119 protein-coding genes, 3 tRNA genes, 2 pseudogenes and 1 riboswitch (2 of these 125 running past the window's edge) are annotated in these 115,343 nt (G+C 34.2%); of the genes and pseudogenes, 79 read left to right on the top strand and 45 right to left on the bottom strand.

Translation table 11 applies throughout. From position 1 onward, the window contains the following. The 25 genes from rpsC to AB3210_RS05030 form a co-directional block, all read left to right on the top strand. On the top strand, positions 1-407 hold the 3' portion of the coding sequence (rpsC, locus tag AB3210_RS05150; protein ID WP_019236921.1) for a 30S ribosomal protein S3. It extends 214 nt beyond the left edge of the window; the window shows 407 of its 621 coding nt (coding positions 215-621); its start codon lies beyond the left edge, outside the window; it ends in the stop codon at positions 405-407. Positions 408-418: 11 nt separating this feature from the next. Beyond that, entirely contained in the window at positions 419-832 is a 414-nt protein-coding gene (gene rplP / locus AB3210_RS05145) for a 50S ribosomal protein L16 (protein ID WP_019236922.1), read from the top strand. Positions 833-843: 11 nt separating this feature from the next. Continuing rightward, entirely contained in the window at positions 844-1,047 is a 204-nt protein-coding gene (gene rpmC / locus AB3210_RS05140; protein WP_038198186.1) for a 50S ribosomal protein L29, read from the top strand. Next, positions 1,040-1,270 (top strand): 30S ribosomal protein S17, encoded by a 231-nt coding sequence (gene rpsQ / locus AB3210_RS05135; RefSeq protein WP_010404696.1) that lies wholly within the window; start codon positions 1,040-1,042, stop codon positions 1,268-1,270. Before rpmC ends, rpsQ begins: the two co-directional genes overlap by 8 nt. An 18-nt stretch (positions 1,271-1,288) precedes the next feature. Further along, positions 1,289-1,648 carry a 50S ribosomal protein L14 gene (rplN, locus tag AB3210_RS05130; protein ID WP_007302542.1) on the top strand — a complete coding sequence of 120 codons (360 nt, stop codon included), beginning with the start codon at positions 1,289-1,291 and terminating at the stop codon, positions 1,646-1,648. Then, positions 1,648-1,965: a 50S ribosomal protein L24 gene (gene rplX, locus AB3210_RS05125; RefSeq protein WP_010404700.1), complete on the top strand. Its 318-nt coding sequence runs from the start codon at positions 1,648-1,650 to the stop codon at positions 1,963-1,965. The genes rplN and rplX overlap by 1 nt, the downstream gene beginning before the upstream one ends. 6 nt (positions 1,966-1,971) lie before the next feature. After that, complete coding sequence (gene rplE / locus AB3210_RS05120) at positions 1,972-2,508, top strand: 50S ribosomal protein L5 (protein ID WP_052265060.1); 537 nt, start codon at positions 1,972-1,974, stop codon at positions 2,506-2,508. 12 nt (positions 2,509-2,520) lie between these two features. Continuing rightward, positions 2,521-2,829 (top strand): 30S ribosomal protein S14, encoded by a 309-nt coding sequence (gene rpsN, locus AB3210_RS05115; protein WP_007302545.1) that lies wholly within the window; start codon positions 2,521-2,523, stop codon positions 2,827-2,829. A 22-nt stretch (positions 2,830-2,851) separates the two neighbouring features. Further along, positions 2,852-3,247 carry a 30S ribosomal protein S8 gene (rpsH, locus tag AB3210_RS05110; RefSeq protein WP_007302546.1) on the top strand — a complete coding sequence of 132 codons (396 nt, stop codon included), beginning with the start codon at positions 2,852-2,854 and terminating at the stop codon, positions 3,245-3,247. Between the two features lie 16 nt (positions 3,248-3,263). Further along, positions 3,264-3,809, top strand: a complete 546-nt coding sequence (rplF, locus tag AB3210_RS05105) for a 50S ribosomal protein L6 (protein WP_010404706.1) — start codon at positions 3,264-3,266, stop codon at positions 3,807-3,809. A 5-nt stretch (positions 3,810-3,814) separates the two neighbouring features. Continuing rightward, positions 3,815-4,186, top strand: coding sequence for a 50S ribosomal protein L18 (gene rplR / locus AB3210_RS05100; RefSeq protein WP_052265059.1), 372 nt, complete (start codon positions 3,815-3,817; stop codon positions 4,184-4,186). Between the two features lie 12 nt (positions 4,187-4,198). After that, entirely contained in the window at positions 4,199-4,711 is a 513-nt protein-coding gene (gene rpsE, locus AB3210_RS05095) for a 30S ribosomal protein S5 (protein ID WP_010404712.1), read from the top strand. Between the two features lie 3 nt (positions 4,712-4,714). After that, on the top strand, positions 4,715-5,185 hold the full coding sequence (rplO, locus tag AB3210_RS05090; protein ID WP_052265058.1) for a 50S ribosomal protein L15: 471 nt from the start codon (positions 4,715-4,717) through the stop codon (positions 5,183-5,185). A 3-nt stretch (positions 5,186-5,188) separates the two neighbouring features. Continuing rightward, positions 5,189-6,517, top strand: a complete 1,329-nt coding sequence (gene secY / locus AB3210_RS05085) for a preprotein translocase subunit SecY (RefSeq protein ID WP_052265057.1) — start codon at positions 5,189-5,191, stop codon at positions 6,515-6,517. Next, a complete protein-coding gene (locus tag AB3210_RS05080; RefSeq protein ID WP_052265056.1) occupies positions 6,514-7,155 on the top strand; it encodes an adenylate kinase family protein in 642 nt (213 codons plus the stop codon). Before secY ends, AB3210_RS05080 begins: the two co-directional genes overlap by 4 nt. A gap of 59 nt (positions 7,156-7,214) precedes the next feature. Further along, entirely contained in the window at positions 7,215-7,583 is a 369-nt protein-coding gene (rpsM, locus tag AB3210_RS05075; protein ID WP_007302553.1) for a 30S ribosomal protein S13, read from the top strand. Positions 7,584-7,607: 24 nt separating this feature from the next. After that, on the top strand, positions 7,608-7,994 hold the full coding sequence (gene rpsK, locus AB3210_RS05070; protein WP_006012273.1) for a 30S ribosomal protein S11: 387 nt from the start codon (positions 7,608-7,610) through the stop codon (positions 7,992-7,994). 20 nt (positions 7,995-8,014) lie between these two features. Further along, positions 8,015-9,082: a DNA-directed RNA polymerase subunit alpha gene (locus tag AB3210_RS05065; protein WP_353272215.1), complete on the top strand. Its 1,068-nt coding sequence runs from the start codon at positions 8,015-8,017 to the stop codon at positions 9,080-9,082. Positions 9,083-9,089: 7 nt separating this feature from the next. Next, complete coding sequence (rplQ, locus tag AB3210_RS05060) at positions 9,090-9,518, top strand: 50S ribosomal protein L17 (protein WP_010404731.1); 429 nt, start codon at positions 9,090-9,092, stop codon at positions 9,516-9,518. An 11-nt stretch (positions 9,519-9,529) separates the two neighbouring features. Then, positions 9,530-9,883, top strand: coding sequence for a YraN family protein (locus AB3210_RS05055; RefSeq protein WP_010404733.1), 354 nt, complete (start codon positions 9,530-9,532; stop codon positions 9,881-9,883). Positions 9,884-9,921: 38 nt separating this feature from the next. After that, positions 9,922-10,470 carry an ATP synthase F1 subunit delta gene (gene atpH / locus AB3210_RS05050; protein ID WP_007302557.1) on the top strand — a complete coding sequence of 183 codons (549 nt, stop codon included), beginning with the start codon at positions 9,922-9,924 and terminating at the stop codon, positions 10,468-10,470. Continuing rightward, entirely contained in the window at positions 10,467-12,008 is a 1,542-nt protein-coding gene (gene atpA / locus AB3210_RS05045) for a F0F1 ATP synthase subunit alpha (protein WP_007302558.1), read from the top strand. The genes atpH and atpA overlap by 4 nt, the downstream gene beginning before the upstream one ends. A gap of 9 nt (positions 12,009-12,017) precedes the next feature. Beyond that, entirely contained in the window at positions 12,018-12,512 is a 495-nt protein-coding gene (gene greA / locus AB3210_RS05040; RefSeq protein ID WP_007302559.1) for a transcription elongation factor GreA, read from the top strand. 3 nt (positions 12,513-12,515) lie between these two features. Continuing rightward, positions 12,516-13,160 (top strand): 3,4-dihydroxy-2-butanone-4-phosphate synthase, encoded by a 645-nt coding sequence (ribB, locus tag AB3210_RS05035; protein WP_007302560.1) that lies wholly within the window; start codon positions 12,516-12,518, stop codon positions 13,158-13,160. A gap of 71 nt (positions 13,161-13,231) precedes the next feature. Next, positions 13,232-14,521 (top strand): M48 family metalloprotease, encoded by a 1,290-nt coding sequence (locus AB3210_RS05030; protein WP_007302561.1) that lies wholly within the window; start codon positions 13,232-13,234, stop codon positions 14,519-14,521. Position 14,522: 1 nt separating this feature from the next. Here the strand turns inward: AB3210_RS05030 and AB3210_RS05025 are convergent, their stop codons facing one another. The 5 genes from AB3210_RS05025 to AB3210_RS05005 all read right to left on the bottom strand — a co-directional run bounded on the left by AB3210_RS05025 (position 14,523) and on the right by AB3210_RS05005 (position 17,102). Next, complete coding sequence (locus AB3210_RS05025; protein WP_007302562.1) at positions 14,523-14,858, bottom strand: TrbC/VirB2 family protein; 336 nt, start codon at positions 14,856-14,858, stop codon at positions 14,523-14,525. Positions 14,859-14,953: 95 nt separating this feature from the next. Continuing rightward, on the bottom strand, positions 14,954-15,688 hold the full coding sequence (gene fabG, locus AB3210_RS05020) for a 3-oxoacyl-[acyl-carrier-protein] reductase (RefSeq protein ID WP_007302563.1): 735 nt from the start codon (positions 15,686-15,688) through the stop codon (positions 14,954-14,956). A gap of 473 nt (positions 15,689-16,161) precedes the next feature. After that, positions 16,162-16,518, bottom strand: a complete 357-nt coding sequence (locus tag AB3210_RS05015) for a transposase (protein WP_007301972.1) — start codon at positions 16,516-16,518, stop codon at positions 16,162-16,164. Next, positions 16,478-16,660 carry a hypothetical protein gene (locus AB3210_RS05010; RefSeq protein WP_038227351.1) on the bottom strand — a complete coding sequence of 61 codons (183 nt, stop codon included), beginning with the start codon at positions 16,658-16,660 and terminating at the stop codon, positions 16,478-16,480. Before AB3210_RS05010 ends, AB3210_RS05015 begins: the two co-directional genes overlap by 41 nt. Next, positions 16,626-17,102 carry a transposase gene (locus tag AB3210_RS05005; protein ID WP_019236989.1) on the bottom strand — a complete coding sequence of 159 codons (477 nt, stop codon included), beginning with the start codon at positions 17,100-17,102 and terminating at the stop codon, positions 16,626-16,628. The genes AB3210_RS05010 and AB3210_RS05005 overlap by 35 nt, the downstream gene beginning before the upstream one ends. 137 nt (positions 17,103-17,239) lie before the next feature. On the opposite strand from AB3210_RS05005, the gene AB3210_RS05000 reads away from it, so the two are divergent. The 5 genes from AB3210_RS05000 to AB3210_RS04980 all read left to right on the top strand — a co-directional run bounded on the left by AB3210_RS05000 (position 17,240) and on the right by AB3210_RS04980 (position 23,998). Next, positions 17,240-17,371: a hypothetical protein gene (locus tag AB3210_RS05000; RefSeq protein WP_007302564.1), complete on the top strand. Its 132-nt coding sequence runs from the start codon at positions 17,240-17,242 to the stop codon at positions 17,369-17,371. Between the two features lie 65 nt (positions 17,372-17,436). Further along, the gene (ppdK, locus tag AB3210_RS04995; protein ID WP_052265055.1) at positions 17,437-20,091 is read left to right on the top strand and encodes a pyruvate, phosphate dikinase; all 2,655 of its coding nucleotides are present in this window, start codon (positions 17,437-17,439) and stop codon (positions 20,089-20,091) included. Between the two features lie 184 nt (positions 20,092-20,275). Further along, entirely contained in the window at positions 20,276-21,646 is a 1,371-nt protein-coding gene (locus AB3210_RS04990; RefSeq protein WP_019236931.1) for a hypothetical protein, read from the top strand. A 257-nt stretch (positions 21,647-21,903) separates the two neighbouring features. Beyond that, entirely contained in the window at positions 21,904-22,938 is a 1,035-nt protein-coding gene (locus AB3210_RS04985; RefSeq protein ID WP_230609147.1) for an efflux RND transporter periplasmic adaptor subunit, read from the top strand. 148 nt (positions 22,939-23,086) lie between these two features. Further along, a complete protein-coding gene (locus AB3210_RS04980; protein ID WP_230609146.1) occupies positions 23,087-23,998 on the top strand; it encodes a hypothetical protein in 912 nt (303 codons plus the stop codon). A gap of 57 nt (positions 23,999-24,055) precedes the next feature. Here AB3210_RS04980 and grxD read toward each other — a convergent pair whose 3' ends face one another. After that, positions 24,056-24,373, bottom strand: a complete 318-nt coding sequence (gene grxD, locus AB3210_RS04975; protein ID WP_007302570.1) for a Grx4 family monothiol glutaredoxin — start codon at positions 24,371-24,373, stop codon at positions 24,056-24,058. 16 nt (positions 24,374-24,389) lie between these two features. Further along, a complete protein-coding gene (locus AB3210_RS04970) occupies positions 24,390-24,608 on the bottom strand; it encodes a BolA/IbaG family iron-sulfur metabolism protein (RefSeq protein WP_007302571.1) in 219 nt (72 codons plus the stop codon). A 119-nt stretch (positions 24,609-24,727) separates the two neighbouring features. Between AB3210_RS04970 and AB3210_RS04965 the strand changes: the two genes are divergently transcribed. Continuing rightward, the gene (locus AB3210_RS04965) at positions 24,728-25,642 is read left to right on the top strand and encodes a P44/Msp2 family outer membrane protein (RefSeq protein WP_019236934.1); all 915 of its coding nucleotides are present in this window, start codon (positions 24,728-24,730) and stop codon (positions 25,640-25,642) included. A 10-nt stretch (positions 25,643-25,652) separates the two neighbouring features. On the opposite strand, the gene AB3210_RS04960 is transcribed toward AB3210_RS04965, so the two are convergent. Next, positions 25,653-26,975 carry a malic enzyme-like NAD(P)-binding protein gene (locus AB3210_RS04960; protein ID WP_082241867.1) on the bottom strand — a complete coding sequence of 441 codons (1,323 nt, stop codon included), beginning with the start codon at positions 26,973-26,975 and terminating at the stop codon, positions 25,653-25,655. A gap of 121 nt (positions 26,976-27,096) precedes the next feature. Between AB3210_RS04960 and pgsA the strand changes: the two genes are divergently transcribed. The 8 genes from pgsA to AB3210_RS04920 all read left to right on the top strand — a co-directional run bounded on the left by pgsA (position 27,097) and on the right by AB3210_RS04920 (position 33,192). Continuing rightward, positions 27,097-27,639: a CDP-diacylglycerol--glycerol-3-phosphate 3-phosphatidyltransferase gene (gene pgsA / locus AB3210_RS04955; RefSeq protein ID WP_006012406.1), complete on the top strand. Its 543-nt coding sequence runs from the start codon at positions 27,097-27,099 to the stop codon at positions 27,637-27,639. A gap of 99 nt (positions 27,640-27,738) precedes the next feature. Continuing rightward, on the top strand, positions 27,739-28,695 hold the full coding sequence (locus AB3210_RS04950) for a hypothetical protein (protein ID WP_007302576.1): 957 nt from the start codon (positions 27,739-27,741) through the stop codon (positions 28,693-28,695). A gap of 67 nt (positions 28,696-28,762) precedes the next feature. Then, positions 28,763-29,449 carry an outer membrane protein assembly factor BamD gene (gene bamD / locus AB3210_RS04945; RefSeq protein ID WP_019236936.1) on the top strand — a complete coding sequence of 229 codons (687 nt, stop codon included), beginning with the start codon at positions 28,763-28,765 and terminating at the stop codon, positions 29,447-29,449. Positions 29,450-29,456: 7 nt separating this feature from the next. Then, the gene (locus AB3210_RS04940; protein WP_019236937.1) at positions 29,457-30,197 is read left to right on the top strand and encodes a YebC/PmpR family DNA-binding transcriptional regulator; all 741 of its coding nucleotides are present in this window, start codon (positions 29,457-29,459) and stop codon (positions 30,195-30,197) included. Further along, positions 30,194-31,234 carry a M23 family metallopeptidase gene (locus tag AB3210_RS04935; RefSeq protein WP_052265051.1) on the top strand — a complete coding sequence of 347 codons (1,041 nt, stop codon included), beginning with the start codon at positions 30,194-30,196 and terminating at the stop codon, positions 31,232-31,234. The genes AB3210_RS04940 and AB3210_RS04935 overlap by 4 nt, the downstream gene beginning before the upstream one ends. After that, positions 31,218-32,087 (top strand): SPFH domain-containing protein, encoded by an 870-nt coding sequence (locus tag AB3210_RS04930; protein WP_010404803.1) that lies wholly within the window; start codon positions 31,218-31,220, stop codon positions 32,085-32,087. The genes AB3210_RS04935 and AB3210_RS04930 overlap by 17 nt, the downstream gene beginning before the upstream one ends. A gap of 76 nt (positions 32,088-32,163) precedes the next feature. After that, a riboswitch (TPP riboswitch) is annotated at positions 32,164-32,267 on the top strand. Continuing rightward, complete coding sequence (locus AB3210_RS04925; protein WP_052265050.1) at positions 32,256-32,540, top strand: SemiSWEET family sugar transporter; 285 nt, start codon at positions 32,256-32,258, stop codon at positions 32,538-32,540. (Overlaps the previous riboswitch by 12 nt.) After that, the gene (locus tag AB3210_RS04920; RefSeq protein WP_052265049.1) at positions 32,512-33,192 is read left to right on the top strand and encodes a thiamine diphosphokinase; all 681 of its coding nucleotides are present in this window, start codon (positions 32,512-32,514) and stop codon (positions 33,190-33,192) included. The genes AB3210_RS04925 and AB3210_RS04920 overlap by 29 nt, the downstream gene beginning before the upstream one ends. Positions 33,193-33,728: 536 nt before the next feature. On the opposite strand, the gene AB3210_RS04915 is transcribed toward AB3210_RS04920, so the two are convergent. Next, entirely contained in the window at positions 33,729-35,705 is a 1,977-nt protein-coding gene (locus AB3210_RS04915; protein WP_007302582.1) for an ankyrin repeat domain-containing protein, read from the bottom strand. Positions 35,706-35,783: 78 nt separating this feature from the next. Beyond that, on the bottom strand, positions 35,784-36,932 hold the full coding sequence (locus AB3210_RS04910) for a Bcr/CflA family efflux MFS transporter (protein ID WP_052265048.1): 1,149 nt from the start codon (positions 36,930-36,932) through the stop codon (positions 35,784-35,786). Positions 36,933-37,081: 149 nt separating this feature from the next. Here AB3210_RS04910 and ubiE point away from each other — a divergent pair, with 149 nt between their 5' ends. Next, complete coding sequence (ubiE, locus tag AB3210_RS04905) at positions 37,082-37,780, top strand: bifunctional demethylmenaquinone methyltransferase/2-methoxy-6-polyprenyl-1,4-benzoquinol methylase UbiE (protein WP_052265047.1); 699 nt, start codon at positions 37,082-37,084, stop codon at positions 37,778-37,780. 159 nt (positions 37,781-37,939) lie between these two features. Then, entirely contained in the window at positions 37,940-39,637 is a 1,698-nt protein-coding gene (locus AB3210_RS04900) for an ABC transporter ATP-binding protein (RefSeq protein WP_052265046.1), read from the top strand. Between the two features lie 82 nt (positions 39,638-39,719). Here the strand turns inward: AB3210_RS04900 and AB3210_RS04895 are convergent, their stop codons facing one another. Further along, positions 39,720-39,884 (bottom strand): hypothetical protein, encoded by a 165-nt coding sequence (locus AB3210_RS04895; RefSeq protein WP_167470124.1) that lies wholly within the window; start codon positions 39,882-39,884, stop codon positions 39,720-39,722. 25 nt (positions 39,885-39,909) lie between these two features. Between AB3210_RS04895 and AB3210_RS04890 the strand changes: the two genes are divergently transcribed. The 3 genes from AB3210_RS04890 (at position 39,910) to argS (ending at position 42,591) form a co-directional block, all read left to right on the top strand. Beyond that, the gene (locus AB3210_RS04890) at positions 39,910-40,107 is read left to right on the top strand and encodes a hypothetical protein (RefSeq protein WP_230609140.1); all 198 of its coding nucleotides are present in this window, start codon (positions 39,910-39,912) and stop codon (positions 40,105-40,107) included. Between the two features lie 85 nt (positions 40,108-40,192). Further along, positions 40,193-40,756, top strand: a complete 564-nt coding sequence (locus AB3210_RS04885) for a hypothetical protein (protein WP_006012452.1) — start codon at positions 40,193-40,195, stop codon at positions 40,754-40,756. 134 nt (positions 40,757-40,890) lie between these two features. Next, positions 40,891-42,591, top strand: coding sequence for an arginine--tRNA ligase (gene argS, locus AB3210_RS04880; protein ID WP_096097177.1), 1,701 nt, complete (start codon positions 40,891-40,893; stop codon positions 42,589-42,591). Positions 42,592-42,653: 62 nt separating this feature from the next. Here argS and ccmA read toward each other — a convergent pair whose 3' ends face one another. Next, on the bottom strand, positions 42,654-43,277 hold the full coding sequence (gene ccmA, locus AB3210_RS04875) for a heme ABC exporter ATP-binding protein CcmA (protein ID WP_007302587.1): 624 nt from the start codon (positions 43,275-43,277) through the stop codon (positions 42,654-42,656). 3 nt (positions 43,278-43,280) lie between these two features. Next, positions 43,281-43,712 (bottom strand): hypothetical protein, encoded by a 432-nt coding sequence (locus AB3210_RS04870; RefSeq protein WP_052265043.1) that lies wholly within the window; start codon positions 43,710-43,712, stop codon positions 43,281-43,283. A 429-nt stretch (positions 43,713-44,141) separates the two neighbouring features. On the opposite strand from AB3210_RS04870, the gene AB3210_RS04865 reads away from it, so the two are divergent. Then, positions 44,142-46,139 (top strand): hypothetical protein, encoded by a 1,998-nt coding sequence (locus tag AB3210_RS04865; RefSeq protein WP_052265042.1) that lies wholly within the window; start codon positions 44,142-44,144, stop codon positions 46,137-46,139. Positions 46,140-46,637: 498 nt separating this feature from the next. On the opposite strand, the gene AB3210_RS04860 is transcribed toward AB3210_RS04865, so the two are convergent. From AB3210_RS04860 to secG, 4 genes are read right to left on the bottom strand one after another with little or no spacing between them, the layout of a single operon-like run. Continuing rightward, the gene (locus AB3210_RS04860; RefSeq protein ID WP_010404879.1) at positions 46,638-47,045 is read right to left on the bottom strand and encodes a nucleoside deaminase; all 408 of its coding nucleotides are present in this window, start codon (positions 47,043-47,045) and stop codon (positions 46,638-46,640) included. A gap of 17 nt (positions 47,046-47,062) precedes the next feature. After that, positions 47,063-47,356, bottom strand: coding sequence for a hypothetical protein (locus tag AB3210_RS04855; protein ID WP_007302591.1), 294 nt, complete (start codon positions 47,354-47,356; stop codon positions 47,063-47,065). A gap of 38 nt (positions 47,357-47,394) precedes the next feature. Further along, the gene (locus AB3210_RS04850) at positions 47,395-49,002 is read right to left on the bottom strand and encodes a CTP synthase (RefSeq protein WP_052265041.1); all 1,608 of its coding nucleotides are present in this window, start codon (positions 49,000-49,002) and stop codon (positions 47,395-47,397) included. Beyond that, positions 49,002-49,322, bottom strand: coding sequence for a preprotein translocase subunit SecG (secG, locus tag AB3210_RS04845; RefSeq protein ID WP_007302593.1), 321 nt, complete (start codon positions 49,320-49,322; stop codon positions 49,002-49,004). The genes AB3210_RS04850 and secG overlap by 1 nt, the downstream gene beginning before the upstream one ends. Positions 49,323-49,438: 116 nt before the next feature. Here secG and AB3210_RS04840 point away from each other — a divergent pair, with 116 nt between their 5' ends. Then, complete coding sequence (locus AB3210_RS04840) at positions 49,439-49,963, top strand: gamma carbonic anhydrase family protein (protein WP_007302594.1); 525 nt, start codon at positions 49,439-49,441, stop codon at positions 49,961-49,963. Here the strand turns inward: AB3210_RS04840 and AB3210_RS04835 are convergent. Both AB3210_RS04835 and AB3210_RS04830 read right to left on the bottom strand, forming a co-directional pair. Further along, a complete protein-coding gene (locus tag AB3210_RS04835) occupies positions 49,953-50,987 on the bottom strand; it encodes a hypothetical protein (protein WP_007302595.1) in 1,035 nt (344 codons plus the stop codon). The two genes, AB3210_RS04840 and AB3210_RS04835, sit on opposite strands and share 11 nt — an antisense overlap. A gap of 227 nt (positions 50,988-51,214) precedes the next feature. Then, positions 51,215-51,964: a hypothetical protein gene (locus AB3210_RS04830; RefSeq protein ID WP_007302596.1), complete on the bottom strand. Its 750-nt coding sequence runs from the start codon at positions 51,962-51,964 to the stop codon at positions 51,215-51,217. A 213-nt stretch (positions 51,965-52,177) separates the two neighbouring features. Here AB3210_RS04830 and AB3210_RS06805 point away from each other — a divergent pair. Further along, positions 52,178-52,291, top strand: a pseudogene (locus AB3210_RS06805) (IS481 family transposase); the annotation flags it as partial. A 298-nt stretch (positions 52,292-52,589) separates the two neighbouring features. Here the strand turns inward: AB3210_RS06805 and glmS are convergent. The 3 genes from glmS to AB3210_RS04815 all read right to left on the bottom strand — a co-directional run bounded on the left by glmS (position 52,590) and on the right by AB3210_RS04815 (position 55,030). Further along, positions 52,590-54,401 carry a glutamine--fructose-6-phosphate transaminase (isomerizing) gene (gene glmS, locus AB3210_RS04825; RefSeq protein ID WP_007302597.1) on the bottom strand — a complete coding sequence of 604 codons (1,812 nt, stop codon included), beginning with the start codon at positions 54,399-54,401 and terminating at the stop codon, positions 52,590-52,592. Positions 54,402-54,409: 8 nt separating this feature from the next. Beyond that, entirely contained in the window at positions 54,410-54,823 is a 414-nt protein-coding gene (gene yajC, locus AB3210_RS04820; protein ID WP_006012489.1) for a preprotein translocase subunit YajC, read from the bottom strand. 130 nt (positions 54,824-54,953) lie between these two features. Further along, positions 54,954-55,030: transfer RNA gene (locus AB3210_RS04815), tRNA-Asp, on the bottom strand. A 181-nt stretch (positions 55,031-55,211) separates the two neighbouring features. On the opposite strand from AB3210_RS04815, the gene rpsB reads away from it, so the two are divergent. The 5 genes from rpsB (at position 55,212) to AB3210_RS04790 (ending at position 59,371) form a co-directional block, all read left to right on the top strand. Then, a complete protein-coding gene (gene rpsB / locus AB3210_RS04810; RefSeq protein ID WP_012482019.1) occupies positions 55,212-56,027 on the top strand; it encodes a 30S ribosomal protein S2 in 816 nt (271 codons plus the stop codon). Continuing rightward, positions 56,024-56,869, top strand: a complete 846-nt coding sequence (tsf, locus tag AB3210_RS04805) for a translation elongation factor Ts (RefSeq protein WP_052265040.1) — start codon at positions 56,024-56,026, stop codon at positions 56,867-56,869. Before rpsB ends, tsf begins: the two co-directional genes overlap by 4 nt. Beyond that, positions 56,853-57,596 (top strand): UMP kinase, encoded by a 744-nt coding sequence (gene pyrH / locus AB3210_RS04800; RefSeq protein ID WP_010407219.1) that lies wholly within the window; start codon positions 56,853-56,855, stop codon positions 57,594-57,596. The genes tsf and pyrH overlap by 17 nt, the downstream gene beginning before the upstream one ends. 7 nt (positions 57,597-57,603) lie before the next feature. Continuing rightward, complete coding sequence (gene frr / locus AB3210_RS04795) at positions 57,604-58,161, top strand: ribosome recycling factor (RefSeq protein ID WP_007302601.1); 558 nt, start codon at positions 57,604-57,606, stop codon at positions 58,159-58,161. A 193-nt stretch (positions 58,162-58,354) separates the two neighbouring features. Then, complete coding sequence (locus AB3210_RS04790; protein WP_012482020.1) at positions 58,355-59,371, top strand: substrate-binding domain-containing protein; 1,017 nt, start codon at positions 58,355-58,357, stop codon at positions 59,369-59,371. A 102-nt stretch (positions 59,372-59,473) separates the two neighbouring features. Here the strand turns inward: AB3210_RS04790 and AB3210_RS04785 are convergent, their stop codons facing one another. Further along, complete coding sequence (locus tag AB3210_RS04785) at positions 59,474-60,442, bottom strand: hypothetical protein (RefSeq protein WP_007302603.1); 969 nt, start codon at positions 60,440-60,442, stop codon at positions 59,474-59,476. A gap of 124 nt (positions 60,443-60,566) precedes the next feature. Between AB3210_RS04785 and AB3210_RS04780 the strand changes: the two genes are divergently transcribed. Together AB3210_RS04780 and dcd are read left to right on the top strand one after the other, a co-directional pair. After that, positions 60,567-62,024: a TrkH family potassium uptake protein gene (locus tag AB3210_RS04780; RefSeq protein WP_052265039.1), complete on the top strand. Its 1,458-nt coding sequence runs from the start codon at positions 60,567-60,569 to the stop codon at positions 62,022-62,024. A 71-nt stretch (positions 62,025-62,095) separates the two neighbouring features. After that, positions 62,096-62,653 (top strand): dCTP deaminase, encoded by a 558-nt coding sequence (gene dcd / locus AB3210_RS04775; RefSeq protein ID WP_006012513.1) that lies wholly within the window; start codon positions 62,096-62,098, stop codon positions 62,651-62,653. Here the strand turns inward: dcd and AB3210_RS04770 are convergent, their stop codons facing one another. Continuing rightward, entirely contained in the window at positions 62,654-63,679 is a 1,026-nt protein-coding gene (locus AB3210_RS04770) for a hypothetical protein (protein WP_052265038.1), read from the bottom strand. A gap of 126 nt (positions 63,680-63,805) precedes the next feature. Further along, positions 63,806-65,041: a metallophosphoesterase family protein gene (locus tag AB3210_RS04765; RefSeq protein ID WP_052265037.1), complete on the bottom strand. Its 1,236-nt coding sequence runs from the start codon at positions 65,039-65,041 to the stop codon at positions 63,806-63,808. A 190-nt stretch (positions 65,042-65,231) separates the two neighbouring features. Between AB3210_RS04765 and AB3210_RS04760 the strand changes: the two genes are divergently transcribed. From AB3210_RS04760 to AB3210_RS04725, 8 genes are all read left to right on the top strand, one after another. Further along, a tRNA-Leu gene (locus AB3210_RS04760) sits at positions 65,232-65,319 on the top strand. Between the two features lie 20 nt (positions 65,320-65,339). Next, positions 65,340-66,425, top strand: a complete 1,086-nt coding sequence (locus AB3210_RS04755) for a GTP cyclohydrolase II (protein WP_052265064.1) — start codon at positions 65,340-65,342, stop codon at positions 66,423-66,425. A gap of 72 nt (positions 66,426-66,497) precedes the next feature. Continuing rightward, positions 66,498-67,178 carry a virB8 family protein gene (locus tag AB3210_RS04750; RefSeq protein ID WP_007302609.1) on the top strand — a complete coding sequence of 227 codons (681 nt, stop codon included), beginning with the start codon at positions 66,498-66,500 and terminating at the stop codon, positions 67,176-67,178. Beyond that, positions 67,165-67,956 (top strand): P-type conjugative transfer protein VirB9, encoded by a 792-nt coding sequence (gene virB9, locus AB3210_RS04745; RefSeq protein ID WP_019236950.1) that lies wholly within the window; start codon positions 67,165-67,167, stop codon positions 67,954-67,956. Before AB3210_RS04750 ends, virB9 begins: the two co-directional genes overlap by 14 nt. A gap of 16 nt (positions 67,957-67,972) precedes the next feature. After that, positions 67,973-69,484 (top strand): TrbI/VirB10 family protein, encoded by a 1,512-nt coding sequence (locus AB3210_RS04740; RefSeq protein ID WP_007302611.1) that lies wholly within the window; start codon positions 67,973-67,975, stop codon positions 69,482-69,484. A 1-nt stretch (position 69,485) separates the two neighbouring features. After that, positions 69,486-70,478, top strand: coding sequence for a P-type DNA transfer ATPase VirB11 (virB11, locus tag AB3210_RS04735; protein WP_007302612.1), 993 nt, complete (start codon positions 69,486-69,488; stop codon positions 70,476-70,478). A gap of 30 nt (positions 70,479-70,508) precedes the next feature. Beyond that, entirely contained in the window at positions 70,509-72,527 is a 2,019-nt protein-coding gene (locus AB3210_RS04730) for a type IV secretory system conjugative DNA transfer family protein (protein ID WP_052265036.1), read from the top strand. A 100-nt stretch (positions 72,528-72,627) separates the two neighbouring features. Beyond that, on the top strand, positions 72,628-73,512 hold the full coding sequence (locus AB3210_RS04725) for a P44/Msp2 family outer membrane protein (protein WP_213863946.1): 885 nt from the start codon (positions 72,628-72,630) through the stop codon (positions 73,510-73,512). A 174-nt stretch (positions 73,513-73,686) separates the two neighbouring features. Here the strand turns inward: AB3210_RS04725 and topA are convergent, their stop codons facing one another. Further along, positions 73,687-76,137 carry a type I DNA topoisomerase gene (gene topA, locus AB3210_RS04720; RefSeq protein ID WP_096097247.1) on the bottom strand — a complete coding sequence of 817 codons (2,451 nt, stop codon included), beginning with the start codon at positions 76,135-76,137 and terminating at the stop codon, positions 73,687-73,689. A gap of 648 nt (positions 76,138-76,785) precedes the next feature. Between topA and AB3210_RS04715 the strand changes: the two genes are divergently transcribed. The 5 genes from AB3210_RS04715 to AB3210_RS04695 all read left to right on the top strand — a co-directional run bounded on the left by AB3210_RS04715 (position 76,786) and on the right by AB3210_RS04695 (position 80,725). Further along, a complete protein-coding gene (locus AB3210_RS04715) occupies positions 76,786-78,057 on the top strand; it encodes an MFS transporter (RefSeq protein ID WP_052264750.1) in 1,272 nt (423 codons plus the stop codon). Positions 78,058-78,123: 66 nt separating this feature from the next. Beyond that, positions 78,124-79,467 (top strand): DNA repair protein RadA, encoded by a 1,344-nt coding sequence (radA, locus tag AB3210_RS04710; RefSeq protein WP_052264751.1) that lies wholly within the window; start codon positions 78,124-78,126, stop codon positions 79,465-79,467. A 317-nt stretch (positions 79,468-79,784) separates the two neighbouring features. Next, complete coding sequence (locus AB3210_RS04705) at positions 79,785-80,261, top strand: transposase (RefSeq protein ID WP_019236989.1); 477 nt, start codon at positions 79,785-79,787, stop codon at positions 80,259-80,261. After that, complete coding sequence (locus tag AB3210_RS04700) at positions 80,227-80,409, top strand: hypothetical protein (protein ID WP_038227351.1); 183 nt, start codon at positions 80,227-80,229, stop codon at positions 80,407-80,409. Before AB3210_RS04705 ends, AB3210_RS04700 begins: the two co-directional genes overlap by 35 nt. Beyond that, positions 80,369-80,725 (top strand): transposase, encoded by a 357-nt coding sequence (locus AB3210_RS04695; RefSeq protein ID WP_007301972.1) that lies wholly within the window; start codon positions 80,369-80,371, stop codon positions 80,723-80,725. Before AB3210_RS04700 ends, AB3210_RS04695 begins: the two co-directional genes overlap by 41 nt. A 356-nt stretch (positions 80,726-81,081) precedes the next feature. Here the strand turns inward: AB3210_RS04695 and AB3210_RS04690 are convergent, their stop codons facing one another. Next, positions 81,082-82,419 carry an AAA family ATPase gene (locus AB3210_RS04690; protein WP_367363633.1) on the bottom strand — a complete coding sequence of 446 codons (1,338 nt, stop codon included), beginning with the start codon at positions 82,417-82,419 and terminating at the stop codon, positions 81,082-81,084. Between the two features lie 317 nt (positions 82,420-82,736). Continuing rightward, the gene (locus AB3210_RS04685; protein ID WP_052264780.1) at positions 82,737-83,894 is read right to left on the bottom strand and encodes an ankyrin repeat domain-containing protein; all 1,158 of its coding nucleotides are present in this window, start codon (positions 83,892-83,894) and stop codon (positions 82,737-82,739) included. A gap of 482 nt (positions 83,895-84,376) precedes the next feature. Here AB3210_RS04685 and AB3210_RS04680 point away from each other — a divergent pair. Next, positions 84,377-84,658: pseudogene (locus AB3210_RS04680) on the top strand (transposase); the annotation flags it as partial. A 115-nt stretch (positions 84,659-84,773) separates the two neighbouring features. Here the strand turns inward: AB3210_RS04680 and AB3210_RS04675 are convergent. After that, positions 84,774-85,478 (bottom strand): ComF family protein, encoded by a 705-nt coding sequence (locus AB3210_RS04675; RefSeq protein WP_010405036.1) that lies wholly within the window; start codon positions 85,476-85,478, stop codon positions 84,774-84,776. Between the two features lie 524 nt (positions 85,479-86,002). Here AB3210_RS04675 and ltrA point away from each other — a divergent pair. Further along, entirely contained in the window at positions 86,003-87,472 is a 1,470-nt protein-coding gene (gene ltrA / locus AB3210_RS04670) for a group II intron reverse transcriptase/maturase (RefSeq protein WP_230609206.1), read from the top strand. Between the two features lie 36 nt (positions 87,473-87,508). On the opposite strand, the gene uvrA is transcribed toward ltrA, so the two are convergent. Beyond that, the gene (gene uvrA / locus AB3210_RS04665) at positions 87,509-90,328 is read right to left on the bottom strand and encodes an excinuclease ABC subunit UvrA (protein WP_230609134.1); all 2,820 of its coding nucleotides are present in this window, start codon (positions 90,326-90,328) and stop codon (positions 87,509-87,511) included. A 325-nt stretch (positions 90,329-90,653) separates the two neighbouring features. Here uvrA and AB3210_RS04660 point away from each other — a divergent pair, with 325 nt between their 5' ends. Together AB3210_RS04660 and AB3210_RS04655 are read left to right on the top strand one after the other, a co-directional pair. Beyond that, positions 90,654-91,955 (top strand): ankyrin repeat domain-containing protein, encoded by a 1,302-nt coding sequence (locus AB3210_RS04660; RefSeq protein ID WP_007302626.1) that lies wholly within the window; start codon positions 90,654-90,656, stop codon positions 91,953-91,955. A 60-nt stretch (positions 91,956-92,015) separates the two neighbouring features. Beyond that, positions 92,016-93,014 (top strand): pyruvate dehydrogenase complex E1 component subunit beta, encoded by a 999-nt coding sequence (locus AB3210_RS04655; protein WP_052264819.1) that lies wholly within the window; start codon positions 92,016-92,018, stop codon positions 93,012-93,014. A 2-nt stretch (positions 93,015-93,016) separates the two neighbouring features. On the opposite strand, the gene AB3210_RS04650 is transcribed toward AB3210_RS04655, so the two are convergent. Then, positions 93,017-93,373, bottom strand: a complete 357-nt coding sequence (locus AB3210_RS04650; RefSeq protein ID WP_007302624.1) for a TrbC/VirB2 family protein — start codon at positions 93,371-93,373, stop codon at positions 93,017-93,019. 199 nt (positions 93,374-93,572) lie between these two features. Between AB3210_RS04650 and lepB the strand changes: the two genes are divergently transcribed. Then, complete coding sequence (lepB, locus tag AB3210_RS04645; RefSeq protein WP_007302623.1) at positions 93,573-94,358, top strand: signal peptidase I; 786 nt, start codon at positions 93,573-93,575, stop codon at positions 94,356-94,358. Between the two features lie 3 nt (positions 94,359-94,361). Here the strand turns inward: lepB and AB3210_RS04640 are convergent, their stop codons facing one another. From AB3210_RS04640 to iscU, 4 genes are read right to left on the bottom strand one after another with little or no spacing between them, the layout of a single operon-like run. After that, a complete protein-coding gene (locus AB3210_RS04640; protein WP_019236960.1) occupies positions 94,362-96,257 on the bottom strand; it encodes an Hsp70 family protein in 1,896 nt (631 codons plus the stop codon). Next, positions 96,235-96,693, bottom strand: coding sequence for an iron-sulfur cluster co-chaperone HscB C-terminal domain-containing protein (locus tag AB3210_RS04635; RefSeq protein WP_007302621.1), 459 nt, complete (start codon positions 96,691-96,693; stop codon positions 96,235-96,237). Before AB3210_RS04635 ends, AB3210_RS04640 begins: the two co-directional genes overlap by 23 nt. Beyond that, a complete protein-coding gene (locus AB3210_RS04630; protein WP_006012614.1) occupies positions 96,686-97,072 on the bottom strand; it encodes a HesB/IscA family protein in 387 nt (128 codons plus the stop codon). The genes AB3210_RS04635 and AB3210_RS04630 overlap by 8 nt, the downstream gene beginning before the upstream one ends. A gap of 5 nt (positions 97,073-97,077) precedes the next feature. Next, a complete protein-coding gene (gene iscU, locus AB3210_RS04625; protein WP_007302620.1) occupies positions 97,078-97,461 on the bottom strand; it encodes a Fe-S cluster assembly scaffold IscU in 384 nt (127 codons plus the stop codon). Positions 97,462-97,637: 176 nt separating this feature from the next. Here iscU and ftsY point away from each other — a divergent pair, with 176 nt between their 5' ends. Further along, positions 97,638-98,549 carry a signal recognition particle-docking protein FtsY gene (gene ftsY, locus AB3210_RS04620; protein ID WP_096097201.1) on the top strand — a complete coding sequence of 304 codons (912 nt, stop codon included), beginning with the start codon at positions 97,638-97,640 and terminating at the stop codon, positions 98,547-98,549. A gap of 832 nt (positions 98,550-99,381) precedes the next feature. Here the strand turns inward: ftsY and AB3210_RS04615 are convergent. Genes AB3210_RS04615 through AB3210_RS04605 form a run of 3 tightly spaced genes read right to left on the bottom strand, consistent with a single transcriptional unit; the run spans position 99,382 to position 100,322 of the window. Then, complete coding sequence (locus AB3210_RS04615) at positions 99,382-99,738, bottom strand: transposase (protein ID WP_007301972.1); 357 nt, start codon at positions 99,736-99,738, stop codon at positions 99,382-99,384. Next, a complete protein-coding gene (locus AB3210_RS04610) occupies positions 99,698-99,880 on the bottom strand; it encodes a hypothetical protein (RefSeq protein ID WP_038227351.1) in 183 nt (60 codons plus the stop codon). The genes AB3210_RS04615 and AB3210_RS04610 overlap by 41 nt, the downstream gene beginning before the upstream one ends. Then, entirely contained in the window at positions 99,846-100,322 is a 477-nt protein-coding gene (locus AB3210_RS04605) for a transposase (RefSeq protein WP_019236989.1), read from the bottom strand. The genes AB3210_RS04610 and AB3210_RS04605 overlap by 35 nt, the downstream gene beginning before the upstream one ends. A gap of 281 nt (positions 100,323-100,603) precedes the next feature. Between AB3210_RS04605 and AB3210_RS04600 the strand changes: the two genes are divergently transcribed. From AB3210_RS04600 to AB3210_RS04580, 5 genes are all read left to right on the top strand, one after another. Further along, positions 100,604-103,807, top strand: coding sequence for a glycoside hydrolase TIM-barrel-like domain-containing protein (locus AB3210_RS04600; protein ID WP_096097210.1), 3,204 nt, complete (start codon positions 100,604-100,606; stop codon positions 103,805-103,807). An 88-nt stretch (positions 103,808-103,895) separates the two neighbouring features. Next, positions 103,896-105,041 (top strand): hypothetical protein, encoded by a 1,146-nt coding sequence (locus tag AB3210_RS04595; protein WP_230609131.1) that lies wholly within the window; start codon positions 103,896-103,898, stop codon positions 105,039-105,041. Positions 105,042-105,244: 203 nt separating this feature from the next. Next, the gene (locus tag AB3210_RS04590; protein ID WP_096097220.1) at positions 105,245-106,393 is read left to right on the top strand and encodes a hypothetical protein; all 1,149 of its coding nucleotides are present in this window, start codon (positions 105,245-105,247) and stop codon (positions 106,391-106,393) included. A gap of 105 nt (positions 106,394-106,498) precedes the next feature. Beyond that, positions 106,499-107,323 carry a hypothetical protein gene (locus AB3210_RS04585; protein ID WP_052264919.1) on the top strand — a complete coding sequence of 275 codons (825 nt, stop codon included), beginning with the start codon at positions 106,499-106,501 and terminating at the stop codon, positions 107,321-107,323. A gap of 120 nt (positions 107,324-107,443) precedes the next feature. Beyond that, positions 107,444-108,271 carry a hypothetical protein gene (locus tag AB3210_RS04580; RefSeq protein ID WP_052264918.1) on the top strand — a complete coding sequence of 276 codons (828 nt, stop codon included), beginning with the start codon at positions 107,444-107,446 and terminating at the stop codon, positions 108,269-108,271. 369 nt (positions 108,272-108,640) lie between these two features. Here the strand turns inward: AB3210_RS04580 and lipA are convergent, their stop codons facing one another. The 6 genes from lipA to rpsD all read right to left on the bottom strand — a co-directional run bounded on the left by lipA (position 108,641) and on the right by rpsD (position 111,392). After that, positions 108,641-109,513: a lipoyl synthase gene (lipA, locus tag AB3210_RS04575; protein WP_007302639.1), complete on the bottom strand. Its 873-nt coding sequence runs from the start codon at positions 109,511-109,513 to the stop codon at positions 108,641-108,643. Further along, positions 109,506-109,820, bottom strand: coding sequence for a 50S ribosomal protein L28 (gene rpmB / locus AB3210_RS04570; RefSeq protein WP_007302640.1), 315 nt, complete (start codon positions 109,818-109,820; stop codon positions 109,506-109,508). Before rpmB ends, lipA begins: the two co-directional genes overlap by 8 nt. 54 nt (positions 109,821-109,874) lie before the next feature. After that, positions 109,875-110,135: a DUF721 domain-containing protein gene (locus tag AB3210_RS04565; RefSeq protein WP_254229807.1), complete on the bottom strand. Its 261-nt coding sequence runs from the start codon at positions 110,133-110,135 to the stop codon at positions 109,875-109,877. 330 nt (positions 110,136-110,465) lie between these two features. Next, on the bottom strand, positions 110,466-110,660 hold the full coding sequence (gene iscX, locus AB3210_RS04560; protein ID WP_007302643.1) for a Fe-S cluster assembly protein IscX: 195 nt from the start codon (positions 110,658-110,660) through the stop codon (positions 110,466-110,468). A 20-nt stretch (positions 110,661-110,680) separates the two neighbouring features. Then, positions 110,681-110,767 (bottom strand) — tRNA-Leu (locus tag AB3210_RS04555). Positions 110,768-110,777: 10 nt separating this feature from the next. Then, the gene (gene rpsD, locus AB3210_RS04550; protein WP_006012690.1) at positions 110,778-111,392 is read right to left on the bottom strand and encodes a 30S ribosomal protein S4; all 615 of its coding nucleotides are present in this window, start codon (positions 111,390-111,392) and stop codon (positions 110,778-110,780) included. Between the two features lie 113 nt (positions 111,393-111,505). On the opposite strand from rpsD, the gene tkt reads away from it, so the two are divergent. Beyond that, positions 111,506-113,434: a transketolase gene (tkt, locus tag AB3210_RS04545; RefSeq protein WP_052264739.1), complete on the top strand. Its 1,929-nt coding sequence runs from the start codon at positions 111,506-111,508 to the stop codon at positions 113,432-113,434. 383 nt (positions 113,435-113,817) lie between these two features. Here tkt and AB3210_RS04540 read toward each other — a convergent pair whose 3' ends face one another. Then, positions 113,818-115,343 carry the 3' portion of an AAA family ATPase gene (locus AB3210_RS04540; protein WP_052264738.1) on the bottom strand. Its footprint extends 553 nt past the window's final position, so 1,526 of the gene's 2,079 nt are visible here — the last part of the coding sequence; its start codon lies beyond the right edge, outside the window — the gene reads right to left on this strand; it ends in the stop codon at positions 113,818-113,820.

Raw genomic sequence — 115,343 nt, 5'->3', positions numbered from 1 at the left:
AGCCTGGAGTTATAATAGGTAAGAAAGGTTTGGATGTTGAGAAGATAAAGCAAAAAATAGCTAAAAAAGTAGAAAGTAGTGTCGAAGTGAATGTAGTAGGAGTTAAAAAGTCTGAAATAGATGCAGTTTTAATATCAAGGAATATTACACATCAGCTAGAAAAAAGGATTTCATGTAGAAGAGCGATGAAAAAAGCTATTCAAAATTGTTTGAAGATGGGTGCTGAGGGTATTAAAGTAAGTTGCTCTGGGCGTCTTGGCGGAGCTGAAATAGCTCGTACTGAATGGTACAAAGAAGGTCGTTTGCCTTTACACACTTTGCGTGCTAATATAGATTATGCTTTTTGTGAAGCGAAGACTATATGTGGTATTATAGGAGTTAAAGTTTGGGTTTATGTTGGTAGTTAAGGTATATTGAGATGTTTGTTCCCAAAAAGAGTAAATATAAAAAGGTATTTAAGGGGAGAATAAAGGGTAATGCTAAGGGTGGTAGCACGCTGTCTTTTGGAGATTATGGATTAAAAGCTATGGAAGTAGGTAAGGTTCAGTCCAAGCATATTGAAACTGCAAGGCGCGTAATATCTAGAACGTTAAAACGCTCTGGTAAAGTATGGATAAGAATTTTTCCTGATACTCCGGTTAGTAAAAAGCCAGCAGATGTACGTATGGGTAAAGGGAAAGGTAGTGTTGAATTTTGGGTATTTAAAGCTAAGCCCGGTAGGATTTTGTTTGAAATTAGTAGTGATGTTCCCATGCATTTAGCAAGATTGGCGCTTGAAAAAGCGACTGCTAAGCTTCCTATGAAGTGTAAATTTATATCTAATCATAATTGAATGGAGTTGCAATGGATATAGTTAAATTTGAATCAGAATCTTCACAAGGATTACATGAACTTCTTGTGAGTTTGAGGAAAGAATTTGTTAATTTGGCTTTTCAAAAAAAGCTGGGCCAGTGCAACAATTTTTCGCGTTTTAGCTTAATAAGAAAGAGCATAGCTCGTAGTCTAACTGTATTAAATAGAAGAAAGAGAGAGGGAAAAAATGCCTAAGAAGGTTTTTTGTGGTGTCGTAACTAATGCTGAGTCTGATAAGACTGTAAAGGTTTCGGTGTTACAAGTGTATAAGGATAGGCTGTATAAAAAAGTTATTAAAAAATACAAGAAGTATACAGCACATGATGAGAATAATAGTTGCAAAAAGGGAGATAGGGTTTTAATACAGGAACATAAGCCTATTTCTGTTACTAAAAAATGGGTTGTCATCAATAGCTAAAAAGGAATAGGTATTTATATGATTCAAAAAAATACATTGTTAGAAGTAGCTGATAATTCTGGTGCGCGTGCAGTGCTTTGTATTGGCTTGTTAGGTGGTAGGAAATCTGCATCTGTAGGTGATACGATTATTATATCTACTAAGTCTATTAATCCAAAAGGTAAAGTTGAAAAAGGAAAAGTATATAAAGCAGTTGTTGTTAGAGTAAAAAATAGTGTTAAGAAATCTGATGGTTCTGTAATTCGTTTTTCTAGCAATGCTGTGGTTTTAATTAATGATCAAGGTGAACCACTTGGCACTCGGGTGTTTGGTCCAGTAAAAAAGTTGTTATCTGGTTCTTTTATGAAAATAATGTCATTAGCTGATGAGGTTTTATAATGAGTGCTAAAATAAAAAGTGGTGATGATATTATAGTTTTAACTGGTAAAGATAAGAGAAAAATTGGTAAGGTAATCAAAGTTATAATACGTGATGCTAAAAAGAAAGTAGTTGTTTCTGGCGTAAATGTGTGTAAGAGACATACTAAACCAAGAGCTGGTAGTGGTGGTGGTATATTGAATAAAGAGTTAGCTATTGATGTATCCAATGTTGCAATATTGGATCCTAAGTGTAAAACTCCAACTAAAGTAGGATTTAAGATTATAGATGGTAGAAAAGTGCGTTTTGCAAAAGTTTCTGGAGAAGTGATAGATTAGGTTGATATGTTTAAACAATTGTATAAAGATAATATAGTAAAATCCTTAAAGGATAAGTTTAATTACGGCAATGTAATGCAAGTGCCTAAACTTGTCAAGGTGTGTATCAATATGGGCGTTGGAGATGCTGCTACGGACAATAAAGCGATAAATGAGCCATTTGATAATCTACATTTGATTACTGGGCAAAAGCCTGTGTTAACCTTTGCAAAAAAATCTATTTCTGGTTTCAAAATTAGAAAAGGTGCAACTGTAGGTTGTAAAGTGACTTTGCGTAGAAATAAAATGTATGAATTCTTAGAAAGATTAATATATATTGCTTTGCCAAGGGAAAAAGATTTTAGAGGGTTTAGTGTGAAGCAATTTGATGGTCATGGTAATTTTTCCCTTGGTATCAAGGAGCATATATCATTTTTAGAAATAGACTATGATAAAATAAGTAAAATTAGAGGTATGGATATTAATATTATAACAAGTGCAGTTAGTGATAAGGAAGCAAAGGAATTATTACTGGCTCTTAAATTCCCTTTTTTTGATAATTGAGAGAAAATATATATGGCAAAAAAATCCATGATACAGAAGAATCTTCGTAGAATAAAGTTATGCGATCAGTATAGGGAGAGAAGGGAAGAATTAAAATCTATAATGAATAATAAGGATTTATCTATTGCAAAAAGGTTTGCAGCTCAAAGTAAGCTGATTAAAAAATTGCCTAGAGATTCTTCTAAAATCAGAATTAGGAATAGATGCGCTTTAACTGGTAGGCCGAGAGGAGTATATAGAAAATTTGGTTTATGTAGGATTGTTTTACGTGATTTGTGTTCTTTTGGACAAGTTCCAGGGGTTACAAAATCTAGTTGGTAAATGTGATATAAGGAGTGTAATAGTGTCGTTATCTGATGGTATTGGTGATTTTTTAACAAGAATACGTAATGCTCAATTGGCAATGCATAGGGAAACAAGAGTCCTATTCTCTAAAGTGAATTCTTCTATATTGAAGATCTTAAAAGAGGAAGGGTATATTCTTAATTATGAAAAGCAAGAGAGTGATAGTATCCCTTCGCTTGTTGTGCAGTTGAAGTATTATGATAAATCACCTGTGATTAATGATATAGCTAGGGTATCAAAGCCCGGTTGTCGTTATTATTCTAAGTGTAAGGACATTTCTAAAGCATATAATGGTCTTGGAATTTTTATTATATCTACACCGAAAGGAGTGATGACCGATTATAATGCACGTAGATTAAAAGTTGGTGGAGAAGTTTTGTGTCGTGTATTTTAAATGATAGGAGAAATGTATGTCTCGTATAGGTGCCGCACCTATCAATATTCCTGCTGATCTTTCAGTTGAATATAATGATGGTAGGGTATTAATAAGAAGTGTTAGGGCAGAAAAAGAGCTGAACTTGTGTAGTGGCATTCTGTGTCAGATAGTTGATAATCAATTGTTACTTTCTGTTGATCAAGGCAGGGATGATTATGATAAAATAAAATCTATATGGGGCACTTATAGAAGTAATATTAATAACATGATTAACGGTATGGTTAATGATTTTTCTGTTGATCTTGAGATTAATGGTGTGGGGTATAAAGCAGAATGTGATGATAAGTATTTGACTTTATATCTTGGTTATAGTCATAATATTAAGTATAAAGTGCCTAAAGACGTTGAGATTAAGTGTATAAAGCCAACTCATTTAGTGATTCGCGGTATGGATAAGCAAAAAGTCTATATGGTGGCTTCTGATATATGCAAAATTAGAAAATATGATCCTTATAAAGGTAAGGGTATTGTAATAAAAGGCAAATTTATGCTGCGTAAGGTTGTAAATAAAAAGAAGTAATTAAAATGAAAAGATTGTATAATTTTTTAAGTAGCTATGAAAAAAGGAAACTTCGTAATAGAGCGAAGCTCGATAAGAGCGCTGGACGTTTACGTATATCCGTATTTAAGTCTAATAAACATTTTTACGTTCAGTTGATTAACGATGCAAAAGGAATAACCCTAGCTTCTGCTTCTACTTTGGATGATAAAATTAGGAATGTATGTAAAGGTAGGGTCAATGCTGAAACTATAAAACAGGTTTCTTCTTTATTGATTGAGCGTCTGCCTAGTACAAAATTGCAGCAGCGGTTCGTCTTTGATCGGGGAGCATATAAGTATACAGGATTGATTTCTCAATTTGCTGAGGCTTTAAGAAGCTCTGGATTTAAATTTTAGAAGGTTTTAAATATGGCTGTAAAGAATTTACAAAATAATAATGATTTATCAGAACTTTTGGTTTCAGTGCGAAGGGTAACAACGGTTACTAAAGGTGGTAGAAGATTTTCATTTTCAACTTTGGTTGTTGTTGGTGATGGTAAGGGTAGGGTAGGATGTGGAATAGGTAAACACGCAGAGGTTGCTGAAGCAAGAGTGAAAGCTGTAAATGCTGCAAAGAAGTCGATGATTAGGGTGTACTTACGTGAAGGTAGAACTTTACATCATGATATTAAAGCTAAATTTTGTTCTGGTGAGATAGTTTTAAGAGCTGCAAGAACTGGAACAGGTATTATTGCTGGTGGAGCAATGAGGTCGGTTTTTGAGGTATTAGGTATAAAGGATGTGGTAGCTAAGTCTACTAGATCAAATGATCCCCATAATATTATATGTGCAGTATTTAAGGCTTTTGATGTTATGTTATCTCCTCGCCAAGTGGCAGGTAAGAGGGGTAAAAAGATTAGTGAGATAGTTGGAAATAGGTAAACTATGAATGATGCTGTAAAATTAAATTCTATATTTACCAAATTATCTAAGAAAAAGAAGCCTAAATTATTAGGTAGAGGTATTGGTTGTGGTAAAGGTAAAACATCTGGTAGGGGGCATAAAGGGCAAAAAGCGAGAAGTGGCGTTTCTATAAATGGTTTTGAAGGTGGACAGCAGTCTATATATACTCGTTTACCTAAAAGAGGTTTTAAGCCTATACGCAAAAACTTATACTCTATATTTAATGTTGGGGATGTACAGCGCTTAATGGAAGCTAAAAAAATAGTCAAGGATTCTATCATAGATAAGGAGCTACTGCATAAGTTAGGTTTTATCAGATCTGTTAAAAGTAAAATCAAACTTCTTAATAAGGGTAAATTAAGCGAAAAATTTGTGTTTCATGTTGATTTTGCATCAGAAGCTGCAAAAAGATCTGTAGCTTCAGTTGGTGGTAGTGTAGAAATACTATCGTAAATCATGAACAGTAAATTTGCATTTAATAGTTTGGATTCTACGCTGTTATATAAAAGTGATTTACTAAAGCGTATATTTTTTACTCTAATGGCTTTAGTTTGTTATCGTTTAGGCACTTATGTTCCTATTCCTGGAATTAATCTTGATATAATCAATGATATATTTCCAAAAGAGAGTTCTGGTGTTTTTGGAGTATTTAATTTATTTTCTGGTGGCGCTTTAGCTAGAATGACGATCTTGGCGTTAAACGTTATGCCATACATAGTTGCATCCATAGTTATGCAATTATTATCTTCTGCCGTTAAAGGAATCAATGAAATTAAAAATGACGGAGAGTTGGGACGTCGAAAGATGAACTCTTATATACGCTATATGACTATAGTGTTTTGTATCTTTCAATCAATTACGATCTTAATAGGGTTAGAAAGAATGAATAGGGAAGGGGTATTAGTTGTAGTTGAACCTGGTATTATGTTTCGTACTATAGGTGTCTTTAGCCTTTTAGGTGGAACTATATTTTTAATATGGCTTGGTGAGCGGATCAGTGTGAGCGGTATAGGCAATGGTATCTCATTAATCATTTTTACTGGCATAACATCTGAATTACATAATGCTTTATCATCTCTGCTAACATTAAATAAAAATGGTAGTATGTCGTTTTTCATTACCCTTTTTGTTATAGCATTGTTTTTTTTACTGCTCCTTTTAGTCATTTTTACAGAATCTTCTTATAGAAAGGTAATTGTTCAATATCCCAAAAAACAGTTTAAAAAATTACATAATGATGATTTTACTTACATTCCATTGAAGATCAATTTATCTGGTGTAATACCAACTATTTTTGCTAACGCAATTTTATTAACGCCTATTTCAATTGCAAATTTCTATAAGGGTCATGCCATTGCTGATTTTATTTTAAACTACTTTATGGAAAATAAAGTGATGTACATTATAACTTACTTAATACTCATAGTACTTTTTAATTTTTTCTATACCAATTTTATATTTAATCCAGAGGAAAATGCTGATTTTCTTAGGAAAAATGGTGGTTTTATTCCTGGTAGAGGGCCTGGAAAACATACTTCTGATTATCTTCAAGATATAGTTTTTAAATTAACATTTATTGGGTCTGCGTATTTGGTGGTAATATGTACTATACCTGAAATTATGAGGTATCATTATGATATACCATTTATTTTTGGTGGGACGAGCTTGCTGATTATAGTTAACGTTATTACTGATACTATTATGCAAGTACAATCTTATGTTTTTTCAAATAGGTACGATAGTTGGATAAAGAAATATGAGTCTAAAACAAGGAAGCTAAAGTGATTATTACAATTTTTGGTCCTCCTGGCTCTGGTAAGGGTACTCAGTCCAGTTTGTTAATAGCAAAGTATAATTTTAAATTAGTTTCAGTAGGAGATTTATTAAGGAATATTATATCTAGTGGGAGTAAATTAGGTAAAGGAATAAAGGATACTGTTGAATCTGGTAATTTAATTCAAGATGAAGTTATATGTAAATTATTGTGTGACCAGCTTGCATTAATAGATGGTGATTTTTTGTTAGATGGTTTTCCAAGAAATTTAAATCAAGCTCATTTTTTAACTCAAGTTTTGCAAAAAAGATGCAATAGGGATGTTGATCTTGTAATTGAGTTGCAGCTTGACGATAATATTGCAATTGATAGATTAAAAGATCGTCTTACTTGTTTGGATTGTAAAAGTATATATAGTATATCTTCTTTTAAGAATACTACTTGTGCTAAATGTAAAAGTACGAGATTGGAGAAGAGAATTGATGATGCTAATATGCTTGCAATTAATAAGAGGATAAGAGAATATCATTCTCAGATAGAGGGTTTGCGCGAGTATTATAAGGACAAGTTGTTAACAATTAACGCTAATTTGAGTGTTGATAGAGTAATGCAAGAGATTGAAAGTAAAATTTCTTGTAATTTGATTTGACTATAAGTTGTTTTATGGTATAAATTAAGAGTTATTATTAATAAAGTATCGAGGTATCAGTGGCACGTATTGCAGGCATAAATGTTCCAGTGAAGAAGTGTGTTCCTTTTGCATTAACTTATATACATGGTATAGGTATTACTACTGCGAATATAATTTGTCGTAGCTGTAAAATTGATGAGCGTAAGCGTGTTTTAGAATTACAAGATGAAGATATAGAGAAAATTAGTAGTTTTATTAGGCAAAAATATGTCATAGAGGGTGAGCTCAGAAAAAAAGTAGCTATGGATATAAAATCTTTAATGGAAATCGGTTGCTATAGAGGATTAAGGCATAGAAAAGGTTTGCCTGTGAGGGGACAAAGAACCCATACTAATGCTAAAACTCGTAAAGGCAGATCTAAATTGCCTATTGCTGGAAAAAAATAAAATTTGTTATTATCGTGAGTTTTTATGAAAAAAGTTAAAACGGTTGGTAAGAATACAAAAAGGTTTATTACTGGTATTGTCCATATTCGTGCAACTTTTAATAATACTTTTGTAAATGTGACTGATGTTTGTGGTAATACGCTTTACCAGACTTCTGTTGGTGCATGTGGTTTTTCTGGTTCGAGAAAATCCACACCTTATGCTGCAGGTAAGGTTGCCGATTCTGCTGCGAAGAAAGTAATAGAGAGATTTGGTATGAAGGTTGTTTCTGTAATAATTCGTGGTCCTGGTTTTGGTGCAGAAGCTGCAGTTAAAGCACTTCGGAATTGTGGATTGACTGTCACTTCAATTGCAGATAAAACGGCGATACCTCATAATGGGTGTAGACTAAGGAAAAAAAGAAGAGTATAGGATATTTGGAAGGTTTTTGTATGTATTATAGTGATAATGTCTCTTTCTGTGGAAATTTAGATAGATTAACTAAGCCTAATGCGATTAAGGTAATATCAGGTGATTCAAGTAAAAAAAGTGATATAGTTCTAGAACCTTTGGAAAGTGGTTTTGCTTTAACGTTGGGTCATGCATTAAGGCGTGTAATGTTGTCTTCTCTTCGCGGTAGTGCTGTTTATGGAATAAAAATTGAAGGCGTGAATCATGAATTTACTTCGATCCAAGGAGTTAGGGAAGACATAACTGATATAGCATTAAATATGGGCATGTTGAGATGTAAGTTAAATAACACGTCTAATAAGTGCTTAAATTTGAGCGCTAAAGGGCCTTGTCAAGTATTAGCTGGAATGATAGAAACTGATGACCAATGCTCTATTGTTAATAAAGATTTGGTGATATGTACACTAGGTCAAGATGTGGAGCTTAACATTACTATATATATTGCTAGTGGAAAAGGTTATCTTTCTGTAAATAAATATAAAGAAAATGAATTTTTAAAGTCTATGAATGAACAAGATTTAATTGGTTTTATTCCAGTTAATGCTTTATATAGTTCTGTTGAGAGGGTTTCGTATAGAGTAGAGAATAGTCGTGTTGGTCAAGTTACTGATAAAGATAAGCTGATATTGTCAATTGAAACTGATGGTACAATCTCTCCAAGTCAAGCTGTTGACTATGCTGCAAGAATATTACAGGAGCAATTTCAGCCTTTTATTAGTTCTGATATGAGTTATAAAAAATCGCAAGTTTCTTTGTCTAGTGGTGCTAAAGATTTGGGCTATGATCCTGTTCTATTGCGTAAAGTAGATGAAATGGAATTATCTGTTAGATCTCATAACTGTCTGAAAAATGAAAATATCACTTATATAGGTGATCTTGTGCAAAAGACGGAAGTTGAAATGTTAAGAACTGCTAATTTTGGCCGAAAGTCTTTGAATGAAATCAAGGCAATTTTAAATAATTCAGGTTTGTCTTTGGGTATGAATATACCAAATTGGCCGCCTAAGGATATAGATGAACTGGCTAAACAACATACTGATGAGGATTAGGTAGTATATGAAACATGGAATAAAGAAAAATAAACTGTCTCGTTGTACCGAGCATAGGTTATCAATGTTAAAGAATCTATCTATCTCGTTAATTAATCATGAGCAGATTGTAACTACTTTACCAAAGGCTAAAGCACTTCGTCCATATGTGGAAAAGTTTATTACAATTGCTAAGAATAACGATTCTTTACATGGTAGAAGGCTTTTGCTTTCACGTCTTCATAATAGTAAGTTAGTAGTTGATAAATTATTAAGCGTTCTAGCTAATCGTTATCAAGACCGTAAAGGTGGATATTCTAGAATAATAAAATTTGGTACTCGAAAGGGTGATTGCGCTCCAATGGCAGTGATAGAGCTAGTTGATAGAGATATTTCAGCAAAAGGTGAGATTTATAGTAAAAATAAAAAAGGAAGCAAAGTAGTTACACAAAGCTAATTATTCTTTTTATGGTAAGTAGGTTACGCTATTTTGTAGGTTACTTTGGAGAATTGTTAGTTTCGATATATTTAAAGCTGAAATTCTATAATGTTATAAAACGTCGCTTCCGTTGTAAGTTGGGTGAAATTGACTTAATTGTATCTAAAAAAAGGGAGCTGATTTTTATAGAAGTTAAAACAAGTTTATTTGGAAAAGAAGTACCGATATCTCATTTTCAGTGTCAGTCTATTATAAATTCTTCTAAATATTTCTTAAGTAAAAATCTTGATTTTTTAGATTATTCAGTCAGATATGATTTATGTTTTCTTTCCTTAAGGAGAAGACCTATTTATATAAAAAATGCTTGGATTGAACAATGGTAGCTAAAATAATTTAGATTTACTAGAACAGGTAATTGAATATGAAAAACAATAATTTAGTTTCATCTTATGCTAGAGCACTGTTTCATGTCTCAGGAAGCAGATTAGGTATTATAAGAAAAGAAGTAGAATTTTTGTTAGCTTTTTTTAAAGATCAAGATGTTTTTGTGTATCTATCTCATCCTATGGTTTCTCTTTTGCACAAAAAAGAAGCGATACTTTCTATAAAGGAGAACTTGAGTGAAAACTTAGTCAAATTTATTATGGTTACACTTGCAAACAAGCGCTCCCGTTTATTAATCCTTATATTAGAAAAATTCTTAAATCTTGTAAGGGAAAGTGAAAATGAATTGGAAATTACTATAAAATCAGCAGAGATTTTAAAGAAACCTGATATAAAAATAATTACTGAATCTTTGAACTTTCTTGGTAAAATAATAAAAGTCAGTCATGTGGTTGATCCTTCTATACTAGGTGGCTTTGTAGTTAGGTATGGTTTTAACGTGATTGATGCTTCGCTTAAGAGTTATTTGGATAGATTGGTTGATTTGAGTAAAATGGAAATGTTGAAAATAAGGAATTGTATATGAAGAATAGCATAAATGCCTCTGAAGTAGTAAACATAATAAAAGAGAAGGTTGAGACATTTGATAATCCTATAAAACGAGAAAATATAGGTGAAGTAATTTCAGTAACGGATGGTATCACATTGGTCTATGGGCTGGAAAAAGCAAAGTTTGGTGAAAAGGTATCTTTTGCAAGCGGTGTAGAAGGAATAGTTCTTGATTTAGATCATGATACAGCTGGAATAGTTGTGCTTGGCAATGACCGTGATGTAAAAGAAGGGGACGTTGTAAAATGTAGTGGTGATGTTGTACAGGTGCCTGTAGGTCATGAATTATTAGGGAGAGTTGTAAATGCATTAGGCGATCCTATAGACGATGGCGGAGAAATTAGAGCCAAGAACAAAATGTATATAGAATCTAAAGCGCCAGGTATTATTGACCGTAAATCTGTGCATGAACCTCTGCAGACAGGAATTAAAATTATAGATTTGTTGATTCCTATAGGTAGAGGGCAACGTGAATTAATTATTGGCGATAGACAAATTGGTAAAACCACTATTGCGATTGATACTATTATCAATCAGAAGAAGATTAATGATGAGGTAAACGAAAATCAAAAAATTTACTGTGTTTATGTTGCTATTGGACAAAAAATTTCGACAGTAGCAAAAGTGGTGAATAAGCTAAAAGAAAGTGGAGCATTAGAGTATACAACCGTAGTTGTGGCTAGCGCATCTGACTGCGCGCCTATGCAATTTTTAGCACCTTATACCGGTTGCACTATTGGAGAATTTTTCCGTGATAATGGAATGCATTGCTTGGTGGTATATGATGATTTATCTAAGCATGCTGTGGCATATAGGCAGATGTCCTTATTGCTTAGACGTCCTCCTGGTCGTGAAGCTTATCCTGGAGATATATTCTATGTACACTCTCGCTTGCTTGAAAGAGCTGCCAAAATGTCTGATGAAAAAGGACAGGGATCTTTGACTGCTTTGCCGATTATTGAGACTCAGGCTGGCGATGTATCTGCATATGTTCCAACTAATGTGATTTCAATTACCGATGGACAAATTTTTCTTGAGTCTGAATTGTTTCACAAAGGATTTCGCCCTGCAGTGAATATAGGTTTATCGGTTTCTCGGGTTGGCTCTGCTGCACAATTGAAATCTGTGAAAAAAGTTGCTGGTTCTATAAAGCTGAGTTTGGCCCAATATAGAGAACTGGAAGACTTTGCTAAATTTGGTTCTGATCTTGATGCTACTGTTCAATTGTCCTTAAACAAAGGTAAATACCTTATTGAATTATTAAAGCAAAAACAGTATTCACCTATGCAAATAGAAGAGCAAGTATTGCTTATGTATATCTTTTCTAATCTGTATGGTCAATTAAATAAGGTACAGGTGAGCAACATCAATAGGTTCGAGTGTGATCTTATCAATTATTTTCAAACTGTTCACCCTGGAGTTTTAAAAAAGTTGTCGGGTGACATGAATGATGATATAAAAGATGATATTCTTGGTATTGTGAGTGATTTTGTCACTCAATTTAATTGCGTTTAGGCGGTGATTATGACTTCATCCATTGTTAACAAGTTTCCTATTACAAGGGAAGGTTTTGAGAGTATGCAAGTCGAACTTGAGAAATTAAAGGAAGAAAAACCTTCTATCATACAGGCTATTTCTGATGCTCGTGATCAAGGCGATTTATCAGAAAATGCAGAATATCATGCAGCACGGGAGAGATTAAGTTTTATTGAAGGCCGTATAATTGAGGTAGAAAGTAAACTTTCACATGCAGAAGTGATAGAAGTAAAAAATTTGTCTGGTGATACAGTAATGTTTGGTGCAACTGTTACGGTAAGCATGCTCGGTGATGATAACAGTGAAATTGAATATGTTTATAAGATTGTAGGTGGATATGAAGCTGATGCTTCAAAGCAGTTGATCTCTACGGATTCACCACTCGGTAGTGCTTTAATTGGCAAAAAAGTTGGTGAGTATGTGGAAGTGATAGTGCCAAATGGAGAGAAATTGTATAAAATAGTTAAGATTGAGTTTAAGTAAATCATGGTACAAGTAACTTATCCTTCAATTAGTCTACCTGGTATTTCTTCTGTGGAAGATGTATTGAGGGATGCTAGTTCTGGTAAATTATTCATTTTAGTTGACGATGAAAACAGAGAGAATGAAGGTGATCTGATTGTATTAGCTGAGAAATTAGAGCCAGAACATGTGGCTTTTATGGTTAGATACGGTACAGGGATTGTTTGTTTAGCAATGACTAAAGTTCACATGAAAAGGTTAGGCCTTAGTTTCATGGAAAAAAAAAATGTTGGTGAAAATCATACTGCTTTTACTACATCAATTGATGCACGTTATGGTATTACTACGGGTGTTTCAGCTGAGGATAGAACAAAAACTATACATGTTGCTATTGATAAAAATAGAACTCAGGATGACATTATAACTCCCGGTCATATTTTTCCTGTGATTGCACATGAGGGTGGAGTAGAGCAACGTGCTGGTCATACTGAAGCAAGTGTTGAGATAGCTAAGTTAGTGGGATGTAATCATTCTGCAGTTATTTGTGAATTAGTGAATGATGATGGCTCTATGATGCGCTTACCCCAGTTGCTTGAATTTGCTGAACAACATAATATTAAGTTAACTACCATTGATAAACTTATCAGTTACGTTCAAAATTTAAACTAGCGTTTATAGATTCGTATAGTTTAAGTGTTAAAATACAAAATTCCTCAAAGTTATACAAACAAGGAATTTCCATGTCTAAGCTTTTTGTTTTACTATTTTTTTTCGTATACTGTAATAGCGCTTACTCTGTTAGTATTATTAGAGATAGTGAAGTGGAAGCGGTAGTTAAGGATCTAGCGCAACCTTTATTTTCTGCTGCGGGTATTGATAATGATAAAATAAAAGTTTTTATAGTTGATGATAGATCGATTAATGCTTTTGTAATTAACAATAATAGCATTTTCATTCATTTAGGGCTTTTACAATATTCGACTGAACCTTATGTCTTACTTGGTATATTAGCACATGAAATTGCTCATATATCTGCTGGTCATGTATTACAAATGAGTAGTGCTGTAGGTTATTTTCAATCAATAGCAATGATTAGTTATATGGTAGGATTAGTTTCTAGTATTGTCATTAACCCTCAGGTTGCGAGTGCAATCTTGCTTAGTGGTGTAACGCTTAGTTCAAGGTTGTTTTTTAACTATTCTCAAGAGCAAGAGAGTGTAGCAGATAGCTATGCTTTAAGATACCTAGATGAATCTGGCTATGATAATTTGGGTATGAAAGAGATTTTTGACTATTTTAAGAGTATTGAGCATGAAAACACTGAAGAGTATTTCCGCACTCACCCACTTAGTGATAAGCGTATATTTGCTGTACAGAATTATAAGGTTAAAAACAATATAAAACCAATCCTTGCAGATAAATTGCTGAAGTTTGAGCGTATGGTTGCAAAGCTAGACTCTTTTTTTGCTCCTATTCATGTGTTATCTAATAAATATGAAGGTAGTTCTAAGTATGTAAATGCTGTAATTCACTATAGGCAAGGAAAGATAGAAGAGGCTATTACTAAAGTTAATTCATTGATTCAAGAGTCACGCAATGATCCTTATTTATATGAATTAAAAGCGGAGATGTTATACAAAGCTGGAAATTTAAGTGAAGCAATAAAAATGTATGAAGAATCACTTAGATATTTATCTGAGAAGAATAACTATTTAGTGAAACTTGCGTTATCTCATACTTTATTATTACACGGTGAAATAGAGAAGGCAATTTTTTACCTAGAGCAGGTTGCAAACGTAGAAACAAATAACGCCTTTGTCTGGAAGTATTTAAGTATTGCATATAAACGTAGCGCTGATATGGCAATGTATTATTTTGCTTTGACGAAAAAGGCTTGTATTGAAGGTAATTTAGAGAAATTTATGAAGTACGCTGAGTTAGCTATTAAAACTTTACCGAAAGACAGTCATTATTTGTTACAGATTGAAGACATGAAGGAACAATACACACAAAAACATCCTGATTTTTAAGTTATTTTTCCCCACACTTGCTCAACATACTATCTTGTTTAATGCTATCGGGTATAATTTTCATTATAATCGCTTTGGCACCAAAAAATACACCACAAAACATACCTAGGGCAAAGAGAGCTGGCCATGGCATTCTACCAAATATTGCAAGCAAAGCTGCACCTATTATGACTACAGTCATAAGTGGCCCACCTATTCCCCAAATATAACCAATAATATTGCATATTACTTGGGCAGTTGTATCATCTATATCAGTAGCAGCATTTGCGTAATCTGAAAAAGAGAGAAACAGCACTATACACAAAGCATTAAAAAATTTTTTTATTATATAGCTCATTCTTTTGCCTCCAAGTAATAAACTAACGCGAAAATAAATTTATATATATGCTTATTGTAAAGTAAAACTTATAATTTGTCCATAAATAAGTGTTGCTACATAAATAGCCCACCATTGATGTTAAGCACATGTCCCGTTATATATTTTGCCTCATCGCTTGCTAAAAACAATACTCCTGCTGCTATTTCTTTTCCTGTTCCCATTCTTTTCATTGGGATGTTATCTAATATTTTTTCCTTTTGTCCTTCATTTAAAACTTCAGTCATTTTAGTATCTATAAATCCAGGAGCAATGCAATTTACTGTTACACCGCGACTTGCAACTTCTTTTGCTATAGATTTGCTCATAGCTATTATTCCAGCTTTTGATGCTGCATAATTTACTTGCCCGGCATTTCCTGTCAATCCTACTATTGAAGAAATATTTATGATTCTTCCCCAATTATTTTTAATTAATTTCTTGCATGCTTCTCTATTTAGCTTAAATGTGGAGGTCAAATTAATATCAATCACCTTTTGCCATGCTTCATCTGTCATTCTCAACAATAAGCTGTCTTGTGTAATTCCTGCATTGCATATGAGTCCATCAAAGCCTTTCATCAACTCACTTGCTTTATTTATTAGTTGATTTACCTCTTCAGGATTTGATAAGTTGCAAGGAAGTACGTGAATGTTTTTTTCATATTTTTTAGCAACTTCTTCGAGTATTTCTTTTTTTGTACTAGAAATACATAAAGTTGCTCTGGCCTTATGCATAATTTCTACAATTGCCTGGCCTATTCCGCCTGATGCACCAGTAATCAGAAATTTCTTATTCTCTAATCCAAACATAATAATTTTTATTTGTTCCAGCTCTTAACAGAATATTAAAAGACTTGCAATAGATTTTTTGCATAACTTTCATTTAATAGAAGCTTCTTGATAAATCTTGTGTTTATTGGCGAAATTATGGCGGTTGCATGCCTTTTTTTATTTTTTTCTATTCAGCCTAAACACGCTTCGTTTAAGCGTTAGCACATTATCAATTACAGTAATAAAATCAGCACCATGTGGATTCTTTTGCCTTTTTTTGATTGGTAAATTTCTTAATACTTATAGCTAAAGTAATTTAAGAGAGCCAGCGCGTGACTAGTTCTTATTACTTGATCAGTCTTCTGGATCCCAGTGTCTGGGCACTGGGATGACAGGAGTGTGAGATAAGGCTACATTCATACTCTAACAGGTATGACGGTGTCATTCCAGCACTTGACGCTGGGATGGCTTTGTTGCACAGCTCTTCGGATAGTGGGTAATGTATAATAAATTCATGAAGCTATATCAAACTTAGCCATGCCTATTTCAGTAAATTTGTTAAGCAAATAACACTTGAGTAGCAGTTCCTTCTCACGATTAATCTCAGATTTATTCCTAAAACTAAATCCAAATATTTGCTTCAGTCGCGAGAAAAAACTTTCTATATAAGATCTCTTCCAATAATTTATCTCTTTTTTCCACCTCTTCATACCATCTTCATCATATGACTTTATGAGCTTGATTGTAGAATTTCTCTCATTCATATAATCCAACTTTGGATGCTCTACTGCATTATTTTGCGGAGGAATCCTTGTCTTTATGTCAAGCTCATCGCACAGTTTGTATAACTTCTTTCGATCTATCTGCATATATCGTGCTTATGTTATACTTGGTATCCACTCTTTCAATAAGATCACAGGCTCCATAGTGGTCGGAATAAACTCCACTACTGTATTTTGCAGCTATAACTTTTTTACTACCTATCTCTAGCATTACATCTTGTTTGCTCATAGCGGCGATACTTTCTATCTGTACCATTTGCCTTACTATGGCCTGGAATATTATTGTAGATGCTGATACCTGTACTATCTATAGCAATTTCAATATCTTCCATATCGTTCTTATCAACTCTGCAGTCGTTGATTTTGATATTAAGCTTTTTAAACCTTCTTGAAGCCTGCGAATAGCTGATAATTTGCAAAATTTTCCCTATTTGCTCAAGATATTTCTCTATAAATCCCACTGTTTGCCTAAGACCAATCCTGAATAGATAGGTTATTATGTGAATTAGAATCACTACTTTGTCGCTGTAGACATTGTTGCCACCTGCTACTTTTGGACTATTTTCGTACCAATTTTCAATGGCATCGTTGATATAATGAAAAACATTTCCCCTTTCTTGAAGAAATTTGTTATATTCATTGCAGTTACTGACTTTCATTCTTATTGGCATATTTTTCCTTTGTCGGCTAAATATCTATTTTATAACAAATTCCATCAGTAACTGCCTGTTCTTTCCTTGAGTGGTGCAACAAAGCCTGCTGGAATCCAGAAGTCTTTACTATAAATAAGCATATTGAGCACAAAATTATGCTAAAACACAACGTTTTTGTTGAGATTATGGACGAACTGGATTCCAGCGTCATGCGCTGGAATGACATCATAGAGGTCATTGAGATGACAGAAAAGAGTACTGGAATGAAAGGAAAAGAGGCTATTTAATTGTGCTGAATTTTACAAAATTTATTACTCCTGCCTGACAAATTTATTAGAATAGTATGTATAGTATGTTTATTAGTGAAAATCCGAAAAAAATGCAAGAAAAGTTAATATATTACTTTAGCCAAAGCAACTGTGAAGGTAATGCAGCAATGAGAAATCTACTAGGAGGGAAGGGAGCAAATCTGGCAGAGATGTGTAACATTGGCATTCCTGTTCCACCTGGTTTTACAATTTCCACTGCTGTTTGTCAGGCCTATTGTCAAGATAATGAATTGTCTTGTGATCTACGTAACGAGATAAAAAACTACATGGCGATGCTCGAAAGTGACATCGGTTGTAAATTCGGGGATTCAAATAATCCTTTATTAGTTTCCATACGCTCTGGTAGTGTGAATTCAATGCCGGGCATGCTCGATACAGTCCTAAATGTTGGCCTAAATGATGCAACCGTTGTTGGGCTTGCAAAAAAAAGTGGCGAACGTTTTGCCTATGATAGCTACTGTCGTTTCATCATGATGTACTCGAGTGTTGTACTACAGCTTGACCATCACTTATTTCAAGACATTGTTGATAGTGAACAGCAAAAAAGTGGAGCAAAAAGCTTAGCTGATCTTAATGTTGATGTTTTAAAGAAAATTGTTAATGATTTTAAAGAGATAGTATGTGAAAAAACTGGAAAGCATTTCCCGCAGAACGTTGAAGAGCAATTGTTAAACTCGGTTAATGCAGTATTTGCCTCTTGGAAAAACGATAGGGCTGTTTCCTATAGAAGAATACATAATATTCCTGAAAACCTTGGAACAGCGGTCAACGTGCAAGCAATGGTTTTTGGTAATTTAAATGATAATTCTGCAACCGGCGTGATATTTACACGTAATCCTTCAACTGGAGAAAAAAAGCTTTTTGGTGAGTTTTTAGTTAATGCTCAGGGTGAGGATGTGGTTTCTGGTGTTTATACTCCTATGCCAATTGACGGGGAGCAAGAAAGTACCATGGAGAAGTTGCTACCAAGTGTCTACCGAGAATTATGCGCGGTATGTGAAAAACTTGAAAGTCATAATAAGGACATGCAGGATATCGAATTTACTGTACAGGACGGTAAGTTATGGATTTTGCAGACTAGGTCTGGCAAGCGCACAGCCGAAGCTGCTATTCGCATAATAGTTGATATGGTAAACGAAGGAGTGATTACAAAAGAGGAAGGAATATTGAGAATTGATCCAAAAACTTTTGACAATTTTTTGCATCCAGTTCTTGATGTTAAAATCGATCAAGAAGTAATAGGCAAAGGACTGCCAGCTTCTCCAGGTGTTGCTTCTGGATATGTAGTATTCAGTGCAAGTGATGCTGAAAAAGCTGCAGAGCAGGGTAAAAAAGTAATTTTGGTAAGATCAGAGACGAGCCCTGAAGATATTAATGGAATGAATGCTGCAAGTGGAATAGTAACAGCGCGAGGAGGTATGACCTCGCATGCCGCTGTTGTAACTCGTGGAATGGGTAAACCATGCATTTGTAGTCTAAATGGACTTTATATTGATAAAGATGAAAAATTTCTTTCTATGGGGGATATAAAAGTAAATAAAGGTGAATCAATCACCATCAATGGAGGAACAGGAGAGGTTATGCTTGGTATTCTTCCTACAATTTTGCCTGAATTATCTCAAGAATTCAAAACGATAATTAACTGGGTAGATGAAATCAAAACAGTGAAGGTGAGAGCGAATGCTGATACTCCAAAAGATGCAAAAATTGCAAAAGAATTCGGTTCAGAAGGTATAGGATTATGTCGCACAGAACATATGTTTTTTGCTAGTGATAGAATCGAATCCATTCAAAAGTTGATAATAGCTGATGATGAAAATGAAAGGACAAATGCATTAAATAAACTCGAAGAAATGCAAAAGTCTGATTTCAAAGAAATATTTTCTATTATGGAGGGCAGGGAGGTTACTATACGTTTACTTGATCCGCCTCTACATGAGTTTTTGCCCCACAATCAATCTATTATAGAGAAAATTGCCAAATCACTGAATAAGTCAGTTGAATCAGTAAAAAATAAAATAGCACAGTTATCAGAAAAAAATCCAATGCTTGGCCATCGAGGTTGTAGACTTGCTATTTCTCATCCTGAAATATATGGCATGCAAATTAGGGCAATACTCAGTGCTGCAAGTGAATTAAGGAAAGAAAAGAAGATAGAAGTGAAACCTGAAATCATGATTCCTTTTATCATGAGTGAGAAAGAGTTTATTCTGATATGCGAGTTAATAAAGAAAGAAGCCGAAAATTTCGATGTGAACTATTCAATTGGAACGATGATAGAACTGCCAAGAGCAGCACTTATTGCTGACAAACTCGCAAAACACGCAGAATTTTTTAGTTTTGGCACTAATGATTTAACACAAACAACTATGGGACTTTCACGAGATGATTCAGTTAATTTCCTCGATTCTTATAAGGAAAGCAACATATTCAAAAACGATCCCTTTGAGGTGCTAGATGTCGAAGGGGTAGGGGAATTAATCAGAATAGCTATCGAAAGGGGCAAAAAAACCAGAAAAGAAATTAAACTTGGTATATGTGGAGAGCATGGAGCGAATCCACAGTCCATAGAGTTTTTCATCAAATCAGGGGTTGATTATGTGTCATGCTCGCCTTATAGAGTACTGGTTGCAAAATTAGTGGCAGCACAGCTTAGCATAAGTTTGTTGGGTAAATAGCGATAACTAACTGTGCGAACATAGATTCGGCTAACAAGTAGCGGAATGATGATTTTTCAAATTGTCGATAAATCTAAGTCAGTTTAGCTATTTTGCTGCTGCTTTTTCTTTTCTTAATATCTTAAGAAAGATTGACTTTTTGTCTAAAATAATATAGGATAAAATAATAGTGAGTGAGGTAAAAATGTCAATATCAAAAGAACGTAAGGAATATTTACTAGAAAAGTTTAAATATGCTGCCAAAGAATTTGGCAAGTCTGGTACAAAGTCCAATCATCTAGCAGTACCAAAGGAACAGCAACTCTCTATTGATTTAGGTAATAGAAAAGTTTTTGGTATCATAAATAAGATTCTGTATTGGATAGAGAATAATTTTACTTATTTTTTTCCACGATATAATTTGTTTCCAGAAGTTGGAGTTGAAGGAAGAAAAATTCCTGGAACTGATACAAGGGTTAAGTATTTTAACTCTGATGAACAATTTGATCAAAGAAAATTTATTGGCGAGCAAGATGGGGAACTTAAGTTATACAACTTAGAGGGCAAATTATATGATACAACTGATAAAATTAGTAAGGGTAAAAAAGGTTGTGTAGCTTATGTTATCACGCTTGATGGAAAATTAGTAACTCATGAACATATTAATGTTAACAAAAGCGAATGGGCTTATCGTCATTCAACTCTTGCAGGCGGTAAGCCGATTTTATGTTCTGGTTTAATGAAAGTGGTAAATGGTAAAATAACTTATATAGACAATAATAGCGGGCATTATAAACCAGAATCAGCAAACTTATACAATGCAGTGAAAAAGTTAGAAGGTCTATTTTCGAAAGATGCGAAAGTTGTTTGCTTACCATATTGGATTAGCTTGAAAAAACAAATTCCGCTTATACGCAAAATTAATCTAGCCAAACGAGAGCCAGTAGAGGAATTCTTGAAAAGGATGGAGAAAAAAGGGAAAGATGGATTGACTCAATATAAAAGACATTTTGAAAAGATAAAGAAATTTAATGAGCAATATGAACAAAAATTGCTTCTTGCAAACTATAAGTCACCTACAAATGAACTGTCCTACAAACCAACTATACATAAAAAACACAGATTGAAATACTCTGAATATATTAACTTACACCTTAATTTTTTGAAAGAGTTTGATGAAAGTCCTGAAGTGCAAAAAATAGCAATAGAACATTCAATAAGAAGGGTTATTGGAGCAAATTATGGCCATAAGCCTACAGTTGCGCTTGCTAAGGCACAGGTAATAGATAAAGATGGAAAGCTGCAAGAAACGGACGAAATAGTAGGTATAAATGTTGCTTTTCACCATGAGAATGATCGTGATGGCTTTGCTAAACTTCTAGATTTTAAAAAGTATAGCTATATTTGCGAACCTCATTTGCAAGATAAAAAAAATAGAGCAGATATGGAAAAATTAATGCCCAATAAACATGCAGTTTTTATGAGTACAGACCAGGCTAATAAATTTATAAAGGGCACTTTACAAATTAAAATTGATAGTGTTGAGCAATTGGGTGTTGGTTTAGTGATGGGCTAAAGCTCTGTTTAAATATATATTTAGTTTTGTTACAATATTCTTATTTTCATCATATAATATGATGGAAATTTTATGCACAACTTTTTTATTTGATTAAAAATTGCATTTTTGCAATAAAAACTTATTTATTGTAAGAAAACTTGCTCATATAAAACTATTTATAGAGTGACAATAGCTGTGTTATACTTACACTTCTGATTCGAAAATTTATGCAGTTATTTCTAACAAGATTGGTCAATAAATTTTACTGTTTAAGGATGAGAAACAAAGTAATCATCGTTTCCGGTATTGCTCTTATTCTACTGTTTTTTATCAACAGTACATTTTTAAAAAAAGATCAGGCGGTTCATAGTGATAATCCAATTAGTAGTTTTTCATTAAAAACTCAGGATTATACTCCACAAAATCGCACTGTATATTTAAATTTTTCTGGTACGGTAAATCCCTTGCATAGGTTCAGCCTTGTCTCAAGAACAAGTGGTCAAGTTATTGCTATTTATTTGTCTGATGGTGAAAAAGTAAAAAGAGGCGATGTAATTTTAAAGATAGAAGATTATGACAGAGTTGAGCAAGTTGAAAAAGCCAAAGCTTTATTAAATCAGCGTGAAATTGAGTATGATTCCTCTCGAAAATTGAATACAAAAGGGTATGGAGCACAGATAAGAGTGGAATCAGCTTTTACTGCATTGCAGAGTGCAAAAGCTGACCTAAAAAGGCTAGAGTTGGATTTAGAAAATACTGCGATTAAATCCCCTATTGATGGTTATGTAGATAAGATCAACGTAAATGAAGGGGATTTTGTTAATCTTGGACATAAGATAACTGACATAGTTAATTTTGATCAGGTTCTTGTGGTGTTATATGTTTCAGAAAATGAAGTAAATAAAATAAAGCTAGGTAGCACAGCGCAAATTAATTTGCTAGACGGAAGGGAATTAGTAGGTGAAGTGAGTTTTATTAGTAAAATTGCTGAGCCTAAAACTGGATCTTATAGAGTGGAGGTAAAGGTAACTGATAATGAGATTATATCTTTGCAAGGACTGACTGCTAGTGTAAGCCTCCCTTCAGGTGAAAGATTTGCATATAAAATTCCTTCTTCGGCCTTAAGCTTAAATGACGATGGTATTCTTGGAATAAAGATTGTTGATGATAATAATTATGTAGTATTTACAGCAATAGAAATTGTTGATTATGAAGACGATGGAGTTTGGGTAGTCGCAAATAATGAAAGTAAGCCTATAAAGTTGATAACATTGGGTCATCTATTTGTTAAGCCTGGTGATAAGGTTTAGCTTTTATATACACTTTTAGTAAAAATCAGATAAAATTCCGTGTTAGCAATAATTATAAAAATACTTACTAATATACTTATCTAAGTATTGACAATTATTAACAAGAAAGCTAGTTGTATAAATGTTTTATAAAAAAAGAGTGTATTATATGCCACGTATTAGTGAAGAAAAGTATAAGCGTTATCGTGAGTTGAATAACCTTGACTTAAATAAAAAGTTAAAAGAAGCTATAAATGAGCTAGATTATAATAAGATAAGGAGTATTATTTTTGACAATGAATTGGAGTCAATTGACGATGAAATATATGGTGCATTATTTTTGAATAAATATCCTAGCTTTCCCAAATTTTTACTTATGCTAGGAGACAGTAGTTCAAGTGATGTAGTTAACTTTTTTATACAACATGTTCCAAGTAAACTTTTGTGTGGAGAAGGCCCTAGAAATAGTTTGGGTAATATTCCATGCATAGAATTTATCTTTAGTTACAGACAAGACGCAATACCTACTCTATTAGAGGCTGTTTCAAAATCAGACAGAGACGATACTATCGTATTTGGAAAAGGTTTAGTTTCTAGTGTAAAGAAGAGAATAGAAAACATTGAGAGTAATGGGAGCCCTTATTATAGAAATGAATCTTGTGCAGCATATTCTTGTTCTGATAATCCACAAGATTACTACGATGCAAAAGAGGCTATTGAAGAATATTGCACACAAAATGTTAATGGTGATTACGAAATCGTTCCAGACTATCTTTTTACTATAAAAGATCAACCTCGAGAGCTAAAGCGATTGTTTATAGATATTGCTGCTGCCATAAGAAGTGATAGTCTTGATAAAGTGCAAAGTGGTCTGAAAGCAATTGAAGCAAGTGTTCCTAAAGCTGATCTGCGCATTATTGATAAAATCAGTACGTCATTAAGTTCTCTAATAAAAAAGGCTAAACAAAATGTAAATATGGCACGCGCTATTAGTGATGTACAGGCAAATATTACTTGGCCTGGTACATTTCTTAAAGAGAATGTCTTATGTACAAATAGTGTACAAAAGTCAAAAAACTAAAGTTTTTAATCAGGCTAGGTGTGAGGCACGCCTATTTTTTTCTTGCTTATTTCCTTACTAAACAATCTGTTTTTCTTTCAATAAACTCTGTAATTCACCTTTTTCATACATCTCGCGGATTATGTCACAGCCACCAATAAACTCTCCCTTTATATATATTTGTGGAATTGTTGGCCAATCAGAAAAACTTTTTATGGACTGACGTATTTCATCATTCTCAAGTACGTTGATGCATTTAAACTTTACATTCAAATTTTTGAGAATTGATACGACGAGCCCAGAGAATCCGCATTGAGGAAAGTCAGAGGTGCCTTTCATATACAGCACTACATCGTTTTCTGCTATGTCTTTTTTTATTTGTTCAAAGTTGTTCATAAATATCACCTTAATTTTAAGCTCCAGTTTCTAGTTGCAATGCATGTATAGATTGACCTTCAAGAGCCTTATATACCATTCTATGTTGTTCTATTTTTGTCCTTCCAGAAAAACACTGGGAAGTTATTTTTAAATGGTAGTGATCATCATCTCCAGCAAGATCCTTAATCTTTATATCGGCACCAGGGAATGACTGTTTGATAATTTTCTCTAATTCATGAACTGCAACAACCATTGATTCACTTTAAATTACAATACTCTTATTCTAAATCTAAAACAACTGAGCGCAATAAAAAATTGCTACATAAAAAATAGAAGTATGTTAGCATAAAAGTGAAATTATGTGAGGTTTATATGGCGAATAAAAGATTTAAATTTACATACCTACTAACTTTGCTCACTTTTTCATTTAGGTGCTTATCTTATGATAGTGAAATAAATAATTTAAAGAATTTTTATATTCAAGCTAACTATTTTGGAGCATTTTTCAATGCAATAGGTTCTCTAAAAGGAAAAGAAGATGCAGGTGAAAATGTAACGGAAGGTGTTTTTAGCTTTAATGAGGAGGAGAGGATTGAGGCTGGATATAGTCCTAAATACGTTCCAGGACTTGCAGGTGGTGCTTCAATAGGATATGTATTCAAAAATATGAGAGTTGATCTTGAAGTTCTATATTCTCAGACTAACTTAGATGATGAAGATTACTCAGATAAAGGAAAAGCAAGATATATTGAACTTCGTCGTAATGATGATGTTTCTGTTGGAACAGAACGTAAATCACCTTGGAGAAGTGGAAAAGTTGATATTGAAATTCAAGAAAAGCCGCCTAATGTTCAAGTAAAGTTCAAAGCTGCATTTAAGATGAAAAATGAAGGTTTTAATAATTTGGCTGGAATGATCAATGTGTATAATGATTTTAACGTCGGAGAAATGCTCTGCATTCCATATTTTGGAGTTGGTGCAGGTGTAACTAAGGTTAAATTTTTAGGAAAAACCAGATATGCTTTGGCTTACCAAGCAAAGCTTGGTGTTAATTATCCACTTACAACAAACACTCAAGCGTTTGCTGGTTTACGCTATTTTGGTATTCTTGGTAACGAATTTAAAGGTATTCTGCCAGTAGCAAAGATACTAGCTGGCGAAAAATATATTCCTGCTGGTAAAAGCAATGAAGTTGATGAAACTGCACGTATGCAATCAACAACTACAACAATTACCAATAGGTTTGGCATATATGGCTTAGAGTTTGGATTGGTTTATCGCTTTTAAATTTATCCAATTACGTATGTGAAGACAATAAATTGAGCGTGCTGAGAGCCTTAGCGAGGCGAGATTTTAATTGACTTGCATACTCATTCCAGTCCTCTATTTCCTTTCTTGCCACACCTGAGGTAACGGCAGCTTTTGCAACAGCAGGAGATACCATAGAAATTAATCTTGGATCAAATGGAGTAGGTATTATATATTCACGTCCATAGCTCATTTTACGACCGCCATAGGCTGCAGATATCTCATTTGGCACTGGCTCACGGGCAAGCTTCGCTATTGCATCTGCAGCTGCAATTTTCATTTCTTCATTTATTGTCGTTGCATGTACATCAAGTGCTCCTCTGAATATATAAGGAAACCCCATTACGTTATTGACTTGGTTGTTATAGTCTGACCTACCAGTTGCAATTATTGCATCTGGCCTTACAGACTTTGCAAACTCAGGCCTTATTTCTGGATCAGGATTAGCAAGAGCAAAAATGATCGGGTCTTTACCCATGCTTTTTAACATCTCTTCGCTGAGCACATCCTTTGCAGAGAGTCCGATGAATACATCAGCGCCTTTTATGGCATCAAGTAGAGAACGTTCTTTAGTGTCAATTGCATATTTTTCCTTCCACTTATTCATGTCCTCTTTTCTGTCTTTGTGTATTACTCCTTGTTTGTCACATAGCACTATGTTCTTAGCGCCCATGGACTTTAGTATTTCCAAACACGCAATACCAGCTGCTCCAGCACCATTCATGATGATCTTGACATTCTCTAATTTCTTTTCAGCAATATCGAGGGCATTTTCTATACCAGCTGCAACAACTACTGCAGTGCCATGTTGATCATCGTGGAACACCGGAATATCCATCAACTCATTTAGACGTTTCTCTATTATAAAACAATCAGGAGATCTTATATCTTCTAGATTTATTCCCCCCCAACTTGGACCAAGATACCTTACTGCATTGATGAAATCTTCTATGTTTTCTGTGTCAACTTCTATATCAATTGCATCAATGTCAGCAAAACGCTTAAATAAAACAGCTTTGCCTTCCATGACGGGTTTTGAAGCAAGAGGACCGATATTGCCAAGTCCCAGCACTGCGGTGCCATTTGAAATGACAGCCACATAATTGCTTTTTGCCGTGTAATCATAAACAGCTTTAGGATTTTTAGCTATTGCAAGGCATGGGGCTGCAACACCAGGGGAATAAGCAAGTGATAGGTCATGCTGTGTGGATAAGGGTTTTGTTGGTATAACTGATACCTTACCAGGTTTACCACTTTTATTATGGTACTTAAGTGCTTCTTGTTTTGTGGTGTTATCTAAATCATTATTCATGCTTTGAGCTTATTGTTAGTAATTTCCTAAGTATATGGGGTTTTTATGAATGTTCAACTATTAGCTTGTGAACTCTATTGTACTTCTGTATAAATTTATCTACTACGTAGGGTGATGTGACATGCTTAAGAAAAACGTGCCTAATTTGCTAACAATTTCTCGTGCGCTCGCAATACCGGCAATAATATCAAGCTTTTATATAGAGAGTAAGTATGCAAGTCTAATAACAATATTGATCTTTATGTTTGCGTGCATTACAGATTTTTTTGATGGTTATTTAGCGCGTGCATGGAAAGTCCAATCGAATTTTGGCAAATTATTTGATCCAATTGCCGACAAGTTAGTAGTAGCTTCAACAATAATCATGCTAGTTTATAAGCATAAGATAGATGATATTACAATTATACCGTCAGTTATAATTGTTTGTAGGGAGATATTAGTTTCAGGCTTGCGGGAGTTCTTGATAGCTACAAACGTTAGTTTACCTGTGAGTAAGGCTGGGAAAATTAAAACATTTTTGCAGATGGTTGCTATAGTAGCGTTAATAATGAGTGATTATGAAGCAACTAAATATATAGGTGTGGTTTGCTTATGGGCTGCGGCTGTTATGACTATGTGGTCAGGCTATAATTACGTTCTAGCTGGCATCAAACAGATTGACTAAATTGCTTAAGAGTATACAAAGAAAGTTAATAATTTCATAACATTGACTTAGTAATTAAAATCCTATATAATGTATTAGTTCATAAGTTGGTCTGTTCATATGACTAGTATTACAGGCACTAAGTTTTTTTTAAAAAGATCCAAAGGTAAAAAAGGTGCTAAAATGGAAGATTTTTTCTGGGATTTTTGGCCAACAGTTGATGAAGAAGTCAGAAAAGAAAGAGAGGAAGAAAAAAGCAAAAAGCTCGAACAAGAACTATTAACACTAAAAAAAAGAGAGCTACATAGGAAATGTGTATCATTGGTAACAATGGTTCCATTTGCATTATTGATGGCAATTGAGCTCGAAAAAACATGTAGCGATCAGGTATTACTTGGCCTTATAAGCAGCTCATTAGGCCATACTATATTACCTTTCACAGTCTTATCCCTTATTTGCACGCTATATTTAATTTATAATAATAGAAAAATAGCACAAAAAGAACGAGAATTGGAGAATATTGAAAGTGGGAAAACAGTAGAAAAAGAAAAGAGAGACCTTCCTTGTACCGTTGATGATTACTTTAACTATGCTGATGCTGCTTTAGTTACATTAGTTATTGTGGCTAGCATAGTAGGTGAAGCATTGGAGCAAGGAATAATAGGAGACGTAGCTTTTTCAATTTCTAGTCTATTTTACTTTGTAGCGAGTGCTACTTTCTGCTATCGCGAGTACAAGAAAAGTAAAAAATATGAAGTAGAAAAAGAGCAAGACTTTGATGAGAAGTTTGAAAAAAAGACAAGCAATATGTCTTCAGCTAAGTTAATGCTCGCTGGTTCTTCTTTATTACTAATCAGGAAAATAATATTGATTTCTGGAGTAGCATTAGCATCATCTGCTGTTGGGCCTGCTTTAGGTCTGGTAGGTATTGCTCTTTTGATGGTAGGAAGTGGATTGATCACACATTCTTATAGTAGAAAGCTAGAGAACGTAGAAGTGAGTGGAAAGGGTGTTGCAATAGGTGGTGGTGCGAGCAATATAGGTAATGGTGGCCAAGAGACGCTTTTCGTTCGATGATAATGCCAAAAATTTGTTTATTTAGGTAATATTTAGTCTATACTTTATTTTGATCAAAAAAAATCTTATGTATAAGACTTTAATCATATGCTTTTTTCTTCTGACTTGCCCCTTCACGCAGTTATATGCGAATGATCTTGAACACACTGAAACTGAACTATATGAGGAGGCAGTTAAGCTTTATGATCAGAAAAAATATAAGCAAGCTATTAGAGCATTTCAAAAGATAGAGGATTTGTATCCTTTATCTTATTGGGCAATGAAAGCAAAATTATTATCTGGAGTTTCTTACTATAATATGGGTAACTACAGCAGTGCTGCAAGTGATATAGATGATTATATATACGTTTATCCAAATGGTGAAGATTTGCCATATGTATATTACTTAAGAGTATTATCTTATTACATGCAAATTAATAAAGTGCAGCTTGGGCAACAAATTGCATATAAAACTTTAGAGCTAGCTACTGAATATATTAATCTTTTTCCGAATAGCGAATATATAGAAGAGATCAAAGAAAAAGAAAAATTAATCACAGAACATATATCAAAAAAAGAGTATTCTATTGGTGAATTTTACCTAAAGCGTGGTGAATATTTAGCAGCAATTAAGCGTTTTCAAGATATGATAAGCAATAAAGATTCTAAATATTCTTCTAGAGTTATTAGTTATTTAATAACAGCTCACTTAGCTCTTGGCCTTGACTTAGAAGCTGAGCAGTATGAAAATATGTTAGTAGAAGGGGTGAATTAGTTTTCTTATGGCTGGTCATTCACAGTTTTCAAATATAAAACATCGAAAAGGTGCTCAGGATGCAAAGCGCTCGCAAAAATTTACGAAGCTCATTAGGGAAATAACAGTTGCTGCAAAACAAGGGCTAACTGATCCCGAGCTTAATCCACGTCTTCGCTCTGCTATCTTTTCTGCGCGAAAGGAAAATCTACCAAAAGATAAAATAGAAACAGCAATAAAAAATGCAGCTGGTAACGTTGCTGGAGAAAGTTATGAAGAAATACAATATGAAGGCTGCGGACCTTCTGGTGCTGCACTTATTGTCCATGCTCTGACAAATAATCGCAACCGAACTGCTTCTGAGATACGTTATATCTTTTCTCGCAAAGGCGGTAATTTGGGAGAAACAGGATGTGTGAGTTACCTTTTCGATCATGTAGGCTTAATTGTCTATAAAGCAGAGGGTATAAATTTTGAAGATTTATTTAACTATGGAATTGAATTAGAAGTATTGAATGTTGAGGAAAATAACAAGGAAGAATTATATGTTATAACTTGTGAAGTGAAAGATTTTGGTAGAGTGCGTGATGCTTTCTATACAAAATTTGGAGAACCAGAACTTGCTCGTCTTTCATGGCAACCAAAGGACCTGATTGAAGTTAGCGACAAAGAATTAATTGATAAATTATCTATATTAGTTGAAGAGCTAGAAGATAATGATGATGTGCAGTATGTTGAAGGTAATTTTATTTTTGCTGATAAACTATGAGGCTGGTAATACTTCCACTGCTTTGTATTTTACCAGCATATGCAACTGAAACATTTGCGCAGAAATACTATTGTCATTCCAGTGCCCAGACACTGGAAATTGATTGTAAACAGCACGCTATACAACATTTTCGATTAAAAAACTGTTCAAGCACTGGAATGACACTAACCCACTCTCCAGTGTTATTCCAAGACGGGATCAGAAAAAAAGAAGCTACAGAAAGTGATAGAAAGCTATCATTCATATCCAGTGACATAAAATCCTCTTTTTTTGATGCAGGAGGTTTGGCGCCAAATACGGTGATGAAATTAATCAACGTATATAAAGATTTTGGTATAGATTTTAAAAAAGACATTGTGCCAAAAGGTAAGTTGGAGGTTCTTTTTGAGAAATCGCTCGGTAATCAGAAAGCTGAAGAAAAAATTTTATATACTTCACTGACAACAAACAATAAAGCCATTAGCTTATATCATTATAAATCGCAAGACGGCAAAGAAAGGTATTTTAATAAAGAGGGGGTAAGCTTGAAGAGTAGCGAAATTTTTGTAAGTCCTTTAAACGGAGATTTTCGTATATCCTCGAATTTTGGTAATAGAAATCATCCCATTCATGGTAAAATTGCTTTTCACAAAGGAGTAGATTATGCAGCTAAGCTTGGCAGTCCCATATATGCTGCTGCAGAGGGTGTGGTAGAATATATAGGAAAGAATGGTGGCTATGGAAATTACATCAAAATAAAACACAAAAATGAATATTCAACTTGTTACGCACATATAAGCAAATTTAGTAGCGATATAAAGTTAGGCTCTAAAGTAAAGCAGGGGCAGATCATTGCTTATGTCGGCAGCACTGGTGTTGCAACAGGACCTCATTTACATTATGAAGTTATATATAATGGTAAACATATTGATCCGCTTACGATAGCTCATGGCAATGAGATAAAGTTGCCTGATCGTGAATTAAGAGAGTTTAAATTATTTGTAAGTAAGGTAGATGAAATAATCAGCAGAGAGGGTGCAAGTGAAAAAGCAATCTGATAAAGACAGCACAGATAAAAATACGATAAGTGATAGAAATCTAAGTAAAATTCAGGCTTTTCCTGTACTAATAGCGCTAGGGTTAATTTTATTGGTACTTTTTGTGTATGACAGCACAATTGCACTTGGAGTTGCTGCTGTTTCAATTTTGACTTTTCTTCAGGCACTTTTCGTTAATGACCCTAATGAAGCAAGAGTGATAGAGTTTTTTGGTCATTATATTGGAACTTATTTTAAGTCTGGAATATGCGTAACGCTTCCATTTTCGAGTAAATATAGAGTTTCTTTGAAATTTCAGAATATCAATACAGAAAAAATTAAAGTTAATGATGCTAATGGAAGTCCGATAGAGATTTCAGTAGTAATTGTTTGGAGAGTGAGCAGTCCTGCGAAGGCATATTATAATGTTAATAATTATCATGATTTTGTTTTTGTGCAAAGTGACTCGGTAATTAGAGAACTGGCAAGTAATTATCCGTATGATAGCGAAAACGATGAAGAATCTTTGCGTAAAAACTCTGACAAAATTTCAAATGAATTGCGGTCAATGCTACAACAAAGATTGAATATTGCTGGAATTGAAATTGCAGAAGCAAGAATATCGCATTTGGCCTATTCATCTGAGATTGCACAAGCAATGCTGAGGCGTCAACAAGCGCATGCCATCACCTCTGCAAGAAAGCATATAGTGCAAAATGCAATAGGAATTATCGAAGAAGTAATAGCCCATTTTGAAAAAAATAAAAGCTTACAATTGGATGGAAAACAAAAGGTTCAATTGATAAACAATTTGCTAGTTGCTCTGATCTCTGAGCAGGATGCACAGCCGACTATTAGTTTGGATAATAATTAGCATAGAAGCCGATTGGGTTTCATGAATGCAAGTCACTGTTAATTTCTTGATTAATAGACTAAATGATGTTATAAATTACACGCATTAGGGGTGCTCTAAAAAAGCTGAGAGTACATAAAGTACAACCCTTTGAACCTGACTCTTGTTAAAACAAACGTAGGAAAATGTATGTATGTAAATATTGAAGAATGCTTTGGCTTCATCGCGTTCGTTACATCTCTCATTGGGTTATTGCCTCAAGTATATAAAGCATATATCACAAAACTTACTCGTGACGTATCGATGCTAATGTTGGTGAGTTATCTTATTTGTTCATCATCTTGGCTTATTTACGGTATTTGTCAGGGTTTAGCTTTTGTGATACTCAGTAATATTGCTGGATTAGTGATCAGTATAATATCAATTGTTCAAAAATGTTACTACGATGCAAAAACTGCACGGAGCGTTTTATAACCATATGCTACATTGTAGCGTGGAGCAAGAATATCGCTCTATTGTAGTGCTAAATGGAGAAATACCTGATTCATCGTTTTTTAAACAAGATATACCTGTTATTGCTGTAGATGGAGGAGCAAACAAGCTTCTATCAATTGGCGTAAAACCTGATCTTGTAATAGGAGATTTGGATAGTATAAATCCGAATTTACGTGCTAACTTAAATACAGTATATCTACCTGATCAAGATTATTGCGACTTTTCTAAAGCAATGGCTCACTTAAAAACAGTAAAGTTATTGCCATCAATAGTAACGGGTATTATTGGAGGAGCAATTGATCATATACTACAAAATATTAACTTTTTTTTAAGTACAGATAGTATCTTTTATATGCCTTCGCCTCCCATGGTGGGGTACGCCTTACAAAAAGGTATTAGCTATTTTTCCTCTTTGCTAAAAAATACTAAAATATCCTTACTTGGTATACCGAAAGCTCAAATATCAACTAAAGGATTAAAATGGGAACTATGCCATAGTAACCTTGCTTTTCCAGGAAAGAATTCTTGCTTTAATCGAAGTCTAGGCAATGAGTTATCTATAGAAATACACAGCGGCGTGTGTTTAGCAATGATATATTTAGAAGCAGTAAATGATGATGGTGTGTATTGAGTTAAAACATTAAGAAAAAAAAAGTAGAAAAACCGTGTTAACACTAATTCTAAAAACTACAGGCGCCTGTTGTTAGCTAAAGTAAAGGTCAAATATCTGGAATTCTGGACATAAAATCCTCCTGTATAAAAAAGATTCAGAATGTACACACAACAGATGTAGCTGAATTTTTATTGAAAAATTGGTTAAAAGGTCTGCAGACCAAGATAAATTTTGAGCTCTCTAAATATCTCTACCATCATTATAATGGCATCTTGAGTATGCGGAAGCAATTTTTTCATTAAAATAAAAAATTTTATTCTACAGCTTAAAAAGGAGTTTGCTAATTTTCACACTGAATCGGATTTCACTACTCAAACCTAGAAACTTTAATGTATCAAGGTATCTGTTCAGGGGAATGTTCAAGTCAGTGCTCCCTTTCTTGTCATTCCAGTCTGGAATCCATTATACTCCGTAAATTTAACTGGGTGCCAGTGTCAGCTACTTTCATGACATCAACTGATTTTCCTTTGAATGCCAGTTATGCAAGAAATCTATTATATAATATTATTGTCACCCTCTTGATAGTTTGTTAGCTCCTCTCCTCCTGAGTTACTTGGTGCAATTATTTGATCATATTCAGTTGATGGTTCATCAGATCCAAACAACCATGAAAAAAAGCCACCAAAAAATGATGCAATTAAAGAAAAGGGCTTCATAATTATATTAAGCAAATTATCGAAAAAAGAGCTCGGTTGCTCTTCATTTGTCGATACTCTATTTTGTGTAGGTTCTGCATAAGGAAGATGTCCATTATCAGCAGCTTCAATTTTTACATCACTTTCTTCTTCTGCACTGATCTCCTGTGATTCTTCCTCTTGTTCTTGTAAACTTAGTTGGGCATTACCTTCTTGCTCAGCATCTTCCTCTTGACCTACTTCATTATCTTTTGATGCTATACTGTCATCAATTTTTTTGGGGGGTTTTAGTAATAGAGTTTTTATTTCTTCTGTGCTAGCTAAATCTAAAGGAGTCTTTCCATATTTATCTTGTGCATTAACATTTGCTTCTGCGTTTATTAGAGCTTCTACTATCTCTTTTCTATCATAGTTTGCAGCCCAATGTAAAGGAGTCCTCTCATCCTTATCTACTGCGTTAACATTTACTTCTGCGTTTATTAGAGCTTTTACTATCTCTTTTCTACCATATCCTGCAGCCCAATGTAAAGGAGTCCTCTCATCCTTATCTACTGCATTAACATTTGCCTTCATTCCTATTAGAATATCGACCATCTTTTCACGGCTCCACGATACATTAGGCAATGTATTCCAGTTGTTTTTTTCAATTACCAGGTGTAAAGGAGTCTTTCCATCTATATTTTGTAAATTAACATTGATACTTTCTACTTTCAGTAGATCGTCCAATTCAGGTATCTCCATCGCTTTCTTTTTTAAAAAAAAATGCAAAGGAGTCTCTTTATTTTTATCTGTTAGATTAACATTGATGCCTTTTTTGTTCAGTAGAGTATAGAATTTATCTGTATCTATATCTAGGTCTATTTTTTGAAGAATTAAATGTAAAGGGGTTTCTCCTGCATTATTTTGTGCATTAACGTCTGCTCCTTTATCAAGTAGAAATTTTACTATCTTTTCTGTATCTTTATATCTACTTTTAGCAGCAAAATGTAAAGGGGTACTTAGATCATCACTTTGTGCATCAACCTTTGCTCCTTTGCTGAGTAGAAATTCTACTACGTCTTTATGTCCATATTTAGCAGCAAAATGTAAAGGGGTGCTTAGATCATCACTTTGTGCATCAACCTTTGCTCCTTTACTGAATAGAAATTCTACTACACCTTTATGTCCATTTTGAGCAGCCAAATGTAGAGGAGTCTCTTCAAATTCATTTTTTGCATCAATTTTTGCTCCTTTGCTGAGTAGAAATTCCACTACGTCTTTATGTCCATTTTGAGCAGATAAGTGTAGAGGGGTCTCTTCAAATTCATTTTCTGCGTTAACCTGTACTTTTTCTTCTCTATTTAACAGATTTTCTACATCATCAATATTACCGCTTTTAGCAGCTTCAAGCAATTTGTCATTGGCATCTTTTATGCTTTGTAATAGATTTTTTATTTCTTCTGTCTTAGCTAAATCTAAAGGAGTCTGTCCTTTATCATTTTTTGTATTAACATTTGCTTCTTTCTTTAATAGGTCTTCTACTGCTTTCAAGTCGCCAAGTCTGGCAGCCAGATGTAGAGAAACCTTACAATGCTCAGCTTTTACTTCTTCGTATTTATTTAACACGTGGCGTTCTCGAGAAGAGTCATAAGCAATAAAATCTGCTCCATTATCTAATAGAACTTTTGCTATATAAGAATGATTATTTTTAACAGCCCAATATAGAGAATTACCTTGAGATCCATCATATGCATTAACATCAGCTTCTTCAATTATTAGGCGCTTTGCTTCATTAAGATCACCTCTTTTAGCAGCATCAAGTAAAGCAGCATCTATATTTCTGATTGAATAATTCATTTAACACTTCTCTATAAAATTGCATTACTATAGTAAGGTAATTAATAATTCATGAAATCTGGGTTGTAGAAATAATGATTATCCTTCGTGTTTTTCAGTATATTTAAGTAAACTATATATAAGAATTGCAATTATAGAACATACAACTGTTAATAGTAAATTTGGTAAAATGCCATAAGAAAAGAATTTTCCTACTATGTATATTCCAACAGCCCCAAACATCATATTGCAAAATGAGAGAACTGCACTACCAAGCCCTATACTTTTGACCGTTTCTAAAGCAGAAGTTACGTTATTGCTGATTACGAGTGCAAGTCCTATATTGCTTGGAATCCAAAGAACTTGAAGAATAAGCACGTTCAATTTGTTCATGAAATAAAAATATACCAATAAACCATCAGATATTATTGGTAATACCAAACCTATGATTAGCATCTTGCTCACTCCTATTTTTGGTACGTACCTTCTGTTAATTAAAGTGCCGATTACGTAAAATATGACTATGATTGATATGAGATAGCCAAAATATTGTACTTCAATACCCATTGATTCAAATATGAACGGGTAGTTAGCAATGTATGCCCAAAGCCACATGAAAGTTAATCCATGAATGGCTGAAAACCCAAGGAAACGATAATTCTTAAATATTAATATATACTGCTTGAAGATATTAATACTGGCTTTACTTTTATTTACGGTCAGCGTTTCTTGTAGCTTCAAGTAAATAAAAATGAGCATAATAATTGCGGCAAGTGATATGATAAAAAACAAAAACTTCCAACTATAACCATGTGAAATTATATAACTGCCTACCACTGGAGCTATTCCAGGTGAAAGTGCTACTACCATATTTAACTTTGAGATTACTCTTGAGTATTCACTACCTGAGTACATATCCCTGATTGCTGCATATCCGACAACGCCTGCAACACCAGCTCCTGCTCCTTGTATAAAACGGATTAATATTAAAAGTATAATATTATCAGCTATGCAACATACAATACTTGCCAAAGTAAAAATTGCCATGCCAATCAGCATTATTAGGCGCCTACCATAATAGTCTGACAGTGGCCCATAAATTAATCCAGATATTGCAACTCCTACTAAATTTAAACTGATCGTAAGCTGCGCTATATTACCTTTCACCTTAAAATAGTTGGCAATACTTGGCAATGCAACTGAGTATAAGTCTGTTGCCATATCAACAACTGCTACAGATAATATCATAATAAGAGAGATGATATTTTGTGAAAAAGCTGTCGACACTAATGATTTACTGGATTAAATATGTTTAATTGTAGTATATTTTTCTCATTAGTATATTAATTTAACTGCTAAAGTTTAAAATAATTATGTAAGCAATCTCTATATAAAATATGGATAAATCACAACTAGTTAAAGAGGTTTTCGATTCTGTAGCAAATTGCTACGACATCATGAATGATATAATGAGTTTTGGAATGCACAGGCTATGGAAGGATAAGATGGTAAATAGTGTGCATTTTAAAAAGCACTCCAAGGTTTTGGATATTGCTGGAGGAACCGGAGATATAGCTATAAGAATAGCAAGAGGGGAGCCAAGTGCTCAAGTTACAGTATGTGATATAAATCAAAACATGCTGGACAAAGGGTGTGATAAAGCTATAAATTCAAATCAGCTAAATTTCAATTGGGTATGTGCAAATGCAGAGAGTTTACCATTTGAAGATTCCGAATTTGATTATTATACAGTAGCTTTTGGTATTCGAAACTTTTCCGACCGTAAGAGGGCTTTAAGTGAAGCATATAGGGTATTGAAGCAAAATGGACAATTTGTCTGCTTGGAATTTGCCCCTATGCATTATCAAAATGAGATATTCACCAAATTTTATGACTTATACTCATTTAAAGTAATTCCTAAAATTGGCAGCATAGTTGCTAAAGATAAGGGTTCTTATGAATATCTAGTAAAAAGCATAAGAGAATTTCCAACTCAGACTAACTTTAAAATGGAAATTGAAGAGGTAGGCTTTAAGAATGTTGAGTTCCACAATATGAGTTATGGAATAGTAGCATTACATATTGGAACAAAATAAACTCTGGTCTATTCAGTAGTTTTTTTGCTAACTTTCTGTAATTTCGCAGCGTTTTTCCTTCAGAAGCTAAAGTTTCTTGAACGTATTGTTCTAAGGAAGTACACTGTAGACTAATGCTGTAACTTTTTCCTGAAGCTAAATACTTAACTTTAAAATAAAATGCAATCTAACATTAAGCAGTTATTTTACTATATAAAACCTAGTTTACATTATTTTACCGTAGCGTTTATTGCAGTTCTATTTTCAGCTTTAACGATTCTTCTTTTTGGTAGGGGCTTAAGCAACATAATTGATTCTGGCGCAGAGCATAATTTTACTACTAATCTATTAGTTGCAATACTGATAGTTTTAGGCATCTCTCTCACTGCATTTATTCGGTTATATTTCATTGGCATTGGAAGCGAAAAAGTTATCGCAAGAATCAGATATGACTTATATAGCAGTATTACTGATTTACAACCAAGTTTCTTTGAGAATACAGGTGTGCAAGATGTTATCTCAGCACTCATTACTGATACCTCTGCATTGCAATCGATAATAAACAGCAGCTTATTGACAATATTGAGGAATTTTGTGGTACTAACTGGTAGTGTTGCAATGCTGTTATACACAAATCTACATTTAACCGCATATGCAGCTGCAATAATACCTATACTGCTCATTGTCATGACTTCACTTGGGAAAAAAGTACGCAATTATGCACGCTTTGCTCAGGATAAATTAAGTGAGCTTGCATCATTTAGTGAGGAAAATTTTAGATCTATAGTAACTATCAAATCGTTTGTACTCGAAGAAAATGAAAAAATTCGTTTTCAGAAACATCTAAACTCAGTATCAAAATCATACGTAAAATTAGTACTCTTGCGTGCTATTTTAGTAACTCTAGTTATCACGTGTGTGATAGGTTCGCTAGTTGTTTTGCTTTTTTTGGGAATAAAAGAAGTCTTAAGTAATAATATGACCATTGGAGAACTCTCCTCATTTGTGTTTTATTCAGCACTTGCTGCAGGGGCTGTAAACAATCTAAGCGATAACATCAGTGATTTGCAACGAGGTCTTGGAATTGTAGAGCGTTTATTTGAATTTATGAACATGAAAAGCTCTATATTAGATAATGATAATCCTATAAGGATCAATAGTGTTCAAAAAGGAATTTCGTTTAACGATGTAACATTTTTTTATGCTGATAAGCCAGCATTAAATAACGTATCATTTTCTATAGAGGCAGGCCAATCAGTATCAATTGTTGGACCATCTGGCAGTGGCAAGAGCACCATTTTAAAGCTTTTGCTCCGTTTTCACGATCCAAGTGAAGGCAGTATTACTATCGATGGACAGAATATTAAGACAATTGCGCTAAATGATCTAAGATCGCTGTTTGGCTTAGTACCACAAGATCACATGATATTTTCTTGCTCAATAATGGAAAATATACTATATGGTAAACCAGATGCTGAATATGAAGAGGTGAAGCAAGCAGCTATCAGTGCGTATGCAATGGAATTTATTGATAAGCTGCCGGATAAATTTGATACATTTGTAGGAAAAAGAGGACTAAAGCTTTCCGAAGGACAAAAGCAACGTATTATAATAGCAAGAGCAATACTGAAAAATCCTCAGGTTTTAATACTGGATGAAGCAACTTCCGCCCTCGACTATAAAAGTGAAAGCCTAGTGCAAAAAGCACTTAGCAAGTTGATGCAAAACAGAACAACAATTATAATTACGCACAGGCTATCAACCGCACTCAAAACTGACAAGATTATAGTGATTAATTGCGGGAAAGTGGAAGAAGTTGGTACTCATGATTCTCTAATGAATAAAGATGGGCTGTATGCAAAATTGGTGAAGATATAGTAAAAACTGAAGGAAAATTTGAGTCATACTTGTTGGTTGTTATGCTAGATTGATAACTAAAACTATTAAATCTTTAATTATTTTAACTTATAATAATATCATATTGTCCACCTGCTCCTGCTTGTCCACCTTGTCCGGAACTTAAGCCTGAACCTAAGCCTGAATCTAAAGATGATGATAAATCGATACCATTTGACATAAAAAAGCTTGCAATATCAACCTTGCCAGGAACGGATAAGATTCTCAATTTGAAAACCTCTGATGAAACAGGTATGAGTTCTAAGGAATGTGGGGAAATTATTGCGAGTACTAGAAATGACCTTAGGATTTCAGATGGCAAAATTGTGGGTAAATGTTACGACAATACTGAATGTGATAAATGTGTGGATGCATTGAACTCTAGCATAATCATGGTTCTTGCTACTGATCACAATACACAAGCGGCAGACTCGAATATTTATTTTCTATAAAAGCAATATAATGTGTGTATTGTTAGTACACACATTATTCTATGTTTAATTGTTTGATAAATTTATTTATTGATGGAGTTATTTTATGTTTAAAAGCGCCTATGCTCATCCAATGCCAACTAATACATGTTTTGTAAATGATATGGTAAGAGTTAATTTGTTTACAAAGTTGGATGATTGTAAAGTCAATAAGAGTAAGTTGATTCATGATAAATGTGGTAAAGATCTTAAGTGTAAGATTAATGACAGGACTATGAATGAACTGAAAAAATGTTTTAAGTTTGAGATTGATGATAAGACTAAAAATGAACTGAAAGAAAATATTAAGAATGAACTAGAGAAAAGTATTAAGTTTGAGATTAGTGATAAGACTAAGAATGATCTAAAAGAAAGTATTAAGAATGAACTAGAGAAAAGTCTTAAGTTTGAGATTGATGATAAGACTAAAAATGAACTGATAGAAAATATTAAGAATGAACTAGAAAAAGGTCTTAAGTTTGAGATTAGTGGTAAGACTAAGAATGAGCTAAAAGAAAGTATTAAGAATGAACTGGAGAAAGAGAAAAATGGAGGTACAGGGAATGCTTATTTTAGTGAAAGCGAAAGTATGGCTTTCCGTCACTATAGTGACAGCAACGACTTAATGTAAACTATAATTTTTCTGGGTTTCAAAAGACCCAGAAAAGGTTGCCTTACACCAAACAAAGAGTAGAGAGAAAATCATAACTTCAACTAGCCCCACTTATTTGCTATACTGCTATAGATTTTATAGCAGTATAGTGAATGAACATTTTCAAGCAGATTTCCTCTCTAATTTCCAGCAAATTAAATGAGTTGAAACAAAGGGGTGTCATAAATACAAGTGCAGAAAATTTTATTGTGGAACCTCCAAGCAATAGAGCACATGGTGATATTTACACAAATGTTGCTATGGTGCTTGCAAAGCATGAAAAAAAGAATCCAATTGAGATTGCAGGGATCTTAGCAAGAGAATTTAAACCTTTTGATGAAGTTGCAGAAGTGGAAATAGCAAGCCCCGGTTTTATCAATATGCACTTAAAAATAGAAGTGTGGCATGGGATTTTGAAACAAATAAATGAGCTAAAAACAGAGTTTGGCACTCTAAATATTGGAAATAATCAAGCTGTCAATGTTGAATTTGTATCGGCAAATCCAACAGGCCCTCTGCATATTGGTCATGCAAGAGGAGCAGTGTTTGGTGATGTTCTGGCAAATTTACTAAAGAAAGTTGGCTATAATGTTACTAAGGAGTACTATATCAATGATGCTGGAGCACAGATAGATACGCTAATTCGGTCAGTATATTTGCGGTATAAGGAAGCTCTGGGAGAAAAAATTAGCATTGAAAAGGGTTTATACCCAGGTGAATATTTAAAGCCAATAGGAGAGGGATTAGCTAAAAAATATGGCAAGGAGCTTAGAGCAGAGGAAGATAACCAGATAATTAGAGAATATACTTTAAGTTCTATTTTAGAACTCATAAAGGAGGACATGAGCTTGCTTGGAGTAAATCATGATGTCTTTACTTCAGAGTATGAGCTACGTGGCAAAATCGAAGAGAGTATAAAGATATTATCTGACAAGGGTCTAGTGTATGAAGGGTACCTGGAGAAACCAAAAGGCAAAGAAAGTGAAAATTGGACTTCCAGAAAAGAAATGTTATTTCGCTCTACAAAATTTGGCGATGATGTTGACCGCGCATTGAAGAAAGAGGACGGCAGTTGGACTTATTTTGCCTCAGATATCGCTTACCATTTTGATAAGATATCGCGTGGTTTTAACAATATGATCGTAGAGCTTGGTAGTGACCACGGTGGTTATGTCAAAAGGCTAAAAGCAGTCGTCTCTGCGCTCAGTGATGATCAAGCAAAAATAGAGGTAAAACTGCATAATATTGTGAATTTTTTCGAGAATGAAAAACCTGTTAAGATGTCCAAAAGATCAGGAAATTTTCTTACAGCTAGGGATGTAGTGGAAGAGGTTGGCAGGGATATAACTCGTTTTATAATGTTAACACGCAAGAATGATATGGTCTTGGACTTTGATTTTGCTAAAGTTAAAGAACAGTCAAAAGACAACCCTATTTTTTATGTGCAATATGCGCACGCCCGTGCTCATTCGTTAATGCGTAATGCTCCAAAAGAGCTCCCAACAGCAGACCCTTCACTTTTAAAGACAGATGGGGAGCTATTCCTCATAAAAACCTTAGCAAAGTGGCCAGATGTGGTAGAAATATCTGCAAGGCTTTGTGAGCCACATAGAATTACTTTCTACTTACTTGAAGTTGCAGAAGCGTTTCACGTTTTATGGGGATATGGCAAAAGTGATTTAAATATGAGGTTTATACTGGAGAATAACTTAAATCTCACCGCTGCAAGAATGTTTCTCGTCCAAGCCTTAGCACACGTCATTGCTTCTGGACTTTCGATTTTTAATATAGAGCCTTTGAAAGAGATGAGTTAATTTTAATGCGTAATATTAAATGTGATAATAAATTATTGATGTAAGTACAATAAGGCCAAAAATTATACAAGAGGTCTGTTAAAATCACGTATGTCGATTGTCTTGAAGTCACACAATTGTTCTGTAGAGCTATGTCCTGTAATAATTACTGTACCGTTCTGCTCAGAGCGTATTGAGATTAGGTTCAATACTAATTCACATGTTGTGCTATCAAGATTACAGAAAGGTTCATCTATCAGCCAGATATTTGCATTAGAAATTAAAAGGCGGGCAAGCGCAACTCTTCTTTTCCAGCCTGCAGAAAGTTCACCATATCTAATGTTAAATACAGGTTGCAACTCTAAACAATAAGCAGCTGCCATAACTGATTCTCTAGTGTTCCGTATTCTTGCCCAGAATTCTATGTTTTCACCAATTGTTAAGCTATCTTTACAGGCGTTTTTATGTCCTACGTAAACCATGGAAGATATAAAGGATTTTGGATCATCATATATGTCTTTTCCGTAGTATCTTATATTGCCTGATACTGGCGGTAAGAGTCCAGATAAACTTCTGATTAAGCTGGTTTTGCCGCTACCATTTGGACCAGTGATTAAGATTTTTGATTTTGGCTCAGCTTTAAAATTGAGGTTTTTAAATAATACTTTGTTATTACGAGCACAGGATAGATTTTTACATTCAAGCATGGATTATCTGCCTTTTCCTTTATATTTACCCTTAGTTGAAGACTGAGCTTTTATAAATAGCTCCCAAAATCCTTTCTTATCACCTTCTCTGTGTATCAATTGTGCAAAATGTTTCATTAAACTATTACCCATCATAACCATCTTTGTCCATTTACCTAACGGTTTTGCTATATCAACTATTTCTAGATCTTCTTTGTAAACTTGCATATTCTTTTGTTTCTCCCTTAGCATTTCCTGTTGTTTCATCAACTCTTTTTGCTTATTTTTTTGATACAATTCATTAAATCTTCTATTTTCTTCCCACTCTTCTTTGAGAACTTTTAGAGGAAATATAATTTTCCTAATATGATTTTTGTATATTTTTCTCAAAAAGAGAGATACTGCAATTATAGCAAGTAATATCGTGCTATATGTAATGATTTGTCCGAACGGCATTTTTATACTCAGCTTATTGGCAAGCGGTATTTACAATTATACCATAACTATAGAAATTTTACAATTTTTTTCTGGATAAAGATAGTAGACTAAAAATTTCTAAAGGACAAAAGCAACGTATTTACGTACAGGCTATCAACTACTACACTCAAAACTGACAAGTGATTAATCATTGGAGAGTAGAGGAATCACGGCTCTCTAATGAATAAAGATGGACTGTGTCAAGCTGGTGAGTAAGGTGGAAATTGAATAATTGTTGGTTATCATGCTAGATCTACAATATAAGTTATAAAATTTTTAATCATTTTGGCTTATAATAATTTCTGAGTTAACCTTAGATTTCCTGAGCTGTGGTTTCTTTTACCCATGTTGAATTCCTAGCTTTTATACTCTAATTTAATTCCAGTTTTGACTATATAGGAGGTCACAATGTCAAACAATATCTATAGCGATCAAGTTAATAATAGTAATTTATATGCCAACAAACTTTTTTATGGTGAAGAGGGTGAGCAAGTCGAAAATCTAGGAGATCAGGTTGCGGAAAAAGAGGATGATAAATCAGAAGAAGATTTACTTCGTGACTGTAGAGATGAAACTAAGAAGGCAAAAGATAAGTTAATACAGTGTAAAAAAGATGCTGTGGAATCACAAAGAGAAATTACAAAATTAGAAGCAGAAGCTAGTGAATTAAAGTCACAGGTTCAAGAAGAAAGAGAGAAGGTAGAACAAACTAAGAATGAAGCTGAGGCAAAAGTTGATAAGTTAAAATTACAGGTTCAAGAAGAAAGAGAGAAGGTAGAACAAACTAAGAATGAAGCAAAAGCAGAAGTTGATAAGTTAAAATTACAGATTCAAGAAGAGAAAGGGAAGGTAGAACAAACTAAGAATGAAGCAAAAGCAGAAGTTGATAAGTTAAAATTACAGATTCAAGAAGAGAAAGGGAAGGTAGAACAAACTAAGAATGAAGCTGAGGCAGCAAAAGCAGAAGTTGATGAGTTAAAATTACAGATTCAAGAAGAGAAAGGGAAGGTAGAACAAACTAAGAATGAAGCTGAGGCAGCAAAAGCAGAAGTTGATGAGTTAAAATTACAGATTCAAGAAGAGAAAGGGAAGGTAGAACAAACTAAGAATGAAGCAAAAGCAGAAGTTGATAAGTTAAAATTACAGTTTCAAGAAGAAAGAGAGAAGGTAGAACAAACTAAGAATGAAGCTGAGGCAACAAAAAATGAGTTAATACAGTGTAAAAAAAATGCTGAGAAGATGAAAGAAAACGGTGGACAGGCAATTAATCAGGAAAAATGTGATGATATTAAAGCAGAAGCTGAACAAGCAAAATTAGAAGCTAAACTAGCAAAAGAGGAAATTTTGAGGTACAAAATTGAACAGGAGAAAGAAGAAGTGATGCAGAGTAAGATTGAAGAAGTAAAAGAAGAACTTTTAAAGTGTAAAATTAACATGGCAAAAGCAGAGACTGAGTGGTATAAAAAAGCAGCTGAAGAATGTAAAAATGAGAAAAGAATCGGTACAGATAAACCTAGTATTAAGGTAGGGAATGAAAATGATAGAGGCAAACATGTTACCAATGAAGTAGGGAATGAAAATGATAGAGGCAAACATGTTACCAATGAAGTAGGGAATGAAAATGATAGAGGCAAACATGTTACCAATGAAGTAGGGAATGAAAGTGGAGAAATTACATCTCGAGAAATAACACCAGATCTTAGCCTGCCAGGAATTTGTGGGCCTAAGGCTACTTTGTATAAATCGAATAATAAGATAGGTTGTCAAGGTTTTAATACATCTGATTTATTAAAAGAACTCTATCCTGAGATGTATAGTAATTCTAAAATTGTGCCATATATAGAAAAGGGATCAGAGGGTGTTTATGGTGCAGTAAATTTTAAATTTGCCTTTACTGATAATATTAGTTCAGCAGCCAACTTTAGTAATACGAAATGTCTTAAATGTATTGATAGTCCACTAGAGTTAGCTTGTCAGGACGAGAAGGTTAAGAGTTTCTGCCAGTTTGGCACTGATTATGATAATAAAGAATTAAACAAGAATTTTTTTTCTAGAGAATCATGTCCTGATCTCATCAAAGACCCCGGTGGAGCAAATATTGTGAAAGCGAAACAAGTTGCACCATTGATAATTGTTAATAACGCAGGGAATATGATAGATAAAGAGGGCAATAATACTCAAGTACACTATAATTCATTAAAGCCTTATCTAAAGCTTAATGGTAAAATCAGGGACTGTGGAAATGATAAAAAGTGTAAAGATTATAATGCAATTATGGAGAAAGTTGCATGGGATAGTGATAAGGAAGTACTATTAAAAACTGCTGTTAATAATACGCAAGAAGCAAATCCTTATTATTATGAAAATGAGGATAATTCTACTTTCGTTGAATTTGGTTCTATATAAGGCTGAATTTGTCTAATTTTTTCTACACTAGACACAATTTAGTCGTATCTGAACAAATACATAATCTATATAAAGAGGACGTAGGTACCATTTGTCCTTTTAAGGCATTTATGTCAATGATATGCGTAATCCATGATTTTAAACATGATGATCCTCCTAAGTAATACAAAAAAACTCAGAAAAATGTATATAGCTATGATAGAAGTTATCTATACCAATATACTTTAACTAGAGATTATAAATTAATGAAGTTGAAAAGTCTGCAGACGAAGATAGATTTCGAGCTCTAGAATATCTTCACTATCAAAATAACAAAGCTGTCAAAATTTGTCAAGTAATTTTTATCGCAACTGTACAAACATTGCACAGGACAAATTTAAAATGCTGTAAAATGGTGTCTGTTCAGACGCATGTGAAACCAGTGCTTCTTTTCATCCCACTTCCATGCGGCTAAACCCTTTTCATAATCTCCTATCTATCATTTCTTAAACCACTCCCCTAAGTTCTCAATTTCTCAAAGAAATCTTTTAACAAAAGAGAACATTTTGTTTCTAATATTCCACCATAAACTTCAGGTATGTGGTTACAGAATTGAAATATTCTAGTGCCGTTTTCAACTCCTCCACCTTTGGGATTGTAAGCCCCGAAGTACAGACGTTTAATTTTTGCAAAAGAGATAGCTTGAGCGCACATCGGGCACGGCTCTAACGTTACGTACATTTCAGCTTCATAAAGCGTGGAAGTTGAAAATGCTTGTCTAATTGTTAACATTTCTGCATGTGCAGTTGGATCATTAGATATATTGTGTGCAGAGGAGATGATATTGTTTCCATTAACTATTACAGCGCCTATTGGCACTTCGCCATCTTTCTGAGCAAGTTTTGCTTGCTCTATGGCAAGTTCCATGTATTGGTACTTAAACATTAGGTGCTTGGGTAAATATAATTTTCTTTTCTTGGCTTTTCTATTTTTTCTAGGTTATAGAATTCACTAAGGACTATTGTCCTTTTTACAAGGCTATCTATTTCTCGCTTTAAATATTTTTTTATTTCTTCTACCGATTTTAGTTCGTTTATAGCTACAACTACTTCTTCCATTATATCCTCTATAATTTGATCCTCCTCTAATTTATATATTATTTGTTCTACATGCCTATTCAATTCCTCGAAGGTCGCAGATCCATATGTAATGCTATCTTTACTATTTCTTAGTAACATTTTTACCTCTCTATTAGAATAGAGTTTATTAAGTTCTATTAAACTCTATTGTCAATAGTTGCCTTAATAAATGATGTAAAGAGAGGATGAGGAGAAAATGGTCTTGATTGAAATTCTGGATGAAATTGCACACCAATAAACCATGAGTGATTTTTTAGCTCCACTGCCTCTATGCATGTTTTATCTTCTGATATACCACTGCATATCATTCCATTCTCTTCTAAGTTATTTTTATAATCTAAATTAACTATATATCTGTGTCTGTGTCTTTCTGAAATAGTGACACTACTATACACATTTGCCATTTTTGAATTTGGATTTACATTACACTTGTATGTTCCAAGTCTCATGGTTCCACCAAGATCAACGTTCTTACCATCAGCGAGCTTGATGATTGGGTGTTTGCAAGTATAAAATTCTTCAGAGTGTACATCTTCAAGCTTAATAACGTTACGAGCAAATTCAATCACTGCAAGCTGCATACCAAGACATATTCCTAAAAAAGGAATGTTATTTACACGGGCATAGTTTATTGCTAATATTTTACCTTCTATTCCATTATCACCAAATCCTCCTGGAACAAGGACTGAATTAGAGCTTTGTAATTTTTCTCTGATAAACTTTGCATCTATAGATTTTCCATTCTCTTCTCTTGAGTTGACCCAATTTATCTTCACTCTAGCTTTATTACTAATTGCACCATGGTTTAATGCTTCAATCAGTGATTTATATGCGTCAGGAAATTCAGTATATTTTCCTACTATGGAAACGATAACTTCTTGTGTTGGATGTTTCATAGAGTGTACTATTTGGTCCCATTCAGGTAAGCTTGGTTTTGGCTTACTTAAGTGAAAGTGATCCAAAATTTGTGTCCCGAGCCCACATTGATTATACAAGGACGGTAACTCGTATATATGGTTTACATCAGGAGCAGGTATTACGTTAGATAAAGAAACATTGCAAAGATTGGCTATCTTTTCTTTTTGATTATCGGAAATTTCTTTTTCACTGCGACATAATATAATATCTGGTTGTAACCCCGCAGAGTTTAACTCTCGAACTGAATGCTGTGTCGGTTTTGTCTTTAATTCTTGTGCTGCAGTGAGATATGGTATTAAAGTTAAGTGAATAAGGATAACTTTTTGCTTTCCTAGTTTATAATTAACTTGGCGTATAGCTTCCAAAAACGGTTGGCTTTCAATATCACCTACGGTTCCGCCTATTTCGCATATTACAAAATCTAAATCTTCTGTACCATTAAAAATGAAAGATTTGATTAAATCTGTCACATGAGGAATGATTTGCACAGTTTTGCCTAGATAATCACCACACCTTTCCTTCTTTAATAATTTATTATATACTTTACCAGTTGTTATATTGTCGTCCTTGGTTGCTTTAATTTTAGTAAAACGCTCGTAATGTCCAAGGTCTAAATCAGTTTCAGCACCATCCTCAGTAACAAATACTTCCCCGTGCTGAGCTGGGCTCATTGTTCCAGGATCAATGTTGAGATATGGGTCAAGCTTTCTGATGCGAACATTGAATCCATGAGCTTGAAGAAGTGCTCCCACACTTGAAGCAACTAAACCCTTACCAAGTGATGAAACAACTCCACCTGTAACAAAGATAAACTTGGTTTCTTTCATTAATTTTCAAATGGAACAGAAGTTGATTGGCCTTCTTGCTTCTTTTCTGATATAATCTTCTCTGCAATTGATTTTTTATGTACATCTTTTGAACATAATCCTGATAGTAACAGTGTATTTATAATGAACAGCCCAGCAACTATAGAAGTTATTCTACTGAGTGGATTTTCAGAAGACTTTACCGGAATTATTGAATTCATTCCCTGTTGTGAATTACTAAAGCCACTTAATGAACTACTTCCAGGTGGCTGCAGGAGCACTAAAATTACCAATACAACAACTAATATTATTTGAAGTACACTAAGTACTGTTACTGACATTATGAATAGAGCTAAAAATAAAGATTTTAGGAGCATAAGGATCATAAGTCAAGAATATCTTTACCCGAGTAACTTGACTACTGGAACCCAAGTATGTATTAAACCTTATTTAAATTATGAGCTATCAAATTTTAAAATACAAAGATTATGAACCAAAAATGGATGAAAGTTCTTTTATCGCAGATGGTGTGCGTATCATAGGTAACGTTGAAATAGGAAGGAATGCGAGTATCTGGTTTAATTGTGTGATCAGAGGAGATGTTGGATCAATCAAAATAGGCGATGGAACGAATATTCAAGATGGCACTGTAATTCATGTAGATAGAAACCCAGGTGGTGATACGATTATTGGTAGTATGGTGACGGTAGGACATTTTTGCGTATTACACGCATGCACGGTGCATGATAAAGCATTTATTGGTATGGGCTCTATCATAATGGATCATGCGATTGTGGAGTCTGGAGCTATGGTAGCTGCTGGCTCACTGGTGACACATGGAAAAGTGATAAAAAGTGGTGAAGTATGGGCTGGCAGGCCAGCACAATTCTTCAAAAAAATGTCAGATGAGGAAATAAAACATATTACACAATCTGCACAAAATTATATCATGCTGATGAAAGAATATAAGGCTATATGCTAGGTTGAGAAATCTTCAGCTCTGATGCACATTCTACGTTAACTACTTCAAAAGCTTCTTCAACTATAGAATGCTTATCAATATAAGCTTCTTCAACTCTAGGAATATGCTGATTAATAAAACTACCTCTGACTAGAATATCCTTTATTGGCCAGTTTGTTTCTGTTGGAGTACCTGATAATTTAGCTGCAAATTTTATCGGTGCTGACGTTAGAAAAAGAGATATAGTATTATTTGAATTAAGATAGAAGTTTACATGATCTTTACAATCTTTTAGATTTATATCTCCCGGAAAATCTGGTATTTGAGATTGTATATTTGCTTTTATGAAGTTCATCCGACCGAATTTTTCAGTAAGTATCCCTACCTCTTTTGGAACTTCTAATGGGATGATAATATCATTGCTAATTCCATTTTCTTCTTGAGAAAAAAGTTCAGTGTATGCTCCTTTTTTACTGTGTTTCTCAAAATACTTAGGAAAATAAATATTGAGATATTCAGAGTGTAATTCTATTCGACTTTTCTGATCATTTTCTAAGATAAACGTATATTTATCACCATTTTGCTTAAGTTCGCATAACTTAAATTTACTAAGGTCAGAGTCTGGAAATGGCTTTTCAATTTCAAAAGCAAGTGTAAGAGTGTGCGTTGTGTGATCAAATTCATTTTTTTCTTGTAGACCATCTTGTAGACTATAGTACTTATTTTTTTCATACTCTTTTCCTTCTATGTTAGCACTCACTTCCTCTTCATCCAAATTTTCAATAGCATCAAAAAATTCTTCTTCATCCAGATCTCTTTCTTTTTCACCTGGCTCTTGTTCTTTCAGAGAATCATACCATACATCCTCTTCATTAACTTTCTCCTCTATTGTATTTTCTACACTTATTTTTCTTGTATGATCATTTCCATTGCTAGCAGTTGTTTGATGATGTGTATCGTTAGTTTGAAAAAAGCTCTTTACTTTTGATATTAAGCTAATCCATGAAAGTCTGACTTGATTAAGTAGCCATTTAAAACTCTTCATTGTTTTACCCCAACCTAATTACTAAAAATTGTAACAGAATAAATTAAATATGTCAATAAGATACACAAATTGTACTAACTGGGAATTAGTGGCAGCACTTAACATCTGTGTAAATTTTGACATAGGCGTTTTCTGCATTTTAACCAAATCAGTAAGGAGAACACCATTGATATTCTCCTTTTAGAAGCAACTTGAATAAAACTGATAAAGTTTGAATTAAAGTGTGATTAGGAAAGTGAGTGATGAGAACTCTTTATTTGGACTTCTTTTGATTCATCTATTTTAGTATTAGGTCTTAGTGCTTCATATGTAGCACCACCAGCTACGAGTGCAGATGCTGTAGCTATGCCAATTATTGCTAATATACTTAGTCTAGTTGTATGTTCAAGTATAGTACTTGCTACCAGCCCAACAGCAAGACCAACACCAATAACAGCAGTGTACAACATTCTAGGATTATTTGAATTAGGCATATAGCTCACTAACTCTCTGCAACACTTTTCTGATTCTTTCTTTATATCCTCGAGCTTATTTAGATCTTCTTCTTCTATTTTAGCATTTAATTCTAGTTTCTTACATAATTCTTGCATTTCTTTTACTTGTTTTTCTAATTTTTTTAAAAAATTTATTATTTTTGTTCCTTGTAATTTTATTATTGTTTCCTTAAGTAGTAACGTTGATATTGGCATTGCTATTTCTTCTATCTCTTTTTCTGTTTTCCTTTCCAATTCCACTACTTTTTCTATTCCTTCGTCTGATATTTCAGTGTCTTTTTTTAGTTCTATTTCAAATTTTCTTTTTTTCAACTCTGATTTTGCTTCTTCTAATGATTCTAATGCATTCCATAGCTTTTCACCAGAATTCTGACTCCGTTTTGGTGACATAGACTGACTGCCTTTGAACTTTTTTGGTGATATGGGCTGATTTTTACCATCTTTAAGCTTTTTTGAGTTTTCACCAGCACTTACTTTAGCCATAATAAACCTCGCATATTAAATAATGCTATTACATAATATCTTTAAAGCTCAAGGTCAAATAGTATCTTTACATAATATAAATCATAAACAGAAAATTTTAGTGTAAATTGCCATATTTACTTTGTGCTACGGTTTGAGATAGAATAACAACTTGCTTCAAATATGGAAAGGCAGTACAACTCTATAATCAAGTTACTGAACTCTCATTTACTCCTCTTTTTTTGTAAAACAATCTACAATTCATTAGAAGATCTTCAGATAGACGTTGATCATTGGTTGTGTTTTTACAATGAGACAAGACCTCATTCTAGTAAATATTGTTATGGCGATGTAGACTTTCCTGAATAGAAAACATATTAGAAAAATATTAGTAGCATTACATAAGAGACTGATATTAGTTTTCAATTTTTCTGTTAGTTAATTCTTGCTTGCTAGGTTAAGTTGTGTCTGGTAACCATAATGGCAAATCTTGTTAATTTGAGGCGTGGATTTTAGCCTCTCTCATCCTTACATTAGTTACATATTCTTTCGCAGAGGGCTAATGATAGCAATGAATTTATTAGTAAAATTCAGTAATTTATAACTGACAATTAGAGCTGTTAATTAGCAACTCACTTTAAATAAGTTACTCAACTGTGACAGATTTAGCTAAATTTCTCGGACAATCTACATCTAACCCTTTTTTTTCTGCAATAGAATAAGCAAGAAATTGCATAGCAACACTGTAGATAATTGGAGAAACAAAATTGTCAACTTCTGGAAGTTGCACCACATCTATGCAAATTCCCTTTAAGAGCGGTGCTCCTTGCTTATCACTAAAGGCAATTACTTTACCTTTTCTTGCAATAATCTCTTGTATATTGGATAGCGTTTTAAAGAATAAATTATCGTAAGGAATAATTGCGATAACAAGTACAGTAGAGTCTATCAAGGCGATAGAACCGTGCTTCATTTCTCCCGCTGCAATACCAATTGTGTTGATATATGAAAGCTCTTTTATCTTCAATGCACCTTCCATTGCAACTCCATATGAGCTTCCTCTCCCAATTATAATTATATTATTGTGCTCTAATATACTGCCTGATATATGTTGTATTTCCATCACATTCAAAACATGCTCTACATGTTCGGGAATGGAATTAATAGCACCGCTTAGTTCCTTTATCCTCTCTCTACCCAGTATACCTTTTATTTTTCCAAGCTCTACAGCAAAGCATGCTAAAATTGCAAGCTGCGTAGAAAAGGTTTTTGTCGAAGCAACACCAATCTCAGGTCCAGCAAGAGTATGCAATACAATATCTGAGGCTTTTTCTATGCTGCTATTAAATGTATTAATTATGCTAATGATCATTTGTTTCTGCAATCTCGCATAACGTAGTGCTTCCATAGTATCTGCAGTTTCACCAGATTGAGAAATGAATAAGCCAATACTACCTTCTTCGAGCTTGACGCTGCTATACCTAAATTCTGACGAGATTTCTAGATATACCCGAATTTGAGCAATACTTTCCAGCCAACACTTTGCTATTAGTCCAGCAAAATAGGATGAACCGCATCCAACTATAGTAATGTAACCTAGTTCAGAAAATAATTCTTTGTTGATTTCTTTATATTGTTTATAAAATTGATTTATTGTTTTGTTTAATGCATACGGTTGCTCAAAAATTTCTTTTAGCATAAAGCTAGGGTAACCATTTTTACTAATTAGAAAATTTCTTGGACTGCTATTTTCTGTTCTGCGTTTAACTTGTATACCATTATTATATATACTGAATTCGTTAGATTTTATTACTGCAATATCATTATCTTCTAAATGCAATATTTTTTCTACAAATGAATTCAAAGTATTAGTATCAGAAGCAGCAAACACTTTATTACAGTTATATCCTATTGCTAAAGGCAAATTTCTTTTTGCAACAAATAAAGTATCTGGATATTCTGCAAATAATAAAGCCAAAGCAAGTGAACCTTGTAAATTGTTTAGACACTGTAATATAGAATCAATTGGTGATAACCCTTCATCAAGATATGAAGTTAATATGTTTGGTATCACTTCTGTATCAGTATCGGTGTGGAAAGATACTCCCTTTTCTTCCAGATCCTTTTTTAATATATTGTAATTTTCAATTATGCCATTATGAGCAACAACAACATTATTTATATAAATGGGATGAGCATTTTTAAGATTTGGAGCTCCATGTGTAGCCCAACGAGTATGTGCTATACCAACTTTGCTACTAGATATCTTGCTCTCATGAACAACTTCACACAATCTTTCAACTTTACCTTCTGATTTTTTTACTTCTATCTTACCTCTATTATTTATAATTGCTATACCTGAAGAGTCATAACCTCTGTATTCCAATTTTTGCAACGCGGTTAGTAAAGTTGGTATTACTGAATCACCGCTACTTACTATACCTAATATTCCACACACTTCTTAAATTATGAAGCATTTTTGTCTTTTTTACTTTCCTCTAGTTTATTTTTCTTGCCATTCTTTTCAACTTTGCTTTTTTCAATAGATTTAGCTACTGGCTTTTGAATTTCTTTATTTAAGATTTCAGATATAGCAGACTTTAGGATTTTTATTTCAATTTTTGGTGCTATTTCTAGTATTAGTTGTGCATTTACTTCGTCAACTTTGTTTACTTCACCTATTATTCCACTAGAAGTAATAACCGTATCACCACGTTTTATTTGATCTATCATCCTTCTATGTTCTTTTAGTTTTTTGTGATTGGGACGAATAATGAGAAAATAAAATACTACAAATATTAAAATGAGTGGAATAAAGCTAGCAACAGATGCTGATACATTGTTAGTCGCATCTGCCGCAAAAACCTCAGAAATGAACATATTTAATCCCAATTATTAACGATAAAGTTAAATAGATTAAGCAGCAATTACAATATCATGTCAAGTCTCTGAAAGAAATTAATTCAAATTAATAAGAAAGTTAAGGAATTTTAAGGTGTTTCTGCTGTAATGGCGGGAGTGATGAGACTTGAACTCACGACCTCATGCGTGACAGGCATGCGCTCTAACCAACTGAGCTACACCCCCCATTGCTTTTTAACGTTTGCAATCTTAAAGCTAATCAACGTGTTGCTACTTGTCAATATTTTTTGTTTGCGCTTTTTTGTCTTTTTTATTACTATGTAAATAACTTAATTTCACACATGGCTTATGCAAGTAGTCCCGTTAGGGTTATGCCATGGAGGATAAACTATTTGGAGGAGTAAATATGACAAATTTGCCTAAAGTCACTATACGTGATTTAGCTGAATCTGGTGTGCATTTTGGCCATAAAGTTAGTCGCTGGAATGCGAAAATGGCCCCATATATATATGGTGTACATCAACAGAATCGTATACACATAATAGACTTACGAAAAACATTACCATTGTTAGAGGCGGCAATGAAAGCTTTATACGATGTTGCATCTCAAGATGGTCGCATTTTATTTGTTGGTACGAAATTTCAAGCTTTAGATATTGTTGCAAGTGAAGCGGTTCGTTGTGGTCAATATTATGTAAATGATCGATGGCTTGGTGGTATGCTTACTAATTGGAACACTGTTTCTTCTTCGATAAAAACTTTGATACAATATGAGAAAATATTAAATGATGAAGATAGTATCTTAACAAAAAAAGAATTAGGAAATATTGAAAAGAAAAGAAAAAAGCTTGATAAAGAATTGGGTGGCATTAGAGAAATGGGAGCAGTTCCTGATATTTTATTCATTATTGATACTAACAAAGAGCATATAGCGGTTAAAGAGGCTAAAAAACTGGGTATTCCTGTAGTTGGAGTACTTGATACCAATTCTGACCCAGATGATATTGCCTATCCTATATCAGGAAATGATGATTCAAGAAAATCAATAGAGCTCTACTGTAAATTAGCTGCTGATTCTATATTAGCTGGAATAGAGTCTAGTTTGACAAGGTCTAGAGTTAAGGATGATGAGCTTATTCAAGAAAAAGAAGGGGGTATTGTGCAAACTAAAAAGAAGCGTATGAAGGATGAAACAGAAAGGGAGGTAATAGTAAGTAAATGAAGATGGATTCAAGTAGTATAAGGGAATTACGCGATAGAACAGGGCTTGGCTTAAGCGATTGTAAGAAAGCGTTAGAAGAGTGTGATGGTGATATTAAGAAAGCCGTTGATAGGTTACGTACAATAGGATTTGCTAAAGCTGACAAAAAGTCTGATAGAGTAGCTTCAGATGGGCTTATTGCTATGTGCTTGGCTAAAAATTATGGTGTATTGGTTAAAGTCAATTGTGAAACTGATTTTGTTGCTAGAAATGAGAAGTTCATAGCATTAGTTTCAAATTTAGCATCAATTGCTTGTCAAGAACGTTGTACTAGTCTTGATGAGTTAAAAAATGCCAAATATGAAGATGTTGGTACAGTACAGGAAGCTATTATGAGTGGTACATCGGTTCTTGGTGAGAAGTTAGAGTTAAGCAATCTTTGCTACCTAGAGACTAAGGATGGGATTGTTGCTGGCTATGTACATGGTGATATGCATGGCTTAGGTAAGATTGGTGCTTTAGTAGCATTGCAATCATCTGGTGATAAACAAGAGATTGGAAAGCAAATAGCTATGCATGTAGTTGCTATGAAACCTGAAGCTTTATCTATAGATGATTTAGATCAAGAAAAATTAAACAATGAGCGTTCTATAATTGAGGAGCAAGTAAAGAGCTTAAATAAACCTGAAGAGGTAGCGAAAAAAATAGTAGATGGACGAATGGCTAAATACTATGAAGAAGTTGTTCTACTAGAGCAGAAGTTTATAAAAGATGATAAAATGAAGATTGCTGATTTTATAGAATCAAGTGCTGTTAAATTAGCTAATTATAAGTTACTTACTTTGGATGGTGCAAATAAGTAACAAAACTTCAGAAGTAAAGTACCCCAGAGTGTTATTCAAAATCTCTGGGGAGGCTTTGATGGGATCAAAGCTATTTGGCCATGATATGGAAGTTATAGATAAACTATCCAAAGACATAGTTGAAGTTTGTAATCTCGGAGTTCAAGTTTGTATTGTTGTTGGTGGTGGGAATATTTTTCGTGGTGCATCAGCATCTTTAAGTGGCTGTGAAAGAGCAAGCAGTGATTATATTGGAATGCTTGGTACTGTCATTAATGCTTTAATTTTGCAAAATTTTTTAGAAAAAAGCTCTATAGTCTCTAGGGTGTTGTCTGCTATACCCATGACTACTATATGTGAACCTTATATAAGAAGGAAGGCTATTCATCATTTAGAGAAAGGTAGAGTAGTCATTTTTGCAGCAGGCACAGGTAACCCATTTTTTACTACAGATACAGCTGCAGCTTTACGTGCTGTTGAAATGAATTGTGATGTTATTTTAAAAGGTACTCAAGTAAGTGGTGTATATTCTGCCGATCCAAAAAAAAATGAGAATGCTGTGATGTATGATAGGCTTTCTTATACAGATCTGCTAACTCGTGATTTAAAAGTTATGGATGCATCAGCAATTTCACTTGCTCGTGAGAATTCTATCCCAATTGTAGTTTTTTCTTTAAAAAGAGAAAAAATGGTTGATATTATTAAGGGTCAAGGCACTTATACTATAGTTTCAGATTGTAAACATTAGGTAATTTATGTTAAACGAAATAAAAGCTAAAACAAAAGAAAGAATGCTAAAAACTATTCAGTCTTTTCACGATGATATGAAAGGTGTACGTACTGGTAGAGCTAACGCATCATTACTTGATGGTATAGTTGTAAATATCTATGGTGGACATCAAAAACTGAACCAAGTTGCAGGAGTTTCAGCTATAGATAACAAAACTCTATCAGTTAAAGTTTGGGATGCTACTGCTATCGGTGAAGTAAAAAATGCGATAATCAATGCTAACCTGAATTTAAATCCTGTTGTTGAAGGAAATACTATACGTATAGTTCTTCCAGACTTAACACAAGAAACTCGTGAAAAATTAGTGAAATTATTGCATCAATTTTCTGAAAATGCACGAGTTGCAATTAGAAATATACGCAGAGATGTTATGGAAGAAATAGAGGAAATGAAGAAAAATAAGGAAATCTCAGAAGATGATTTTCATGTTGCCAAAAAGGAAATACAAAACATTACTGATGATAATGTAAAAAAAGTCGATGATGACTTATCTATTAAAGAAAAGGATATATTGCATCATTAAGTTAATATGAAAGAATTTTTCAGTATTGAAAAACATAAGAGGATTCGATATAGATACAGTTGTATGAATGCTGTGATTCAGATCTCATCATTACGCACACATTTGATCGTTATACCTTTTGAAATCTAGAAAAAAAGCTTTTCAGTTTGATTTTTTATTACGATAATTAAGTTTACACTCTTGAGCGAAAACGATGCTGAAACGCCTTTTCCTTATTTTTGCATTTGTATTACTCATCCCACTGTCAAATGTTGATGCCAGAAGATATATCAGAATTGTTGGATCTTCAACTGTTTTTCCTTTTATCTCATTTATATCTGAAGAATTCAGCCGTATATTTTCCTTTAAAACTCCAGTTGTAGAATCGATAGGAAGTGGATCAGGGTTCAAAATGTTTTGTTCAGGAATAGGGGAAGGCACACCAGATATCACTACTTCATCTCGCCCTATGAAGGAAGTAGAGAGAGAATTATGTAAAAGAAATAAAGTGAATGAAGTAATAGAGATAATAATTGGCTATGATGGAATTGTTATTGCAAATTCAAATCAAAGCCATAGATTTGATTTTACAAAAAATGACCTGTTTGAAACTTTATCTTCATATTCTGAAGACAATGATAGATTAGTAAAGAATAACAAGAAATTTTGGTCTGATGTAAATCAAGCTCTACCAAAAACAGAAATTAAAATCTATGGCCCACATCAAAATACAGGTACACATGAAACTTTGATTAATTTTATTATGCTTGATCAATATTCATGTATGAACTCAAGGATTTTCAAAGAGAATTATCAAGACCAAGAAAAAAGAAAGAAAGCATGTAGTAATATCAGAGATGATGGAAGATATATAGAAGTTGGAATTAATGAAAACATAATAATACAAAAATTGAAGAGCAATAAAAATGCTTTAGGAATATTTAGCTTCAGCTTTTTAGCGAAAAACCAAGATGAGATTCAAGGAAGCACAATCGCAGGAATTGAGCCAACTTATAAAAATATATCATCGGGGGAGTATATGTTAGCAAGGCCTTTATATCTTTATATAAAGAAAGAACACTTAGATACTGTTGATGGATTAAGGGAATTCATTAGAGAAGTTGTAGACTCTATTAGTACTGAAGGTGGATATTTATCTAGGCTTGGCTTAATTCCACTTTCAAGCGAAAATATAAAAAAAGTCTTGGAAAAGGTTCGTGATATAATATGATGACTTTGATATTTTTTTATTCTGGATACTAGGTTAAAAATAGAACGTTTAAATTTCTTGTTTTTATTGTTATCATACTTAGATTTCCTAAGAACTTATTTACTACAAAATACAACAAGTTCTATTTATTTGAGAAAGTTGTGCGTCTTGTAGAACAGATTTTGTTGTAGGTTTCTCTGTAGCTATTTCAAGGTTTTCTTCTATGGTTTTTTGTTCTCTGTAATCTTTAACTTCTTGAATGAAATCTTCAAGCCACTTCTCACTACCTATCTTGGCATGTCGTTGTTGCTCACCTTTAAGAAGTTTTATTACAGCTGCATCTTGATTTTCAGGCACTCTTTGATATTTAAGCCACAAGTCACGAATATCAGGAGGAGCTTTTTTCAAATGAGCTTCAAAGGTTGCTTTTGTGTCTTTTGTACTTTCTTCTTGTTGATCTTGATGGAATTTAAACCAGAAATTGCGAATATCAGGAGAAGCTTTATCCCAAAGAAGTTTAGTAATTTCTTTTATATTTCTCAGATCTTCTTGTTTCAATCTTTTACCATCACCTATATATCGTTTATTAAGACCAACTTGCAGAGGATAAAGTAAAAGGGTAGTTTTGCTCTGTGAATGTATAGGTCTATTTAAAATCATTGCTAGATTTGTATCACAATCTTCTAATACTGCTTTAACTTTTTTAACATCTAAATAATCTATTGCTTGACGTAATTTGTGGTGAAGATCACTTGTTCTCTTTAAGTTTTTCACTTTTTGCATATGCGAATCATCATTTCCTTTCGCTTCTTGCATAGCTATATCACACGAAATACTCTCAATTTTTTGCTCCATTTTCTGTATACATTGATTAATTTCCTTTTGATTTTTTTTGAATATAATCAACTGTGAAGTGGTACAAGGGTTAGGTAGATCGTCTTTAAACTCTTTTTGTATATTACTAGGTAATTCGCTTTTCAAAACTTCTTGTATATCGCTATCGTAATTATTTTTTATATTCTCAAAGTTGCCTTGTATAGCTTCACTAATTAATGAATCTCGAATGTTTTTTTGTCTGTCAGTTAATAACATACCTTACCTCTATCTCTTATGGCAAATTTAGCGCTATAATTATACGTATTTATAATCAAGTCAAGAGAAAAAATTAGCAAAGCGGTTGAAGTTTTAATAACATATAGCTTTCACAGTACTGTCTATGGAAAGTCTGCAAGTTTTACGTTCAATTGCGTTTATTGTGGGAATTTTTCTATTGTTGTTTGGCGTAGCAATGCTTATTCCTGCTATTACTAATAATTATCTAGGTTACGAATGGAAAAATTTTCTGGTTGGATTTATAGTTACCTGCACATTTAGTGCGACTTTTATTCTACTGGGTAAACTAAATAGGGTACATGGAATGCCGGCAATTTTTGCGATTACCAGTTGTACCTGGATTGCATTATCTCTGTTTGCAGCTATTCCATTTTATCTTGATAGTTTAAGCTACATTGATGCACTGTTTGAAGCAGTATCTGGGATTACAACCACAGGAGCAACTGTTCTAAGTTACATCGAGCAACAATCTCCGGGGATACTACTGTGGAGAGCAATGCTACACGGTATAGGTGGTTTTGGAGTAATTACAGTAGGAATTGCAATTTTTCCCATATTTAAGGTTTTGAGCTTAAATAATTTACTCTATTCTGAGTACTCAGATGCTCTTAAAAGAAAGTTACCACATACGCGAAGCGTAGTAATACATATTGCAGAAATATATTACTGCCTAATTTTATTGTGCATATTTTCCTATTATCTAGCTGGCATGCCATTATTTGACGCAGTATGTCACGGAATGTCCGCTGTATCAACTGGTGGATTTGCTAACTATAACGATTCTATAGGCTACTACAATAACCCTATATTGGAGGTCATAACAATTATCTTTATGATTTTAGGCTCTTTACCTTTTCTGAGCTATTTAAAAATTATAAGACGATTAGACGTTTGTTATGATGAACAGGTCTCTTACTTTATTAAGATAGTTGTTATCTCATCTTTGCTTGCTTGTTTTTGGTTATATAAAAATTTTGACTTAGGAGTATTTTTATCATTTAGGTACAGCACATTCACCATTACCTCCTTTATCACATCAACTGGCTATGTAATGTTCAACTACTTGAATTGGAGCTTTATTTCAGTCTTAGCTTTCTTTTTAGCCTTTATTGGTGGATGTGGTGGTTCTGCTAGTGGTGGAATCAAAATCTTCCGTTTAGTCATTTTTCTAAAATCTATAAGGAATTACTTTAGCTCTTTATTAAATCCAAGTGAAAGCGATAGAGTAAAACTCAATGGTAAAATACTGGAAAATGATGAAGTTCAATCCGTCTTTACGTTTTTTGCGATTTACATGTTAACGTTCACTATATCATCAATAGTGATGTCTTACTTGAGCAATGCGGACTTTATAACTAGCATCAGCTCTGTTTCTGCAATGCTTACAAATTCTGGCCCAGGATTTAGTAACCTAATAGGTCCTTCAGGTAATTATTCCTCCTTTAGTGGTGGAGTAAAGCTATTTCTATCGTTTTTGATGCTGCTTGGCAGGCTTGAAATATTGCCAATTTATTTTTGTATAGGTAGTTTATACTGGAAACTTTGCCATTCCAGAGTGTAACGCTAATTCAGGTTTACATTTAAATTCTATTACATATTATTATAAGTATTACAAAACTTTAAAGGACAATTATGGCAGTTATGCCAGATAAATGGATAAGGGAAAAGGCTGAAAACTCTAGAATGATAGAGCCTTTTGTGAATCATAAAAGCAGTAAGGGTGTTGTATCTTTCGGATTATCATCTTATGGCTATGATGCAAGAGTTAGTAATAAGTTTAAGATTTTTACTAATGTTAATTCAGCTATTGTAGACCCAAAGAATTTTTCTGAGAATAGTTTCATAGATAAGGAAACAGATGTATGTATAATTCCACCAAATAGTTTTGTGCTTGCCAGCACAGTGGAATATTTTCGTATACCAAGGAATGTACTAGTAATTTGTGTTGGCAAATCAACTTATGCAAGATGTGGTATCATAGTGAACGTCACACCTTTAGAACCTGGATGGGAAGGTCACGTCACACTTGAATTCTCTAACACTACTCCACTTCCTGCAAAAATTTACGCTAATGAAGGAGCATGCCAATTTGTGTTTTTAAGCGGCGAAAGTGAGTGTGAGAAGTCATATGATGATATGAAAGGAAAATATATGAATCAACATGGTATCACTTTGCCGTTAGTTAAGTGATTACTTTATAAAGCAAGATATTGTTGGTTTATATTGAAGATTACCAAAATGCTCTTTTATTAGTTCATCACATCTTTTATCGCCTAAAACTGCACGTGCAGAGTGATTTTTAAATGATTCTATAAAGCTAATAAAGAAATTTGTAGAAGGATTACTTAAAGCTTCTGCAACTTCTTTTTTTTCTTTATCATTGGAAAGCCGATTAAATAATTCTTCACCTTTTTTTTGTAGATCATTTTCAAACTCTTGTTTTACAGTATCCTTATCCGCTCTTTGCAAGAAGAAAAATTCTTCAAAAGTGTACAAGGAAGAGACAATACTGTTAAAGGCACCAGTAAAACATGCACTGCCAACAGATACTCCATATTCTGTTTGCGATTCTACTAAATGTTTAACCAGTTGATATTTTCTCTGTGATATGCGGGTATTAATATCTATATTATCATCAGCACTTTTTTTATTTTCATCTTTACAAGCTTTCCAAACCAAATTTAAAACTTGCTTCAATGTTAATCCGCTTCCACTATGTGTATCAGGGTTGTTTTTTATACGCTCCAAGCACTTAAGTGCATGTTTTTTCTCATCTTCTGTGAGTTGATCTTTATCCACAGCTTTTTGTGTACCATTTGCTATACACTCTAACTGATCAATAAATCCTTCTATTTCCTCTATAAACTTATCATCAACATTAGGCTCGCCATAGTTTTCTTTTAGCTTTTGAACGTTAATATTAATTGCATCATTTACATTAGTATCATGCGTTGTTTGTGGGACACGCACTGCCTCCATAAATGCTTCAGTTCTTTGCTCTAACCATTCTGGTAATTTGCCTCCTGCAAGAAGATATAGCTTACCCAATGCTTGAGCAACTAGAATTAACGCTATGACAAAAACAATAAATGCTATGAGTAATACTACAGCTAAACCAATGACTAGCCATCTCACAGGGGCTAGTAAAATATCTCTTGCCTTTTTAAATTTCGACATTCTTTGTATGTTATCTGGTGTATTTACTGCTACTGGCATAATTAATTTTAAATACTCTTACTACCATTAATATACTATATTTCTCTTATTTTGTCAACTCACATTTCTACTTCTCTACTTTTTCTCGGTAAGGTCAGTAATCGATAACAACAAATAGTCCTAATTTTAATTTGTTTTAAGTTTAAAGTCTTTCGTTAGGTTTGCAGAATACATTTCCTTATTATCTTGGTTATAGAAAGTAAATTTGTGATCGTCTAAACCTAATATTGCAAAGCCAAAGCCGAAAAAGTTTCTAACTTCGTGTGCTAAGTAATTTCTACTATTTGGATAGTTAAATTCTACGTTTTGATAAACAGGTTCTTGATCTTGAGCGTGTAATAATGCACCGCCGTTTCCAACTATAATCTGATCTGGAACATTATCCATTAATAAAATCTGGGCTATATGAATGTGGCCAGAAACTATGGTAGTAACATTGCTTGGAAATTTATCTCCAAAAGCTTCAATTTGTGTAAGATTGCCATGGCTTTTTAATGTCAAAAATTCTTTTTTTGGAGATCTCCAAAGTGGTTTATGAGTCAAAAACCACGTGGGCTTATCTTGTATCAATTTATCAAACTGCCTCTCAAAAGCATCAACTGTGCTTTGGGTTGTAAAAATTTCCTCACCGGATGAAGAGTCGAAGATAAAAAACTTCATCGGCCCAGCATCTAAGAACCAACTGGAAATAAGATCTTCACATTTTTGAGGGGAAAAGGGGTATGAATCTAAATATCTGAACCATCCTTCATAAGCTCTATTACAACTCTCATGATTTCCACGAACAAAAAGAAAAGGAGATTGTGTTAAAATATCTTTTGCAGGCTCAAACCAATCAGCGTACCAAGCTTCTTTGCTATATCCATAAATATCGCCGCACTTTTTTGTGTTTCTACATTTTGTTTGTCTATAATGATAATCACCAACATGGATAATTAAATCTGGTTTATGAAAAGCGATTGAATCTAAATTTTTTTTCAAAGGCCAGTTATCTACAGAATTACATTCTTGCTGAAATAACATATTTATTCTACATCCTGTATCGCCAATGAAGGCAATTTTGCTGATCTTTTCCGCTAATACGGGAACTTTTATATTGTCAATACTAATGTTTTGAGCATTTGTTTCTACTATCAGTTCACAAACTGTTTCGGTATTGTTAATTGAGCTGCGACTTAGCATTTCTACTGCCTTATTATCGACGTAAGCAATGGGACACATGTTATTGTCTATAATCGCACGTATGCTTAATTTATTTTCTGGAATGATTTGAGACCATGTGTACAATATTTGTGCATGATTAGAGTGAAAGCTAATTGTAAGAGATAGAATTAAAAAAATGAAGATATTAGCTACTTTCATTTGTATAAAAACCTAAATTAAGAATTAGTATTAAGATTATCTTAAATGATTAAAGTTTGTAACCATAAAATTCATAGTTAAATTATACAGGCATTTCCTAAATTATCCTAGTATCAGATTGACACTTTAGATGAAAAATCCTAAAATGATTAAGTAATTTAAAGTAATTATATAGAAACTAGAATAAAGTGCGGTCGTGGTGGAATTGGTAGACACGCAGCGTTGAGGTCGCTGTGGCTCACAAAGCCTTGGAAGTTCAAGTCTTCTCGACCGCACCAAGTTGTTTGGTGTAGGTGAAATGTTTATAGGAAATCAAAGTAGAAATAAAGTAGAAAGGGCCATCAGTGAAGTCAGGCGTGGTCTTCCAATTTTAATATATGATGATGAAAATAACTATCTATTGCTTGCTGCTGCTGAAACTTTAGAAAAAAATTTATTTAGTCAATATAAGCTTATATCAGGTAATGTGTATGTTACTTTGACTGCAAGTAAGGTAAAATACATATGTCAGAGTAAAGAACATAGTAGCAAACGTCTGTTGATAAGCAATTTTGATGAACTGCTCCATTTAATAAACTGTTCAAAGGAAGATTGGATAAAAGAGTTGCAATGCTCAAAGACAATAGATGCGTATGCTGTTGCCTTGCTTAAGTTCTCAGAATTATTGCCATACGCGTTAGTGGCTGATATGACTTTTGAGAATAAACATGAAATGCGAAATTGGTGTGAAGAAAATGACATTATTGCACTAAATACGTTACTTGTGAATGATTTTCAACAAAATCATAGTGTGTATGAAGTGTGCAAAACATCATTATTTTTAAAGCAGACTCAAGAAGTAGATATCATATCTTATAGAACCAAAAGTGGCGGAAGAGAACATTATGCAATTATCATTGGCAATCCAGATAAAGATAATGAGCCATTAGTGAGAATTCATTCTGCATGCTATACAGGAGACTTATTAGACAGCTTATCATGTGATTGCAGAAGCCAGTTACATCAAGCGATTCAAATAATGACCGACTTTGGGAATGGCATTATATTATACTTGATGCAAGATGGGAGAGGCATTGGTTTAACTAATAAGTTAAGAGCATACAGTATGCAAAGAAAATATAATCTTGATACTGTTGATGCAAATAGAGTATTGGGTTTTGAAGATGATGAAAGGAGCTTTGCTGTTGCAGCTAAAATACTTAAGAAATTGAACATTAACAAAATACAATTACTTACAAACAATGGTAGAAAGTTATCAGAGTTGAAAAATAACGGTATAGAAGTTACAAAGTGTATACCACTTATTATGGAACGCAATGAATATAATGATTCATATATGGAAACAAAATTTGGCAAGTTAGGCCATGGATTAAGGGTTTATTAGCTTTTTTGTTATAACTACTTTGTTAGCTTGCTATGTTAATTAATATAAGTTAAGATTTTTAAGAATATTGAGATGCTGAAATTTTTAAAACAAGAAAAAAGTAATGAGTCATTGGATAAGGATATAAATTGGAATTCAAGTCGCTATAGCACAGTTGTTGCTCAGAGAAATACTTTACTTTTATTTACATTAATATTACTAGTTGCAATTTCTATAAGCATATTAGCTATATTTAAAATTAGCACAAGTAGCACTATTGAGCCATTCGTTATAGAAATTGACAAAAAGTCAGGAATAGTGCAATTGGTTGATCCTGTTACAGTAAAACAATATTCTGCAAATGAAACGCTGAACGATTATTTTATTTCAGAGTATATAAAAGCAAGGGAGGTTTTTGACCCATATAATTATAATTATAATTATTATACAAAAGTAAGGTTGTTTTCTTCGCCTAGTGTATATAGTGAATTTAGCAATTATATAAAATCGCAGAATATGAATGACCTTTTTAATTTATATTCAGATGCTAAAGGTGAGTTGAAAATTCGTTCAATTCAAAAATTAGGTAATGATGCTCTTCAAGTGAGATTTTCTATAGAATTTACACGAAAAGATGGAAATTCCTCAAGGAAAAATAAGATAGTTGTGATGTCGTATAAATATGCATCGCTTGAAATGAATGATCAGCAAAGATATATTAACCCGTTAGGGTTTCAAGTTATTTCATATAGAGTAGATGATGAATATGTGTAGGATATTGTTAGTTTTAGCTTTACTAATAAGTGGCAACTTAAATGCATCTATTAATAATAAACCTATTTCTGTAGATAGTAGAATAAAGACTTTTGTATATAGCCCTAATGAGGTGTTTACAGTAATTTTTAGTCAAGGTTACTATTCTTATATTGAGTTTGCAGAAGGGGAAAAAGTCAAAAATATTGCTGTTGGTGATGCATCAAGTTGGAAAATTAATCCTTATGATAATAAACTGCTTGTCATGCCATTTGAAGTCAGTAGTCGCACTAACATGATTATTACGACAACTAAAAAGAGAAATTACATTTTTGATCTAATTTCAAGACCAAATTACGATAAATACCCAGATACTGATGCTAAAAAAGTGGATCATGATTATTCCGTTGAAAAGGATATATCTTACGTAATACGTTTTTATTATCCTCAAGAAGAAGATGAATTTGATGTTGATTTAGATGAGGTTTCTTTACCTACTCAAATGCAATACATTACAGAAAAGCCAGAAAAAATAATACAAGAAAATAATACGAGGTACAACTATACATATATTGATGAAGGTGGTAACGTAGATATAGTTCCAATTGAGTTATTCGATGATGGTTATTTAACCTATTTAAAGTTTAGAAATAGTAATAAAATTCCTCAGATTTTTATAGAAGGCGAATCCTGTAAAAGGCTGTTATTTGATGATTATGTTGTAATAAAAGGAGTACATAAAAAGCTATTAATGCGTTATGAAGGTAGTGAAGTTGAAGTTATAAATAGGTCACTTTAGTTCTGGTACATATAATATGAGTAAAGAAAGGCATAATAGTGTAGAAGATGAATCAGAGATAGAAAGCAAGGTAGTAACAGTTGGCTCTAATCAAGGTTATAAGGCATTGATGATAGTTATGGTAGCGCTCTTAGTTGGTGGAGTGTACTATCTTTATTTTAGTCCTTCTAATAAAGAGGGTCCAGAGATTGTTAAAAAAGAGGAAACAAAGCAAAACATTCAAGAATTGAAAGGAAAGTTAGAACAAGTTCCAGATAATGTAGTAGTTTCCGAGAGGATAGCAACTGATCTCTTGCCACCCTTACCTCCTCTTCCTATCCCACAAGTCATACCAGAAGTAAAACAAATCAAAAAAGAGGAAGTGACAAAAAAAGAAGAGCAACTAAAAGAAATTCCCTTGTCAAATATACCTGTTTTACCAAAGCAAAATTTTCCTTCTGGTAATGTTATTAGCAATTTGCCTACTTCATTTCCTACAATAGGGGGTGGCGGTTATCCTAGAGACAGACGTAGTGCACAAATGTTAGCAATTTCAGGTAGTAGTGGGGAAGGTAAAGCTACAGATGCTGTTTTATCCAATACCTCAGCACAGTCGAGCAAAGCTACCAAAGCTGGAAAGCTTGGTTTAATGATTATTCAAGGTAAAGTTATTGACGCTATTCTTGAAACTGCAATAAGTTCTGACTTAAAAGGAATGCTCCGTGCTGTTGTTAGTAGAGACGTTTATGCAGAAACTGGTGATACAATTTTAATACCAAAAGGTTCAAGGTTAATAGGTGGTTATTCATTCGACTCAAATGTTGCAAAAGCCCGCGTGAACATAAATTGGAATAGGATCATTCTTCCTCATGGTATAGATGTTGCTATTGCATCATCTGGTACCGATGAGCTTGGAAGGGCAGGGATAGCTGGAATAGTTGATAATAAAATAGCAAGTGCATTATTCTCTTCAGTGGCACTTGCTGGTGTTTCGATTGGTTCAGCTGTTGTAGGACAAAAAGCCTCTAATCTTATCGATGCGCTAACTGCCATGGATGCAGTGAAGTCTATTACTGCAACTGAAATAGATATTTCTTCTCTCAAAGGGGCTATTGTTGAGAGATTGGAGAATTCTATAAAAACTGAAGTTGGGAAGGTAGGAGACGAAAAATGGAAATTGGGTATTAGGGCTATTGAAAAAATTCGAAATGCTAAAAGTGATCAGGATTTGCTGAGAATAATAAAGGAAGAAATAGTAAGTGTGATAAAAAGTTCTGGAGCTAGTGGAGTTGATACAATTACTAGTGACAATATCGGTATAACTTTAGACGATGTACGTCAACTGTTGAGGCAAACTCAGAAAAGAAGCAAATCTGTTTATGATGAAGCAATCGGGAAGTCAATCAATGATTTTTCCAAAGACATGCGAGATATAGTTGATAGGAGTGTAGATAAAAAACCAACTATTTATGTTAATCAAGGAACTGCATTGAAAGTATTTGTTAACCAAGATATAGTATTTCCTCCACAGTCAATATTAAATAACTGAAATGAACTATGCTGCACTTGATACATACTTGGAGCCATTACAAGGGATATTTCAAGAGGAAGGTGTAAATGAAATATCAATAAATAAACCGAAGGAAGTATGGATTGAAAATCGCGGTGAAATAAGATGCGAAAAGTTAGAAATATTTGATCTTAATCATTTAAAATCTCTTAGCAGGTTGATTGCTCAAGCTACAGAACAAAAACTGAGCGAAGAGACACCGCTGCTTTCAGCTACATTACCAAATGGTTATCGTATACAGATAGTGTTTCCTCCAGCATGTGAGCCTGATAAAGTAGTCATTTCAATTCGTAAACCTTCTTCTATGCAATTGGCATTGGATGATTATGAAAAAATGGGGGCTTTTTCTGAAACTGTTATAGGAGTGACCGATAATCCAGTAGATCGTCACCTAGATTTGCTACTGAAACAAAAAAAAATAAAAGAGTTTTTAGAATATGCTGTAATAAGTAAGAAAAATATCATAATTAGTGGTGGAACTTCCACTGGTAAAACCACTTTTACTAATGCTACTTTGCGTGCTATTCCATCTGAAGAAAGAATTATTACTGTTGAAGATGCAAGAGAGATAGTTTTGAATGATCATCCGAATAGAGTACATCTTATTGCTTCTAAAGGAGGTCAGGGTAGGGCAAAAGTGACCACTCAAGATTTGATAGAGGCATGTTTACGTTTAAGACCAGATAGAATAATAGTTGGTGAGCTGCGTGGAGCAGAAGCTTTTAGTTTTCTTAGAGCAATAAACACTGGCCACCCAGGGTCAATATCAACTCTTCATGCGGATAGTCCGGCAATGGCTCTTGAGCAAATAAAACTTATGGTTATGCAAGCAAATCTTGGAATTCCCCCAGATCAGATCATACCATACATTAGAAATGTAATTGACATTGTTATTCAACTCAAAAGGACCAGTGGTGGAAAAAGAAGCATTTCTGAAATATTATTTACTAGATCTTCAAATGAAAATACTTAAATTTATACGTAAGTTAAGAAAAAGTAGTTTATGAGTAATGGAAATCACCTACGCAATATTCTCATAGGAGGTGTAGTATCTTTTAGCATACTTGAATTTTGCTTCTATTTGTCTGGTATATTATTCTACCTGTTTGTTGACGGTCCAGATGGTGTAGATTTTAGAGCAATTAATCCTAGCTTGACACCTTTTCCTCAAGCTCTCTGGCCGACAATTTTTGATCATATACAATATTGTTGGCATCATCCAGAGCTATATAGCTTTGAGCTCAAAATTAAATTAGTTGTATCTTCTATACTGCCTCAAATTGTTTTGATGATTATTTTGTGGAATGTGAGAGAAAGACTAATTGAGTGGCGGCCATTTAAAAAGAAAGAATCACTTCATGGAGATTCACAGTGGGCATCAGAGAAAGACATACGAAAAGCGGGATTAAGAAGCAAAAAAGGTCTATTGCTTGGTAAAGATAAGAGAGGATATTTTATTGCTGATGGGTTTCAGCATGCATTGCTCTTTGCACCTACAGGCTCTGGTAAAGGTGTTGGTTTTGTAATTCCTAATTTGTTATTTTGGAATGATTCGGTAATTGTGCATGATATAAAATTAGAAAACTATGAAATAACAAGTGGTTGGCGAGAGCGACAAGGACAAAAAGTATATGTATGGAACCCAGCGCAGCCAGATGGGGTAAGCCATTGTTATAATCCACTGGAATGGATTAGTGAAAAACCTGGACAGATGGTTGACGATGTGCAAAAAATAGCTAACCTAATCATGCCTGAACAAGATTTTTGGCAAAACGAAGCAAGAAGCTTATTTGTTGGGGTGGTACTATATTTACTTGCTGCACCAGAGAAAGTTAAATCTTTTGGTGAGGTTGTGCGTACGATGCGTAGCGATGACGTAGTTTACAATCTTGCTGTAGTTTTGGACACAATGGGTAAAATAATACATCCGGTAGCGTATATGAACATTGCAGCTTTTTTGCAAAAGGCTGACAAAGAAAGATCAGGTGTTGTGTCAACTATGAACTCGTCGCTTGAATTGTGGGCAAACCCATTGATCGATACTGCAACTGCATCAAGTGATTTTAATATTTTGGATTTTAAAAAGAAGAAAACTACAGTTTATGTTGGTTTAACTCCTGATAACTTAACTAGGCTCAGGCCTTTAATGCAGGTTTTTTACCAACAGGCAACTGAGTTTTTATGTAGAAAATTGCCATCGGATGACGAGCCTTACGGCGTATTATTTTTAATGGATGAGTTTCCAACACTTGGAAAAATGGAGCAATTTCAAACGGGCATCGCATACTTTCGTGGCTATCGAGTAAGGTTATTTTTAATTGTTCAAGATACTGAACAGCTTAAAGGAATATATGAAGAAGCAGGAATGAACTCCTTTTTATCAAACTCAACCTATAGAATAACTTTTGCAGCCAATAATATTGAAACGGCTAATTTGATATCTCAGCTTATAGGAAACAAAACTGTACAACAAGAATCATTAAACAAACCTAAATTTTTAGACTTGAATCCTGCATCAAGATCATTGCATATCTCTGAAACACAGAGAGCATTGCTCTTACCTCAAGAAATTATTATGCTGCCACGTGATGATCAGATAATTTTGATAGAATCGACTTATCCAATTAAGTCAAAGAAAATTTTGTACTATAGTGATAGCACATTCACAAGAAGGCTGATTAAACCAACACGTGTGCCTACACAAGAGCCATATGATCCAAACAAGGTCTTTTCTGCTGCTAACAAAGATAAGATTAGTAATGAAGAAGAGAGTAATGCTATTGAAGCTGCTGATTATCCTGTTGAAGCTAAAACTGAAGATGCAATATACGATGAGCCAGGGATTGAAGATGGATTTGAAGACGAGGATATTGATGATAAGTTTGAAGGTGGTGATGGGTTTGATGATGAGGAAGACGATGATGGGTTTGATGATGAAGACAGTAAGGATGAATTTGACGATGATGATGAATTTGAAGATGAGGACAAACTAGACGGCAATAAAATCGAGGATAGAGGTTAATTTTACCTATTTTTTAGCTTAGAAAATAATTAGTTTTTTCATATTAAATCATTTTTAATTAATTAGTACTAGATTAGCTATTTTAACTAGAGGAATAGTCATGATGAGTAAAAAAACATTAGCAGTTACAGCACTTGCTTTATTGTTGTCACAACAATCTTTTGCAAGTGAAACAGAAGGATTTTACTTTGGTGGTGGATATTACGGTCAATATTTGAACTTGGGTAAGTTGAAAGCAAAAATTGGAGGCAAAGATGCTAAAGATGATAACCGTGTATCTATAAATGACATAGACGCTCAGAGAACAGAAGGTCAGTTAATAAGTAAGTATAAAGGAGATTATAACCCACCTTTTGCTGCAAATGTAACGTTTGGTTACACAGGAGAACTAGGCAATAATAGCTATAGAGCTGAATTGGAAGGGATGTACTCTTCTGTAAAAGTAGATAATATTGGTTTATCAAGTAATCAAGTAACTGTTTCGTATCTAAAAGACGTTAGTGAGAGTGCTAATAAAAAAACTTATATGTATAAAACTGTAATTAATCATGACCAAGTAGAAAACGCATCTGTAATGGCAAATGTTTATCATTATTGGAAAAGTGATAGTTTATCTTTTTCTCCTTATGTTGGGGTTGGAGTCGGTGCAACAAGAATGACAATGTTTGAAAAATCGTCAATAAGACCTGCAGGTCAATTGAAAGCTGGCTTTGATTATCGTATAAACGAAGATGTAAATATGCACATCGGATATAGAGGTTTTGGTGTTCTTGGTAGTAATGTTGATTTTGAAGCAGAGGTGTTAGGAGAAATGAAAGCAAAGCAACCGGTAAACCCAGATGGAAAAAAGATATTAGAATTGAATAAAAGTCAAAAACCATCGGACCAGAAGTTACACAAAGAAAGTATCAGTATAGGCAATCAAGTGTTTCACACACACGGTATAGAAGCTGGTCTTACTTTTCATTTTGCAAGCAAAGCTTAACTCTGATAGAGACTATTTTCCTGGTAGCACGTCTGCGTCACACTACTGCAGCTGCTGACTTAGTAGCGGCCGCAGTAACTTCTTTCCTGTCATTCAGTCTCTTTTTTTCTCAGTTCCAGCGTGTAGGGCTGGAACAACAATAAAGAACATATAAAGAATGGTTATGCAAGAAGTCTACTTTTTATTCTTAATTAACTCTAAAGCCTTCTTCAGATCTATACTTTCAATATCTGCATTCTTGCCCAACGCAACGTTTGTTTTACCGCATTTTATATAGAATCCGTACCTACCGTTGCAGATAAAAACTTCTTTTCCCTTTTCATTAAAACCAAGAGATTTTAGCTCTTTGCGTGGGCTGCTCTCAATAATTTGTATAGCTTCGTTTAATTGTGTGTCTAATACCTCCTTAGAGCTTTTTTTAAGAGAAAAGTATCGACCATCATAGAGAATATAGTACCCAAATCGTCCAAGACCTATTTTTACTTCTTTTCCAGTTTCAGGGTGCTCTCCGATTATTTTCGGCAGGGAAAGTAATCGAGTGGCGGTATTTAGATCAATATCATTAACATTTATATCTTTTGGTACAGAAATCTTTTTTTTCTTTTCTGACTCACTATTAAACTCCAGATAAAGTCCAAAAGGACCTTTTTTGATCATTACCTCTTGGCCTGTCATATCATCTATACCCAAACTTTTTGGATATTCTGAATTGTCATTACTGCCCGTAATTTCTTTTGTATGATTGCATGCAGGATAGTTAGAACATCCAAGAAACACACCGGCTTTTCCAAAATTTAATTTCAATATACCACCAGAGCAATTAGGACATTTTTTACCTATTTCTTCCTTTCCTTCCTCTGAGCAAAACCAATTGACTACCAAATCATGAATACCACTAAAAATCTCATCATGTGTCATTTGCTTAACAGAATTTACATGATTAAAAAATGGCACCCAAAAATAGCCTAGTTCTTTTTTCCAATCTGCATGTCCATTTGAGATTGAATCAAGCCTTTCTTCCATTTGTGCTGTAAAGTCATACTCTACACAACGCTGAAAAAAAGTTTCCAAAAATATAGTCACGATCTTACCGCGGCTGCTTGGAATAAATCTTTTGTTATCCAATGAAACATATTCACGATCTTGTAATACCGAAATAATTGTTGCATAAGTTGATGGGCGACCTATACCGACTTCTTCCATTTTTTTTACTATACTCGCTTCACTATAACGAGGTGGCGGTTGAGTAAAATGCTGTTTCGGATCAACAGAAATCAACTTGCACGCTTCCTCTTCCTTCATGGCAGGTAGCAGGCCTTCATTTTCGGCTTCTATGTTATCTTGATAAACTTTATAAAAACCATCAAAGAATATACTTGATCCACTTGCTCGCAGAATCACTTTCTGGTCAATAGAACTAATTCCAACTACCACTTGATCAAGAATCGCCGATTCCATTTGACTTGCGATGGTTCTTTTCCAGATTAAATCGTACAATTTAAATTGCTCTGGCGTTAAGTAATCCTTAATACTACCCGGTGTTCTATTAATATCAGTTGGCCGGATTGCTTCATGTGCTTCTTGAGCATTTTTGACCTTTTTTACATATTTACGAGGAGACTGCGGTAAATATTTATCACCATATAATGACTTAATTGATCCCCTGATTGAGTTTATAGCCTCATCTGCAATATGAAACCCATCTGTACGCATATAAGTTATCAACCCTACGGTTTCACCACCAATATTGATACCTTCATATAAATTTTGCGCTACTCGCATAACATTTTTCACATTAAAATACAGTTTATTCACTGCATCTTGCTGAAGACTTGAGGTGATAAATGGAGGAAGCGGGTTTCTCTTAACTTGCTTGCGTTCTACTGTGCTTACAGCATACTGCCTTGACTCGATCTCCCTGACTAAGTTCTTTGCCTCTTCTTCATTTTTAATATCAAATTTTTCTAGCTTTTTATTGTCATAGTGGCTTAGCATAGCAAAAAAAGCCTCATCTTTGCTATTTTGCATTTCTGCCTTTATGCTCCAATACTCCTGTGTTATAAACTTACTGATTTCATCCTCTCGTTCGCATATAAGCTTTAATGCAACAGACTGCACTCGCCCTGCAGATTTGCTTCCCGACAATTTTGTCCACAGCAGCGGTGACAAGCTAAATCCAACTAGATAATCCAAAGCTCTGCGTGCTTGCTGTGCACGCACTAAGTCCATATTAATTTCACGTGGATTTTTTATAGCTTCTTGCACTGCTCTTTTTGTTATTTCGTTAAAGACTACTCTATGAATGTTGCTTTCATCATTGATTGCTTTTCTTTCCTTTAGTGCCTCTATCACATTCCAAGCTATTGCTTCCCCTTCTCTGTCTGGATCTGTTGCAAGGTATATATCTGATGTTTTACTAGCTTCCTTGACTAACTCTTTTACATACTTTTCTGCTTTTTCAATAATCTCATACTTCATGGCAAAGTCATTATCAGGATCAACAGAACCATTCTTCGCTGGCAGATCTCTGACGTGGCCAAAAGATGCAGCCACTTTGAATTCTTTACTCAAATATTTACCTATCGTCTTTGCCTTTGCTGGCGACTCAACTATTAATAATGCCATAATTATTAGTACTTAAAGGTAATATGTTGAAATATATAGAATAAAAAGTAAAAAAATATTTTAATGGTCTTTCCAATTTTTCTAAGTAATTGTTTGATGTTCGCAAAAAAACTAATGAAAGAACCTGCTTTATAAATTTTTTCAACTCCCTTACCATAAGGATAACGCTATACTATTTATCTTCGTCTGTGCAGATTAAACGACAAAAGCATAACGCAGTTGTCGTCTTATTTTTAATTTTTTGCACTATGTGCATCTTATTTCTTTACAAAACTTCCAGTTTTTTAACCATATAAGCTGAAACGGGCTGTTTAAGACAGGCCAATTTTCAGGATTAGAGCTAGCTAATAGGGGGTTTCTTTTGTCTTTTTTCTACTTGGTAAATTTCTTGATATTTGTAACTAAAGTAATTTAAGAGAGGTGTCATCCCAGTGTCGGAGCACTGGGATGACAAGAAAAGGAGTACTGGAATGACACATTCCACCATGTCATTCCAGCGGATGACCAGATTTTTTTATTTGATCCCAGACTGGCTGGTTATGCAAGTTCCAATTTTAATAATATTTACATATAAGCCATACGCTTGAGTTGCAAAGTTCTAAAAAGCAGCCAAAATAAAAATAAGTAGACATTTACAAATTAAACTAAGTGTACAATCAACAAACAAGAGTATTGATTGCAACAATACTCTGTAGAATCGCAATATGGTATGACCATATGCTCTTTATTGATCTGGTTAATATAATTAGTAGAGAATTTTGTTATGCAAAAGATATCTACTACAGCATATTGCAATTGTTTGGAATTGCAGGACTGGGTGCAATGGTAAGACCACTTGGTGCATCTGTATTTGGTCACATTGGTGATAGGTATGGAAGGAGAATGGCGTTAACGATTGCTATCTTGCTAATATCGATTCCTTCTAGTCTCGTTGCGTTTATTCCAAGTTATAGTAAAATAGGAATAACCTCTACTATGTTGCTTCTTACAATCCATCTGATACAAGGGGTTGCACTTGGCGCTGAGCAAGGAGGTAGCTCTGTTTATCTCATAGAGCATTTACCTAATAAGAAAAAACTAGGAATGTTTTTTGGAATAATAAGTTTTGGTCGCTCTATTGGCATATTGCTCTCTGTGGTTGCAGTGATCATCTGTAAAAAAACCACTGATTTTAACGCTTGGGGTTGGAGGCTGCCGTTTATTTTTTCAGCCATTTTAGGATTAATAAGCGCATATAGTATATATACACTAGGAGAAACTCCAGTGTATGAAAAAAATCGAGAACAAAGAAATTTACCTAATTTACCAATAATAGAGCTTACAAAACGCTATAAAAGAGCCCTGATACTTGCCATTTTAATATCTGTACCTGTTAATGTTGCTGTTGGATTTACCATATTTCTTAGAACAATTGCAAAAGAAATAGTGTCTGTTGAAACTTATGTAACAACGTATGTCAACGAAGTTGTACTCATTATAACCAGTATATTAATGCCGATATCTTCAATAATGCTTGGAATTTTAGCTGATAAAACAGGAAGAGAACGCACTGCAATCTTATTTATAGTGATAACAATGGTATTATGTTGTCCTATGTTATCTATTGCATATTACTATAAAAGCTATCTTATAATCATGTTGAGTGTTATGGCTCTTTCTATAATCGAGAGGGGTATTAATCCTATAGGGATAGTTACTGCTGAGCTTTTTCCTACTAATGTTAGATTTAGTGGTGTGAGTTTATCACGTAACATTTCTTATGCCCTGCATGGTGGATTTACTCCTATGATATGCACTGGGTTTACTATAATGTTTCCTAAAATAGACTTTGCTGCTGGGCTTTATGTAATTTTTTGCTTATTAGTCAGCTTAGTAGCAATATTGCAAATAAAACCACAAGATAAAAAGTGTGATTGGTAATTTTCTCTATTTAAATTTATTTCACTTATTTAGCTAATTTTTATTAGAATTATAATTTTGGCTTTTATGAAAACTGCATACGTATGTCAATTCTGCGGTCATAGCACTGGAAGGTGGGTAGGAAGGTGTATTGCATGTGACAGTTGGGATACGGTTGTCGAAGAAATAGTACTAAAAACAGAAACGAGAAGTACATCTGCACCAATTTCAATAAAAGCGTTATCAGATAGTGAAATTATTACCCCCGATCGTTTTTTAACAGGAATAGAAGAGTTAGATAGAGTTTTTGGTGGAGGTATCGTTCAAGGTGCTAGCATTTTAATTGGTGGTGAACCTGGAATTGGAAAATCTACTCTTTTGCTTAGGATTGCAGCTAATGTTGTACAACTTTCCTCTTTTGAATGTCTTTATGTATCTGGCGAGGAATCTTTAGAGCAAGTGAGCCTCAGAGCAAAGCGTCTTAAGATAAATGAACCTAAAATTAAGCTTTTATCTACAGTATCTTTAACTGATGTAGTAGCAACAATAAGGAAAAATAAAAGTATTAAGTTCTTGATAATTGATTCTATACAAACTATGTATGATAGCAAAGTCACATCAGCACCAGGAACTGTAACTCAAGTCCGTACCTGCGCTCATGAATTGACTGTTCTTGCAAAGCAATATGGTGTTTCTCTCTTAATAGTTGGCCATATAACGAAAGATGGACAAATAGCGGGACCTAAAACCCTGGAGCATATGGTAGATACAGTACTATATTTTGAGGGTGAAAATAGTAATCAATATCGCATTTTACGTACTATTAAAAATAGATTTGGCCCTGCAAATGAAATTGGTGTTTTTGAGATGTCTAAAGCAGGACTCATGCCTGTTGATAATCCATCATCATTATTCTTGACCGTACATGATAGAGAAGTAGTTGGCAGCGCCGTATTTGCAGGAGTTGAAGGCTCAAGACCAATCTTAATGGAAGTGCAAGCATTAATAGCAAGGACTAATATGGCAACTCCAAGAAGAGCAGTAGTTGGTTGGGATATTAATAGATTAGCTATGATAATCGCGGTTCTAAGTGCTCGTTGTAAAATGTTTTTGCATGATAAAGAAGTATACCTAAACATTGCGGGAGGACTCAAAATACAGGAACCATCAGCTGATCTTGCTGTTGCTGCTTCTCTTATTTCAAGTTTAGTAAATTTACCGCTACCAACTTCTTCAATAATCTGCGGTGAGGTTGCACTTTCAGGAGAAATTAGAAATGTTTCGCATGCTGATCTCAGACTAAGGGAAGCACAAAAGTTAGGATTTAAAAAAGCGATTATGCCTAAAAATGGCAATTATTCTTCTCATGATATTGAGATAATTAAGCTTGGTCATATAAAAGAGTTAAAAGAGATCTTCAATCACAGTTAAATATTATCTGCATGAACATTTTGCTTGCGAGAAGGATGTCTTCCATAATGTCATTCAAGTAGCTGACACTGGCTTCTTTTTTTCTGGATTCCAGACTGGAATGACACCATCATACCTGTTGGAGTATGTATGTAGCCTTATCTCACACTCCTGTCATGCCAGTGCCCAGACACTGGCATCCAGTCTTTTCGTCATCAAAAACATTGTAAAGTGTTTAGCTGGATTCCAGCAGGCTTTGTTGCACCACTCAAGGAAAGAACAGGCAGTTACTGATGGAATTTGTTATAAAATAGATATTTAGCCGACAAAGGAAAAATATGCCAATAAGAATGAAAGTCAGTAACTGCAATGAATATAACAAATTTCTTCAAGAAAGGGGAAATGTTTTTCATTATATCAACGATGCCATTGAAAATTGGTACGAAAATAGTCCAAAAGTAGCAGGTGGCAACAATGTCTACAGCGACAAAGTAGTGATTCTAATTCACATAATAACCTATCTATTCAGGATTGGTCTTAGGCAAACAGTGGGATTTATAGAGAAATATCTTGAGCAAATAGGGAAAATTTTGCAAATTATCAGCTATTCGCAGGCTTCAAGAAGGTTTAAAAAGCTTAATATCAAAATCAACGACTGCAGAGTTGATAAGAACGATATGGAAGATATTGAAATTGCTATAGATAGTACAGGTATCAGCATCTACAATAATATTCCAGGCCATAGTAAGGCAAATGGTACAGATAGAAAGTATCGCCGCTATGAGCAAACAAGATGTAATGCTAGAGATAGGTAGTAAAAAAGTTATAGCTGCAAAATACAGTAGTGGAGTTTATTCCGACCACTATGGAGCCTGTGATCTTATTGAAAGAGTGGATACCAAGTATAACATAAGCACGATATATGCAGATAGATCGAAAGAAGTTATACAAACTGTGCGATGAGCTTGACATAAAGACAAGGATTCCTCCGCAAAATAATGCAGTAGAGCATCCAAAGTTGGATTATATGAATGAGAGAAATTCTACAATCAAGCTCATAAAGTCATATGATGAAGATGGTATGAAGAGGTGGAAAAAAGAGATAAATTATTGGAAGAGATCTTATATAGAAAGTTTTTTCTCGCGACTGAAGCAAATATTTGGATTTAGTTTTAGGAATAAATCTGAGATTAATCGTGAGAAGGAACTGCTACTCAAGTGTTATTTGCTTAACAAATTTACTGAAATAGGCATGGCTAAGTTTGATATAGCTTCATGAATTTATTATACATTACCCACTATCCGAAGAGCTGTGCAACAAAGCCATTCCAGCGTCACGCGCTGGAATGACATTAAATGATTTTTCTTTGAATTTGAGTTATGCAAGTAGCCCCTTTGTTGTCATGCAAGTAGCCCCTTCGATGTCACCCGAGTAGCCCTCTTCCTGTCATCCCAGTACTGGGATCCAGCCTTTCTTACCAACAAAAAACTTGGCACAACTTGCGTGCTCAAAAAATTCCTAGATTCCAGTACTGGAATGACACCCTTTTAGAAGTTCCTTCTGGATAAAAACTATTGTCAAGCACTGGAATGACATGATTCGACTTGCATGACCAGACTGTGTAGTAATTCTCTTTATTCCTCGATTTGCCACTTACTTCCTCGAGAAGATACATCACTCAATGAAGAGCTTACTGATGAACTTCTAGATAAGCTTCCAGATGATAGCCTTATATCCTTGTTTTTAGTTTTCCCGTTACTATATTTCTTATCTGGCTCATCTTTTATGTTATGCTCCTTCTTGAAATTTTTACAGAAAGTGCGAAGATATTTTATTTCGCCTTCCTTTTCTGTAGTTTCGCTTATTTTATCGATTAAGCAAATCAGATTTGCCATTGAGAATCCCTTACTAGCCTGTACAAGAATTTTCATATCGCTATCTTTTAACTTTTTGATGAGCCGTTCTTGTAATATTTTTTGACGTGTATCGTCTTTATCCAGCCCAGGAACCTCAATACACTCCAAACGACCACCCCTAATAAGCGCAGGATCTAAATGATTCTTATGATTAGTTGCAGCAACTACCGTTATATTTTTTGAGGATAAAAACTCTTGATCCAATTTAGTGAGTAAATGAGTTAAAGGTCCTGCATTTTCACTGGAAGTGCGCTTTTTGCCAATGCCGTCAATCTCATCTATAAAAATTATACACGGACTGTTTGTCTCTGCTTTCTCAAAAATTTGATCTATATTCGATTTATTAGACAAACAAGATGCAGAAATAGATATAAACGCAGATAGAGATTTAGTTTGATTTGCAATTGCCTTACTAATACTAGTTTTACCAGTTCCTGGTGGACCGTACAAGAGATATCCTCTGCCTTGTAACTCACAAATCCCTTTCAATTTTTCTTTTATGTCATTTGGTAATATAATATCACTAAATGTTGTATTCCACCCTCTTTCTTCACCTTTTGCGTAAAATTCCATATTCAGCTTTGCTTCTACTTCATCTATTGCAGTACTATTAATTAACTGTGCAGAAAGGTCACTAACCTCTTTTTTTAACCCATTCACTTCATCTTGCGTTACAAAATTCTCTAAAATTCTATGAACTTTTTCTTCTAGACCACTAAACCCGTATTTATTTTCTTTATCCTTTCCATCTTCTAATTCTTCTTTAATTGGAGTTAGCTTATTTTCTTCTTTCCTTAACCCTTTATTCGGCTCTTCGACTTCAGCTTTCGAGTTTTCTTGAGATTTTTTATTTTGTTTAATCATTTTATATGAAAACACAATTACTACTGCAGAAAGCGCAAATAAAATAAAAATAACAGGGGGAGCTATATTTAAAGCTGCAACTGAAGATAAAAATGCAACGTAAGGAGCTACAGCAAAAACTCCAGATGTAATTAATGTAAGGGAAGCAATAGCACCAGCTATAAAAAAAGTTATATTAGCTCTATTAGACATATTTTAGCTTATAAACAGTTAATTTATAAATAATACATTTAAAGAGTACAAGCTTTTCATAGTAAAGCAAGACTAATTAAAGAGATAACTCAAGGTGTCCTTAATCAATCTATGATCGAGGTATTATGCAGTATTAAGATATAAGATGGTATGTTGTATTTTTAATTCAGTGTTCTTTTTCTGTCATTCCAGGGTACTGGAATGACAGATGCTATGATAAGAAATTCAATAACTTAAAGTAGGTAATTAAAGCCTCTAATTAAAATATGAATCTATAGTTATCATAAGCAACACTAAAGAAGTGCGGAAGTAAAAATTTACGAAAGAGCATTATGTATACGTATGCTTTGTAGATCTACACTTTGCCACCCTTCTGTTAAGCTTTGCCTCCCTTCCATTACGTTTTGTCGCTCTTTTATTTCTTTTATTTCGTTATCGAATTTTGACATTAGATATTTAACATAACCAGATGTTAATGCTGTTGATGCAGATACAGCTATTGCTGCCGTAACAGATGTTAATGTAATTTCCATTGTCTCGGTTATAAAAAGCGTCGATGTTACAAAATTCCCTAACATGGCAACTAAGCCACCAACAACTACACTACCTTGAACTACTTTATTTTTTAAAAACCCTTTTATACTCTCTACCGTATCTTCTTGGTGATTTATAATGGCATAATACAAAGGAGTTTTCTGCAAACTATCTTTTTTATAAACATCTGCACCTCTGTCTAGTAGAGCATCTACTATCTCTAAATAGCCATTTTTAGCAGCATAATGCAAAGGAGTACTACCATTTCTATCTTTTACATGAACACTTGCGCCTTCAGCTAACAGAGCATCTACTACCTCTACATGGTTACTTAAAGTAGCATAATGCAAAGGAGCACTACCATTTTCATCTTTTACATTAATATCTGCACCTGTTTTTAGTAGAACATTTACTACATCTATGAATTTATATATAGTAGCATAATGTAAAGGAGTACGACCATTTCCATCTTTTATATTAACACCTGCACCTCTCTTTAGTAGAGCATTTACTACATCTATGAGTTCATATATAGTAGCATAATGCAAAGGAGTACTACCACTTCTGTCTTTTACATTAACATCAGCACCTTTTTTTAGTAGAGCATTTACTACACCTACACATCTACTATAAACGGCATGATGCAAAGCAGTCTCTCTATTTTCATCTTCTACATGAACATCCGCATGCCTATCTAATAAAACATTCACTAAATCCTTACAGCTAGATGCTGCAGCTGCAATTAATAATGTAAATTCGGCATCAGGATCACTTTGGATGAATGTATGATTTATACTAAAATTTTTATTTTCCCACTCTTGATACGCTATTGTATCTTCCCTTCGCAATACCTCTTTTATTTTATTAATTACGTTATCTTTATTTACACTTGCATCTTTATCAATTGCACTTAATATCTTTTTCAGATTTTCAAAATTCATCTTTACCTCCTATAACTTTACGTTGCAGTTACTACACAATTACAAACAAAAGTAAACACATTTTTGTAAATTATTTAGAAAAAGAATCCATTAAAAAAGTCAGTGATTTGCAATAAATAACTGATCCATTTAATTGAAAGAAATATGTGATGTAACTATAGTCATTATAAACAACAATAGAAAAAACACGGAAGTAAAAAATTTATACTGATCTTATCATATTTATTATTAGCATAATTATAAACATGGGAAAGCAAATACAAGTCAACTTATCTAAAAAAATAGTGAGAGGGTCTTATCTGGCGCAAAATGGATGGCCAACCTTAGTGAAAATTATTTTGCATCATTGAATAATAACAGCATTAAACCAGCCAGCTCTATAAGAAAACTAATAGAGGCTTTTTTACTTGTTCCAATTATTACATCCAGTGCTATTACACTAGCATGTACCTATTTTTTTCTGAATGCAGTGAGTATTCAAAAATATGATTGCAGCTTTGAATAAGGGAAAAATTATGGCGCCTATGATTTTTGAAGGCTATTGCGATACAGACGTTTTTAATAGCTAGTTCAAGCTTTTTGCTGGGTGATTTTGGATAATGCAACTTTTCATAGAAAATAAGTGACTTTGTTAAAAGTGTCGGTGCTGAAGTTATATATCTGCCTCCATATTCTCCTGATTTTAATCAAACCATTGGTTTGTTATAAAAAATTTAGCCAGAAAGAATATTCAGCTATTCGAACTATTAGAAAAAGAGCTATAATTATAGACTCCGTATACACTATAACTAGACTTTTTTTTAAGAGGAATGATACACAAGTTAGTACTAAGACACTAAACAGTTTTCAAAAATGAAAATTATACCTTAAAGCTGATTTTCATACAGTTCTTGCAAGCGATAGCACTCTCACTTCTCTGGCACCAGAGTTTAAAATTTCCTGAGAGCAAGACCTTGCGGTTGCGCCAGTTGTTACTACATCATCAACCAATATCACGATTTTGTTTTTGATAATTTCGCTGTTACTTACTTTAAAAGTATTTTTCAAATTTTTTTCACGCTGTTTAAGTGAAAGACCAGCTTGAGGTTTGGTGTGACGAATACGTTTTATTGCAAATGGTGTATAAGATAAATTAGATAACTTACTTAATTCCTTCGCGAGCAATGCTGCTTGATTATATTTACGTTTAAATAAGCGTATTTTATGTAGCGGTATGGGAACTATGACCTCTGCATTTTGAAACATGTCTTTGTTAGCTTTGTACATCCACTTTGCATAGACTTTCACATAATTTAAATTATCAAAAAATTTAAAATTTATAATCATATTTTTGCTATGTTCATCATAAGCAAAAACTGATCTTAATACTTTAAATGGTGAAGGGTTACTGATGCATTTACCACATGTATCAATGTTATCTGGAATTACTACACCACAAACATTACAGTAATGCTTAGTTAAAAAATTGATTTTTTTATTGCATTCACTACATAAATCATAACTTTTATCAATTATACGTTCACAACTTACGCATACGTTTGGAAATATGAGATCTGTAGCTTTTTTTAATAAGAGAAGATTCATGAATTAAATATGTTAGGTATACCTTTTAAAATGCTCCTCATAACCTAATTATTAAGAAATAGTCGATACTTGATCGTGTGTCCAGAGAAGGCAAGTATGTTCAGTGGGAGGTAGACCCACCAGGATAAAAGTCGAAGTCCTGTAGCTAGGGTAGCAATGTGGAGGGAAAGCAAAATGTTGAAGCCTACCGACAACGTTATCATAGGATAATGGCGAATTACTAGGCCGTAGCGAAAGCAAACACATAGGTGGCCTCGAAAACGATAAGAACTGAAGGCTGAGCCAGCGGTCAATGGGCGAAAGCAGAATAGGCAGTTGAAAAACGACTGATACAATTGTTCTACTTCAGCGGGGTGGTAGTGATAGCATGGTAATGAGGACATACAAAGCAACTGGAGAAGCCCTCCTCATCCCAAGGAGAAATACCTTGGAGTGGTAGGTTCTATAACTGGAAAACAGGAAAAGAACAGAAGATGAGAGGGTGGCGGATGGGTGCGTAGTAGTAAAGAAGTGAGGTAACTCTCATGGAGCAAAGGCACCCTACTAGTAGAAATCTTTTAACAAAAAGGAAGGTAAAGGTAAAAATGATAAAAATGCCAATAAAATTACAAGACCTGAGAAGAAAGATATATACCAAAGCGAAAACAGAACCGGAATGGCGATTCTGGGGAATCTATGTTCACGTCTGCAAGATGGAGACACTAGAAGAAGCATATAAGCTGACAAAGAAGAGCAAAGGGGCACCAGGAATGGATGGGGTGACATTTGAATCGATAGAGGCAGAAGGCTTAGAAAAGTATCTTCAACAAATAAGACACGAACTAATAACCAAAACCTATAGCCCAAATAGGAACCGGAGGAAGGAAATACCAAAAGTTGGGGGAAAACTCAGAACGTTGAACATACCCTGCATCCGGGACAGAATAGTGCAAACAGCACTGAAGCTAATACTTGAACCAATATTTGAATCTGACTTTCAGGACGGATCATATGGATATAGACCTAGGAGAAAAGCGCATGAAGCAATTGATAAAGTATCGAAAGCAGCAATCAAAGGCAATACAAAAGTTATTGACATAGATCTGAAATCCTACTTCGACAATGTGCGACACCATATTCTTATGGAAAAGATTTCCAAAAGAGTAAATGATAAAGAAATCATGCACTTGATCAAGCTAATCCTCAAAGTAGGAGGGAAACGAGGAATAGCGCAAGGATCACCACTTTCACCACTAATAAGCAATATATACCTAAATGAGGTAGATAAAATGCTAGAAAAGGCAAAAGAGGTGACTAAAGAAGGAAAATATCAACATATAGAATATGCCAGATGGGCGGACGATTTGGTGATACTGATAGATGGCCACCAGAAATGGGAATGGCTAGAAAAATTAGTGTATAGAAGGGTACAAGAAGAATTAGCAAAACTAAAGGTAGAAGTAAATAAAGAAAAGACAAAAGTAACTAACCTAAAGGAAAGAGAGACATTCAGCTTTCTAGGATTTGATTTTCGAGAGAAGATCACAAAACAAGGAAAGTGGAGGGTACAAACAACACCACAGATGAAAGCGCGGACAAACTTACTTCAAAAATTGAAGGAGGTATTTCGCGACCACAAATCGCAACCAATATGGAAAGTGATAAATATCATTAATCCAATACTGAGAGGGTGGACAAACTACTTTAGGATAGGAAACTCAGGTCGAAACTTTAACTACGTGAAACTATGGGTAGAGAAGAAAGTAAGACGTAAATTAATGAAAGCTAGAAAAGCAAAAGGATTTGGCTGGGAGAGGTGGAGTAGCGAATGGATATACGAAACACTAGGTCTATATAAAGACTATAGATTAAGATATTACGTTCCGAAAGCAGCCCCAGTACAAGATGTTATAAACTTTGGTAAGAATCTGCTAGGAAAGCGTAGTGCGGGAAAACTGCATGCTGCGTTTGACGAGGCGGGAGCTGGAAACGTAAACATGGGAATTTTGGATTGAGGCCCAACATGAAAATAATGGATCAGCCACCAAGCCCTAAAGAGGCGCGCCAGTTCTCGACCCTACCAATAAATATGTTTTAAGATACTTGCCTGTAACGCTTTTTGGAGTCTGTGCAACTTTTTCTGGAGTTCCTACAGCAACCACTTCGCCACCTTTTACTCCACCCTCTGGACCAATATCTATTATGTAATCAGCAGTTTTTATAACATGTAAATTGTGCTCAATAACTATAACAGTATTTCCTAAATCAACTAGCCTATGGAGTATTTTCAGTAAATTATTTACATCTTCAAAATGTAACCCAGTTGTTGGCTCATCGAGAATATACAATGTTTTCCCGGTAAATCGCTTTGATAGTTCCTTAGACAGCTTTATTCGTTGTGCTTCACCCCCGGACAACGTTGTTGACGACTGTCCAAGCGTTATATAGCCAAGCCCTACTTCCTGTAAAGAAATCAACTTTTCCTTTATCATTGGAAGATTTTCAAAAAAGTCACATGCTTGATCTATTGTCATATCAAGCACATCAGAAATTGATTTTCCCTTGTAAGTAACTTCCAATGTTTCTCGGTTATACCTCTGTCCTCTACATTGCTCACATTTCACATAAACATCCGGTAGGAAATGCATCTCGATCTTTAAATGCCCATCACCTTTACAAGCTTCACATCTTCCTCCCCTGGTATTAAATGAAAATCGGCCTATATTGTAACCTCGTGCCTTCGACTCTGGGAGACCTGCAAACCAATTTCTGATGTGAGTAAACATACCAACATATGTTGCTGGATTTGATGCTGGGGTCCTACCAATTGGCGATTGATCAACTTCTATAATTTTATCTATATACTCAAGGCCTTCTATTTTGTCGCATTGACCATGCCTTGCAGATGAATGATTTATCTTGTGTGCTGAGTATTTATATAATGTTTCTATCACTAAACTTGATTTCCCTCCTCCTGATATTCCAGTAACACAAATAAAATTCCCTATAGGAAATTCAACATTTATATTTTTTAAGTTGTTCTCACAAGCATTAACTACCTTTATGAACTGAGTTGTTTGCTTTCTTCTTTTTGAAATTGAAATTTCCTTCTTTCCACTTAAATACTGTCCTGTTATGCTCTCTGAATTTTTTTGTAACTGATCTGGTGTTCCTTCTGCAACAACTTTTCCTCCGTTTACACCAGCTCCAGGACCAATATCAATCACATAATCAGCAGCCATTATTGTGTCTTCATCATGTTCAACAACAATCACAGTATTACCCATGTCTCTCAGATTTTTAAGTGTGGCAATTAATCGATCATTATCACATTGATGAAGGCCAATTGAGGGTTCGTCAAGCACGTATAGCACTCCTGTTAAACCAGAGCCAATTTGCGAAGCAAGCCTGATCCTCTGGCTTTCACCACCAGAGAGAGTGCTAGATTCACGGTCAAGTGTAAGGTAATTTAGCCCTACATTCTTTAAAAATGTCAGCCTTTTGATTATTTCGTTTAATATTTTATTTGAAATTTGCTTATGTTGTTCTGTGAGCTTGTCTGGCAAATTTTCAAACCAATCAAGGGATTCATCGACGCTGAGCCCTGATATTTCACCTATGTGTTTTTCATCAATTTTCACTGTAAGTGCTTCTTTTCTCAATCTATAGCCAGCACATTCTTTGCAGTCAGTAACAGAACAATACCTATCAATAAGTGATGCATCGTAATCCATCTGGCGTTCTAGGATACTGACCAAACCTTGAAATTTCATTTCTCTAGAGCCAAAAAGTATTAAATCCTTCACTTTTTGGTCTATATTCTTCCACGGAACATCAAGACTAAATTTGCAATTTTCAGCCAGTGACAGAATTGCATTTTTTAGCAATCCATAGTTTGTATGCACTTGACGGAATATTGATCCAATTGGCTTTAAAGCACCTTCAGATATCGAGAGCGTTTCATCTGGCACTATTAGCTTTGCATCAACACTTAGCTTTTTACCGAGCCCATTGCATGAACTGCATGCACCGTAGGGGCTGTTAAAAGAAAACAATCTTGGCTCTATTTCTTCAAGAGTAAAGCCAGACTCAGGACATGCAAAATTCTCTGAGAAAGTTAAAGTTTGACCATTTTTATACTCGGAATTGTGGTTATCAGGTAAGTTAACTATTTCTGCATACATTAAGCCATGGGCAAGTCTCAATGCTGATTCTATACTGCTTGGTAGTCGATTTCCTATATCATCTGATATGGACACTCTATCTGCAATCACAAAAATATCATGTTTCTTGTTTTTATCGAGCTTAGGCAAGTCATCTATATCACATATTTCACCGTTTATTTTTAGTCTTACGTAACCCTGCTTTTTAATTTCCAGTATCTCTTTTAGATGCTCTCCCTTTCTACCACGTACAATAGGAGCAATTATATATACTTTAGTTTCTAAAGGTAATGCTGTAATAGTATCTACAATTTGAGATACAGTCTGTTTCGTTATTGGCAATCCAGTTGCGGGTGAGTAAGGAATGCCTATTCGCGCATATATTAAGCGTAGATAGTCATAAATTTCAGTAACGGTTCCAACAGTTGATCTTGGATTTTTTGAGATCGATTTTTGGTTAATTGATATTGCAGGAGAGAGGCCTGTGATCGATTCAACGTCAGGTTTATCTTGAATATTAAGAAATTGACGTGCATAAGCCGATAGACTTTCGACGTATCGGCGTTGGCCTTCTGCATAAATCGTATCGAATGCGAGGCTAGACTTACCAGAACCACTTAGTCCAGTTATAACAACTAACTTATTTTTTGGTATATTGACATCAATACCCTGCAAATTATGCTCTCTTGCACCTTTAACTCTGATCATACTTCATGTACCTTTGACCATTACAGCCTCAAAATACATAAACTTACAACAACTTTCTACTAATTTTTTCAACTATTACGGAAAACGAAGTAGCACAACTAGTGCAAAACATTTTGCCATACAACTATATAAACATCTGTTTTCGCCAAGTTAGTTCGTACAACAAATGGTGTCATAAAAGTATGTTTTCTACAATCTCATCAAAAACATGCTTACCAATTTTTGGAAACAGGAAATTTTATTTTATATAAAATATAGAATTTTGATAAATTTAACTTTTTTGTGAGATTATGCAGCGATAAAAATAAATTTAGAGGGAAAGGTTATGGTAATAGAGAAGGAGAAGTTTTTTGAAATAATAAATGAGGTAAGTGAAAGTAGCGATTTGGATGAAGATAATTTACTTGAAAAAATAAAGAATGAGTTAAAAGGAAAAGATGCAGGAGAGTACAACAAGTTTAGTAAAAATTTTAGTAAAGAACATCAATTTAGTATAAAAATTTCAGAAGAAGCTGCAGAAGATTGGACGTTGTTACATCTTGCTACAGCATGCAACAATATGTTAATAGTGGAACTTTTACTAAAAAAGAAAGCAAGTGTTAGCGCTCGAGTAAAAGATGGCTCTAAAAATGATGGGCTAACTGCTTTGCATATTGCTGCTTCTTGTGGACATGAAAGCATGGTAAAACAACTACTAAGTGATGATCGAGTTAATCCTTCATTAAAAAGCAAAAATAAGACTCCAAGGGAGGTGGTTGGTAATATAGAAAATAAAGAAGCTATAGTAAAAATGTTAAAGGAAGCAGAACAAAATTTTTGTACAAAGCATGAGAAAAAAACTGCTGCACCAGCAGATGTTATAAATTCTGTGAAACAATATGATACCATACGTAGTGGTGCACAGGCTCCTGTTACGTGCGAAAGTAGTGACAGTTTAGTAAGTGAGCAAGACTTACGTGTTAGTGTTAAGAATATGGTAGAAAAATTTGAGTCACCGCAAAGAAAAAGTGCTACATGTAGTGGTAAACAGACTCCTATTGACGAAAGTGTTAGTAGTGATGACAGCGGTCTAGAACTTGAAACTACATTTAATACCTCTTCCTGCTCCGAAATAAATCACGACGAGGCAGTTGATAATCAAACTTTAGAAAGTTTGCCATCTCAAATTCAGTTGCGAGATAGCCAAATCCAGAAATTACAAGAGGCAGATGAGGAATTAAAACGGGTAAAGAATTGCATGGGTGGACATGAGAATAGGTTAGAAGTACTTGATAAACTCAGTGAAGAGAATCAATCACTAAAACAACAAATACAAGATCTAAAAAGTAAAAATACAACACTTAATAGTGAATTAAGCAAAACCAAAGCAAATAAAGTATTACTAGAAAAAACAGAAAAAAGACAACTGTCTTTCTTAAAAATTGCTTCTGTAAACTTTACAATCATGTTGACAGTAGGTGTTGCCTTTAGTATAGCCTTCCAATTACCAATTCTATTGATGATTGCAACTTCTGTGATGTCTTCATTGATAGTCGGTGGAGTTACATACGCACTATCACCGCAACCTACTGAATTAAAAGAAGTAAGTATTCAATGCTCAGTGCAACATGATGCTTGTAAAACTTAACTTGTGCGCTTCCTGGTAATTTTGATATAGTTATTTCAGTTGAAATCTACAGGTTTACAAATGGCAATCTTAAGTGTAAGAGAAGCTTTATGCACAGCGATCAGAGAAGAAATGCAAAATGACCCTGATATATTTATCATGGGTGAAGAAGTTGCAGAGTATGATGGTGCTTATAAAGTAACGAAAGGATTACTGAAAGAGTTTGGAGAAAATAGGGTAGTTGATACACCCATTACTGAACATGGATTTGCTGGTCTTGCTGTTGGAGCAGCATTTGCTGGACTGAGGCCAATAGTCGAGTTTATGACTTTTAATTTTTCTATGCAGGCTATCGACCAAATTGTGAATTCCGCAACAAAAACAAATTATATGTCGGGTGGACAACTTGGATGCCCTATAGTATTTCGTGGACCAAATGGAGCTGCAGCAAGAGTTGCTGCACAACATTCTCAGTGCTTTGCATCTTGGTATTCGCATGTTCCAGGGTTGAAAGTAATAGCACCTTACTTTGCCTCCGATTGCAGAGGTCTGCTTAAAGCTGCAATTCGTGACCCTAATCCGGTAATATTTCTAGAAAACGAGATCGCTTATGGACATGAGCATGAAGTTCCTGACTCTGAGCTATCAAATAAAGATTATCTACTTGAGATAGGCAAAGCTGCTGTTATACGGGAAGGAAAGGATGTAACTATCACTGCTTTTTCATTGAAACTAATGGATGCGTTAAATGCAGCAGATTTACTCTCTAGTGAAGGAATAGAAGCTGAAGTTATCGACCTCAGAACCTTAAGACCACTTGACACTGAAACAGTTATTAACTCTATTAAGAAGACCAATAGATTAGTAAGCATAGAAGAAGGTTGGCCATTTGCAGGAATAGGAGCAGAACTCTCAGCCATGATTATGGAACAAGGATTTGACTACCTTGACGCTCCGGTTGTACGGGTAACCGGCAAGGATGTCCCCTTACCTTATGCTGCAAACCTAGAAAAGAAAGCATTACCACAAGTGGAAGATATAGTTGAAGCTGTGCACCAAGTCTGCTTTAGAAAGAAATAGTCCTATTGACTCTTTTTTTTATCTCCCGTTCCACATTCTTCCATAAAAGAGGCATTTGTAGAGTTTATACCACCCATTACTTTTATGACAATAGTTTTAGCGCCAAAAAACACAGCGCAAAATACACCGAGGGCGAAAAGAGCAGGCCACGGCATTCTACCAAATATTGCAAGTAAAGCTGCTCCTATTATCACTACGGTCATAAGCGGTCCACCTATTCCCCAAACGTAGCCAATAATATTACATATTACTTGAGCAGTTGTATCGTCATTAGAGTTAGCAGCACTTCCAACATGAGAAAAAGAAATAAATAATACTATAAGTAGAATACAAAAAACCTTTCTAATTGTAGGGTTCATCCCTATACCTTAAGTTTAAATACTATAATTATATCTAAAATAGTATAATTTTTAGTAAAACTAGCATTGTGATTTATACAATATTGCATAGCAAATGATGTCTATTGGTTATCAATCACTGTCAATTACTTGAGAGCTTATTTCGACTTTCGAAAAAGAGTAATAACACCCATGAGTAAAATTTCACATTACCACTTTTATGTGTTATGATAAGCTTAAATTTATAAAGAAAATAAAATTGAAAGAATTGAGAGAGAACCGGATAGCAAGAACGAGAAAGTTTTTATCTTCACTGTTTTTTTTGCTACTAATTGCGCTATCAATACGTAGTTTTTTATTTGAGCCATTTCATATTCCTTCTGGTTCAATGAAAAGCACTCTACTTGAGGGAGATTATATTTTTACTAGTAAATATTCATATGGTTATAGTAAACACTCTTTTCCATTTTCTCCAAACATCTTTAGCGGTAGAATCTTTTATACCCCTCCGGAGCGTGGTGATATAATAGTTTTCAAGCCTACAAGAAATGACAGCATTAGATTTGTTAAGCGGGTAATAGGAATACCGGGCGATAAAGTGCAAATGATAGAGGGGGAGTTATATTTAAATGATCAGAAAGTAAAACGAAGACAAATTGAAAATTTTTTTGATTATGAGTCAAAGCGTAATATAGCAAGATACATCGAAACACTCCCGAGCGGCAAGGAGCATGAAATTCTAATAGATAATCTTTCTAATAAGTTATCATACAATACTCCAGTTTATTATGTGCCTGATGATCAATTTTTTGTTATGGGAGACAATAGAAATAATTCTTTTGATAGCAGGTTTTCTGAAATTGGGTTAATACCAACTGAAAATATAGTTGGACGCGTAAGCATGGTTGGTTTATCGTTTAAATTAGGCAAAGTTGATTGGTTGCCGTTTGATTTTAGGTTACCTATTGCTCTGAGATTTGACAGGGTACTTCACAAAGTTGTATGAACTCTATCTGTCTGCTGATTCGCATAATTCTAAAGCAGAGTTTTCTAACTCAGAGATAGCATTATTAATGTTGTCTAAGTCATTTTCCTGTAAAGCGTCTTTTGCGTTCTGTAGTAAAATTTTTAACTTTTGCTCAGTAGAAACATTTTCAACTAGATGTATGAGCTTGTTACCGTTAATTTTAGCCTCTGCAAGGGAACGAGCCTTCATGTCTTCATCAAAGTTACTTACTGACTGATTGACCATATCTTGAATATCTTCTTCATTTAAGCCAGAGCTTGAATTTATTTTAACTGTCTGTTCGACTCCAGTAGTTTTTTCTCTTGCAGTGACAGTCAATATTCCATCAATGCTAACTGTAAATCCTATTTCAACTTTTGCAGAACCTGCAGGCAATTGTGGTATACCTTTGAGTTCAAATCGTGCTAGAGATTTATTATCTTTTATCATTTCACGTTCTCCTTGACAAACGTGAATTTTCATTGCTGTTTGCCCGTTAGCGTAAGTTGTAAACTCTTTTATTTCTGAAACTGGTAGTGGTGTATTTCTTGGTATAATTTTTTCAACTATTCCCCCCATAGTTTCTATGCCAAGTGATAAAGGCAGCACATCAAGGAGAATATTCCTATCTTTTGAGTTTGAAGTTAAATAATGAGCCTGCAAAGCTGCCCCATTGGCAACTGCTTTGTCCGGATCCACATCATTCAGCACTTTATTGCCAAAGAGTTTGATTAGTGAATTTTGCACTAATGGCACTCTAGTTGCGCCACCAACTAAAATTACCCCTTTTATATCATCGATTTTAAGATCTATGTTGCTTATAGTACGAGTAACTATATTTATAGTCTTATTAACCAAAGGACTGATTGCTTGCTCGAATTCTTCTTTGGTAATTTTGCACTTAAATAATTCACCATTGATGCTGAATTCAAAAGTGCCAGAGGTATCTTCACTTAGGTACTCTTTTATAGCACGTATATTGCAGATACCAGTTTTAGTGTATGAATGTTGTAATTTGTAGGTAGTTGTATCAGATGGTGCAGTGCTTGACACTGGAATCCAGTTCTTATTATATAACTTTCTGGTGTGTTCACTTGCAATCAAACTTTCTGGATCCCAGTGTCGGAGCACTGGGATGACACTAGAGCATTTTTTATTTAAACCTACCTGTTCTCTATACTTTTCAAGCACGATTAAACTAAGTAGATGATCAAAATCATCACCACCAAGTTTAGTATCACCACCAACTGCAAGAACTTGAAACACTCCTTGATGTAATTTTAATATTGAAATGTCAAATGTTCCACCACCGAGGTCATAAACTGCATATATGCCACTGTTATTGTTCTTTTCAATGGAGTAAGAAAGTGCTGCAGCGGTTGGTTCATTAATGAGGCGAAGAACATCTATGCCAGCTAATTTTGCTGCATATTTGGTTGCGTTACGTGCTGAATCATCAAAATAAGCTGGTACAGTAATCACTGCTTTGTTAACTTTCATCCCTGTGAATTTTTTTACCCTCTTGCATAGAGTTTTTAGTATCTCAGCAGAGATCTCAATAGGAGTGAGATACTTTTCTTCTGAGCATTTTACCCTAATAACTTTTTCACTTTCGTTATCTATTTCACAATTGATACCTTCTTTATGCAAGTCTTTAACACTTTTACCCATTAAGCGTTTTATAGAGCAGATAGCGTTTTCGCCAACATCGTAGCCTACTTTTAGTACATCCTTTTCATATGAAATGACAGAAGGTAATAGTTCACGACCTTGCTCATCTTTAAATATTTCTACATTGCCAGCTTTATTTACCATGGCAATTAAAGAGTTAGTAGTTCCAAGATCTATACCAAAAACTACCTCATTTAAACTTGGTTCAGAAATTTGAACTGGCCGCATTTTCCTTTATCTCCTCAAATGACTTATATAAATATCTCAATCTAAAAACTTGCGTAGCAGCTTCATCAAAATTTTTTGTAGCAAAAGCATTAATTAGGTTTTTAGTACAATCTTTTACCTTTTCATCAATCATCCTACTTGCAAATTGTAAATCATCGCAGTCTAGAAAGTATTCTCTTATTTCCATTGATTCATTTAATATTTCAGGATCAAGATGCTCTTTTTTGCTTTTTACGTCAAAAAGATCCAACAAATGTTCGGCACGCTTTAGCGGTGACTTCAGTACCTGATAAGCTTTGTTGATATTTTCCATACTTTTGGACTCTCTTTCATTTATATCAGTTTTGCTTAGCTCAATATATTTTTTCTCCAGCTCATCAAAGCTGATGTTAAAAGCCGGTTCAATTCCAAATAATGTGAAATGGTTGCTAGACATGAAAACTCTCTCCACAACCACATTTTCCTTTCTCATTAGGATTTTTGAAAATAAAACCTGATGAGAATTTTTCCTCTACATAATCCATTTCAGAGCCAAGGATAAACATGATAGATTTTGGATCGATCAGCACCTTGACTTTTTGATCATCACTGCAGCTTTCTTCAATTACCGACTCCAAAGGACGAACATCATATGCATACTCAATATCATATTTTAAACCAGAGCATCCTTTTTGCTTAATTAGAACTCTTATTCCTATTGCTTCTTCAAGGTTAGCATGCTTCTTTTTGTCCAATAAAAACCTTACCCTCTCTACTGCATTTGCGGTTAGAGTGATAGGTTTTTTAACAGAATTTACTCCTTGAAATTCACTCATATTCCTCAATGTTTTTGTTTATTTTGATAATCATGAATAGCAGCTTTTATAGCATCCTCAGCAAGTACTGAACAGTGTATCTTTACTGGCGGCAAAGACAATTCTTCCACTATTTGAGTATTCTTTATCTTTGTTACATTCTCAATAGTTTTTCCTTTGATCATTTCTGTAAGCAAAGAACTTGAAGCTATAGCAGAACCACAACCAAAAGTTTTAAATTTTGCGTCTTCAATAACACCTTTATCGTTGACCTTTATTTGCAGTTTCATTACATCTCCGCATGATGGTGCACCAACTAAACCAGTACCAACATTTGGATCATTTTTATCCAGAGAACCAACATTCCTTGGATTTTCGTAATGATCTAAAATTTTCTCATTATAACTCATAGATTACCCGTAAACCATTACTTACATTATAACATATTTAGGTTAAAAACTAAAGTAAAATACACTAGCAAGCAGTACATTTTACTCACAAAATATATAGGTTACGAGTGTATTTACTTTACAAATACATATAGTGCATGTCATTCTTTATATGGTAATTTTGAAAGGAGTATTTCTTGAGTTTATTCAGTAATCTTTATCAAGGACTATTAAAAACCTCCTCCCGTTTTAGTGATGGAGTAAAAAATATTTTTTCTGGCAAAAAAAAATTAGATCAGTCGCTTTTAGATGATCTGGAAGAGCTGCTGATTAGCATGGATATAGGTCATAAAACTTCTAGATTGCTTATTGATAAGCTCGCAAGTATCAAATTTGAATCAGAAGTTGAACATAACATTATCACACAGCAGTTAATGAGCGAAATAGAAACAATATTAAACCCTGTTGTGCAGCCGCTCATTTTGAATAAAAAACCACACATAATAATGGTGTGCGGAGTGAATGGTAATGGAAAAACTACAACTATAGGTAAACTTGCCTATAAATATAAGGAAAAAGGAAAATCCGTTATGCTTGTTGCGTGCGACACATTCAGAGCTGCTGCGAGTGAGCAACTAAATATTTGGGCAGAACGTTCTGATTGCTCTATTGTTACTGGAGAGCACGGTAGCGATTCTGCAAGTGTGGCATATAGAGCTGTAAGTCAAGCGATAAAAGATAGCGTTGATGTTGTTTTAATTGATACAGCAGGAAGGCTACAAAACAATGTAAATCTCATGCAAGAGCTGTCAAAAATACATAGAACGATAAAGAAATTGGATGATACTGCTCCTCATGATGTTATTTTAGTTCTTGATGGAACTACTGGCCAAAATGCTTATAGCCAATTAGAGGCCTTTAGTAAAATGGTTGGTGTTACCGGGTTAATTGTAACAAAGCTAGATGGTACTGCCAAAGGTGGAGTAGTGATTGGGCTTGCAGAAGCTTATAAGGTAAAATTACACGCTATAGGAATTGGTGAAAGTATAGAAGACCTGAGGGAATTTACTGGCAAAGAGTTTGCTGAAGCGCTGTTTAAATGTGATTGAAGATTTCCTTTAACTTTTTCATATGACCAAGCTTCAATTTTTAGATGGTGTCATTCCAGTACTTCCTATCCGAGTAACCTTTTCTTGCCATCCCAGTCTGGGATCCAGATTGCAAGTGGGTTGGGTGAGCCGTTAACGTATAAAAATTACTTCCGCATATTTTCAATCTCATTATAATTACAAATAGAGATATTTTAAGAGCTCAAAATCTATCTTTAGTCTGCAGACTTTTTAATCAAACTTATTAAAAAATGTATTCTTCAGTGTATATCTGTCGTATGTGCACTGCATTTTTTTTCTAACTCTTTTTTACACAGGAGGATTTTATGTCCAGAATTCCAGATACTTGACCTTTACTTTAGCTAATAATGGGCGCCTATGGTTTTAGAAAGTGTAGGAAATAGAAACGTTTCTGTTTTTTGAGTAATTAAAAACCACTTCAGCTTGTCACTCATGCCTAAAAAGCAATTATATTAATGTAATATTGATACTTGTATACCAACATAAATATATTTTAAAAATTTAAGGAGTATATTATGACAATGTCTACCACAAATTAGTGAGAAATTAGCAGCTAGCGCAAAAAGTCTCTTTGATGAGAGCGAAAAATTATTGCTTATAGCAGAGGAAATACACAATCAAGATTTAATGTATCTTTAATCACAAAAAAGAAGATATTCTACATCTTCTTTTTTTTATGCGATAATTAGCTACTTGTTTTCGTATTCGTCCAGACAAGGTAGTTATGAGTAAAAACAGCAAATGGTCAGTGCGTGAAACTGGAATGGCTTTGTTGCACAGCTCTTCGGATAGTGGGTAATGTATAATAAATTCATGAAGCTATATCAAACTTAGCCATGCCTATTTCAGTAAATTTGTTAAGCAAATAACACTTGAGTAGCAGTTCCTTCTCACGATTAATCTCAGATTTATTCCTAAAACTAAATCCAAATATTTGCTTCAGTCGCGAGAAAAAACTTTCTATATAAGATCTCTTCCAATAATTTATCTCTTTTTTCCACCTCTTCATACCATCTTCATCATATGACTTTATGAGCTTGATTGTAGAATTTCTCTCATTCATATAATCCAACTTTGGATGCTCTACTGCATTATTTTGCGGAGGAATCCTTGTCTTTATGTCAAGCTCATCGCACAGTTTGTATAACTTCTTTCGATCTATCTGCATATATCGTGCTTATGTTATACTTGGTATCCACTCTTTCAATAAGATCACAGGCTCCATAGTGGTCGGAATAAACTCCACTACTGTATTTTGCAGCTATAACTTTTTTACTACCTATCTCTAGCATTACATCTTGTTTGCTCATAGCGGCGATACTTTCTATCTGTACCATTTGCCTTACTATGGCCTGGAATATTATTGTAGATGCTGATACCTGTACTATCTATAGCAATTTCAATATCTTCCATATCGTTCTTATCAACTCTGCAGTCGTTGATTTTGATATTAAGCTTTTTAAACCTTCTTGAAGCCTGCGAATAGCTGATAATTTGCAAAATTTTCCCTATTTGCTCAAGATATTTCTCTATAAATCCCACTGTTTGCCTAAGACCAATCCTGAATAGATAGGTTATTATGTGAATTAGAATCACTACTTTGTCGCTGTAGACATTGTTGCCACCTGCTACTTTTGGACTATTTTCGTACCAATTTTCAATGGCATCGTTGATATAATGAAAAACATTTCCCCTTTCTTGAAGAAATTTGTTATATTCATTGCAGTTACTGACTTTCATTCTTATTGGCATATTTTTCCTTTGTCGGCTAAATATCTATTTTATAACAAATTCCATCAGTAACTGCCTGTTCTTTCCTTGAGTGGTGCAACAAAGCCCGCTGGAATTCAGAAATAAAGAACAATGGATCCCAGTGTCAGCTACTCGGATGACAGGAAAAGGGCTACTCGGATTACATCCTTTTTTTCCTGGATACCAGTCGCATGACACTACTATATAGTAGGTCCCAATTTTATCCCAGTCTGGGATCTTCTTTCAAAAATTCAAAACAATCTATTAAAAAGGAGAATATTATGTCTACAATAATTTTATCATCAATTTTAAGTAAAGCGGGCAGTATTTTTGGGCCAATTGGCCAGATTGTTGGCTCAGAACTCGGTGCTCTGCTTGGTGCACAGCTTGATAATGCAATATTTGGTCTTGATGCCGACCAAAAGATAACGCATGGGGCGAGGCTGAAAAATCTGCAAGTTCAAACCTCAACTTATGGCAAAGCAATTCCAATTATCTATGGCACTGCTCGCATTGCTGGAAACATTATTTGGTCACAGCCAATAAAAGAGGAGGCGATAACCACTCAAAATAAAACAGGAAGAGGTATAAATATTACATATAACTACTATGCAACACTCGCAATTGCAATTTGCAAGGGGAAAGTAGAAAAATTAAATAGAATCTGGGCGGATATAAAATCGCTTAGTTTTGATGAAATAGATTATACTTTTTACCACGGCAGAGAAGACCAAAACCCTGATCCGTTTATGTTATCAATCGAAGGTGAGAAGAATGTACCAGCTTATAGAGGAATATCTTACATAGTCATCAAAAATTTCCCTTTGGCAGACTATAGTAATCGTGTTCCGGTGTTTACATTTGAAGTGCAAACTGCACTGAAGCTCAATGGATTCTCAGTAGCAGAAAACATTAAAAATATCAATATCATACCAGGTTCAGGGGAGTTTGTGTATGATACGAAAATACAGAAGAAAATTGCACGAGAAAAAATAAGCAGTAGTCAATATATTCCCTATGGACCGGTACAAAGAGTAAATCACAATAATCACACAAAAAAGAGCGATGCTATGCTTTCTTTGGACCAATTGAAGGAAAGTTTACCAAATGTTGAATGGGCATCGGTAGTGGTTAATTGGTTTGCAAGCAGTTTGAATATCAAAGATTGTAAAATATATCCTGCAGTTGAATTTCAAGACGATTCTGCTATAGTGCCTGATGATTGGCAAGTGGGAAATATAACCAGGGATAATGCCCAGCTCATTTCAAAAGATAATCATGGCAATCCAAGATATGGTGGTACAGTTAGCGATGCAGCACTAATAAGATATATAGAAGAGCTGCATAGCAGAGGTTATAAGGTGATGCTCTATCCAATGCTCTTGCTTGACACAAAAAACAAAGAGTGGCGAGGAAAATTGAGCGGTACTCCTCAGGATATAAGTGATTTTTTTGAGAATCAGTATAGCAAATTCATAGAGCATTACACAAGCATTGCCAAACAAACTAAAGTGGAAGGGTTTATTATTGGTTCTGAGTTTGCTCAGCTTACCAGAGTAAAAGATGCGAAAGGCAATTATCCTGCAGTAGCAGAGCTAGTTAAAGTTGCAAAGCAAGTAAAATTTCAGCTTGGAAAAGAAGTAAACGTAACTTACGCTGCCGATTGGAGTGAGTATCATTCATATGATGGTTGGTATAATATGGATGAACTATGGTCTTCAGAGTTTATCGATGTTGTTGGCATAGATGCTTACTTTCCACTCACCGATGGCCCAGAACCTCCTTTTGGCTATTCCGCGAAAGATGTAACGGGTGGTTGGAGCAGTGGGGTAGGGTATGATTATTTTTACGATTACTCAAAAAGTGATCCTGAGAAAATAAAGTATAATGACAGCGAATATGCGTGGAAAAATATCGAGAAATGGTGGAGTGAAGTTCATGTAAATCCAGGTGGTAGTAAAACAAAATGGCAACCAAAAATGAAGAAAATATGGTTTACCGAATATGGATTTCCCAGTATGAACGGCTGCACTAATGAGCCCAATGTGTTTGTTGATAAAGGTAGTATAGAGAGTAAATATCCACGATACTCAAACGGAGAGGTGAGCTTTCTTTCGCAGAAAACTGCAATCGAAGGAACATTAAAAAAGTGGCAAAGCTCAGAAATGGTGGAGAAAATGTTCCTCTGGGCGTGGGATGCAAGGCCATTTCCTTATTTCCCCAATTTATGTGACATGTGGGCTGACTGCCATAACTGGCAGACCGGGCACTGGATTCAGGGAAAAATTTCACAACTTAATGTTTCCGATGTTTTGTCTGATCTGTTGCAAAAGGTAGGTCTCAAAGGCGATCAGTTTGATACAAGTGATGTTAAAGGATTACTATCTGGGTATGTAATAAATGATCAGCAACCCGTACGCTCAATTATTAAAATGCTGCGAAGGTGCTATTTTTTTGATGTGGTTGAACAGAACTCAAAACTGAAATTTATTCAAAAGGGCAGGGGAGTGACAACTGGTATACCAGTTGACGAAACTGTTTTCAATCACAATCCCAAGCTGATACAGCTTAGTCAATTAGATTTAAACAATAGGATTAACATCGTTTATTTTAACCGCAATTTTGGCTATCCAATTGATGTGAAATATGCTGAACTGCCAAAGCAGGGCAATGCTGCAACAGTTGAAATACCTCTCATTATGGAGGAAGGGGAGGCGCAAAATATAGCTGAAGTTTTACTTTATTCTTCGTGGCAAGAGAGAAATGTATACAACTTTAAGCTCCCGATAAAATATGCATGGCTTTTACCAAGTGATGTCATAGCAATTTCAGATGGCGAGAAAAGACATACGATGAGAATTATAAAAACAAAGTTTGAAAGCATGTCCATTCAAGTAATGGGAGTTGGTTATGATCCCTCTATATACAAGCTCTCCTTTCCTTCAACAAGATCACTTATGCTTAAAGAATACCCTCCTTCTCACATCAGTAAATCTATCGTAGAAATGATAGATTTACCGCATATTAAAGGTAATATCGCAAGTTTTACTTTAATTAGTGAAGAGGAAGGTTGGAAAGGAGCAACACTTTTTATTTCGTATGATGATAAAAATTATAAGCCCATCGCGAGCGCAAATATACAATCTACTTACGGATATGTAATCGAATCTACCGATGAGGGAATTACAGTAGTGCTACGTTTTGGTAAGCTAGACGTCATGAATTCAACTGTGTTAGCGCTGGTTGGAAAAGAGGTAATAAAATTCCAAGATGCCAAGCTTATAGATAAAAATAAATATAAGCTTAGCAACCTAATTAGAGGTCAAGAAGGGACTAAGAAATATGAACACACTGCAGGTGAAAAATTTATTCTACTTGATGATTCAATAATTTCTTTTGAAGTGCAAAAAGGGAGAAAGTTTTATCTTAAGGCAGTCACTTACGGTGATTCATTAGATAATACGGAAACAAAAATTGTAAACTGAGAGAGCGTAAGTGAAATCTTAATGTCTACTTGCATTTTATTAAAAAATCCACTATATTATAAATATAGCAATATAGTAAGGTAAAATAATGATCGGTAATGTAAAAAAATTATCAAATGAAGCGCCAATAATACTAACATGGGTGCCAAGAGTACATGGTGCATCTTTACCAGATGGTAAAAATAGTAGATTGAATTATTTAGATATAATCAAGAATCATAAACTAAAGAATGAAGAGGAGAGGGATATATATCTGATTATCAACGGCCCAGGGTTTAAGCAAAGCCAAATAGATAATTTAAAGCGTGAACTGAAAGGAATTGAAGGAGTACATGTTATAGACTTGCATCAGTATGACTGGAGCGAAATAGATCAAGGATGGAAGATAGATGGTAAAGATACTAGTATCAAAGATTTCTTTAGAGATATGTATAACATGACAGGTGAACAAAGAACATACTTTGCTGTTGAAATAGATACTTTTAGATTAGTTGCTCTGGCACTCTTAAAGCAGTTTACGGAACATGAAGGTGGAATATATATAGACTTTGATTCTTTAAAAGCCATTGACACTCATATAGGGAAGGATATAACAATCCCTGAGGGAATATTGTTGGGACCGATTGTTGTAGGTATTAACGATAGTGGAAAAATCGTTTATACACAGTTAAATAATGACTTAATTGCGATAAATGATTTAAGCATAGCAGTTGATATCTTATCTAAGTATAAAAGTGAAATACTAAGTCAAAAAGAAATGTGCGGTAAATTAGTAGAGTATTTACCTTCAGCTATAATTAAACTAGGTGATTGCATCAGTATGCTTGAAAAAGAGGAAGAGATGAAAAAGGAAGAAGAGAAAGATGAAATAAAAAGGATTATCAAAGAAGTGAAGAATCAGAAAGAGTATGCAGAAAGGTGTGTAGAAGATTTAAGCAATGGTAGAATAGCGACGTTATATGAACAAGCTTTTTTTCCCTTCCTTACCCAATTTGGAGAAAATTTAGGTCAACGAAATGTTGTGAGGATAGTGCATGATAAATTAATTGGTCAAGAAGAAAGCAAATGGAAGTCATTTGCTTTTGGAGAGAACAATGGTAACTATTCTATGGGTCTAGTAAATAGTGATGTATCCTGGATGAAAGGAAAAGATCTATACCGTGAACGAGTAGATAATAAGCTGGAAGGAGCAGAAGTAGACAGGGTAGCAATGGGAGAGCTATCACTTATATAGCATTGATTAAAGAACTTTCTAGTATCGTCGATTCGGTGCTAGAAAATTCAGTAAAGTAGTTAAAATATTAGCTGAAAAATAATTTTCTTCGAAACAGTCACCTACATATAGAAACGAGAATGTTTAAGCCCCTAGGAGATTTTATTTGTACGCCGCTAAAATTTCATTATAATATGAGTATGTTAATGTGTTGAGGTAAAATAATGATCGGTAATGTAAAAAAATTATCAAATAAAGCACCAATAATACTAACTTGGGTGCCAAGAGTATATGGTGCGTCTCTACTGAATGGTAAGAATAGTGATCTTAGTTACTTAGATATAATCAAAAATCATAAATTAACAAATGAAGAGGAGAGGGACATATATCTGGTTATAAATGGTCCTGGATTTGAAGAAAATCAAATAGATGAGTTAAAGCGTGAACTGAAAGGAATGGAAGGAGTGCATGTTGTAGATTTACACCAATACGACTGGAGCGAAATAGATACAGGATGGAAGGTAGATGGTGAAGACATTAGCATAAAGGATTTCTTTAAGAATATGTATAATATGTCAGAGGAGCAAAGGATGTATTTTGCTGTTGAAATAGATACCTTTAGATTGATTGCTCTTGCTCTTTCAGAAAAAATGACAGGAGAGAAAGGTGCAATATATATAGACTTTGATTCTTTAAAAGCCATTGACACTCATATAGGAAAAGACATAACGATTTCTAAGGGAATTTTGTTAGGGCAAGTTACTGTACATGTTAATCAAGAGAGCGGCAAAATTATTAAAACGGATTTAAATAATGACTTGATTGCAGTAAGTTGTCCAAGTATAGCGATTAATATTTTAGCTCAATATAAAAGAGAAATACTGAGTCAAGAAAAAATGTGCTATGAGTTGGCAGAACGTTTATCTCGGTTTATGCAAAGAGAAGAATCACAATTTTTTACCGCATGTAAAAGATTGGAAGAAGAACAGCTGTGGGATTATGAGACGAAGAGATTAGTGAGAGTTATTAAATACGGATTAAAGAAGATAGAGTGTACAATAGGTGATCTCAAAAATGGTGAGATAAGAAAATTATATGAGCCACGGGTGTTAAGGTATATGCAACATCCTGAAGTAAGTATGAATTTGGGTCAATTTTATACTGTAGAAGTAATTCGTAGTGAATTAATTGGTCAAGACGAAAGTAAACTGAAGCTGTTTTGCTTCGAAGAGGACAATGGCAATTACGTTTGTACAATAAATGGTGACCTATCTTGGGCTAGAGGAGCAAACTTATACCATAAACAGGTAAAAAGTGAGTTAGAAAAAGTACAAGTAGATCAGATGGAATTGGAAAATCTATCGTTAGAGTAATCAAGTGTAAACCGGAAAGTAACTCAGGTTACAGTTGATAGTCTATATTATTAAAAGGTTAATAGTTATATATATATTATAGTATAAGAGCTATTAATAGTATATATGTCAAAAAAAATGATTAATGAGTTGAAAGATAAGGCGAGGGAGAGGAGATATGCTGATTTGAAGTCTACAGAAAGTTCTGATTATAGAACATATAAGGATTTGGATATGGACTTCAATAGTGAATATGAATTTGTTTGTGACCTTGTTATTAATGGGAAGGCAATAACTAATGATTTCATTAAAAATTTATATTTAAAACATGAAAATCTCATTACAGAAGATAAGGACAAAAAAGGGAGTTATCGTCTGTTTCTTAAGCAAATCTTCACGGAAGTATTTGTACACGCCGGTGCAGCAGTTCCAAATGACTCTATTATGGAAGAATTGATAACTTATTATAACAGGTCTGGGTACAAGCAATTCTTTTCTTCTCAAAGTCAAGCACTTCGTTCTTTTGGATTGTGCATGTATTCATTCCACTATTTAATTCCTTCTTACAGAGAAAGGACCTATATAAGTTGTGAAGATCCAAATTATCTGAAGTTCAGTTTTAGCGTAAATGATGGTATATATAACGGTAATAAAATTTTAGTATGTGATTTACAAAACTCAGTGGAGTTTAAACTAAAATGTGAAGGTGAAAATGTGATATATGAAGAAGGTAAGGTTTCTCTCACTATTCCTAAGGAGCTGAAAAATTACAAAGCAAATGATAAGAATTTGTTTGACGTTATTATTGAGTATTTTCAGAAATTTTGCGAAAAATTTGGATTTCACTTTTTTGAGGAAAATTTTGAGTATAATCTGGATAAGCCACTTGGAGTATTAAGTGATATAAATACAACCAAAGACAAGAATCTAAACTTGAAGAATTTAAAATAAGATATTGAAATCTCCGCTTTTTTTAATAAGGTGAGTATAATAAAAAGTAAATCAAGTTTTACAGAAAACCTTTACTTATGATGAAAAGTACGTAATACGTATATAATATAAGATTGTGATATGTCAAAAAAAATAGTTAACGCATTGAAATCTGAAGTAAAAAAGCTCAAGTATTCTGATTTAAAATCTATACCAATGAAATCAGGTGGTTGGAGTAGCATAAACTCTGGTTACAACACATATATTGACCTTGATAGATCACACAACCTTACTATCAACAAACAAAAAATAACCAATGAGCTTATCGAGGAGCTATATTCAAAACATAAAGATCTCATTTTAGGGAATGAAAAAGGGAAAAGAAACTATTGTTTGTTTCTTAAAGTAGTCTTTATGGAAATGTTTATACGTGTTGGTGCAACAGTTCCAAATGACTCTATTATAGAAGAATTGATAACTAGTTATCATCAAGAAGGATATAATCATTTTTTGTTTCTGCGTTTATTAAAGGCTCTTTTTCCACTTGGCTTGCTTGTGTTAGATTCTGATATAATAATAACTTATAGTATGGATTGCCATAGTTCCAATTGTCTAAAACTCAGTTTTAGCATGGAATGTATAAGGGTACTTAGCAGTGATCTTGCTAGTGATATCAAAACACCAGGTTTTTACAGTTCAGTAGAATTTAAACTGAACTGTAAGGGTAGAAATGTAACATATGAAGATGGTAAAGTGTCTCTTATTATTCCGAAAGAGCTGAAAAATTATAAAACAAGTGGTAGAAGTTTGTGTGACATTACTATTGAGTATTTTCAAGAATTTTTTGGAAATTTGGGATTTAAATTTGAGACAAAAGTGGAACATAGTCTAGGGGAGCCACTGAAGGTGTTAAATGATGTAAGTGTGCTTTGCTCTCAGTTAGAATGTATCCGTTCAGCAGAGTGGTAAAATAAATTAGACGAAACTAATAAGTGGGTATCATGAAAATCCAGTCTTTTCATGCAAAAAAAAATGATGTCATTCCAGCGCGTGACCAGTTCTGATTGACTAATCAGTCTTCTGGATCCCAGTATCAAGTACTGGGATGACAAGAGTAAAGAGGAAACTGGGATGACATTATGAAGGCCTAGCAATTTATGACGGTGTCATTCCAGCGCGTGACCAGTTCTGATTGCCTGGTCAGTCCTCTTGGTTTCAGTGTTAGGCTACTCGAATAACAGGTGTTACTGAAATAACACCGATGGGCTACTGGAAGGATAAGAGGCTACTTGAATGAAAAGAAAGGGAGTGCACATTTCTTTGAACAGATAGGTTAAATTAGGTTGAAGTTTTAGCAGCAGCAAGTCTGTTAAAATCTTCTTCAGCGTGGTACGATGACCGCGTTAATGGGCTTGATGCAACTACCAAGAAGCCTTTAGAATAAGCAATATATTTATAATGCTCAAACTCTTCTGGAGTAACATATCTATCAATTTTTGCATGCTTTGGAGTTGGTTGCAGATATTGACCAATTGTAATGAAATCAACTTCGGCGCTACGTAAATCATCCATAACCTGAAAGATTTCTTCTTTTGTTTCTCCAAGACCAACCATAAGCCCTGACTTCGTGAAAAGTTTAGGATTAATCTGTTTCACCATCTTTAGCAAATATAGTGAATGAAAATAACGAGCTCTTGGTCTTATTTTTGCATACAGCCTTGGTACTGTTTCGATGTTGTGGTTATAAACATCAGGTGATGCAATAGCTATTGCTTCAAATGCTCCTTTCTTATTTAAAAAATCAGGAGTGAGAATCTCTATTGTTGTTTCCGAAGTTATCTTTCTAATTTCTTCTATACACCTTATAAACTGATTTGCACCACCATCTGATAAATCGTCACGGTCAACAGAGGTAATGACAACGTGCTTTAAATTTAACTTTTTTATTGCTTTTGCTAAATTTTCTGGTTCATGAGGATCGAGCTTATCAGGAATGCCAGTTGCAACGTTGCAAAACGCACAAGCACGAGTACAAACAGAACCGAGAATCATCACAGTAGCATGACGTTTATTCCAACATTCACCAATATTTGGACACGCAGCTTCTTCGCATACTGTATGTAAGTTATGTAGCTTAACAGTGTTTAAGGTTTCATTGAATACTTTACCAGCTGGAGCTTTTGCTCTGAGCCATGTAGGCTTACTATGCATCTGAAACAGCTAGCTCTACCTCTTGTTTTGCTAAAACTTTCTTTAATCTTCTTTTTATCTTTTGCGCTTCTTTACTTAGTTTAATTGTTTTTGTGTTGAGCAAGAAAGCATCAAGATCACCTTTGTAATCTATAGTTCTTAAAGTTCTTGTCGCTATACGAAAGCTAAACTTTTTTTCTAATATATTACTCGTTAATGTAACTTTATGTAAATTTAAGAGAAAGGTACGCTTTGTTTTACGATTTGAGTGCGATACCTTATTACCAAAAGACTTTTTTCTATTTGTTAATTCACAAATTCTACTCACTTCAATATACCAATTTATCCTATGTAACTAGGTTAACCTTATATAGTTAAATAGTCAACTCCCTTGCTTGATTTTTATACCGTATACTGCTTTATAGCCAAAAAACACTGTAATTTTTTCTATTACAAGAGAAACCATATGCTGCATTTCTAATGCTTTACTGCCATTTGTTACTAACAGATGCAGAACACCAGAATTTACGTTTTGTGCGTATGAGATCTTTTGTGGTTTTGTACATTCTGCTAATTCCTCTCCAACTATACTTTTCCAGTTTAAAATAAGACGTATTTCATTTTTGCTGATCTTATTTTTCATGCATTTTAATGCATAGTTTTCTATTATAGATTTTAATTTCTTTGGCCCGCTATATTTAAACATCTTTCCAGTGCTTAAAATTAAATTATATTACAACTTTCTTATACAAAAAACTAACTTATTGTTTTCATGATCCTCGTCCTCACACATAAAAAGCAGTATTTGTATATCTAGCATTTGCCAGAATTTTGTGTTTCCTACCTTGTAATCATTTTTAATTTTAATTTGTTAAATTATTATGAAGCTAATTAAAATTCGGGTAAAGTATAGTATTTCCAAGAAAATTATCTTTTTACTGTATGCAGTAATTTTCTTATAGCTATCTGTTTTTTAAGATCTTTCTGCAATCCAAGCTGCTTGAATGGCCTCTAATATTTTTTCATTACAATACTTTTCATCATCATCAAACTCTTCTAAATCCAAGACTTTTCTTTTAAGTTCAGTGAATCTAATACTAATTATATCTTCATTTGGAAATTTCTCTTCTAGAGCTTCTGCAATATCTTCTATATCAAGCCATTTCATACTTTTTTAATAAATTAAACTGGTGCCCATGGGGAGACTTGAACTCCCAAGGTCGCAAAACCCACGGATTTTAAGTCCGCTGCGTCTACCGATTCCGCCACACGGGCCTTATGTTGTTTATCTAGAGTAAAATTCTACTACTAAATTGACTTCCATGTCTGCTGAATAGGGGACTTCGGAATATTGAGGCGCTCTCAAATACTTCACTGAAAGTGCTTTGCTATCTGCCTCTAAATAATCTGGAGCCTTACGTTCTTGTTTTTGTTCAGCCTCTATTAATATAGGAATTTTTGCTGCTCTTTCCCTTATTTTTACTATATCACCAGGCTTCACTCTATAACTTGATATGTTAACCACCTTATCATTAACTGTAACATGTTTATGAGATATAAGCTGTTTTGCCGAGTAAATTGTTGGCACAAAACCAGAGTGATATAAAACAGAACTTAACCTTGATTCCAAGGCACCAATAAAATTATCAGCCGTATAACCTTTTCTTTTGTAAGCATCTAAAAATGTACGTCTAAGCTGCTTACTTGAAATTGCATAGTAGAACTTAAATTTTTTATGTGCAGCAAACTGCTTACCAAAATCAGATAACTTCTTAAATCCAAGAATACCATGCTGACCTGGAGGGTATTTTCTTTTATTGACCGAATCTTTTGCTCTACCCCATAAGTTTACACCAAGCCTGCGACTGATTCTATACTTTCTATTGATAACAGTTGTCATACAAAAATTCTCACAATCTAACTATAAATTATTAATGATTTTAACATTAAGTGTCAACTTGTTTTTGCCACTATGATATAGTATACTTCACTTTTAAGTTTTCCTATTAATACATGAATCATCTACTACTAAAATCCATGGCAAATGCTGTCCGCTTTTTATCAATTGATGCAGTACAAAAAGCAAATTCTGGACATCCAGGTATGCCACTTGGCATGGCAGATGTTGCCACTGTATTATTTGCTAAATACCTAAACCATAACCCTGATGATTCTCAATGGATCAGTAGAGATCGTTTCGTCCTATCAAATGGTCACGGTTCAATGTTGCAATACTCTATATTATATCTGACAGGCTACATTAGTATAGATGAACTAAAAAACTTCAGGCAACTTACATCAAAAACTCCAGGTCACCCAGAATTTGGCTTAACTTCTGGTATAGAAGCAACAACAGGCCCGCTTGGTCAAGGATTTGCCACTGCTGTTGGCATGGCACTTGCTGAATCGATTCTTGAAAAGCAGTTTGAAATCAGTCACTACACTTATGTAATGCTAGGAGATGGCTGTCTTATGGAAGGTATAAGCCATGAAGCAGCGTCCCTTGCTGGGCATCTTAAATTAAATAAGCTGATAGCACTTTTTGACGACAATGACATCTCTATAGACGGCTCTACTAGCCTCTCTTGTTCTGATGATGTAGAAAAGCGTTTTTCAGCGTATGGATGGAATGTTGACAAAATCGATGGGCATGATTTTGATTCCATATCCCTTGCAATAGAACAGGCACAAAAGTCTGATAAACCTACACTAATCTGTTGCAAAACTATTATCGGAAAATTTTCGAGCCGTGCTGGCACATCTTCTGCTCATAGTGGTACCTTTACAGAGGAAGATGTAAAACAGATGAGAGAAAAATTAAATTGGGACTATGAACCATTTCATGTACCAGAAGATGTGAGAAACGCTTGGATAGAAACAGTTAAGAGGGCAAAGCAAAACTATACATCCTTGATCAATGAAGAACTACAAAGAAGACTTGAGAAACGTTTGCCAGACAATATCGAAAATGACTTAGCTAACCTGAAGAAACAAATATGTGAGCTAATGCCAAAAGAAGCGACTAGGTCTTCTTTCGGCAGAGTAATGGAACTATTGACTAAGTCTATGCCAGAACTAATTGGTGGCTCTGCTGATCTTACCGGTTCAAATTGTACTAAATATAAGCACATGCAGGCAATAGATAGTAATAATTATAGTGGCTCTTATGTACACTATGGAGTGAGAGAGCACGCTATGGCAGATTGTATGAATGGTATGGCTCTTCATGGTGGAATTATTCCTTATGGTGGAACTTTTTTAGTATTTTCCGATTACTGCCGCCCTGCTATACGTCTTTCAGCTTTGATGAAACAGCAGGTTATATATGTAATGACTCATGACTCAATTGGAGTAGGGGAGGATGGTCCAACTCACCAGCCAATAGAGCATTTAGCTTCTCTGAGAGCTATACCAAATCTGTATGTTTTTAGGCCAGCAGATGCAATTGAAACTTTGGAGTGCATTAGCATTGCATTGGAAAAAAAAGAATCTCCATCGTTATTTGCACTTTCAAGGCAAAATATTAATTACATGCACTCTTATACTGACCAATTGGCCAACCTATCAAAATTTGGTGCATATATACTATGCGAATATTCAGGGAAGCTAGAAGTGACGATATTTGCTACCGGATCTGAAGTTGAAATTGCAGTTGAGGCAAGAGAAAAATTACAGGAAAAAGGTGTAGGTACAAGGGTCATTTCTATGCCGTGTTGGAGGCTTTTTGACGAGCAAAGTGATGAATATAAAGGGGCAATATTAAATAATGACAGCATTAAAGTTGCAATTGAGGCTGGAAGTGAAATGGGTTGGCATAAATATGTAGGCTCAAACGGTATATTTATTGGCATGAAAAATTTTGGAGAATCAGCACCTTATGAAGCTCTTTATAAGCATTTTAATATTAGCGCTGATTATGTAGTAAAATGTGTTTGTGAATAACACTTTTTGTCATTACGCTGCGCATAAAATTACTTAATGAACTCAGCCAGTACCGTTATTATGATATATATAACAATTTTACAAAAATAATATCATAGAATTCAAGAATTGCTACGTGCTAAAAAAAGCAAAATGCTGTTTATAAGAATAAATGGCAAACACTCAACCAATTTCTATTTGTAAATCAGGTGAAGTCAAACCTATAAAAAATTTGGGAGTGTTCATACGCGTCAAGAAAGGTGGTTTTTTTAAAAATATCTTAAATTTTTGATCAAAAACTACCTCACTCTACACTTCCGCCATTTTCTTCAATTTAAGCTACAGCACCAGCAAGGACTTTTTAACTTGCCAAACAGGTACAGATTTAAAAGCCTAAAAACTATCTAAACAACTACAAGATTAGTAGTTTGATCAATTTCAACATTACTAAGTGTTGTATTTGCCTTATACAAACAGTAACATCCTGCTGCAAGAAAAATTAATGCAGCTACAGCGAATGAAAGACACATTGCTAAATGAAACATTGTCAAACTTGCACCAACAGCAGATGCTCCAGATAATACAAAAGAAATAGAGGCGTAACTACCTTGCCTTTTACTATTGTTGCTTGCTCCTAAGAATTTTTCATATTTACTATTTAGCTTTTTATTTTTACCTTCAAATTGTTCTTGTAGATCTTCAAAACGCTTCTCTAGTGTGCTTTCATGTTTCTTGAGTTCGGTTGTTACCATATTCTCGAATTCACTCTGTAGTTGAGTATATTTTTCAGTGATAGTCTTTAGATCATCCTTTAATTGAGTGTATTCTTTAGTACATTGAGTTACTTTAATTAAGTCTTTCCTTACAGAATCTAGGTCCTGTTTTAAGTAGCTGTTCTCAGAGTCAAGTTCTTCAAATCTTTCCTCACGTTCTTTCTGTAGCGCATTAATTTTAGTTTGTATACCATTAAGTAATTTAGTCACTTTAGCCAACTGTTGAGTATCTACAACATTTGGACCACTATTTGCAGAGCTATGACTTTCTACATTATTTTCATTATCAACAGGACTATTGAGTGACTCTAGATCATTATTAACTTGCTCACCTTCAGGCTCTTTAGATTTCTTCTCCTCAATTGCCTGAATGAAGTTATTAGTATCAATAGTGATTTTTCCTTCACCTTCAAAAAAAGATATAATATCCCTTGTTGTTTCATCTATTAAATATTCTAACTCAGCTCCCGAGAAACCATCAGTTTTATTTGCAAGTTTTTTAGTATCTACTTTAACTTCCAACCCTTCAATAACTTTGAATTTTTTTATATATAAGTTCAATATATCCTTACGCTGGGCACGACCTGGCAAAGGAATTTCAATATGATTAGAGAGACGGCCTGGCCTAATAAACGCTTTGTCTAAAACATCTCTACGATTAGTTGCAGCAATCACTGTTACACCTTCTAGTGAGTTGAAACCATCGAGCTCGGTTAAAAACTGATTCACAAGGCTGTCGCATGATTGAGCATGACTAGAACTACCACCGCTACCACGTTTTGTAGCAATACAATCAATTTCATCTATAAAAATTATACAAGGAGCATTTGCTCTTGCCTTTTTAAAAATTTCTCTTACGTACTTTTCACCTTCACCAATATACGATTTCAGAAATTCAGATGCAGAAACACTAATAAACTTTGCATTAGCTTGACATGCAATTGCACGAGCAATTTTGGTTTTACCATTTCCGGGTGGACCATAAAAAAGATAGCCTTTTTCTGGTTTGTAACCTATCTTTTTAAGTAATTCTTTATTTCTTTCTGGAATAGTACCAAGAATCTTGTTTAGCTCCTTTTTAACGCTTTCTGGAATTATAATATCATCAAGTGTTGTTTTATTTTCCGATTTAGCTGGATCAAAAATTTCTATTGAAG

This window comes from Wolbachia endosymbiont (group B) of Scrobipalpa ocellatella (assembly GCF_964188425.1).
In the GTDB taxonomy this organism is placed as follows: Bacteria; Pseudomonadota; Alphaproteobacteria; order Rickettsiales; family Anaplasmataceae; genus Wolbachia.
Note: the sequence above shows the minus strand (reverse complement) of the source record. Positions and strands in the feature narration are given on the sequence as shown.

Excerpts from the sequence above, each read along its gene's own strand:
- AB3210_RS04980 (WP_230609146.1), top strand. The coding sequence starts at position 23,087 with ATGCCACGTATTAGTGAAGAAAAGTATAAGCGTTATCGTGAGTTGAAT.
- rpsQ (WP_010404696.1), top strand. The coding sequence starts at position 1,040 with ATGCCTAAGAAGGTTTTTTGTGGTGTCGTAACTAATGCTGAGTCTGAT.
- radA (WP_052264751.1), top strand. The coding sequence starts at position 78,124 with ATGAAAACTGCATACGTATGTCAATTCTGCGGTCATAGCACTGGAAGG.
- frr (WP_007302601.1), top strand. The coding sequence starts at position 57,604 with ATGTTAAACGAAATAAAAGCTAAAACAAAAGAAAGAATGCTAAAAACT.
- grxD (WP_007302570.1), bottom strand. The coding sequence starts at position 24,373 with ATGAACAACTTTGAACAAATAAAAAAAGACATAGCAGAAAACGATGTA.
- ubiE (WP_052265047.1), top strand. The coding sequence starts at position 37,082 with ATGGATAAATCACAACTAGTTAAAGAGGTTTTCGATTCTGTAGCAAAT.
- AB3210_RS04855 (WP_007302591.1), bottom strand. The coding sequence starts at position 47,356 with ATGTTACTAAGAAATAGTAAAGATAGCATTACATATGGATCTGCGACC.
- AB3210_RS04695 (WP_007301972.1), top strand. The coding sequence starts at position 80,369 with ATGCAGATAGATCGAAAGAAGTTATACAAACTGTGCGATGAGCTTGAC.
- iscX (WP_007302643.1), bottom strand. The coding sequence starts at position 110,660 with ATGAAATGGCTTGATATAGAAGATATTGCAGAAGCTCTAGAAGAGAAA.
- yajC (WP_006012489.1), bottom strand. The coding sequence starts at position 54,823 with ATGTTCATTTCTGAGGTTTTTGCGGCAGATGCGACTAACAATGTATCA.
- AB3210_RS04835 (WP_007302595.1), bottom strand. The coding sequence starts at position 50,987 with ATGAAGAGTTTTAAATGGCTACTTAATCAAGTCAGACTTTCATGGATT.
- AB3210_RS04750 (WP_007302609.1), top strand. The coding sequence starts at position 66,498 with ATGCTGAAATTTTTAAAACAAGAAAAAAGTAATGAGTCATTGGATAAG.
- AB3210_RS04640 (WP_019236960.1), bottom strand. The coding sequence starts at position 96,257 with ATGCGGCCAGTTCAAATTTCTGAACCAAGTTTAAATGAGGTAGTTTTT.
- lipA (WP_007302639.1), bottom strand. The coding sequence starts at position 109,513 with ATGCATAGTAAGCCTACATGGCTCAGAGCAAAAGCTCCAGCTGGTAAA.
- fabG (WP_007302563.1), bottom strand. The coding sequence starts at position 15,688 with ATGTTTGGATTAGAGAATAAGAAATTTCTGATTACTGGTGCATCAGGC.
- rpsN (WP_007302545.1), top strand. The coding sequence starts at position 2,521 with ATGGCAAAAAAATCCATGATACAGAAGAATCTTCGTAGAATAAAGTTA.
- AB3210_RS05000 (WP_007302564.1), top strand. The coding sequence starts at position 17,240 with ATGCTAAAACACAACGTTTTTGTTGAGATTATGGACGAACTGGATTCC.
- AB3210_RS04830 (WP_007302596.1), bottom strand. The coding sequence starts at position 51,964 with ATGGCTAAAGTAAGTGCTGGTGAAAACTCAAAAAAGCTTAAAGATGGT.
- rplQ (WP_010404731.1), top strand. The coding sequence starts at position 9,090 with ATGAAACATGGAATAAAGAAAAATAAACTGTCTCGTTGTACCGAGCAT.
- AB3210_RS04910 (WP_052265048.1), bottom strand. The coding sequence starts at position 36,932 with ATGATATTATCTGTAGCAGTTGTTGATATGGCAACAGACTTATACTCA.
- AB3210_RS04925 (WP_052265050.1), top strand. The coding sequence starts at position 32,256 with ATGTATGTAAATATTGAAGAATGCTTTGGCTTCATCGCGTTCGTTACA.
- AB3210_RS04630 (WP_006012614.1), bottom strand. The coding sequence starts at position 97,072 with ATGAGTGAATTTCAAGGAGTAAATTCTGTTAAAAAACCTATCACTCTA.
- dcd (WP_006012513.1), top strand. The coding sequence starts at position 62,096 with ATGGCAGTTATGCCAGATAAATGGATAAGGGAAAAGGCTGAAAACTCT.
- AB3210_RS04785 (WP_007302603.1), bottom strand. The coding sequence starts at position 60,442 with ATGTTATTAACTGACAGACAAAAAAACATTCGAGATTCATTAATTAGT.
- rplR (WP_052265059.1), top strand. The coding sequence starts at position 3,815 with ATGAAAAGATTGTATAATTTTTTAAGTAGCTATGAAAAAAGGAAACTT.
- uvrA (WP_230609134.1), bottom strand. The coding sequence starts at position 90,328 with ATGATCAGAGTTAAAGGTGCAAGAGAGCATAATTTGCAGGGTATTGAT.
- rpsE (WP_010404712.1), top strand. The coding sequence starts at position 4,199 with ATGGCTGTAAAGAATTTACAAAATAATAATGATTTATCAGAACTTTTG.
- AB3210_RS04610 (WP_038227351.1), bottom strand. The coding sequence starts at position 99,880 with ATGAGCAAACAAGATGTAATGCTAGAGATAGGTAGTAAAAAAGTTATA.
- AB3210_RS04890 (WP_230609140.1), top strand. The coding sequence starts at position 39,910 with ATGAGTTCTAAGGAATGTGGGGAAATTATTGCGAGTACTAGAAATGAC.
- AB3210_RS04725 (WP_213863946.1), top strand. The coding sequence starts at position 72,628 with ATGATGAGTAAAAAAACATTAGCAGTTACAGCACTTGCTTTATTGTTG.
- AB3210_RS04705 (WP_019236989.1), top strand. The coding sequence starts at position 79,785 with ATGCCAATAAGAATGAAAGTCAGTAACTGCAATGAATATAACAAATTT.
- AB3210_RS04765 (WP_052265037.1), bottom strand. The coding sequence starts at position 65,041 with ATGAAAGTAGCTAATATCTTCATTTTTTTAATTCTATCTCTTACAATT.
- rpsD (WP_006012690.1), bottom strand. The coding sequence starts at position 111,392 with ATGACAACTGTTATCAATAGAAAGTATAGAATCAGTCGCAGGCTTGGT.
- AB3210_RS04950 (WP_007302576.1), top strand. The coding sequence starts at position 27,739 with ATGACTAGTATTACAGGCACTAAGTTTTTTTTAAAAAGATCCAAAGGT.
- AB3210_RS04965 (WP_019236934.1), top strand. The coding sequence starts at position 24,728 with ATGGCGAATAAAAGATTTAAATTTACATACCTACTAACTTTGCTCACT.
- tsf (WP_052265040.1), top strand. The coding sequence starts at position 56,024 with ATGAAGATGGATTCAAGTAGTATAAGGGAATTACGCGATAGAACAGGG.
- AB3210_RS04970 (WP_007302571.1), bottom strand. The coding sequence starts at position 24,608 with ATGGTTGTTGCAGTTCATGAATTAGAGAAAATTATCAAACAGTCATTC.
- virB11 (WP_007302612.1), top strand. The coding sequence starts at position 69,486 with ATGAACTATGCTGCACTTGATACATACTTGGAGCCATTACAAGGGATA.
- ppdK (WP_052265055.1), top strand. The coding sequence starts at position 17,437 with ATGTTTATTAGTGAAAATCCGAAAAAAATGCAAGAAAAGTTAATATAT.
- rplP (WP_019236922.1), top strand. The coding sequence starts at position 419 with ATGTTTGTTCCCAAAAAGAGTAAATATAAAAAGGTATTTAAGGGGAGA.
- AB3210_RS04605 (WP_019236989.1), bottom strand. The coding sequence starts at position 100,322 with ATGCCAATAAGAATGAAAGTCAGTAACTGCAATGAATATAACAAATTT.
- rplX (WP_010404700.1), top strand. The coding sequence starts at position 1,648 with ATGAGTGCTAAAATAAAAAGTGGTGATGATATTATAGTTTTAACTGGT.
- AB3210_RS04580 (WP_052264918.1), top strand. The coding sequence starts at position 107,444 with ATGTCAAAAAAAATAGTTAACGCATTGAAATCTGAAGTAAAAAAGCTC.
- AB3210_RS05065 (WP_353272215.1), top strand. The coding sequence starts at position 8,015 with ATGTATTATAGTGATAATGTCTCTTTCTGTGGAAATTTAGATAGATTA.
- AB3210_RS05005 (WP_019236989.1), bottom strand. The coding sequence starts at position 17,102 with ATGCCAATAAGAATGAAAGTCAGTAACTGCAATGAATATAACAAATTT.
- rplN (WP_007302542.1), top strand. The coding sequence starts at position 1,289 with ATGATTCAAAAAAATACATTGTTAGAAGTAGCTGATAATTCTGGTGCG.
- AB3210_RS04915 (WP_007302582.1), bottom strand. The coding sequence starts at position 35,705 with ATGAATTATTCAATCAGAAATATAGATGCTGCTTTACTTGATGCTGCT.
- AB3210_RS04730 (WP_052265036.1), top strand. The coding sequence starts at position 70,509 with ATGAGTAATGGAAATCACCTACGCAATATTCTCATAGGAGGTGTAGTA.
- AB3210_RS04595 (WP_230609131.1), top strand. The coding sequence starts at position 103,896 with ATGATCGGTAATGTAAAAAAATTATCAAATGAAGCGCCAATAATACTA.
- atpA (WP_007302558.1), top strand. The coding sequence starts at position 10,467 with ATGAAGAATAGCATAAATGCCTCTGAAGTAGTAAACATAATAAAAGAG.
- ribB (WP_007302560.1), top strand. The coding sequence starts at position 12,516 with ATGGTACAAGTAACTTATCCTTCAATTAGTCTACCTGGTATTTCTTCT.
- topA (WP_096097247.1), bottom strand. The coding sequence starts at position 76,137 with ATGGCATTATTAATAGTTGAGTCGCCAGCAAAGGCAAAGACGATAGGT.
- AB3210_RS04780 (WP_052265039.1), top strand. The coding sequence starts at position 60,567 with ATGGAAAGTCTGCAAGTTTTACGTTCAATTGCGTTTATTGTGGGAATT.
- tkt (WP_052264739.1), top strand. The coding sequence starts at position 111,506 with ATGAATCATCTACTACTAAAATCCATGGCAAATGCTGTCCGCTTTTTA.
- AB3210_RS04860 (WP_010404879.1), bottom strand. The coding sequence starts at position 47,045 with ATGGAACTTGCCATAGAGCAAGCAAAACTTGCTCAGAAAGATGGCGAA.
- AB3210_RS04840 (WP_007302594.1), top strand. The coding sequence starts at position 49,439 with ATGAGCTATCAAATTTTAAAATACAAAGATTATGAACCAAAAATGGAT.
- AB3210_RS04690 (WP_367363633.1), bottom strand. The coding sequence starts at position 82,419 with ATGTCTAATAGAGCTAATATAACTTTTTTTATAGCTGGTGCTATTGCT.
- AB3210_RS04590 (WP_096097220.1), top strand. The coding sequence starts at position 105,245 with ATGATCGGTAATGTAAAAAAATTATCAAATAAAGCACCAATAATACTA.
- pgsA (WP_006012406.1), top strand. The coding sequence starts at position 27,097 with ATGCTTAAGAAAAACGTGCCTAATTTGCTAACAATTTCTCGTGCGCTC.
- AB3210_RS04660 (WP_007302626.1), top strand. The coding sequence starts at position 90,654 with ATGGTAATAGAGAAGGAGAAGTTTTTTGAAATAATAAATGAGGTAAGT.
- AB3210_RS04565 (WP_254229807.1), bottom strand. The coding sequence starts at position 110,135 with ATGAAAAATAAGATCAGCAAAAATGAAATACGTCTTATTTTAAACTGG.
- AB3210_RS04615 (WP_007301972.1), bottom strand. The coding sequence starts at position 99,738 with ATGCAGATAGATCGAAAGAAGTTATACAAACTGTGCGATGAGCTTGAC.
- atpH (WP_007302557.1), top strand. The coding sequence starts at position 9,922 with ATGAAAAACAATAATTTAGTTTCATCTTATGCTAGAGCACTGTTTCAT.
- AB3210_RS04985 (WP_230609147.1), top strand. The coding sequence starts at position 21,904 with ATGAGAAACAAAGTAATCATCGTTTCCGGTATTGCTCTTATTCTACTG.
- rpsB (WP_012482019.1), top strand. The coding sequence starts at position 55,212 with ATGACAAATTTGCCTAAAGTCACTATACGTGATTTAGCTGAATCTGGT.
- secY (WP_052265057.1), top strand. The coding sequence starts at position 5,189 with ATGAACAGTAAATTTGCATTTAATAGTTTGGATTCTACGCTGTTATAT.
- lepB (WP_007302623.1), top strand. The coding sequence starts at position 93,573 with ATGTGTTATGATAAGCTTAAATTTATAAAGAAAATAAAATTGAAAGAA.
- virB9 (WP_019236950.1), top strand. The coding sequence starts at position 67,165 with ATGAATATGTGTAGGATATTGTTAGTTTTAGCTTTACTAATAAGTGGC.
- rplO (WP_052265058.1), top strand. The coding sequence starts at position 4,715 with ATGAATGATGCTGTAAAATTAAATTCTATATTTACCAAATTATCTAAG.
- argS (WP_096097177.1), top strand. The coding sequence starts at position 40,891 with ATGAACATTTTCAAGCAGATTTCCTCTCTAATTTCCAGCAAATTAAAT.
- AB3210_RS04685 (WP_052264780.1), bottom strand. The coding sequence starts at position 83,894 with ATGAATTTTGAAAATCTGAAAAAGATATTAAGTGCAATTGATAAAGAT.
- ltrA (WP_230609206.1), top strand. The coding sequence starts at position 86,003 with ATGGAGCAAAGGCACCCTACTAGTAGAAATCTTTTAACAAAAAGGAAG.
- AB3210_RS04900 (WP_052265046.1), top strand. The coding sequence starts at position 37,940 with ATGCAATCTAACATTAAGCAGTTATTTTACTATATAAAACCTAGTTTA.
- AB3210_RS05015 (WP_007301972.1), bottom strand. The coding sequence starts at position 16,518 with ATGCAGATAGATCGAAAGAAGTTATACAAACTGTGCGATGAGCTTGAC.
- AB3210_RS04740 (WP_007302611.1), top strand. The coding sequence starts at position 67,973 with ATGAGTAAAGAAAGGCATAATAGTGTAGAAGATGAATCAGAGATAGAA.
- AB3210_RS04870 (WP_052265043.1), bottom strand. The coding sequence starts at position 43,712 with ATGCCGTTCGGACAAATCATTACATATAGCACGATATTACTTGCTATA.
- AB3210_RS04635 (WP_007302621.1), bottom strand. The coding sequence starts at position 96,693 with ATGTCTAGCAACCATTTCACATTATTTGGAATTGAACCGGCTTTTAAC.
- AB3210_RS04865 (WP_052265042.1), top strand. The coding sequence starts at position 44,142 with ATGTCAAACAATATCTATAGCGATCAAGTTAATAATAGTAATTTATAT.
- AB3210_RS04935 (WP_052265051.1), top strand. The coding sequence starts at position 30,194 with ATGAGGCTGGTAATACTTCCACTGCTTTGTATTTTACCAGCATATGCA.
- rpsK (WP_006012273.1), top strand. The coding sequence starts at position 7,608 with ATGAAAAAAGTTAAAACGGTTGGTAAGAATACAAAAAGGTTTATTACT.
- rpmC (WP_038198186.1), top strand. The coding sequence starts at position 844 with ATGGATATAGTTAAATTTGAATCAGAATCTTCACAAGGATTACATGAA.
- AB3210_RS04960 (WP_082241867.1), bottom strand. The coding sequence starts at position 26,975 with ATGAATAATGATTTAGATAACACCACAAAACAAGAAGCACTTAAGTAC.
- AB3210_RS04850 (WP_052265041.1), bottom strand. The coding sequence starts at position 49,002 with ATGAAAGAAACCAAGTTTATCTTTGTTACAGGTGGAGTTGTTTCATCA.
- AB3210_RS04600 (WP_096097210.1), top strand. The coding sequence starts at position 100,604 with ATGTCTACAATAATTTTATCATCAATTTTAAGTAAAGCGGGCAGTATT.
- AB3210_RS04700 (WP_038227351.1), top strand. The coding sequence starts at position 80,227 with ATGAGCAAACAAGATGTAATGCTAGAGATAGGTAGTAAAAAAGTTATA.
- AB3210_RS04655 (WP_052264819.1), top strand. The coding sequence starts at position 92,016 with ATGGCAATCTTAAGTGTAAGAGAAGCTTTATGCACAGCGATCAGAGAA.
- pyrH (WP_010407219.1), top strand. The coding sequence starts at position 56,853 with ATGGTGCAAATAAGTAACAAAACTTCAGAAGTAAAGTACCCCAGAGTG.
- AB3210_RS05010 (WP_038227351.1), bottom strand. The coding sequence starts at position 16,660 with ATGAGCAAACAAGATGTAATGCTAGAGATAGGTAGTAAAAAAGTTATA.
- AB3210_RS04920 (WP_052265049.1), top strand. The coding sequence starts at position 32,512 with ATGCAAAAACTGCACGGAGCGTTTTATAACCATATGCTACATTGTAGC.
- AB3210_RS05030 (WP_007302561.1), top strand. The coding sequence starts at position 13,232 with ATGTCTAAGCTTTTTGTTTTACTATTTTTTTTCGTATACTGTAATAGC.
- AB3210_RS04885 (WP_006012452.1), top strand. The coding sequence starts at position 40,193 with ATGTTTAAAAGCGCCTATGCTCATCCAATGCCAACTAATACATGTTTT.
- bamD (WP_019236936.1), top strand. The coding sequence starts at position 28,763 with ATGTATAAGACTTTAATCATATGCTTTTTTCTTCTGACTTGCCCCTTC.
- AB3210_RS04770 (WP_052265038.1), bottom strand. The coding sequence starts at position 63,679 with ATGCCAGTAGCAGTAAATACACCAGATAACATACAAAGAATGTCGAAA.
- AB3210_RS04990 (WP_019236931.1), top strand. The coding sequence starts at position 20,276 with ATGTCAATATCAAAAGAACGTAAGGAATATTTACTAGAAAAGTTTAAA.
- AB3210_RS04940 (WP_019236937.1), top strand. The coding sequence starts at position 29,457 with ATGGCTGGTCATTCACAGTTTTCAAATATAAAACATCGAAAAGGTGCT.
- secG (WP_007302593.1), bottom strand. The coding sequence starts at position 49,322 with ATGTCAGTAACAGTACTTAGTGTACTTCAAATAATATTAGTTGTTGTA.
- AB3210_RS04585 (WP_052264919.1), top strand. The coding sequence starts at position 106,499 with ATGTCAAAAAAAATGATTAATGAGTTGAAAGATAAGGCGAGGGAGAGG.
- AB3210_RS04790 (WP_012482020.1), top strand. The coding sequence starts at position 58,355 with ATGCTGAAACGCCTTTTCCTTATTTTTGCATTTGTATTACTCATCCCA.
- ccmA (WP_007302587.1), bottom strand. The coding sequence starts at position 43,277 with ATGCTTGAATGTAAAAATCTATCCTGTGCTCGTAATAACAAAGTATTA.
- AB3210_RS04650 (WP_007302624.1), bottom strand. The coding sequence starts at position 93,373 with ATGAACCCTACAATTAGAAAGGTTTTTTGTATTCTACTTATAGTATTA.
- AB3210_RS04675 (WP_010405036.1), bottom strand. The coding sequence starts at position 85,478 with ATGAATCTTCTCTTATTAAAAAAAGCTACAGATCTCATATTTCCAAAC.
- greA (WP_007302559.1), top strand. The coding sequence starts at position 12,018 with ATGACTTCATCCATTGTTAACAAGTTTCCTATTACAAGGGAAGGTTTT.
- iscU (WP_007302620.1), bottom strand. The coding sequence starts at position 97,461 with ATGAGTTATAATGAGAAAATTTTAGATCATTACGAAAATCCAAGGAAT.
- rplF (WP_010404706.1), top strand. The coding sequence starts at position 3,264 with ATGTCTCGTATAGGTGCCGCACCTATCAATATTCCTGCTGATCTTTCA.
- AB3210_RS04755 (WP_052265064.1), top strand. The coding sequence starts at position 65,340 with ATGTTTATAGGAAATCAAAGTAGAAATAAAGTAGAAAGGGCCATCAGT.
- AB3210_RS05055 (WP_010404733.1), top strand. The coding sequence starts at position 9,530 with ATGGTAAGTAGGTTACGCTATTTTGTAGGTTACTTTGGAGAATTGTTA.
- AB3210_RS05025 (WP_007302562.1), bottom strand. The coding sequence starts at position 14,858 with ATGAGCTATATAATAAAAAAATTTTTTAATGCTTTGTGTATAGTGCTG.
- rplE (WP_052265060.1), top strand. The coding sequence starts at position 1,972 with ATGTTTAAACAATTGTATAAAGATAATATAGTAAAATCCTTAAAGGAT.